At 67.7% G+C, this 113014-nt stretch carries 109 protein-coding genes and 2 tRNA genes (2 of these 111 running past the window's edge); 68 read left to right on the top strand and 43 right to left on the bottom strand.

What is annotated here, in order from left to right:
* Positions 1–252, top strand: the 3' end of a protein-coding gene (locus IBX22_RS05035) for a DUF1963 domain-containing protein (RefSeq protein WP_194814192.1). 534 nt of this gene lie to the left of the window's left edge; the window shows 252 of its 786 coding nt (coding positions 535–786); the start codon falls outside the window, past its left edge; the stop codon is at positions 250–252.
* On the opposite strand, the gene IBX22_RS05030 is transcribed toward IBX22_RS05035, so the two are convergent.
* Genes IBX22_RS05030 through IBX22_RS05020 form a run of 3 tightly spaced genes read right to left on the bottom strand, consistent with a single transcriptional unit; the run spans position 246 to position 3805 of the window.
* A complete protein-coding gene (locus tag IBX22_RS05030; RefSeq protein WP_194814191.1) occupies positions 246–1562 on the bottom strand; it encodes a HAMP domain-containing sensor histidine kinase in 1317 nt (438 codons plus the stop codon). The genes IBX22_RS05035 and IBX22_RS05030 overlap by 7 nt on opposite strands.
* Positions 1562–2293 carry a response regulator transcription factor gene (locus IBX22_RS05025; protein WP_194814190.1) on the bottom strand — a complete coding sequence of 244 codons (732 nt, stop codon included), beginning with the start codon at positions 2291–2293 and terminating at the stop codon, positions 1562–1564. The genes IBX22_RS05030 and IBX22_RS05025 overlap by 1 nt, the downstream gene beginning before the upstream one ends.
* 6 nt (positions 2294–2299) lie before the next feature.
* On the bottom strand, positions 2300–3805 hold the full coding sequence (locus IBX22_RS05020) for an alpha/beta fold hydrolase (RefSeq protein WP_194814189.1): 1506 nt from the start codon (positions 3803–3805) through the stop codon (positions 2300–2302).
* 180 nt (positions 3806–3985) lie between these two features.
* Here IBX22_RS05020 and IBX22_RS05015 point away from each other — a divergent pair, with 180 nt between their 5' ends.
* Positions 3986–4717, top strand: coding sequence for a 1-acyl-sn-glycerol-3-phosphate acyltransferase (locus IBX22_RS05015; protein ID WP_194814188.1), 732 nt, complete (start codon positions 3986–3988; stop codon positions 4715–4717).
* Between the two features lie 64 nt (positions 4718–4781).
* Entirely contained in the window at positions 4782–5210 is a 429-nt protein-coding gene (locus IBX22_RS05010) for a GtrA family protein (RefSeq protein ID WP_194815589.1), read from the top strand.
* A gap of 11 nt (positions 5211–5221) precedes the next feature.
* Here IBX22_RS05010 and IBX22_RS05005 read toward each other — a convergent pair whose 3' ends face one another.
* The 3 genes from IBX22_RS05005 to IBX22_RS04995 form a co-directional block, all read right to left on the bottom strand.
* Complete coding sequence (locus IBX22_RS05005) at positions 5222–5701, bottom strand: hypothetical protein (RefSeq protein WP_194814187.1); 480 nt, start codon at positions 5699–5701, stop codon at positions 5222–5224.
* 153 nt (positions 5702–5854) lie between these two features.
* Positions 5855–7054, bottom strand: a complete 1200-nt coding sequence (locus IBX22_RS05000; protein WP_194814186.1) for a phosphatidylserine/phosphatidylglycerophosphate/cardiolipin synthase family protein — start codon at positions 7052–7054, stop codon at positions 5855–5857.
* A 172-nt stretch (positions 7055–7226) separates the two neighbouring features.
* Positions 7227–8024, bottom strand: a complete 798-nt coding sequence (locus IBX22_RS04995) for an alpha/beta fold hydrolase (protein WP_194814185.1) — start codon at positions 8022–8024, stop codon at positions 7227–7229.
* A gap of 58 nt (positions 8025–8082) precedes the next feature.
* On the opposite strand from IBX22_RS04995, the gene IBX22_RS04990 reads away from it, so the two are divergent.
* Positions 8083–8445, top strand: coding sequence for a MerR family transcriptional regulator (locus tag IBX22_RS04990; protein WP_194814184.1), 363 nt, complete (start codon positions 8083–8085; stop codon positions 8443–8445).
* A gap of 49 nt (positions 8446–8494) precedes the next feature.
* The gene (locus IBX22_RS04985) at positions 8495–8779 is read left to right on the top strand and encodes a hypothetical protein (protein WP_194814183.1); all 285 of its coding nucleotides are present in this window, start codon (positions 8495–8497) and stop codon (positions 8777–8779) included.
* Positions 8780–8791: 12 nt separating this feature from the next.
* Here the strand turns inward: IBX22_RS04985 and IBX22_RS04980 are convergent, their stop codons facing one another.
* Entirely contained in the window at positions 8792–9109 is a 318-nt protein-coding gene (locus tag IBX22_RS04980; protein WP_194814182.1) for a hypothetical protein, read from the bottom strand.
* A gap of 628 nt (positions 9110–9737) precedes the next feature.
* On the opposite strand from IBX22_RS04980, the gene IBX22_RS04975 reads away from it, so the two are divergent.
* The 3 genes from IBX22_RS04975 to IBX22_RS04965 all read left to right on the top strand — a co-directional run bounded on the left by IBX22_RS04975 (position 9738) and on the right by IBX22_RS04965 (position 12986).
* Positions 9738–10214: a MarR family winged helix-turn-helix transcriptional regulator gene (locus IBX22_RS04975; RefSeq protein ID WP_194814181.1), complete on the top strand. Its 477-nt coding sequence runs from the start codon at positions 9738–9740 to the stop codon at positions 10212–10214.
* A gap of 79 nt (positions 10215–10293) precedes the next feature.
* Positions 10294–11721, top strand: a complete 1428-nt coding sequence (locus tag IBX22_RS04970) for an MFS transporter (RefSeq protein WP_228538197.1) — start codon at positions 10294–10296, stop codon at positions 11719–11721.
* A 26-nt stretch (positions 11722–11747) separates the two neighbouring features.
* On the top strand, positions 11748–12986 hold the full coding sequence (locus tag IBX22_RS04965; protein ID WP_194814179.1) for an SGNH/GDSL hydrolase family protein: 1239 nt from the start codon (positions 11748–11750) through the stop codon (positions 12984–12986).
* A 127-nt stretch (positions 12987–13113) separates the two neighbouring features.
* Here the strand turns inward: IBX22_RS04965 and IBX22_RS04960 are convergent, their stop codons facing one another.
* Positions 13114–13749, bottom strand: coding sequence for a TetR/AcrR family transcriptional regulator (locus tag IBX22_RS04960; protein ID WP_194814178.1), 636 nt, complete (start codon positions 13747–13749; stop codon positions 13114–13116).
* 159 nt (positions 13750–13908) lie between these two features.
* On the opposite strand from IBX22_RS04960, the gene abc-f reads away from it, so the two are divergent.
* The 3 genes from abc-f to IBX22_RS04945 all read left to right on the top strand — a co-directional run bounded on the left by abc-f (position 13909) and on the right by IBX22_RS04945 (position 17434).
* Positions 13909–15516 carry a ribosomal protection-like ABC-F family protein gene (gene abc-f, locus IBX22_RS04955; protein WP_194814177.1) on the top strand — a complete coding sequence of 536 codons (1608 nt, stop codon included), beginning with the start codon at positions 13909–13911 and terminating at the stop codon, positions 15514–15516.
* Between the two features lie 86 nt (positions 15517–15602).
* Positions 15603–16223, top strand: a complete 621-nt coding sequence (locus tag IBX22_RS04950; RefSeq protein ID WP_194815588.1) for a CatB-related O-acetyltransferase — start codon at positions 15603–15605, stop codon at positions 16221–16223.
* Positions 16223–17434, top strand: a complete 1212-nt coding sequence (locus IBX22_RS04945; protein ID WP_228538196.1) for a macrolide family glycosyltransferase — start codon at positions 16223–16225, stop codon at positions 17432–17434. The genes IBX22_RS04950 and IBX22_RS04945 overlap by 1 nt, the downstream gene beginning before the upstream one ends.
* On the opposite strand, the gene IBX22_RS04940 is transcribed toward IBX22_RS04945, so the two are convergent.
* Entirely contained in the window at positions 17413–18564 is a 1152-nt protein-coding gene (locus IBX22_RS04940) for a hypothetical protein (RefSeq protein WP_194814176.1), read from the bottom strand. The genes IBX22_RS04945 and IBX22_RS04940 overlap by 22 nt on opposite strands.
* A 148-nt stretch (positions 18565–18712) precedes the next feature.
* Between IBX22_RS04940 and IBX22_RS04935 the strand changes: the two genes are divergently transcribed.
* Positions 18713–19213: a flavin reductase family protein gene (locus tag IBX22_RS04935; protein ID WP_194814175.1), complete on the top strand. Its 501-nt coding sequence runs from the start codon at positions 18713–18715 to the stop codon at positions 19211–19213.
* Between the two features lie 119 nt (positions 19214–19332).
* Here IBX22_RS04935 and IBX22_RS04930 read toward each other — a convergent pair whose 3' ends face one another.
* The gene (locus tag IBX22_RS04930; RefSeq protein WP_194814174.1) at positions 19333–19749 is read right to left on the bottom strand and encodes a VOC family protein; all 417 of its coding nucleotides are present in this window, start codon (positions 19747–19749) and stop codon (positions 19333–19335) included.
* Between the two features lie 96 nt (positions 19750–19845).
* On the opposite strand from IBX22_RS04930, the gene IBX22_RS04925 reads away from it, so the two are divergent.
* A complete protein-coding gene (locus tag IBX22_RS04925; RefSeq protein ID WP_194814173.1) occupies positions 19846–20787 on the top strand; it encodes a YafY family protein in 942 nt (313 codons plus the stop codon).
* 102 nt (positions 20788–20889) lie between these two features.
* On the top strand, positions 20890–21633 hold the full coding sequence (locus IBX22_RS04920) for an alpha/beta fold hydrolase (protein ID WP_194814172.1): 744 nt from the start codon (positions 20890–20892) through the stop codon (positions 21631–21633).
* Positions 21634–21643: 10 nt separating this feature from the next.
* Here IBX22_RS04920 and IBX22_RS04915 read toward each other — a convergent pair whose 3' ends face one another.
* The 5 genes from IBX22_RS04915 to IBX22_RS04895 all read right to left on the bottom strand — a co-directional run bounded on the left by IBX22_RS04915 (position 21644) and on the right by IBX22_RS04895 (position 25859).
* Entirely contained in the window at positions 21644–22840 is a 1197-nt protein-coding gene (locus IBX22_RS04915; RefSeq protein WP_194814171.1) for a NarK/NasA family nitrate transporter, read from the bottom strand.
* Positions 22841–22901: 61 nt separating this feature from the next.
* Entirely contained in the window at positions 22902–23567 is a 666-nt protein-coding gene (locus IBX22_RS04910; RefSeq protein ID WP_194814170.1) for an MspA family porin, read from the bottom strand.
* Between the two features lie 26 nt (positions 23568–23593).
* Positions 23594–24235, bottom strand: a complete 642-nt coding sequence (locus IBX22_RS04905; RefSeq protein ID WP_194814169.1) for an MspA family porin — start codon at positions 24233–24235, stop codon at positions 23594–23596.
* Positions 24236–24424: 189 nt separating this feature from the next.
* Positions 24425–24619 carry a ferredoxin gene (locus tag IBX22_RS04900; RefSeq protein ID WP_194814168.1) on the bottom strand — a complete coding sequence of 65 codons (195 nt, stop codon included), beginning with the start codon at positions 24617–24619 and terminating at the stop codon, positions 24425–24427.
* Positions 24620–24650: 31 nt separating this feature from the next.
* Entirely contained in the window at positions 24651–25859 is a 1209-nt protein-coding gene (locus IBX22_RS04895; protein WP_194814167.1) for a cytochrome P450, read from the bottom strand.
* A 137-nt stretch (positions 25860–25996) separates the two neighbouring features.
* On the opposite strand from IBX22_RS04895, the gene IBX22_RS04890 reads away from it, so the two are divergent.
* The gene (locus IBX22_RS04890) at positions 25997–29155 is read left to right on the top strand and encodes a BTAD domain-containing putative transcriptional regulator (protein ID WP_194814166.1); all 3159 of its coding nucleotides are present in this window, start codon (positions 25997–25999) and stop codon (positions 29153–29155) included.
* On the opposite strand, the gene IBX22_RS04885 is transcribed toward IBX22_RS04890, so the two are convergent.
* Entirely contained in the window at positions 29139–29888 is a 750-nt protein-coding gene (locus tag IBX22_RS04885; protein ID WP_194814165.1) for an ABC transporter permease, read from the bottom strand. The two genes, IBX22_RS04890 and IBX22_RS04885, sit on opposite strands and share 17 nt — an antisense overlap.
* On the bottom strand, positions 29885–30826 hold the full coding sequence (locus IBX22_RS04880) for an ATP-binding cassette domain-containing protein (RefSeq protein WP_194814164.1): 942 nt from the start codon (positions 30824–30826) through the stop codon (positions 29885–29887). Before IBX22_RS04880 ends, IBX22_RS04885 begins: the two co-directional genes overlap by 4 nt.
* Positions 30827–30975: 149 nt before the next feature.
* Between IBX22_RS04880 and IBX22_RS04875 the strand changes: the two genes are divergently transcribed.
* On the top strand, positions 30976–31614 hold the full coding sequence (locus IBX22_RS04875) for a DUF4097 family beta strand repeat-containing protein (RefSeq protein WP_194814163.1): 639 nt from the start codon (positions 30976–30978) through the stop codon (positions 31612–31614).
* 15 nt (positions 31615–31629) lie between these two features.
* On the opposite strand, the gene IBX22_RS04870 is transcribed toward IBX22_RS04875, so the two are convergent.
* On the bottom strand, positions 31630–31944 hold the full coding sequence (locus tag IBX22_RS04870) for a hypothetical protein (RefSeq protein WP_194814162.1): 315 nt from the start codon (positions 31942–31944) through the stop codon (positions 31630–31632).
* Positions 31945–32034: 90 nt separating this feature from the next.
* On the opposite strand from IBX22_RS04870, the gene IBX22_RS04865 reads away from it, so the two are divergent.
* Both IBX22_RS04865 and IBX22_RS04860 read left to right on the top strand, forming a co-directional pair.
* Positions 32035–32358 (top strand): ArsR/SmtB family transcription factor, encoded by a 324-nt coding sequence (locus IBX22_RS04865; RefSeq protein WP_375540201.1) that lies wholly within the window; start codon positions 32035–32037, stop codon positions 32356–32358.
* 1 nt (position 32359) lies between these two features.
* Entirely contained in the window at positions 32360–32911 is a 552-nt protein-coding gene (locus IBX22_RS04860) for an SRPBCC domain-containing protein (RefSeq protein WP_194814160.1), read from the top strand.
* 42 nt (positions 32912–32953) lie between these two features.
* Here IBX22_RS04860 and IBX22_RS04855 read toward each other — a convergent pair whose 3' ends face one another.
* Positions 32954–34195, bottom strand: a complete 1242-nt coding sequence (locus IBX22_RS04855) for an oxygenase MpaB family protein (RefSeq protein ID WP_194814159.1) — start codon at positions 34193–34195, stop codon at positions 32954–32956.
* 294 nt (positions 34196–34489) lie between these two features.
* Here IBX22_RS04855 and IBX22_RS04850 point away from each other — a divergent pair, with 294 nt between their 5' ends.
* Positions 34490–35632, top strand: coding sequence for an alkaline phosphatase family protein (locus tag IBX22_RS04850; protein ID WP_194814158.1), 1143 nt, complete (start codon positions 34490–34492; stop codon positions 35630–35632).
* On the opposite strand, the gene IBX22_RS04845 is transcribed toward IBX22_RS04850, so the two are convergent.
* Positions 35616–38774 (bottom strand): carboxyl transferase domain-containing protein, encoded by a 3159-nt coding sequence (locus IBX22_RS04845; RefSeq protein WP_194814157.1) that lies wholly within the window; start codon positions 38772–38774, stop codon positions 35616–35618. The genes IBX22_RS04850 and IBX22_RS04845 overlap by 17 nt on opposite strands.
* Before the next feature lie 178 nt (positions 38775–38952).
* Here IBX22_RS04845 and IBX22_RS04840 point away from each other — a divergent pair, with 178 nt between their 5' ends.
* Both IBX22_RS04840 and IBX22_RS04835 read left to right on the top strand, forming a co-directional pair.
* On the top strand, positions 38953–39561 hold the full coding sequence (locus IBX22_RS04840; protein ID WP_194814156.1) for a TetR family transcriptional regulator: 609 nt from the start codon (positions 38953–38955) through the stop codon (positions 39559–39561).
* Between the two features lie 18 nt (positions 39562–39579).
* Positions 39580–40404: an alpha/beta fold hydrolase gene (locus IBX22_RS04835; protein ID WP_194814155.1), complete on the top strand. Its 825-nt coding sequence runs from the start codon at positions 39580–39582 to the stop codon at positions 40402–40404.
* Between the two features lie 9 nt (positions 40405–40413).
* Here IBX22_RS04835 and IBX22_RS04830 read toward each other — a convergent pair whose 3' ends face one another.
* On the bottom strand, positions 40414–41700 hold the full coding sequence (locus IBX22_RS04830; RefSeq protein WP_194814154.1) for a CdaR family transcriptional regulator: 1287 nt from the start codon (positions 41698–41700) through the stop codon (positions 40414–40416).
* Positions 41701–41905: 205 nt separating this feature from the next.
* Positions 41906–42532, bottom strand: coding sequence for a TetR/AcrR family transcriptional regulator (locus IBX22_RS04825; protein WP_194814153.1), 627 nt, complete (start codon positions 42530–42532; stop codon positions 41906–41908).
* A gap of 129 nt (positions 42533–42661) precedes the next feature.
* Between IBX22_RS04825 and IBX22_RS04820 the strand changes: the two genes are divergently transcribed.
* Positions 42662–44032: an AarF/ABC1/UbiB kinase family protein gene (locus tag IBX22_RS04820; RefSeq protein ID WP_194814152.1), complete on the top strand. Its 1371-nt coding sequence runs from the start codon at positions 42662–42664 to the stop codon at positions 44030–44032.
* Here IBX22_RS04820 and IBX22_RS04815 read toward each other — a convergent pair whose 3' ends face one another.
* Entirely contained in the window at positions 44033–45526 is a 1494-nt protein-coding gene (locus IBX22_RS04815; protein WP_194814151.1) for a multicopper oxidase family protein, read from the bottom strand. It lies immediately after the preceding gene.
* A 177-nt stretch (positions 45527–45703) separates the two neighbouring features.
* On the opposite strand from IBX22_RS04815, the gene IBX22_RS04810 reads away from it, so the two are divergent.
* The 3 genes from IBX22_RS04810 to IBX22_RS04800 are packed head-to-tail and all read left to right on the top strand — an operon-like array spanning position 45704 to position 48809.
* Positions 45704–46876 (top strand): histidine kinase, encoded by a 1173-nt coding sequence (locus tag IBX22_RS04810; protein ID WP_309234427.1) that lies wholly within the window; start codon positions 45704–45706, stop codon positions 46874–46876.
* On the top strand, positions 46873–47514 hold the full coding sequence (locus IBX22_RS04805; RefSeq protein ID WP_194814150.1) for a response regulator transcription factor: 642 nt from the start codon (positions 46873–46875) through the stop codon (positions 47512–47514). The genes IBX22_RS04810 and IBX22_RS04805 overlap by 4 nt, the downstream gene beginning before the upstream one ends.
* A 53-nt stretch (positions 47515–47567) precedes the next feature.
* Positions 47568–48809 (top strand): acyl-CoA dehydrogenase family protein, encoded by a 1242-nt coding sequence (locus IBX22_RS04800; protein WP_194814149.1) that lies wholly within the window; start codon positions 47568–47570, stop codon positions 48807–48809.
* Between the two features lies 1 nt (position 48810).
* Here the strand turns inward: IBX22_RS04800 and IBX22_RS04795 are convergent, their stop codons facing one another.
* Entirely contained in the window at positions 48811–49998 is a 1188-nt protein-coding gene (locus tag IBX22_RS04795; protein ID WP_194814148.1) for a cytochrome P450, read from the bottom strand.
* Positions 49999–50240: 242 nt separating this feature from the next.
* Between IBX22_RS04795 and IBX22_RS04790 the strand changes: the two genes are divergently transcribed.
* Entirely contained in the window at positions 50241–50954 is a 714-nt protein-coding gene (locus IBX22_RS04790) for a helix-turn-helix domain-containing protein (protein ID WP_194814147.1), read from the top strand.
* Positions 50955–50981: 27 nt separating this feature from the next.
* On the opposite strand, the gene IBX22_RS04785 is transcribed toward IBX22_RS04790, so the two are convergent.
* Positions 50982–52604 carry a CocE/NonD family hydrolase gene (locus IBX22_RS04785; protein WP_194814146.1) on the bottom strand — a complete coding sequence of 541 codons (1623 nt, stop codon included), beginning with the start codon at positions 52602–52604 and terminating at the stop codon, positions 50982–50984.
* A gap of 486 nt (positions 52605–53090) precedes the next feature.
* On the opposite strand from IBX22_RS04785, the gene tuf reads away from it, so the two are divergent.
* Positions 53091–54266: an elongation factor Tu gene (tuf, locus tag IBX22_RS04780; RefSeq protein ID WP_194814145.1), complete on the top strand. Its 1176-nt coding sequence runs from the start codon at positions 53091–53093 to the stop codon at positions 54264–54266.
* Between the two features lie 63 nt (positions 54267–54329).
* Here tuf and IBX22_RS04775 read toward each other — a convergent pair whose 3' ends face one another.
* Entirely contained in the window at positions 54330–55835 is a 1506-nt protein-coding gene (locus IBX22_RS04775) for an alpha/beta hydrolase (protein WP_194814144.1), read from the bottom strand.
* A gap of 224 nt (positions 55836–56059) precedes the next feature.
* On the opposite strand from IBX22_RS04775, the gene IBX22_RS04770 reads away from it, so the two are divergent.
* The 3 genes from IBX22_RS04770 to IBX22_RS04760 all read left to right on the top strand — a co-directional run bounded on the left by IBX22_RS04770 (position 56060) and on the right by IBX22_RS04760 (position 59186).
* Positions 56060–57244, top strand: coding sequence for a histidine kinase (locus IBX22_RS04770; protein WP_194814143.1), 1185 nt, complete (start codon positions 56060–56062; stop codon positions 57242–57244).
* A complete protein-coding gene (locus IBX22_RS04765) occupies positions 57245–57922 on the top strand; it encodes a response regulator transcription factor (protein WP_194814142.1) in 678 nt (225 codons plus the stop codon).
* 148 nt (positions 57923–58070) lie between these two features.
* The gene (locus IBX22_RS04760) at positions 58071–59186 is read left to right on the top strand and encodes an LLM class flavin-dependent oxidoreductase (protein ID WP_194814141.1); all 1116 of its coding nucleotides are present in this window, start codon (positions 58071–58073) and stop codon (positions 59184–59186) included.
* On the opposite strand, the gene IBX22_RS04755 is transcribed toward IBX22_RS04760, so the two are convergent.
* A complete protein-coding gene (locus IBX22_RS04755; RefSeq protein ID WP_194815585.1) occupies positions 59168–59998 on the bottom strand; it encodes a siderophore-interacting protein in 831 nt (276 codons plus the stop codon). The two genes, IBX22_RS04760 and IBX22_RS04755, sit on opposite strands and share 19 nt — an antisense overlap.
* A 125-nt stretch (positions 59999–60123) precedes the next feature.
* Between IBX22_RS04755 and IBX22_RS04750 the strand changes: the two genes are divergently transcribed.
* Complete coding sequence (locus IBX22_RS04750) at positions 60124–61128, top strand: AraC family transcriptional regulator ligand-binding domain-containing protein (RefSeq protein WP_194814140.1); 1005 nt, start codon at positions 60124–60126, stop codon at positions 61126–61128.
* Here the strand turns inward: IBX22_RS04750 and IBX22_RS04745 are convergent.
* Positions 61125–61316: a hypothetical protein gene (locus IBX22_RS04745; protein WP_194814139.1), complete on the bottom strand. Its 192-nt coding sequence runs from the start codon at positions 61314–61316 to the stop codon at positions 61125–61127. The genes IBX22_RS04750 and IBX22_RS04745 overlap by 4 nt on opposite strands.
* Before the next feature lie 203 nt (positions 61317–61519).
* Between IBX22_RS04745 and IBX22_RS04740 the strand changes: the two genes are divergently transcribed.
* From IBX22_RS04740 to IBX22_RS04720, 5 genes are all read left to right on the top strand, one after another.
* Complete coding sequence (locus tag IBX22_RS04740; RefSeq protein ID WP_194814138.1) at positions 61520–62104, top strand: biotin transporter BioY; 585 nt, start codon at positions 61520–61522, stop codon at positions 62102–62104.
* Positions 62097–62777 carry an energy-coupling factor ABC transporter ATP-binding protein gene (locus IBX22_RS04735; protein WP_194814137.1) on the top strand — a complete coding sequence of 227 codons (681 nt, stop codon included), beginning with the start codon at positions 62097–62099 and terminating at the stop codon, positions 62775–62777. The genes IBX22_RS04740 and IBX22_RS04735 overlap by 8 nt, the downstream gene beginning before the upstream one ends.
* Positions 62774–63373: an energy-coupling factor transporter transmembrane protein EcfT gene (locus IBX22_RS04730; protein WP_194814136.1), complete on the top strand. Its 600-nt coding sequence runs from the start codon at positions 62774–62776 to the stop codon at positions 63371–63373. The genes IBX22_RS04735 and IBX22_RS04730 overlap by 4 nt, the downstream gene beginning before the upstream one ends.
* A gap of 144 nt (positions 63374–63517) precedes the next feature.
* A complete protein-coding gene (gene helR / locus IBX22_RS04725; protein WP_228538194.1) occupies positions 63518–65725 on the top strand; it encodes an RNA polymerase recycling motor ATPase HelR in 2208 nt (735 codons plus the stop codon).
* Positions 65726–65918: 193 nt separating this feature from the next.
* Positions 65919–67100 (top strand): Ig-like domain-containing protein, encoded by a 1182-nt coding sequence (locus tag IBX22_RS04720; RefSeq protein WP_228538193.1) that lies wholly within the window; start codon positions 65919–65921, stop codon positions 67098–67100.
* A gap of 91 nt (positions 67101–67191) precedes the next feature.
* Here the strand turns inward: IBX22_RS04720 and IBX22_RS04715 are convergent, their stop codons facing one another.
* Both IBX22_RS04715 and IBX22_RS04710 read right to left on the bottom strand, forming a co-directional pair.
* A complete protein-coding gene (locus IBX22_RS04715) occupies positions 67192–68559 on the bottom strand; it encodes an MFS transporter (RefSeq protein WP_194814134.1) in 1368 nt (455 codons plus the stop codon).
* Positions 68560–68685: 126 nt separating this feature from the next.
* Positions 68686–69354, bottom strand: a complete 669-nt coding sequence (locus IBX22_RS04710) for a hypothetical protein (RefSeq protein ID WP_375540200.1) — start codon at positions 69352–69354, stop codon at positions 68686–68688.
* A gap of 48 nt (positions 69355–69402) precedes the next feature.
* On the opposite strand from IBX22_RS04710, the gene IBX22_RS04705 reads away from it, so the two are divergent.
* A complete protein-coding gene (locus tag IBX22_RS04705; protein WP_194815792.1) occupies positions 69403–69834 on the top strand; it encodes a hypothetical protein in 432 nt (143 codons plus the stop codon).
* Between the two features lie 133 nt (positions 69835–69967).
* Positions 69968–71389 (top strand): MFS transporter, encoded by a 1422-nt coding sequence (locus IBX22_RS04700; RefSeq protein ID WP_194814133.1) that lies wholly within the window; start codon positions 69968–69970, stop codon positions 71387–71389.
* A 65-nt stretch (positions 71390–71454) separates the two neighbouring features.
* Here IBX22_RS04700 and IBX22_RS04695 read toward each other — a convergent pair whose 3' ends face one another.
* Entirely contained in the window at positions 71455–72333 is an 879-nt protein-coding gene (locus IBX22_RS04695) for an RNA polymerase sigma-70 factor (RefSeq protein ID WP_309234425.1), read from the bottom strand.
* 137 nt (positions 72334–72470) lie between these two features.
* Here IBX22_RS04695 and IBX22_RS04690 point away from each other — a divergent pair, with 137 nt between their 5' ends.
* Complete coding sequence (locus IBX22_RS04690) at positions 72471–72944, top strand: carboxymuconolactone decarboxylase family protein (protein ID WP_194814131.1); 474 nt, start codon at positions 72471–72473, stop codon at positions 72942–72944.
* Positions 72945–72995: 51 nt separating this feature from the next.
* Here the strand turns inward: IBX22_RS04690 and IBX22_RS04685 are convergent, their stop codons facing one another.
* A complete protein-coding gene (locus tag IBX22_RS04685) occupies positions 72996–73766 on the bottom strand; it encodes an SDR family oxidoreductase (RefSeq protein WP_194814130.1) in 771 nt (256 codons plus the stop codon).
* 253 nt (positions 73767–74019) lie between these two features.
* A complete protein-coding gene (locus tag IBX22_RS04680; protein WP_228538192.1) occupies positions 74020–74940 on the bottom strand; it encodes a LysR family transcriptional regulator in 921 nt (306 codons plus the stop codon).
* A gap of 147 nt (positions 74941–75087) precedes the next feature.
* Here IBX22_RS04680 and IBX22_RS04675 point away from each other — a divergent pair, with 147 nt between their 5' ends.
* From IBX22_RS04675 to IBX22_RS04665, 3 genes are all read left to right on the top strand, one after another.
* Positions 75088–76632 carry an MFS transporter gene (locus IBX22_RS04675; protein WP_194814129.1) on the top strand — a complete coding sequence of 515 codons (1545 nt, stop codon included), beginning with the start codon at positions 75088–75090 and terminating at the stop codon, positions 76630–76632.
* A gap of 119 nt (positions 76633–76751) precedes the next feature.
* On the top strand, positions 76752–77624 hold the full coding sequence (locus tag IBX22_RS04670) for a helix-turn-helix transcriptional regulator (protein WP_194814128.1): 873 nt from the start codon (positions 76752–76754) through the stop codon (positions 77622–77624).
* A gap of 69 nt (positions 77625–77693) precedes the next feature.
* On the top strand, positions 77694–78140 hold the full coding sequence (locus tag IBX22_RS04665) for an SRPBCC domain-containing protein (RefSeq protein WP_194814127.1): 447 nt from the start codon (positions 77694–77696) through the stop codon (positions 78138–78140).
* Positions 78141–78150: 10 nt separating this feature from the next.
* Here IBX22_RS04665 and IBX22_RS04660 read toward each other — a convergent pair whose 3' ends face one another.
* Positions 78151–79020: a GNAT family N-acetyltransferase gene (locus tag IBX22_RS04660; protein ID WP_309234424.1), complete on the bottom strand. Its 870-nt coding sequence runs from the start codon at positions 79018–79020 to the stop codon at positions 78151–78153.
* Positions 79021–79084: 64 nt separating this feature from the next.
* Between IBX22_RS04660 and IBX22_RS04655 the strand changes: the two genes are divergently transcribed.
* The gene (locus tag IBX22_RS04655) at positions 79085–79819 is read left to right on the top strand and encodes a vancomycin high temperature exclusion protein (protein ID WP_228538190.1); all 735 of its coding nucleotides are present in this window, start codon (positions 79085–79087) and stop codon (positions 79817–79819) included.
* Here the strand turns inward: IBX22_RS04655 and IBX22_RS04650 are convergent.
* The gene (locus IBX22_RS04650; protein WP_194814126.1) at positions 79810–80433 is read right to left on the bottom strand and encodes a TetR/AcrR family transcriptional regulator; all 624 of its coding nucleotides are present in this window, start codon (positions 80431–80433) and stop codon (positions 79810–79812) included. The two genes, IBX22_RS04655 and IBX22_RS04650, sit on opposite strands and share 10 nt — an antisense overlap.
* A gap of 100 nt (positions 80434–80533) precedes the next feature.
* Here IBX22_RS04650 and IBX22_RS04645 point away from each other — a divergent pair, with 100 nt between their 5' ends.
* The 6 genes from IBX22_RS04645 to IBX22_RS04620 all read left to right on the top strand — a co-directional run bounded on the left by IBX22_RS04645 (position 80534) and on the right by IBX22_RS04620 (position 83832).
* Positions 80534–81517, top strand: a complete 984-nt coding sequence (locus IBX22_RS04645; protein ID WP_194814125.1) for a Rieske 2Fe-2S domain-containing protein — start codon at positions 80534–80536, stop codon at positions 81515–81517.
* An 18-nt stretch (positions 81518–81535) separates the two neighbouring features.
* A complete protein-coding gene (locus tag IBX22_RS04640) occupies positions 81536–82624 on the top strand; it encodes a dihydrodipicolinate reductase (protein ID WP_194814124.1) in 1089 nt (362 codons plus the stop codon).
* Between the two features lie 80 nt (positions 82625–82704).
* Complete coding sequence (locus IBX22_RS04635; RefSeq protein WP_194814123.1) at positions 82705–82851, top strand: DUF1059 domain-containing protein; 147 nt, start codon at positions 82705–82707, stop codon at positions 82849–82851.
* A 119-nt stretch (positions 82852–82970) separates the two neighbouring features.
* Positions 82971–83044 (top strand) — tRNA-Met (locus IBX22_RS04630).
* Between the two features lie 14 nt (positions 83045–83058).
* A tRNA-Asn gene (locus IBX22_RS04625) sits at positions 83059–83131 on the top strand.
* 17 nt (positions 83132–83148) lie between these two features.
* Positions 83149–83832: a DNA polymerase beta superfamily protein gene (locus IBX22_RS04620; RefSeq protein WP_194814122.1), complete on the top strand. Its 684-nt coding sequence runs from the start codon at positions 83149–83151 to the stop codon at positions 83830–83832.
* A gap of 139 nt (positions 83833–83971) precedes the next feature.
* Here the strand turns inward: IBX22_RS04620 and IBX22_RS04615 are convergent, their stop codons facing one another.
* A complete protein-coding gene (locus IBX22_RS04615; protein WP_194814121.1) occupies positions 83972–84529 on the bottom strand; it encodes a heme-binding protein in 558 nt (185 codons plus the stop codon).
* 164 nt (positions 84530–84693) lie between these two features.
* Here IBX22_RS04615 and IBX22_RS04610 point away from each other — a divergent pair, with 164 nt between their 5' ends.
* From IBX22_RS04610 to IBX22_RS04595, 4 genes are all read left to right on the top strand, one after another.
* A complete protein-coding gene (locus IBX22_RS04610) occupies positions 84694–85848 on the top strand; it encodes a sensor histidine kinase (RefSeq protein WP_309234423.1) in 1155 nt (384 codons plus the stop codon).
* On the top strand, positions 85845–86474 hold the full coding sequence (locus IBX22_RS04605; protein WP_194814120.1) for a response regulator transcription factor: 630 nt from the start codon (positions 85845–85847) through the stop codon (positions 86472–86474). Before IBX22_RS04610 ends, IBX22_RS04605 begins: the two co-directional genes overlap by 4 nt.
* 74 nt (positions 86475–86548) lie before the next feature.
* Positions 86549–87214, top strand: a complete 666-nt coding sequence (locus IBX22_RS04600) for a DUF899 domain-containing protein (protein ID WP_194814119.1) — start codon at positions 86549–86551, stop codon at positions 87212–87214.
* A gap of 51 nt (positions 87215–87265) precedes the next feature.
* On the top strand, positions 87266–88675 hold the full coding sequence (locus tag IBX22_RS04595) for an FAD-binding protein (protein ID WP_375540199.1): 1410 nt from the start codon (positions 87266–87268) through the stop codon (positions 88673–88675).
* Between the two features lie 9 nt (positions 88676–88684).
* Here the strand turns inward: IBX22_RS04595 and IBX22_RS04590 are convergent, their stop codons facing one another.
* A complete protein-coding gene (locus IBX22_RS04590) occupies positions 88685–89287 on the bottom strand; it encodes a hypothetical protein (RefSeq protein ID WP_194814118.1) in 603 nt (200 codons plus the stop codon).
* Positions 89288–89643: 356 nt separating this feature from the next.
* Here IBX22_RS04590 and IBX22_RS04585 point away from each other — a divergent pair, with 356 nt between their 5' ends.
* The 10 genes from IBX22_RS04585 to IBX22_RS04540 all read left to right on the top strand — a co-directional run bounded on the left by IBX22_RS04585 (position 89644) and on the right by IBX22_RS04540 (position 102060).
* Positions 89644–91890, top strand: coding sequence for a bifunctional SulP family inorganic anion transporter/carbonic anhydrase (locus IBX22_RS04585; RefSeq protein ID WP_194814117.1), 2247 nt, complete (start codon positions 89644–89646; stop codon positions 91888–91890).
* Between the two features lie 166 nt (positions 91891–92056).
* Entirely contained in the window at positions 92057–94300 is a 2244-nt protein-coding gene (locus tag IBX22_RS04580; protein ID WP_194814116.1) for a bifunctional SulP family inorganic anion transporter/carbonic anhydrase, read from the top strand.
* Positions 94301–94377: 77 nt separating this feature from the next.
* On the top strand, positions 94378–94797 hold the full coding sequence (locus IBX22_RS04575) for a TIGR02611 family protein (RefSeq protein WP_194814115.1): 420 nt from the start codon (positions 94378–94380) through the stop codon (positions 94795–94797).
* A complete protein-coding gene (locus IBX22_RS04570) occupies positions 94770–95441 on the top strand; it encodes a (2Fe-2S)-binding protein (protein ID WP_194814114.1) in 672 nt (223 codons plus the stop codon). Before IBX22_RS04575 ends, IBX22_RS04570 begins: the two co-directional genes overlap by 28 nt.
* Positions 95442–95666: 225 nt before the next feature.
* On the top strand, positions 95667–97724 hold the full coding sequence (thrS, locus tag IBX22_RS04565; RefSeq protein ID WP_194814113.1) for a threonine--tRNA ligase: 2058 nt from the start codon (positions 95667–95669) through the stop codon (positions 97722–97724).
* Entirely contained in the window at positions 97721–98284 is a 564-nt protein-coding gene (locus tag IBX22_RS04560; RefSeq protein WP_194814112.1) for an HIT domain-containing protein, read from the top strand. The genes thrS and IBX22_RS04560 overlap by 4 nt, the downstream gene beginning before the upstream one ends.
* Before the next feature lie 4 nt (positions 98285–98288).
* Entirely contained in the window at positions 98289–98957 is a 669-nt protein-coding gene (gene pgsA / locus IBX22_RS04555) for a phosphatidylinositol phosphate synthase (RefSeq protein ID WP_194814111.1), read from the top strand.
* A 33-nt stretch (positions 98958–98990) separates the two neighbouring features.
* Positions 98991–99917: a phosphatidylinositol mannoside acyltransferase gene (locus IBX22_RS04550; protein WP_194814110.1), complete on the top strand. Its 927-nt coding sequence runs from the start codon at positions 98991–98993 to the stop codon at positions 99915–99917.
* Complete coding sequence (locus IBX22_RS04545) at positions 99914–101038, top strand: glycosyltransferase family 4 protein (protein WP_194814109.1); 1125 nt, start codon at positions 99914–99916, stop codon at positions 101036–101038. The genes IBX22_RS04550 and IBX22_RS04545 overlap by 4 nt, the downstream gene beginning before the upstream one ends.
* The gene (locus tag IBX22_RS04540; RefSeq protein WP_228538189.1) at positions 101035–102060 is read left to right on the top strand and encodes an NUDIX domain-containing protein; all 1026 of its coding nucleotides are present in this window, start codon (positions 101035–101037) and stop codon (positions 102058–102060) included. Before IBX22_RS04545 ends, IBX22_RS04540 begins: the two co-directional genes overlap by 4 nt.
* 42 nt (positions 102061–102102) lie before the next feature.
* Here IBX22_RS04540 and IBX22_RS04535 read toward each other — a convergent pair whose 3' ends face one another.
* Complete coding sequence (locus tag IBX22_RS04535; protein ID WP_194814108.1) at positions 102103–103407, bottom strand: lipase family protein; 1305 nt, start codon at positions 103405–103407, stop codon at positions 102103–102105.
* A 30-nt stretch (positions 103408–103437) separates the two neighbouring features.
* Positions 103438–105015 (bottom strand): GMC oxidoreductase, encoded by a 1578-nt coding sequence (locus tag IBX22_RS04530; RefSeq protein ID WP_194814107.1) that lies wholly within the window; start codon positions 105013–105015, stop codon positions 103438–103440.
* A gap of 67 nt (positions 105016–105082) precedes the next feature.
* Between IBX22_RS04530 and IBX22_RS04525 the strand changes: the two genes are divergently transcribed.
* Together IBX22_RS04525 and IBX22_RS04520 are read left to right on the top strand one after the other, a co-directional pair.
* Positions 105083–105748 (top strand): TetR family transcriptional regulator, encoded by a 666-nt coding sequence (locus tag IBX22_RS04525; RefSeq protein WP_194814106.1) that lies wholly within the window; start codon positions 105083–105085, stop codon positions 105746–105748.
* A gap of 87 nt (positions 105749–105835) precedes the next feature.
* Positions 105836–107323, top strand: a complete 1488-nt coding sequence (locus IBX22_RS04520; protein WP_194814105.1) for an NAD(P)/FAD-dependent oxidoreductase — start codon at positions 105836–105838, stop codon at positions 107321–107323.
* On the opposite strand, the gene IBX22_RS04515 is transcribed toward IBX22_RS04520, so the two are convergent.
* Positions 107292–107888, bottom strand: a complete 597-nt coding sequence (locus tag IBX22_RS04515; protein WP_194814104.1) for a TetR/AcrR family transcriptional regulator — start codon at positions 107886–107888, stop codon at positions 107292–107294. The two genes, IBX22_RS04520 and IBX22_RS04515, sit on opposite strands and share 32 nt — an antisense overlap.
* 110 nt (positions 107889–107998) lie before the next feature.
* Between IBX22_RS04515 and IBX22_RS04510 the strand changes: the two genes are divergently transcribed.
* Positions 107999–108763: an SDR family NAD(P)-dependent oxidoreductase gene (locus tag IBX22_RS04510; protein ID WP_194814103.1), complete on the top strand. Its 765-nt coding sequence runs from the start codon at positions 107999–108001 to the stop codon at positions 108761–108763.
* Between the two features lie 391 nt (positions 108764–109154).
* A complete protein-coding gene (gene pdxS, locus IBX22_RS04505; RefSeq protein ID WP_194814102.1) occupies positions 109155–110057 on the top strand; it encodes a pyridoxal 5'-phosphate synthase lyase subunit PdxS in 903 nt (300 codons plus the stop codon).
* Between the two features lie 58 nt (positions 110058–110115).
* On the opposite strand, the gene IBX22_RS04500 is transcribed toward pdxS, so the two are convergent.
* Both IBX22_RS04500 and IBX22_RS38205 read right to left on the bottom strand, forming a co-directional pair.
* On the bottom strand, positions 110116–110748 hold the full coding sequence (locus tag IBX22_RS04500; RefSeq protein ID WP_194814101.1) for a response regulator transcription factor: 633 nt from the start codon (positions 110746–110748) through the stop codon (positions 110116–110118).
* Positions 110745–111908 carry a histidine kinase gene (locus tag IBX22_RS38205; RefSeq protein WP_194814100.1) on the bottom strand — a complete coding sequence of 388 codons (1164 nt, stop codon included), beginning with the start codon at positions 111906–111908 and terminating at the stop codon, positions 110745–110747. Before IBX22_RS38205 ends, IBX22_RS04500 begins: the two co-directional genes overlap by 4 nt.
* Positions 111909–112045: 137 nt before the next feature.
* On the opposite strand from IBX22_RS38205, the gene IBX22_RS04490 reads away from it, so the two are divergent.
* On the top strand, positions 112046–112645 hold the full coding sequence (locus IBX22_RS04490) for a hypothetical protein (RefSeq protein WP_194814099.1): 600 nt from the start codon (positions 112046–112048) through the stop codon (positions 112643–112645).
* Here the strand turns inward: IBX22_RS04490 and IBX22_RS04485 are convergent.
* Positions 112596–113014 carry the 3' portion of a TetR family transcriptional regulator gene (locus tag IBX22_RS04485; RefSeq protein WP_194814098.1) on the bottom strand. The gene runs 166 nt beyond the window's last position, so only the last 419 of its 585 coding nucleotides appear in the window; its start codon lies off the right edge, out of view; it ends in the stop codon at positions 112596–112598. The genes IBX22_RS04490 and IBX22_RS04485 overlap by 50 nt on opposite strands.

Here is a 113014-nt window from a genome sequence, read left to right as displayed (position 1 = left end):
CATCAGCTCGGAGGCTGGGCCAACGAGATCCAGAGTGATCACGACCGGGGGTTGCTCCCCGGCACCGCCGCCTACCAGCACTTCTACGGCGACAGGCAGCCGTCGGGTCAGATCCTGCTCGTTCAGTTCGACACCGACCCGGAGATCGGCATGGGCTGGGGAGATTTCGGAACCCTCTACTGCTTCGTCGCCCCGCAAGCGCTGGCCGCGCACGACTTCACCGACGTCCGCGTGCACTGGGAGTGCTACTGAGCCCTCCGATTCTGCTGGGGCAGTTGGAAACCCACTTCGGCGCCGCCTTCGGGGCGGTTGGTGGCGAAGACGGTGCCGTGGTGGGCGGTGATGATGTCGTGGACGATGGCCAGGCCGAGGCCGGATCCGGGGGTGGAGCGGGTGTGGTCGGCGCGGTAGAAGCGGTCGAAGATGGCGGTTTGGTCGGTGGGGGCGATGCCGGGGCCTCGGTCCTGGACCGCGAGGCGGGGGCCGACGATGTGGAGGTGGATCGGGGATTCGGGTGGGCTGTATTTGAGGGCGTTGTCGAGCAGGTTGTCGATGCAGCGGGCCAGGGCCTGCGGGCGGGCGGTGACGGGTGCGGATTCGGCTGCGGTGAGGGTGATTTCGCGGCCGGTGCGGCGGCGGAAGCGCTCGGCGCGGGCACCGGCGAGCTCGGGCAGGTCGACGGTGGCCGGTTCCTCGGTGGTGTGCTGGTTGGTGGCGAGGTCGACGAGTTCGCCGACGAGGGCGTCGAGGGCCTTCGCCTCCTGGACAAGGGTTGTGATGACGCGGGTTTCGTCGCCGGGATCGAGTCTGCCGTGGGCGCGCTGTAAGAGTTCGGCGCTGCCGCGGACCGAGGTCAAAGGCGTGCGCAGCTCGTGGCTCGCGTCCTCGACCAGGCGCTGCTGCTGTGCCCGGGACAGGCGCAGGGCGGCGAGCATGGTGTTGAAGCTGTCGGTCAGTTCGCCGACCTCGCCGCGAGCGGACTGGGGGAGCAGCGTCGAAAGGTCCTGGGTGGTGGCCACATGACGGGTCGCGGTGGCCAGGCGGCGGATCGGTCGCAGGATGCGCCCGATCGCGAGCCATCCGATCACGGCCGCCGCGCACACGGCAGCGGCGGTGATCCAGATTGTGCGCCACAGGAATTCGTTGTCGACCCGGACGACCTCCGCGTAATTCTGGCTGACCATGACCGCGCCCCCGCCCGGCCGGGGTTTGGTGACCACGCCGTGCTCGACACCGTCGACGACGATGTTGGTGTCCGCGCTGCCGGTGCCGCTGCGCGCGATGTCACGGTCGATTTCGGTGACCGGCAACGCATTCCGTCCGGGCGTGAGCACGCGCACGGTGCCGTCGGGCAGCAGGAGCTGCTCGGTCATATCGGGCCGCACCGGTACCGGCGCTCCGGTGTCGAGCAGTGCCAGCACGGTATCGGCCCGATCGGACAGGCCCCGGTCGACCTGCTCGGCGACCAGCGGAGACACGCTGCGATAGGACGCGATCAGCGTGACCAGGATGGCGGCGACCGCCGTGAGTACCGCGACGAGAGTGAGTCTGGCGCGCAACATCACGCCATCCGGATCGTGTAGCCGACATTGCGCACCGTGTGGATGAGCCGCGGCGCGCCACCCTCCTCGGTCTTGCGGCGCAGATAGCCGATGTAGACATCCAGGGAACGAGACTCGGTGTCGAAGTCGAAACCCCAGATGTCCTCGTAGATACGGCTTCTGGTGAGAACAATGCGCTGGTTGCGCAGCAGCAGTTCCAGGACATCGAATTCCGTGCGGGTCAGATCGAGTAGCCGGCCGCCGCGCCGGACCTCGCGGCTCGCCGGATCCAGGGACAGATCCGCGATAGTGAGGAGTTCGCTCGCGACCTCCGGATCCGGCGCGCTGCGGCGCAACAGGGCCCGCAGTCGCGCCAGCAGTTCCTCGGTGTCGAACGGTTTCGACAGATAGTCGTCGGCGCCCGCGTCCAGTCCCGCGACCCGGTCGCCGACCTGATGCCGGGCGGTCAGCACCAGGATCGGCAGCCGGTCGCCGCGCCGGCGCAACATCCGGCACAGCGACAGCCCGTCCAGCCGCGGCATCACCACATCCACCACCGCCACATCCGGGCGGTCCCGGTCGAGCAGTTCGAGCGCCTCCTGGCCGTCACCGGCCAGCCGCACGGTGTAACCCTCGAAGCGCAGCAGCTGGTCCAGGGTGCTGCGCACATTGGGGTCGTCCTCGACCACGAGCACGGTTGTCGCTGGGTTCACCGGCTCATTCTGGCGGGTGGTGGCTGCGTTGTTGCTCATGGCCGCTCAGTTGGTGACGGGGGCCACGGCGATCGGCGGCACCGCGGCCACACAGTCGGTCGGTCCGGTCGCGCCGGTTCGGACGAATGTGGTGATGATGCCGGTGACGCAGCCGGTCGGCTCCAGGTCCGGCACATGGCCGGTATTGGGTACCGAGAGGAAAGTCGAGCGCGGGAAGCGCGCGGCCGCGAGTTTGCCGTTGGCATCCGGGGTGATGGCGTCGAGATCGCCGGAGAGCACCAGCACCGGGACCTCCGGCATGGGTGCGCGCATCTGGTCCGGGCGCTCGTGGCCGGGGATGGCGGGCCAGCGGAGGCAGGCGTTGCCGCCGTCGCGCTGGGCGGCGCTGAACCCTTCGGCGCTGAAGGCGCCCAGGCCGTCGGGCGCGTTCCGGGTCAGGGCCTCGCGGTACTGCTGTTCTCGTTGCGGGACAGTCGCTTCGGGCGACCAGAGCGGCCGGTAGTCGTTGCACGCGACAGCCATGTAGAGGTCGATGTTCTCGTAACCGGCTTCATGGGTGGTGGCGCGGACGAATTCACGCAGGGGCTCGTCGTTGCCGCGCACGGCCGAACGCAGTGCCGCGGGCAGGGTTCCGAGGGGCGTCATGGCCTGCGGGTCTGCCCCGACATTGCTGGTCGCGGCCTCGAAGACGAGGTTTCCCAGCTTTGCCTCGTCGAGCACGATGGGTGCCTTGCCCGAGACCGTGATCGGCTGGGTGCGCAGGCGAGCCGCGACGGTGCGCAGGTCGTGCACGGCTGTGTCGCCGTCGCAGACCGTGCTGCGTTCACAAATCCTTTGCAGGGCAAGGGAGACCGCCTCGGCATTGGGTCGTTGCAGCGGGTCGAATCCGGCCGGATAGGCACCGGAGAGGACGATCGACTGCACGTGCTCCGGGTGCTGTTGCGCATAGATCGGCAAAAGATAAGTGCCGTAAGAGATTCCGTACGGGATCACCTTGTCGATGCCGAGTTCCGCACGGACCGCGTCGAAGTCGTCGACTGTGGCCGCCGAGGTGTACCCGGCCGCTTTCGCCCCGAGCTGCTCGCCGCAGTGGCCGATCATCTCCTGCTGCTGTTCTCGCGTGCCCAGCTGGTATCGGTCCTCGTCGGCGCCGCAATCCAGCGCGTCGGACACTCCCGTGCCGCGTGGATCGATCAGCAGCACATCGTGGTCGTCCAGTAATCCAGCGGACAGCATGGTCGCCTCGGCCGCGTGCGCGATCATCGGCACGCCGGGACCGCCCGGGTTGGGCAGCAAGGTGCCCGCCGCCGGGACCGCGCGATTACTGTGCCGGATCCGGGCGTAGCCCACATCGATCGTTCCCAATTCCGGCTGACCCTGCACCAGCGGGCGCCGCACCGTCCCGCAATCGACCTCGTAGTCCGCGACCGCAGGACACCACGCGGCTCGCACGGAATCCCTACCCGCCGTTGCTGATTCGTTCTGCCCGCAGCCGGCGACCAACCCGCCGACAGCGGCCGCCGCCAGGGCGAAGCTCAATACCGAGCGCATAGTCGCTCACTCCCATTCGTTCCCGTCGACCCGGTGTTTTCCGGGCGTTGCGACGATCTTGGGCGGGCGATGTCAAAGCCGGGACAGGCCGATGACAAAGGGATGTAAGAAGTTTTGCCCGGGGGCGCTCGAGTAGTTTCGCGGTGCCGCCGCCGGGCTGGGGATACCACGATCGGTCCTGTGAACGAAAACGCGCGGCGGCCCAGGGGGCTGGGAAAACGGGCCTGGCTGACAACGACATTCGTGCGCCGCATCCTGCGAGCGCTGGTCTGGTCGAACGTAGTGCGGGTCACCGTGATCGGCCGCGAGCGGGTCCCGGAGACCGGGCCCGTGATCATTGCGAGCAATCACATTTCGATGCTCGACGCCGTCTTCCTGTGGGGTGCGCTGCGGCGGCGGGCCATCGCCATCGCGATGGCCGAACTGTGGTCGTGGCCGGTGGTCGGATGGCTGGTGCGGCGGCTGGGCCAGATTCCGGTGGTGCGCCGCGACAGCGAGTCCGGGCAGTCGGCCTTGGCGCAGGCAGAGCAGATTGTGCGGCACGGCGGAGTGCTGATCATCTATCCGGAAGGGCGGCTGGTCGCGCCGGGCGAGGACGAACCGTACAAGCCGGGAGTCGCGAAACTGGCGCTGGCAACCGGAGTTCCGATCATCCCGGTCGGCACCACCGGCACCGATCGGGTGCTGCCTATGCGCAAGGTCCGTGGCAACGGTCCGGCCTTCGACCGCCGGCAGCGCGTGACTGTGCACTTCGGTGCGCCCATCGATCCCGCGGACTTCGACGATCCGGACAAGCTCCTGGATCACCTTCGGCAGCGGATCGAAGATCTGTGTGCTGACCAGCCCGAACCCCGTGTCAGTGGCGATGTAAGCTCGGCGTCAGAGCGGTGTCAGCGCGGCTGGCGACAGTAATCGGGTGAACAGCACAGCACTCGCAGCGCCCGGCCTCTCCAGCATCGATCTGAGCCTCGGCTCGATGCCGCGCACCGAATCGCTCACCCGGGTGCTGCGATTCCTGCGCGGCGAGCACGCCTTCGCCCAGCTGATCCGCTTCGCTCTGGTCGGCGGCTCCAGCAATATCGCCTACGTCCTGCTGTTCACGACCATGAGCGGGTTCGGCCCGATGGTGGCCCACATCGCCGGCTCCATCCTCAGCACGGTGATCGCGAACGAACTGCACCGGCAGATCACCTTCCGAGCGGCCGGCCGCGTCGGCTGGTTCAAAGCTCAGTGGGAAGGCGGCGGATTGGCGCTGATCGGCCTGTTGATCAGCACCGCGGCCCTGGCCGCGCTCGAATTCTGGGCACCGAGCCTCGGCGAGTTCGCCCAAGCGAGTGCCGTGCTGGCCGTCATGGCGGCGGTGGGTGGCATGCGCTTCGTGCTCATGCGCGGTTTCGTCTTCTGACGCGCAGCGGACTACTGAGGTCCGTCGGGCTGCGGGGAATCGGGGTCACTGATCCGGCGCGGTTTGGCCCGGCGCCGGATGCCGGCGACCGGAGCGTCGGCGGCTCGTTTCCGCCGCAACGCGTCGAGATCGACGACACTGCCGTCCTGTTCGGCGCCGCCCGGCTGCGCGGCGGGGTGCCGGGTCGCGCCGGGGTCGACCGGCCACCACCCCGTCTCACGCTGCAGCTCCGAGCGCAGCACCGGCCTGGTCGGCGCCGGATCGTAGACGGAGTCACCTTCCGAGTGCCAAGTCTTGCGGGGCTGCTCGCTGGTTTCCTCGGTCACGCGGCGAGGACGACGCGGCAGCCGGATGACTTTCGACCGGCCGTCTTCCGCTTCGGGGGAACCGGTCTCGGCGGCCTTCGTCCCGTCCAGCTTGCCGCGCAACCGTTCCAGCGCGTCGAACCTCTTGCCGCCGGATTCCGGTCCCGGCACTTCCTTGTCCGACATCGAGCTAGCCGTCGACGAGTGCCACTGCACTCGTTGGCGCCACAACCGCCGGTCCGCCGAGTCGATGTCGGAACTTATCGCTGATTACGTCGCTCACGTCCACATTCTCCCTCAGGCCCGCCACATTCGGTTCCAGCGTGCCACCGACCAGGATTACAGGAATCGACGGATGGGCTGGACGGCCACTTCGCGGGCCCGCTGCACCAGGGAACGTCGCATCCACCGGCCCGCCCGGATCTGGTCGCTGACCGCCACATCGGCGTCGAAATGCTCGTCCAGGGTGGCGGTGAACTCCTGGTCGAGGACGGCCAGCATGATCTCCTCGTCGTGGTCGAGGGAGCGGCGGTTGAAGTTGGTCGAGCCGATCAGCGCGGCGACGCGGTCGACGGTGATCACCTTGGCGTGCATCATCGTCGGCTGGTACTGGTAGATCTTCACTCCGCAGGCGATGAGCTCTTCGTAGTAATGCTGGCCTGCCAATTGGCAGACCCGCTTGTCGGTGTACGGCCCGGGCAGCAGGATCTCCACCTCGACCCCGCGCCGGGCGGTGGCGCACAGCAACTCGATGAAGTACGCGTCCGGTGAGAAGTACGCGGTGGCCAGCCGGAAACGTTCCTCGGCCGACTCCAGCATCACGCGCAGCAGGGTCTGCATGTCCTGCCAGCCGAAACTGGCCGAACCGCGCACCACCTGCACAATGGCCTCGCCCGGCGCCTGATGGTCGATGAACCGGTCCCGCTCGTCGAAGAGTTCGTCGTGGCACTCCGCCCAGTTCTGCGCGAAGGCCGCGGCGAGGCCGTCCACCGCGGGGCCGCTGACCTCGACATGGGTGTCCCGCCACTCCTTCTCGTTGCGGGCATCGCCGCACCACTCCTCGGCGATGCCCACGCCGCCGGTGAAGGCGGTCTCCTCGTCGACGACGAGCACCTTGCGATGGCAGCGGTGGTTCTGCTTGAGCGGCGAGAGGTACAGCGGCTTGCGGAACCACGCCACCTGAACCCCGGCCTGCTCCATCCGCCGCAGCTGTTCGGCCTCGATCAGCCGGCTACCGAAACCGTCCAGCAACAGCCGCACCCGCACGCCGGCGGCGGCGCGCTCGGCCAGGGCCTCGGCGAATCGGCGCGCGATGTCACCTTTCCAGTAGACGAAGGTCATCATGTCCACCGTGTGCTCGGCGCGGGCGATCCCGGCCAGCATCGCTTCGAAGATCTGGTCTCCGTTGCGCAAGGGGGTCAGCTTGTTGCCCTCGGTCGCCGCGATGCCGATCAGCCGCTCCAGCCGCCGCCGAATCTGCGCGACGCGAACATCGGGCGCCTGCGGGGTCAGCTCGGACGGTTCTCGCGTAGTGGTCATGCCATCCCCTCGCCGGAACACGACGAGAAATCGTCAGCTGCGGCACCCGGTCCGGCGCGGGCTGAGCAGCCAGCCGACTCTACCCTGAGGGCCCGGATCCTTCACCGCCACAATCCCTTTGGGCGGGACGGCGAGATCGGTTGATAGCCCGGTGTAATCGGGGTGATTTCGGTTACCCGAGGAAATCGGCGACGGTCTGCGCCCATTCGCCGGGTCGCTCACTGGCCAGCGCGTGACCGGAATCGAGTTCGGTCAGTTGCGCGTCCGGAATTCCGGCCGCGAGTTCCCGGGTGTGTGCGGCGGATACCACCAGGTCGTGCCGGGCGGCGACGACCAGCGTCGGCACCCTGATGGCCGCGAGATCGGCGCGCACGTCGACCCGGGTCAGCAGATCGAGCTGGTCATCCGCGCCGGGCGGCAGCGCGGGACCGATGGCGGCGGCCAGTTCGCCGATCTCGGCCGCGGAGTGCTGTTCCAGCCAGTGCGGGCTCCAACCGAGCAGGATCAGGTACGCGGCCAGGGATTCCGGATCCCCGGCCGCCGCCAGCCGCCGCCAGGTCTGGATGACCAGTCGCAGGCGGGCATTGGGATAGGCGAGCCCCGCCGACAGCACCAGCGCCGTCACCCGCTCGGGGTGCCGGGTGGCGAGCCGCACCGCGACCGCGGTGCCGGTGGAGAATCCGAGGACCGCGAAACGTTGCTGCCCGGCCTGCGTCGCGGCGGCGGCCAGTCCGTCGGCGAGCCTGTCGAGGGTGAGCGGCGTCAGGCTGCGCGGCGTCTCGCCCGAGCCCGGATAGTTCGGCGCCACCACCGTATTCGTGGCCGCGAGCCGCTCGGCCACCTCGCCGAAGCTGTCCTCGACATCGCTGCTCGCACCGTGTGCGAGGACCAGGCCGGGCCCGCTGCCGCGCACGAAACCGGTGAGTTCGCTGTCGTTTCCGGTGAATACACCGGTAATCCGCTGAGTCATGAAGCAACGCTAAAATCTCACATCAATGTGAGAGTCAAGCCGAGATGAACGGGATCACATGCGAATCGGTGAACTGGCGCACCGCACCGGCGTGAGTCATCGCCTGCTGCGCTACTACGAAGAGCAGGGCCTGCTCAGCACCACCCGCACCGGTGGTGGCTTCCGTGATTACGGTCCCGAAGCGCCGACCGTCGTCCAGCAGATCCGAGCGTTGCTCGCGGCGGGTCTGTCCACCCGCGTCATCCGCGACATCCTGCCGTGCGCGCACGGTCCCGCACCCGATTTGGAATCTCATCCGGACATGCTCGCGGTGCTGCGGCACGAATTGGGCCAGGTGGAGGCGCGCCTGGAATGTCTCTCCGAGACCCGCGACCTCCTCGCCTGCTACCTCGCCGCCACCGAGGCGCGCGGCGACCGGTGAGCGTGTCGGTGACCGGCCACTGTCGGCGGACACTCGTATGGTTGGGCGTATGACCGATATCTCGCCGCTCGCCGCCTCCGCGCGGGCCGTTTTCGGTGACGCCGGCGTGCACGCTGTCGTCCGGGCCGGACGCACGGTGCACGCGGTGAGCCTGGTGCAGTGGGTCGGCGGGCAAGAAGCTCCCGAACTGCTGTGCCGGACGGGGGTGGCCGGTTGGTCACCGGCCGCGCTGGCGCCGACCCGGGCGGAGGTCACCTGCGCACGGTGTCTGCGCAAAGTCGGTGGGGGCTCCGCCCCAGCCTCGCGGCAGCTTCCGCTGTTCGGCGAGGATTGATACGGGTTCGCGCTAGGCCTGGATAACTTCCACGTGCACCAGAGCGTTCAGTGAATCGCAACTGGCCCAGGACTGATTCTGTCCGTACTGCACCGGGCCGTACTTCCAGTAGGTGAACGGGACCGGCCACGCAACGCAAGTGAGCTTCACCTGATGCCAGGTCCCCAGCTCACAATTGGCCATCCCGCCGGTGTTGAAGATGTTGTAAACGTGACACCTGGCCTCCCACACCGGTACGTCAGCCTGGGCCATGCCCCCACCAGCGAGTACAGTCGCCGCAGCCGCGGTGGCCACGAAAGCGCCGGCAGCAAGCCGCTTCGCAGATAGCATCTCGAACCTCCTGAATAGGTGTTGTCTGGAACACATCGCCCACGGTTCGCGCTTGTTAGCAAAACATCAGTTAATTCGGTTGCGGGCCCGGTCGCGTCGTCCCTAGGCTCGCCACCATGTCTTGCTACGTCGCCCCGTACTTCGTTCGCCTGCGCAGCGCCCGGGCTCTGGCCCGCTAGCGGACGCGGAGAACTGCTTCAGCGTCCGTGAGCGCGCCCAGGGCCCTTCGAGACTCATTCGAACTCGAAGACCCGAAGGGGCAGGCGCAATGGCGCAAGATTTCGCATACCGGAACTACTCCCACACCCAGGGCAAGGTCAAGAACGGCGGCGGTGGCCGCCGGCCGAAGGATCAGGCCGCACCCGCGGCATCCACGCGCGGGGAGACGCTCACCTCGGCGACCATCCAAGAGGAATGCGCGTCAGGCTTTCCGGGAATCACGGGCGTGGGGATTTGGTCACCCCGGCGAGCTGGCTGTGGGTCGGCCGGCAGCTATACGGGTAGATGGATTTGGGTACGGGTGCATGAGCAGCTGATCTCGTAACCCGAACGGGGCCGCCCTGCTGAGGCAGGGCGGCCCCGGATGCGGAGGTGTGCGGATTATCTGCAACAAAACTATGATGGGGGCATGACTGCACTGGCACCCAAGCGCGATGAGCCCGATCTGTCGTTTCTGCTCGATCACACGAGCCATGTGCTGCGCACCCGGATGGCGGCGGCGCTGGCCGAGATCGGGCTGACCGCTCGCATGCATTGCGTGCTGGTGCATGCGCTCGAGGAGGAGCGGACGCAGATTCAGCTCGCGGAGCTGGGGGATATGGACAAGACCACCATGGTGGTCACGGTCGACGCGCTGGAGAAGGCCGGGCTGGCCGAGCGGCGGCCCTCGAGTACTGATCGCCGCGCTCGGATCATCGCGGTGACCCCCGAGGGGGCGAAGGTTGCCAAGCGGAGTCAGAACATTGTCGATGGGGTGCATCGGGACGCCCTGGCTTCCCTGCCCGCGGGGGATCGCGAGAACCTGTTGCGCGCCTTGAATTCCCTGGCAGAAGGGCATCTCGCGGCTCCGGCGGAGGCCTCGCAGGCGCGCCGGGCCAGACAATAATCTGCTTCGATATTGTCTACAACGGAACTATCTAGTACGGTCTCTCTTGTTGGTTCCGAACGGGAGATGACCTATGACAATGTCCAAACGACTCGCCCTCGCCGTACTGTCGGCGGCGACGTTGATGACCATCCTCGACGGCAGCATCGTGACCGTCGCAATGCCCGCGATTCAGAACGATCTTGGCTTCACCGCCGCCGGGCTGAGCTGGACCGTGAACGCCTACCTCATCGCCTTCGGCGGATTGCTGCTGCTGGCCGGGCGGCTCGGTGACCTGATCGGCCGCAAGACCATGTTCCTCACCGGAAATGTGGTGTTCACCCTTGCCTCGCTGCTCGCCGGAGCGGCCACCACGCCGGAGATGCTGGTCGCCGCCCGCTTCCTCCAGGGCGTCGGCAGTGCGCTCGCCTCGTCGGTGGTGCTGGGAATCCTGGTCACTTTGTTTACCGAGAGCCGGGAACGGGCGAAGGCCATCGGGATCTTCAGCTTCACCGGCGCGGCCGGCGCCTCCATCGGCCAGGTGCTGGGCGGGGTGCTGACCGATGCGCTGAACTGGCACTGGATCTTCCTCATCAACGTGCCGATCGGGATCGTGACCGTCGCGCTGGCGGTGAAGGCCTTGCCCGCCGATCGTGGAATCGGATTGGCCGCGGGTGCGGACGCGCTCGGCGCGCTGCTGGTCACCGGTGGACTCATGCTGAGCATCTACACGGTGGTGAAGATCGAGGAGCACGGCTGGACTTCCGCGCACACCCTGGGGCTCGGCGCGGTGGCTGTCGGCATGCTGGTCACCTTCGTCCTCCGGCAGAAGACCGCGCGGACGCCGCTGCTGCCGCTGCGAATCTTCCGTTCCCGCAATGTGTCCGGCGCCAACCTGGTGCAGATGCTGACGCTGGCGGCCATGTTCGCCTTCCAGATCATCGTCGCGCTGTACATGCAGAAGGTCCTCGGCTACAGCGCGCTGGCCACCGGGCTGGCCATGCTGCCCGCGGCCGTCGCCATCGGCGGGGTGTCGCTGTTCGCGTCGGCTCGGCTGATCACCCGCTTCGGTGAACGGGCCGTGCTGGTTGCCGGACTGATCATGCTGCTGGCCGGAATGGGCTGGCTGACAAGGCTTCCGGTGGACGCCACCTACGTCGTCGATCTGCTGCCGATGATGGTGCTGATCGCCGGTGGCGGGCTGGTGCTGCCCGCGTTGGCCACGCTGGGCATGTCCGACGCGGATGCCGAGGATGCGGGGTTGGCCTCCGGGTTGTTCAACACCACCCAGCAGGTCGGCATGGCGCTGGGCATCGCGGTGCTGTCGACACTCGCGGCGTCGCGCACTGGGAGCCAACTGGTTTCGGGCGCTTCCGAGGCCGCGGCATTGACCAGCGGTTACCGGTTGGCCTTCACCGTCGCTGCCGGGCTGCTGGCCGCCGCGCTCGTGGTCACCCTCACCGTGTTGCGCCGGCCTGCCAGCACCGCGCCCGCCCCGGCGGAAATCGCGGCTCCCGCTCTGTCCTGATCCTCTGCTGCTGAACGGATTTCGTCATGCGAATTATTCGGGCCTTGGTGGCCGCCCTCCTTCTGCTCGCGCTCGCTGTCACCGCGCATGCGGCGCCAGTGCAGGAGTCGGGGTGGACCGCGGTGTGGGCGACCTCGGCGCAAATGCCCAGTAAGACAATGTCACCCAACTGGTCCGCCGAGGGGTTCTCGAATCACACTCTGCGGCAGGTGATCCGAGTGAGCCAGGGCGGCGCCGCCACCCGGGTACGGCTGACCAATCGATACGGCGCCGCGCCGCTGGCCATCGCCGGAGCAACGATCGCGCTGACCGATACCGGCGCGAACATTCGCCCGGACACCCTGCGCCCCTTGACCATCGGTGGCGCCGCGCAATTCCGGATCCCGGCCGGAGCCGATCTCGCCACCGATCCGGTCCCGCTGCCGGTCGCACCCTTCCAGTCCCTGACCATCACGCTCCACCTCGCCGAGCCCACCGGCCCGGCGACCCACCACGCCCAGGCCCTGGCGACCACCTACCGCGCTACCGGCGACCACCGCGCGGACAGTGCCGGCACCGCCTTCACCGAGACCACCCAGTCCTGGTACTACCTGTCGGGCGTCGAGGTCTTCGATGTGCTCCCGCGCCGCTCCGGCGTGGTCGCGTTCGGTGACTCCATCACCGAAGGCATCGGCTCCACCCCCGGCGCCGACAACCGGTACCCGGACGAACTGGCCGAACGCCTTGCCGCCGAAGGCAATCCACGCGCCATCATCGATCAGGGCATCGGGGGCAACCGGGTCACCGTCGACTCCTCCTGGCTGGGTGACAGCGCCCAGCGCCGATTCGGCCCCGATGTCCTCGACCAGCCGGGTATCGGCACCGTCATCATCCTCGCGGGCATCAACGACATCGGCCTGAGCACCGGCGGCCCGGGCGCGGCCGACACCGTCGTCCCTGTCTCCACCGATCAACTCGTCGCCGGGCATCTCGACCTGATCCGCCAAGCCCGCGCGAAGGGTTTGCGGGTAATCGGCGCGACCTTCACTCCCATCCACGGCTCGCCCTACTTCTCACCCGCGGCCGAGTCCGCCCGCCAGGCCCTCAACGAGTGGATCCGCACCGCCGGTGCCTACGACGCCATCGTCGATTTCGATGCCGCCCTGCGCGATCCGGCCAACCCGCAGCGGTTCACTCCCGAATTCGACAGCGGCGACCACATCCACCCCAGTGATGCGGGCTATGCCGCCATGGCGGCCGCGGTGAACCCCGCCGAGTTCGAGTAACCGAGCACGGCCGACCGAACAGGACCCCGATCCCAGAAAAGGGACCGGGGTCCTGGCATTGCACCCGCGCGACCGCGGTAGGGAATCCGGCGCAGTGGGAACCGAAGGCCACCTGGTCGCGAGCGGGTCAGGTAGCGCTCGGAGAGAAGGCGCCCGCGGCCGCGGCGAGTGCGGCGGTGACGGCCGCGCGGTCGGGGAGAGCCGGGTCGGGTGGCGTCCGGAGCAGGACCAGCTGGTGGTAGAGCGGGGCGGTCGCGGCGATCAGCAGGGCGCGCGCGTCGACCTCGGAGGGGAGTTCGCCGCGCTCGATGGCGCGCTCAATGATGATCTCGGACTGGGTATATCGGTCTTCCCACAGGCGGCGCAGGGCGGCGGCGGCCTCTTCGGAGCGGAACGAGACCGCGATCAGCGCTACCGCGATCGACGACTCCTCGCTCAGTGAATCCTGGATTTCGTCGTTGAGCGCCGCCAGGTCGCCGCGCAGCGAGCCGGTGTCGCGAGGCTGCCACGGCTGGTGGGCCGCCGCGTCGAAGACGTCGGCGAGCAGGCCGCCGACATCTTGCCAGCGGCGATACACCGTGGCGCGGTGCACGCCCGAGCGAGCCGCGACGGCATCGATGCTGAGTGCGTCGTAACCGTTTTCGGCCAGCTCCGCGCTGACCGCCGCGAGCACCTGGGCCCGGATGCGGGCGGTGCGGCCACCCGGCCGGGAACGGACGGCCGGAGTGGGCTCGGAAGTGCCCGGTGGGGCTTCGAAACTCATTGTCGGTGATCCGATTGCTTGACGGGATGGAGCCTTGACGATACCTTAGTGCGACAGTTGTCGTACTAAGTGAGGTTCTGCCGATGCTCCTGCGAAGTGTTCACCCGGCCCTGCGGTCCCCGTTGACCGCGCCGTCCTCGAATGCTTCGGAGTGTGCATATGCCAACCCAGATCACCGCGCTCGCGGTCAGCAAGTCCTTCGACGGCAAGCCTGTTCTCGATGAGGTGACGTGTGCGCTCGCCGCGGGTGAGCGCACCGGGATCATCGGCGAGAACGGCTCCGGCAAGACCACCCTGCTGCGTCTGTTCGCCGGTCGGGAACAGCCCGATCAAGGTGAGATCGTCGTCCAGGCCGACGGCGGCGTCGGTTACCTCGCGCAGGACGAACAGCTCCCGCCACACCTGACGGTGCAGGAAGTCATCGACCGAGCCCTCACCGAGCTCCGCGCGATCGAAGAGCGGATGCGCCGCCTCGAGGTCTCGATGGCCGCCGGCGACGAGTCCGGAATGACCGAATACGGCGAGCTGACAACGGTTTTCGAGCTGCGCGGCGGTTACGACGCCGACGCTCGGGTGGAACGCGCGCTCTACGGTCTGGGATTGGGACTGGTGGACCGGGACCGGACGATCGCCGGGCTGTCCGGCGGCGAGCAGGTCCGGCTGCGCCTGGCCGCGATACTGGCGGCCGGCACCGAGGTGCTGCTGCTGGACGAGCCGACCAACCACCTCGACGACGATGCCCTGACCTGGCTCGAGGATCACCTGCGAGCGCGCCGCGGCACGACGGTGACGGTCTCACACGACCGCGCCTTCCTCGAGCGGGTCACGACCACCCTGCTGGAGGTCGACGCGGACCGGCAGCGAGTTGTCCGCTACGGCAACGGGTATGCGGGATTCCTGACCGAGAAGGCGGCGGCGCGACAGCGGTGGGTGCAGGCGCACGCGCAATGGCTGACCGACACCGACCGGCTCCGCGAAGTCGCCGCTACCACCGCCCGTCAGGTCGCACCGGGCCGGGCGATGAAGGACAACAACAAGATGGCCTACGACCGGGCCGGAGGCCGAGTGCAGCAGTCACTGGCCAGCCGGGTTCGCAACGCCGAGGAACGGCTGCGCCGCCTCCTCGCGGATCCGGTGCCGGCGCCACCGCGACCGTTGCGGTTCGCTCCCGCCCTGCGGGCTGGGCGGGAGCAGGGCACCGTGCTCGACGCTACCGACGTCGCGGTCCGCGGCAGGCTCGATCGGCTGAGTGTCGAAGTGTCCGTGGGTGATCGCCTGCTGATCACCGGCCCGAACGGGGCCGGTAAGAGCACTCTGCTGCGCGTCCTGGCCGGGCGGCTCGCGCCGGACAACGGCACCGTCACCCGCAACGGCCGGATCGGCTACCTCGCGCAGGAGCCGCGCTTCGCCGAGCCGGAGGACACGCTGCTGACTGCCTTCGCCCGCGGTCGCACGGGACAAACGGACGAGCATGCCGAACAACTGCTGGCACTGGGCCTGTTCGATCACGCGCAGTTCACGACACGCGTCGCGAAGCTCTCCACCGGACAGCGGCAGCGCCTGGCCTTGGCGCGGTTGGTGACCGATCCGGTCGACGTGCTGCTGCTCGACGAGCCCACCAACCACCTGTCACCAGGCCTGGCCGAGGAATTGGAAACCGCCCTGGCCAACTACCGTGGCGCCCTGGTGATCGTCAGCCACGACCGCCGGCTCCGAACCCGCTGGCGCGGCACACACCTCGCCCTGCGGGCGTCAGCAACCGTCTGACCGCCGCAACCCGATCATCCACGCACCGAAGGAGATTCGCTGTGCCCAACGATTCGATTCCCGCCGACCCGACCGTGCTGCATCCGATGCCCGGCCAGCCGCGAGTGGTGCTGCTGAAGCCGCTGATCACCTCGCCCCTGATCGACGTGGGGGAGTACTCCTACTACGACGACCCGGACGATCCGACCGCGTTCGAAACCCGGAATGTCCTGTACCACTACGGTCCCGAGAAGCTGGTCATCGGAAAGTTCTGTGCTCTGGGCACCGGCGTTCGGTTCATCATGAACGGCGCCAATCACCGCATGGACGGTCCCTCGACCTTCCCCTTCCCCACCATGGGCGGCTCCTGGTCGAACCACTTCGACCTGCTCACCGGCTTGCCGAGTCGAGGCGACACCATCGTCGGCAACGACGTCTGGTTCGGCAACGGCACGACGGTGATGCCCGGCGTGCGAATCGGCCACGGCGCGATCATCAGCACCGGATCCGTGGTCACCGGCGACGTACCCGACTACGGCATCGTCGGCGGCAACCCGGCCCGCCTCATCCGAACTCGCTTCACGGACCGGGACATCGCCCGCCTGCTGGCGGTGGCGTGGTGGGACTGGCCCGCCGAGCACATCACCGAACACGTGCCGGCGATCATGTCGGGCAGCATCGCCGATCTCGAAGCCGCCGCCGCGGACCTGAACCGAGGGAGACCGTAATGCCTTCTCGCCCAATCCATATCGCCATGGTCGGCGTTCCCGTTGTCAGCCATGTGCTGCCGAGCCTGGAGATCATCCGTGAGCTGGTGGGCCGCGGTCATCGCGTCACCTACGCCAACGACCCGGTGGTGGCCGACCTGATCACCGGCGCCGGCGCCGAACTGGTGCCGTGTACCTCGACGCTGCCGGTCGCCGGCAACAACTGGCCCGACGAGCCCGTCGCGGCCATGAACCTGTTCCTCGACAACGCCGTGCACGGGCTCCCGCAGCTGCGCGCGGCCTACGACGACGACCCTGCCGACCTCTACCTGTACGACATCGGCGCTTACGCGGGACGGGCGATCGCCGAAACGCAGAGCCGCCCGATGATCCAGCTGTCGCCTTCTTTCGTGGCGTGGAAAGGCTACGACCAGGAGGTGGGCGCACACCTGCGACAGCTGCCGGGCGCCGACGCCTACCGGGCGAGGTTCGCCCGGTGGCTCGTCGACATCGGCGCGGCCACCACCGATGTCGACGACTTTTCCGGCCTGCCCGACCGCGCCCTGGCGCTGATACCCAAGGCGATGCAACCCCACGCCGACCAAGTCGACTCCGGCACAGTGACATTCGTCGGACCCTGCTTCGAAACCCGGAAACAACAACAGGATTGGGTCCGCCCCGCGGCAGCGCAGCAGATCCTGCTGATCTCCCTCGGCTCGGCCTACACCCACCGGCCGGAGTTCTACCGCCAATGCCTGCGCGCCTACGGCAATCTGCCCGGCTGGCACGTGGTGCTGCAGATCGGCAAGCACACCGACCCACAGGAACTCGGCGAGATCCCCGCCAATGTCGAAGTGCGCTCCTGGGTCCCGCAGCGGGCGATCCTGGAACAGGCCGACGCCTTCGTCACCCATGCCGGGATGGGCGGCTGCGGCGAAGGACTGCTGTCCGGTGTCCCGATGATCGCCGTGCCACAGGGCGCCGAGCAGTTCATGAACGCGGACCGGCTCGTCGAGCTGGGTGTGGCCCGCCGCATCGACACCCAGGCCGCTGACGCGCAGAACCTGCGGGAGGCGCTGATAGCCCTGGTCGGCGATCCCGAGGTGGCCCGGCGTCTGGCGCGGTTGCGCGCCGACGCGCACGCGGAAGGCGGCACCGTGCGCGCCGCTGACTTCATCGAAAGCGCGCTGAACCGGGCCCGGCTATCGGCTCAGCGGTGCCCGCCGGAGTGATCGTGGGAGCAGGTGTCGGTGCGGCGGCCGGTGGCGGCGGCCTGCCCGGCGCCGTGGCCTTCGAGGGCCGCGAACGGTCCGCATTGGTGGGCCGCGATCCAGACGTGGACCATCGGGTTGCCTGCGCCGGGGTTGATCGAGTTGGGTGGGCAGTTGCCCTGGGCGTCGGTGACTCCGGCGACTTGGGGACCGTCGGCGCCGGTCTTCCAGCAGAGGTTGTCGTGTACGTGCCACTGCATCAGGGGTCCGGCGTAGTCCAGCAGTTCGGTGTCGTCGATCTTCTTGCCCTTGGCGATGTACATCGCCGAGACCAGGGTCCGGTCGGTGCCCTCGACCCGGTAGACCAGTGACTCCGGGTAGGTGGGGTCGAGGAATCGGTCGTCGCGGATGTAGCCGAAGTTGATGAAGTGCTCGTAACCGGTGGACGCGTCGCCGATGGATCGAAAGCCCAGTGCGCCAATGGAATTGACATCGGCGAAGGCGGGCAGCCGGTCGAGCGTGCTGCGAATCAGGGCGGTCGCGCGCTGCTCCTGCGCGGCGGTCACCCCCGGCACGCCGGAGACATCGATCGCGGCAGCGGGGTCCCACGGCCGCGGCCACGCGGTGCCGGTCTCGTGGTCGGAGTGGTCGCCGCCGGCGGCATGGGTGTGCTCGCCGCCGTCGTGGCTGTGCACATGTCCGGCGCCGCCGAGCATCGCCGCGACGGCCAGGACACCGGCCAGACCGGCGGCCGTCGCGGTCGGCGCCGTGGGCAAGGTCGCCCCGGGGCGCACCAAAGCGACAGCCGCACCGGCGATCGCGAGCAGCCCCAGCGCCGCGCACGTGCTGTCGAGGAACTGCGGCGCCTCCGCCGTGCCGAGCCCGTCGGGCCACGGCAGCCCCGCGAACCGGGTGTAACCCCAGATCGCCACCGCGACGAGGTTCACCCCGATCACGATGACCGGCACAGCTTTTCGCGTGCTCACCGACGCCAGCAGCCCGGCCGCGCACTGTGCCCCCGCGAGCACGATTATCAGCCGGGCGAGGGTGGCGTGCTCGGTGTGCAGTCCCGCCGCGAACAGGTGCAACGCACCCGCCCCGACCGACGCCACACCACCGAACAGCAGGTACCCGTTGCGCCCAGCAGCCATCTTCGCTCTCCTTCGTTCGCCCTGGACGCTACTGGGCCGGGCCGAGTCGCGCGCCCGTGACTTGTGAGAGATCTCTGTGGGTTTCGAAGACAGCCTGTGGCGACCGCGCCTGGGGGCCGGACAGCAGCGGCCGAGGCAAGATATTCGAATGGCAGAAGAAACTCTCCGCGCGTTCGACGCGGTTGTCGCACGCGCCAACCCTCCGGTGTGGGTCGTGACAGTCGTGGCGGGGGAACAGCGGGCCGGATGTCTGGTCGGCTTCGCCAGCCAGGTCAGCATCGAGCCGCGCCAGTTCCTCGTCGGACTGTCCACCGCCAACCACACTTTCGACATCGCCGGCGGTGCGAAATACCTGGCGGTGCACCTGCTCGACGGCGCGGACACCGCACTGGCACAACTCTTCGGCGGCGAAACCGGCACCGACCTCGACAAGTTCGACCACTGCGAATGGACTCCCGGCCCGCATGGCCTGCCGATCTTGACCGGCGCAGCCGGCTGGTTCACCGGTGCGATCATCGAACGCATCGAATTCGGCGACCATGTCGGCCATCTGCTGACCCCCACGGCCGCCTCCGCGCCACCCGAGGACCGCAGCGGTCTGCACTACCGCAGCGTCGCCGAAATCGAACCCGGCCACGAAGCAGGCTAAATCGCGCCTGGTCCTCGCAGCGCGAGCTGCCCGTCTTCAAGATCATCAGGACTTGGTGGCGGTATTGCCCGAGTCGATCCACCACCAGTGCCTGATGATCTTGTTTTCAAGGGGTGGGGTTACCCGTTGTATTTGCTGACTACGTCGAGGACCCAGACGATGCCGAAGGGGTCGCGCAGCATGCCGTAGGCGTGGGCCCAGCCTGCCGGGCCCAGGGGGATCACGACCGTTGCGTCGGCGGCGAGCTGGTTCCAGTAGGCAGTAACTTCCTCGACGGTTTCGCCGCGCAGGGAGACGAAGAACGAGTTCTCGCCCTGGTCGTAGGGCAGGGGTGTGGGCACGTCGTAGGCCATGACGTGGAAGCCGTTGTCGGCGCGCACCTGGCCCCACATCACCTGGTCGGGGGCCTCCCCGAGGTTCCCGGCGTCCGCGTAGGTGACGACGGCGAGGTCGCCGCCGAATACGGAGTGGTAGAACTCCAGCGCCGCTCGGGCGTCGCCGCGGAAGTTCAGATGAGTTGTGGTCGTGACCGACATGGTGTGCTCCTTGCCTTCGAAGTGATGCCTGACAGAAGGAACAGTCGCAGGGGAAGAGGTCGGTTTCTGTCCTCTTCTCCGGGCAGAATGCGAAATATGCCGAAGACCTCAGCTCGACTGCTGGCGCTGCTTTCGTTGTTGCAGGCGCGACGGGATTGGCCGGGAGCGCTGCTGGCCGAACGGCTGGAGGTCAGCCCGCGCACCGTGCGCCGCGATATCGATCGGCTGCGGGAACTCGGCTACCCGATCGCGACGGCCAAAGGTCCGGACGGGGGCTACCGGCTCGGCGCGGGCACGAACCTGCCGCCGCTGCTGTTCGACGACGAGCAGGCCGTCGCCCTCGCTGTCGCGCTCCGGACCGCTGCGGCCACTGGCGCAGATGTCGCGGAAGCCGCGGTGCGTGCGCTGAATACGATCCGCCAGGTCATGCCCGCCCGGTTGCGGCACCGCGTCGACGCCCTCGACCTCACCGCCGTTCAGCAGCATCCGCAGGTCGAGCCGCAAGTACTTATGGCAGTCAGCGCTACCGTCCACGCTCGCGAAGTGCTGCGCTTCGACTACGGCGCGGCGGTGCGCCGGGTGCAGCCGCACCATCTCGTAATCCGCGGCGGGCGTTGGTATCTCGTCGCCTGGGACCTCGACCGCGAGGACTGGCGCACCTTCCGCGTCGACCGGATAACTCCGCGCACTCCGACCGGCCCCCGTTTCACGCCACGTGCGGTTCCCGGCGGCGATGTCGCCGCTTTCGCCGCGGCCCGATTCCGTGGTGTTGACGGTGGCGATGACTGGCCGTGCCGCGGCGAAGTGATCCTGAGCTTGCCCGCCGCCGAGGTGGCACCGTTCATCGGGGACGGGACCGTCGAGGAACTCGGCCCGGATACCTGCCGATTGGTCATGGGCTCATGGTCCTGGCCGGGCCTGGCGGCTGCGATCGGCAGATTCGACAGCGACATCGAAATCATTGGCCCGCCCGAATTGCAGGGTGCCTTCGCGCATCTGGCCCGGCGCTACACCCAAGCAGCGACAAGCCTCTCCTGACCTGCCTGCGCGGCCGCTGCCGCCGGTGCGGCGCTCGAGGCGGGGCAAATTTCATGAGTAGAGTGCAGCCCGATGCCGCCCCGGTGTTCGAAGGAGCAGGGAATGATCGGTGCAAAGTCGGTGACGGGTGCGCTCTGCGCAGTCGCGGGAGTGCTTGCCGGAGTGTTCGGCGTGCCGGCGAACGCGCGGGCCCAGCCCAGTGCGAATCCTGTTCTGCTCGTGCATGGTTGGACCGCGGGCGGAGTGCTACCGGTCGCGGCCGACTGGTCCGACGCGCTCCGGTCGGCCCTAGAGGATGACGGCCGCCCGGTCTACGTCGTCGATCTCCCCGGTGAATTGAATATCCCGAACGCGGAAGCGATCGCACAGGTTGCCCGGCAGGCCTCGCGCGACCACGGCGGCGCGAAGGTCGACGTGGTGGGCCACAGCATGGGCGGCCTCTCTGCCCGCTACTTCGTGAAATACCTCGGCGGCCAAGACCTGACCGCGCACTATGTCTCCATCGGCACGGGCCAATACGGTTGGTACCCGACCTGTGTGCTCCCGCTCGACCTGGGCGGCGAAATGTGCCCGGCCAGTGGGTTTCTCGCCATTCTCAACGATGGCCTCGACACCCCCGGCGACGTCTCCTACACCACCCTGCGCACGCGCGCCGACGACGCGGGCCCCTTCCACACACCCATGGACAACCGTCCCCTCGAAGGGCGCTCCTGCGTGGCAACCGGCATCGACGGCGGCCCGCACGCCGACGAACCGAAGAACCCGACTGTCATCGCCGCGATCCTCGAAGCCCTGAACGATCGCTGCCCCGGCCTGGTCGTAGACGAAAAGGGGCCGCCCGCATAACGTTTCGCGTCTATTCGGTGCGCCGCAGCTTGACCACGACGTAGATCAGCGCGGCGAGCGCGGTCGCCGCCAGGAGCAGCAGACCCACCGCGTAGCTGCGGCCGGCCTCGTCGTAGGTGATGCCCATGATCAACGGTGGGAAGTAACCACCGAGACCGCCTGCCGCGGAGACGATTCCGGTGATGCTGCCGACGCTGGAGCTGGGCGAGCGCTGCGCCACCCAGGCGAATACGCCGCCGGTTCCGATCCCGAGGAACAGCGCCAACGTGATGAAGGTGACCGCCGACCAGACGTCGGCGGGCGGCTTGAACGAGGCCAGCACCGCCATCGCCGCGGTGCCGATCAGGGAGGTGGCCACGATGTACTTCGGCGCGATCCGGTCCGAGAGCGCACCGCCGATGGGACGGGCGATCACCGCGGCGAGAGCGAAGGCGGCGGTGCGGGTGCCGGCGTCGACGGCGGAGAATTCGTAGACGTTCTTGATGTAGGTCGGCAGATATGAACTGAAGGCGACGAAGCCGCCGAACACCACGGCGTAGAGGAACGACATCTCCCAGGTGACACCGAGTTTCATCGCGGCGCGCAGTTTGGGCAGCACCGGGTCGGTGTTCGGGGTGAACTCCGGCGAGTTCCGCAGGAACAGGATGCACAGCAGCGCGGTCACCGCGAGCGCGCCCGCCACGATCAGGTGGGTCGGCAGCACCCCGAACCAGCCGACGAAGCGCGGTGTGAAGAACGCGGACACCGCCGTGCCGACCATGCCCGCTCCGAACACGCCGGTCGCAAAGCCGCGCCGCGCCGGCACGTACCAGGAATTCGCGAACGGAATACCGACGGCGAAGATCGTGCCGGGGATGCCGAGCAGGAAGGCGAACACCAGCATCAGCGGATAGGACTCGACGCTGCCCGCGATGCCGACCGCGACGACGGGCACGATCGAGGCCAGCGAGACCCCGATGAACATCGTGCGGCCACCGAGCCGGTCGGTGAGCGCGCCCGAGGCGATCCGGCCCAGCGAGCCGACCAGGATCGGCATCGCCACCATCAGGGAGGCCTGCGTGCTACTCAGGTCCATCGTGTCGGCGTAGCGGGGCGAGAGCGGGCCGATGAGGTTCCACGCCCAGAAGTTGATCGCCGAAACCCAGGTCGCAAGGGCCAGGTTGAGGGTCGGGGACCCGGTGCGTACCGCTGTCTGTAGCGAGGTCACTCGATCAGGAAACCACAGACACCAGCCGCTGAGGCAGTAACACGCAACAGTTGAGCAACCTTCAGCCGATGCTGAATGGCTGACCCCACAGCAGCACGTTCCCGATGAAGTTGGTGCTGCCGATCTCGGCCGCCACGAAGGCTCGGGCCTGCGCGTATCCGCCGCAGCCGTCCACCGAGAAGGTCTCGTCGATCCAGGTCACGCTGGTGTGCGGTCCTGGCACCTTGTTGTAGCGCTTGTGTGATTCCTGGCCGTAATCGTCGGGCATTTCCAGATCCAGCATCAGACGAGCTACCGCTTTGCCGGGGCCGAAGGTGATTCCGGTGCCGATAGCCTCGGCCGGCGCCACCGACCACGCGCCTTGCGCGCCCTGGGACGCGGTCGCGGTTTCGTTGCCGCTCTCGGTGATCCCGGCGATATCCACCTGACAGCCGACGATGTAACCGGGACTGAGCTTGATCGTCGCGGTCGAGGCGCTCGGGCCCGCGAGATCCACACTCGCGCGGGCGGTTACCCACACATTGCGATGCACCGGTGTCGCGCCCATCGATCCGCTGATCTTGGCCGACTCCGAGTCGAGGCTAAGGGTCGCGGTGGTTCCGTCGGCCAGTTCACGCGTGATCGTTCCGCCGGGCAGCGGTACGAAGGTGTCGGCGGTGGCCACCACCGTCTGACCGATCCCGAATGCTGTCGCGGCCAGTGCCGTTCCGAGAATCTTGCCGAACATGCGATCCCTTCCTTCGGAGCGGACCGTCAGCCGAGGCTGAACGGCTGGCCGTAGAGAGTGGCCTTCACGTATTCGGTGCCGATGATCTCCACCACGGAGGCCTGGCGTGCCTGAGCCTGACCGGCGCAGCCCTGAACCTCCATCGGCACGTCCTGGTAGTTGATCGTGTAGGTGCCGCTCTTGGGTAGATCGATGTTGTTGATCGCGACCCACTGCACCTGACCTGGGGACAGCGGAAAGCTGAACCCGCCGACGATGGTCGGGGTCGCGCTGAGCGTGAATGCCGAATTCAGACTCAGCTGGCTCAACCCCACCTGACAGCCGACGATGTAGCCGACGGTGAGGTTGGACGCGCCGTGCGTGCCCGAGTTGTTGGTACCGGGGAAGTTCTTGGGTCCGTTGTTGGGCCCCACGACGCCGTCGGGTGTCTCCACCTCGGTCGTCACGTCACCGGACACCCACGAGCTGCGGCCCGCGCCGTTGGCTGCGAGGGAGGACGAAATGATCGCGCGCTCACCGCGACTCGTGATTTTCACCCCTGGGCCCTCGATATGGCCGTCCGGCAACGGCACCACGACATCCGCGGCCGCCCCACCTGGTAGCGCGACGAGCCCGATGCTCACGGCGACGGCGGTCACCGCCCACTTTCCGATCCGACTTCTAACCATTCACCCCTCGCTCATCGTCGCGAGGCCGCACTCCTCCGAACCTGAGGGCGACCGCGCTGCGCCAACATTCACTGAGGTAAAGCCTGGAAGGTGCCGTGACAGCCGGGAAAACGCGAACCAGTCGGCGTCGGCGAGGGAATCTAACCACAGATCCGCGAGCCGCTGCGTTTGCCCCGCTCCACCGTCTTCCTACTCGCGCGAAGCAGTCAGGGCCCCGGAAGGGCAGGCGTCCAAGGCTTCCCGCACGGCCGGGTGATGGCGCTGTGGGCTCGGGTCGAGCAATCGCACGCGGCCGTCGTTGTCGTCCTGATCGAAGACCTGCGGTGCGAGGAGGGTGCACATGCCGGCGCCGATACAGCGTTCCCGGTCCGCTGAGATTCGCATGGGGATGATCTCCTTTCGTGACTGCCCGGCCTTACCAGGTGACCGGAAGTTCGTGTACGCCATAGATATTCATGTCGGTGCGGAGCCGCACCTCCCCGGCGGGGACGGCGAGTTCGAGGGTCGGGAAGCGGCGGAGCAGTCCTTCGAAACCGGCGCGCATTTCGATGCGGGCCAGTTGCTGGCCGAGGCAGGTGTGGATGCCGTGGCCGAAGGCGAGGCGGCCGCGGGATTCGCGGCGGATGTCGAGGGTGTCGGGGTTGTCGAAGCGCTGGGGGTCGTGGTTGGCGGCCAGTAGGGAGACGACGACGGTCGATCCCTCGGTGATCAGTTCGCCGCCGAGTTCGATGTCTTCGGTGGCGTAGCGGTAAAAGATGTCGGCGACCGACAGATAGCGCAGGAGTTCCTCGACGGCGTCCGGCATCAGTTCCGTATTCGCGCGCAGGTCGGCTAGCTGTTCGGGGTGCTCCAGCAGCGCGAAAGTGCCCAGCGCCAGCATGTTCGCGGTGGTTTCGTGCCCGGCGAGCAGGAGCAGGAAGGCTATGCCGACCAGTTCCTCGATGCTGAGGTCCTCGTCGCGGGCCAGGTCGGAGAGCAGGTCGTCGCCGGGTTCGGCGCGCTGGCGTGTGACGAGTTCGGCGAGGTAGGTGTTCATCGCGATGAGCGCGGCCATCTTCTCCTCCAGCGTCTGGTCGCGGACCAGGAACTGGGCGGAGTTGACCTGGAAGGTCTCCCGGTCCGCGTAAGGGACACCGAGCATTTCGCAGATCACCAGCGAGGGCACCGGCAGCGCGAACGCCTTGACCAGGTCGACCGGCGGGGCCATCGTCGCCATCTCGTCCAGCTGACGTTCGACGATATCGATGATGTGGTCTTCGAGCTGCTTCATCCGCCGGACGGTGAAGGCGCCGGTGAGCTTGCGCCGCAGCCGGGTGTGGTCCGGCGGGTCCATGGCGATGAACACGCCGGGCATCTGCGGGGACGGTTCGGTCTGGACGGGCATGCCGGGGGTTTCGAACGGCACGTGGATGATTCCGAGGTCCTGGCGGGAGCTGAACCGGGTGTCGGCCATCAACTGGCGGACCGCGTCGTAGCCGGTGACGAGCCAGCCCTGGTGCCCGCTCGGGAAGGCCATCGGGCTGACCGGGCGGACCCCGCGCAGCTCGGTGATCTCGCGGGGCGGGTCGAAGGGACCGGCGTTGCGTTCCATGGGCAAGCCCTGGATGGGATCCGTCTGGGTCATCGGATTTCCTTTCGTGGCGGTTGTTGTGACGACAATCGCTGGGGGACCTGACACGGGCCTGTCACGGCCCTGACACCAGTGGTTGTGCCGCTGTCGGCGGTCGGAGGTGGTCGCGCACGCATGGCAAGATCGGCCAGGTGCAAATCGGGATTCTCGGACCATTCGAAGTCCGCACGGAGGACGGCGTTTTCGCCGACGTGCCGGGCGCGCGGTTGCGTGGGCTGCTGGTAGCCCTCGCTCTCGAGCCAGGTCACCCGGTCCCCAAAGCGACGCTCATCGACTGGATTTGGGGTGAGAACCCGCCCGCCGACGCGGCGAATTCCTTGCACCGCTTGGTTTCCCGGCTGCGCAAGGCGCTGCCGGAGGGGTCGGTCGAGGGGCAGACCGACGGCTACCGCTTGCGGGTGGAACCCGACGCCGTCGATGCCGTGCGGTTCGAACGCCTGCTCGCCCAAGCCCGCAACGAGGACGATCCGCAGGCGGTGGGTCGACTACGCGAGGCGCTCGCGCTGTGGCGTGGAGCGGCCATGCAGGATGTCGGCCTGCAGGAAAGCGGGGCGTTCGAGGCGGCGGTCACCCGGCTCGAAGGGTTACGCCTGACCGCTCTGGAAGGCCGGTTCGACGCGGAAGTCGACCTCGGCCACGGCGCGGAAATCGTCACGGAACTGACCGATCTGGTGGCCGCGCATCCGATGCGGGAACGGCTCGTCGCCGCGCTGATGCGCGCCCTGGTCGCGACCGGCCGCGACACCGAGGCACTGCGCGTATACGAGCGCACGCGCGAAACCCTGGCCGACGAGCTCGGCGTCGACCCGTCACCGGAGTTGTCCGCACTGCACGTCGCACTGCTGCGCGGCGAATTGGGGCGTAAACAGGAGCCCCGCAAGACCAATCTGCGCGCCGAGCTCACCAGCTACATCGGGAAAGACGCCGATGTCGCCGCGGTCCGCGACCTCATCACCGGCCATCGGCTCACCACTCTGATCGGGCCGGGCGGCTCGGGCAAGACCAGGCTTTCCACCGAAACCGCCCGCACGCTGCTCAATGACCTGCCGGACGGTGCGTGGGTGGTCGAACTCGCGGCCATCGGCGCCGATGGTGATGTCGCGCAGGCGACACTCGCCGCGCTCAAACTGCGCGATGCGCTGCTCGGCGAAGCACCGGACGCGGAGCCGACAGACCGGGTCGTCGCCGCGCTCCGCGACCGTTCGATGCTGTTGATCCTGGACAACTGCGAGCACGTGATCGAGTCCGCTGCGGCTTTCGCCCATCGCGTGCTCGGCGAGTGCCGTCGAATGCGGATCCTCGCGACAAGCCGTGAGCCCCTGGGCATTACCGGCGAAGCCCTGTGGCCGGTCGCGCCACTGGCCCTGCCCGGCGAAGACGCCGACCCCGCTGCGATCGAGTCCGCGCCCGCCATCCAGTTGCTGCTCGATCGAGGCGGCGCGGTACGCAAAGACCTCGTGACCGAAGCCGCCCCCATGGCGACCCTGGCGCGCGTCTGCCGCGCGCTGGACGGGATGCCGCTGGCGATCGAACTCGCCGCGGCCCGGCTGCGCACCATGTCCCTCGATCAGCTAGCGCACCGGCTCGACGACCGGTTCCGGCTGTTGACCGGCGGCAGCCGTGCCGCGCTGCCCCGGCACCGGACCTTGCGCGCGGTGGTCGACTGGAGCTGGGAGCTGCTCTCCGACGCCGAACGGGTTGTCCTGCGCAGGCTTTCGGTGTTCTCGGGCGGGGCGAGCCTGGAAGCGGCCGAGCACGTCTGTGCGGGCCCGGGAGGCGGGAAGAGCGTGGAGGTCGAGGCGTACGAGGTACTCGAACTGCTCACCGCGCTCACCGAGAAGTCATTGGTCGTCACCGCGGGCGACGCGGCACCGCGTTACCGAATGCTCGGCACCATCAAGGAATACGCCCAACAGCGTCTCGCCGAAGCGGAGGAGACCGAGCTGATGCGCCGGGCGCACCTCGCGTACTTCACCGAACTCGCCGAAACCGCGGAACCGCAGCTGCGTCGCGCCGAGCAACTGATGTGGCTCGCCACGCTGGAGGCCGAGCACGACAATATCAGCACCGCGATGCGCGGTGTGCTCGCAGCCGGCGAAGCGGACGGCGCGATCCGGCTCGCCGCGGCCGCCGGCTGGTACTGGTGGCTGGCCGGACACAAGACCGTAGGCAGCGAACTGATCACGGCGGCCGTCGCCCTGCCCGGCGAATCGGCCGACGAGGCCCGGGCCGTGGTGTACGGCCTGGTCGTGCAGTTCATGACCTCCGGACAGCAGGCGGACCAGCATTACGCCGCGGAGTGGATCCACAGGACGTACGAACTCAGCCAGCGAGTGCAGGGCCGGCACCCGGCGCTGCGGGTCGCCGCCCCGCTGGAACGCATGGTGCAGGATCCGGAAGGGTTTCTGCCCGCGTGGGAAGCGCTGCTGACCGACCAGGACCCCTGGGTCCGGGCGCTGGCCCGGCTGCACCTGGGCAAACTGCGGATCCAGCTCGGCCACGGCGGCCCGGAGGTGGAGACCTACCTCGAGACCGCGCTCGCCGAGTTCCGCGCGATCGGGGACCGGTGGGGCATCTCGTTCGCGCAGACCGAACTGGCGAATCGAATCGCCATGCGCGGTGAGTTCGCCGCCGCGTGCGCGCACTACGAGCAGGCGATCGCGGTCGTCACCGAGATCGGCGCCATCGAGGATGTCGTGCCGATGCGGTCCCGGCAGGCCCAGTTGTATTGGCTGCTGGGCGATTCGGAGGCGAGCGCGGCCGCGCTGGCGGAGGCGCAGCGGTCCGCGGAGCGAGTCGCCTGGCCGACCGCGCTGGCGGAGCTGGCGCTGTCGAAAGCCGAGCTCGCGCGCTGGCGCGGCGATGCCGAGCAGGCGCGCCGTCAGATCGACGTCGCGACAGCGCTGTTGGGCGAGGACGCCGAGCAGCCGACCGTGCGCGGAATGCGGGAAGACCTACTCGGATACCTGGCCGAGGATGTCGGCGCCTCCCGGGCACACCGCGTCGCGGCCTTCCAGGCCGCTACCGAGGCGGGTCATCCCCTCCTCCTCGCCCGGGTGCTCGTCGGCATCGCGGATCTCGCACTGCGCGTCGACCAGGACGAGCAGGCGGCACGACTGCTCGCGGCGAGTGCCGTCCTGCGCGGCATGCCCGAGCAGTCGTATCCCGATGGGGCGCGGATCGAGCAGGCGACGCGAAATCGCCTCGGCGACACGAGGTTCACCGAGGCGACTGCCGAGGGGGCGCAGGCGAGCTGGCAGGAGTTGGTCTCGGTCACGCTCGCTTCGTGAACGTGGCCGACGCCCACAGGTATCCGACGACGGCGATCCCCGCACACCAGGCGACGGCGGCGACCGCGTTGCCGGTTTCCGGCGCGCCACTGAGCAATCCGCGCATGGTTTCGATGATCGGGGTGAACGGCTGGTACTCCGCGAACTGCCGCAGCCCCGGCCCCATCTTCTCCGCCGGAACGATCGCGCTGCTGAAGAACGGCAGCATCACCAGCGGCACGGCGGCCATACCCGCGGTTTCCGGCGACTTGGCCGCCAATCCCAAAGCGACCGTGAACCATCCGGCCGCGAAACCCAGCAGCACAACGATGCCGGCCACACCGAGCCAGTCCAGCAAACTCGCCGCCGGGTCGAATCCCAGCAGAAAGGCCACTCCGATCAGGGCGACGATGGCGATCACGTTGGTGAGCACACTGGCGACGACGTGGCCGGTCAGCACCGCGCCCCGGGAGACGTCCATGACCTTGAACCGGTTGATGATGCCCTTGGTCATGTCGGAGTTCACCGCCGTCGCGGTGCCGCCCAGCCCGTAGCAGACGGCCAGCAGGATCAGGCCCGGCGTCGCGTAGTCGATGTAGTCGACACCGACGTTGAACGCGTCGCCGAACATGTACACGAACATCAGCATGATGATGATCGGCATCAGGACCGCGTTGAACACCGAGGTCGGGTTCCGGGCGATGTGCTTGAAGTTGCGGCGCAACATGACAACTGCGGGGGACTTGGCGCTCATTTCACTACTGCTTCCGTGGCGTGGCCCGTCAGGGCGAGGAAAACGTCGTCGAGGTCGGGGGTGTGGACGGAGAACTCTTCGGCGGCGAGCCCGTGCTCGTCGAGCCGATCCAGCAGGGCGCGAAGCGATTTCGTGCCGCCGTCGCTGGGCACGCGCAGGGTCAGGGTTTCTTCGTCCCAGGTGGTGTCGGGGAACAGTCGCGCGGCGGCGCCCAGTTCGACGCCCTCGGTGAACCGGAGCCGGACGTGCGTCCCTGGGATCTGGCGCTTGAGTTCGCCGGGCGTGCCCTGGGCGACCAGCCGTCCCTGGTCGAGCACCGCGATCTGGTCGGCGAGCTGATCGGCTTCCTCGAGGTACTGGGTGGTGAGGAAGATGGTGACGCCGTCGTCGACCAGGTCTTGGATGATCGACCACATGGTGCGGCGGCTGCGCGGGTCCAGTCCGGTCGTCGGCTCGTCCAGGAAGATGATCCGCGGGTTGCCCACCAGCGTCATCGCCAAGTCGAGCTTGCGGCGCATACCGCCGGAGTAGGTCGACGCGGACTTGCCCGCGGCCGCCGCCAGGTCGAAGCGTTCCAGCAGGTCCGCGATCGTCCGCTTGCCGGCGGCGGCAGAGATCCCGTGCAGGTCCGCCATCAGTTGCAGGTTCTCCTGCCCGGTCAGCAGCTCGTCCACCGCCGCGAATTGGCCGGTGACCCCGATCGCCGCGCGCACCGCCTTGGCCTCGGTGGCGAGATCGTGGCCGGCGACGAGTGCGGTCCCACCGTCGGCCTTCAGCAACGTGCTCAGCACGTTCACCGTCGTCGTCTTGCCGGCGCCGTTCGGGCCGAGCAGGGAAAAGATCGTTCCCGCACGGACATTCAGATCGATGCCGGCGAGCACGACCTTGTCCCCGTATGTCTTGCGCAGTCCGGAGACCGCGATCGCTGAATCTGTCATGGGTCAAACCATCGGCGTCCGGCCTGACACCCACCTGTCACGCACCTGTCACGACCGTGTTCGGGGCCGGGGTGCGCGGTGGCGGAGCCGTGTCAGGACGGCAGGCGATCGTGGTTCTCGTCGAACACCACACCAGAAGGAGTCCAGCCATGCCTACTTTCCAGACGCCGGGACCGATCGCCGTCGCCATCGACGTACCCTCCGGGAACGTGCAGGTCATCGCCTCGGATCGGACTGATACCAGCGTCGAGGTCCGCCCGAGTTTTCCGGCCAAGAAGGCGGATGTGCGCGCCGCCGAGCAGGTCCAGGTCGATTTCTCCGCCGGAACCCTGACCGTGACGCTGCCGAAGGCGTGGCGCCTCTATGGCCCGCTGAGCGGTAACCCGTCGATCGAGGTTATCGTCGAGGTGCCGATCGGCTCCCGGCTGAAAGCCGTCGCGGCGGTAGGTCGTTTGCTGGTCACCGGCGAATTCGGCGAGTGTGACCTGGAGATCGCCGCCGGCGACATCATCGTCGATCGCCCGCACGGGTCGGTGACCGCGAAAACCGCCAAGGGCGACATCCGAATCGGCGAAGCCGCGCGCGGAACCCTGCGGCTCGCAACGTCTTACGGCGAACTCGAGGTCGGCATCCGCCCGGGCAGCGCGGCGCGGGTGGAAACCAACGCCCAATACGGCACCGTGCAGAATCTGATGGAACCGGTCGGCCAGGCGCCCGCCGAAACAGTGCAGGTGTTCGCCCGTAACTCCTACGGCAACATCATCATCCGGCACACCAACGCCGCCTGAATCCGTCCAGGGAAGCTACTCCGTGAACAGCGCCACGAAGAGCATCGCTGTGCCGAGGAACAGGATTGTGGTCGCGATCGCCGTAATCCGCCGCGGCACAACGTAAGGCAGCGTGACCGCCGTGATCGCCGCGGCGGGAACGGAGAGCACGGTGCTGAAGATCAGCCGGTAACCGTGTGGGTCGGTGGCGGGATCGGTCGATATCCGGGAGCTGAGCACGTTGAACGCGCACAGTCCCCAGAACATGCAGGTGACGAGGCACACGATGCCGATCGTTATCCGCAGCACCCACCAGGTGCGCCCGCGTGCCCGCCATTCAGTTCGGTCCACAGTCCCATCCTCGCGGAAATGCGTCGAGTCTGGCGGGTCAGCTGCCGTATGCCTTGACAGGAATATTCCGCTCAAGGCATGATCGGTGGCGTGGCACGTGACGTCTTCGAGGTTCTCGCCGATCCCACCCGGCGGCGGATCCTCGACCTCCTGCGAGAAGGGGAGCGCACCGTCGGTGATCTGGCCGGTGCGCTCGGTACCGCGCAGCCCAATGTGTCGAAGCATCTGAAGATGCTCGATACAGCGGCGCTGGTGCGAGTTCGAGTGGACGGCCCGCGCCGGCACTACGGGCTCGCCCTGGACCGGCTGCGGGAGATCGACATGTGGCTGGCGCCGTTCCGCGAGATCTGGGCCGACCGGCTCGACGGACTCGAGCGCTATCTCGACACCCTGCCCGACGACCCCGAGGAGTGACATGACCGGAGTAAACCAGCGGCTCGGCGAGGTCCTGCGCGACGGCGAGCGCGTAGGCGTCCGCTACGAACGCGCACTCGCACACCCGCCCGCCAAAGTCTGGAGCGCGCTCACCGAATCCGAACACCTGCGGCACTGGTTCCCCGCCGACATCCTCGGCGAGCGCCGGGCCGGCGCGGAGATCCGCTTCCGGTTCTGGCCGGAGACGGTCGATTACGCCGACACCGAACTGGCGGAGGCCGGCGTCGACCTCGACGACCCGGAACTGCCCGGCCGGATCCTCACCTGGGACCCGCCCCGGATCTTCGAATTGCTCTGGGACGACGAACATTTGCGGTTCGAGATCGTCGCCGACGGGCCGGGCTCCCGACTGCTCAGCACAATCTGGTTCGGAAAACCCGGCCCGCACGGGCTCCCAGGAACCGCCGCCGGATACCACTTCTGCCTCGACGCCTTGGCCGACTCGCTCGACAACCAGCCGACCGCGCTGCCCGACCCCGAGGTGGTCGCGGAACTCGAGCGCCGCTACGCGGAGCTCATCGGTACGCCCTGACGCGTTTCCGCACCGTCGTCGACCCGGCCGAACTCGCCGAGATCAGCGCGGCGGCAGGTTGAGATCCCGGTTCATGGTGGGGATTTCGATGCTGATGGGCAGGCGGAGTTCGGCCAAGTAGATCAGGGCGGCTTGGCGGAGGAATTCGTCGAAGAGCCAGTAGGCCTCCGGGGCCAGCGGGACCACCGGGAGCAGACCCTCGCGGACCGCGATGAACGGGCCCCAGCTGAAGCGCAGCAAGGGATCCCAGACCGGTTCGCGCGGGATGGCCAGGCCGTCGGCGATGGGGTCGCCGAGCAGGAAGCGGGTGAACGACCCGAGCACCGGTTTGGTGAGGATGGCCAGGTCGAGCTGGGTGCCCAGGCGCAGGAGGCGGTCGGCGAGTTTCGCGCCTTCGGGAGTGGCGGCCAGGATGGGGTCGAGCACCTGGGCCGCTTGGGAATTGGCTTCGGGCCAGGTGGCGGGAATGTACTCGTCGCGGACGCCGAGCATGTGGGCGCAGACCTGCCAGGAGTGCAGGAACGCGTCGGATTCGTGGGCGGGGATCGGGACTCGCCACGCGGTGAGATGCTTCATCACGGTGGTGGGCAGGCTGTGCCAGGTGACCATGATGTCGTTCTGGCTGATCGGGATGTCCTCGTCGGCGACGTAGGCCCAGTGCGGGGATTGCGGCAGCAGGTGCCGGACCGCGGCGTGCACCAGCCGGGTCTTGACGCAGGTCACCACCATTTCCCCGTCGGGGGCGTAGGCGTTGTAGGTGCCGATGTCGTAACCGAGTTTCGCGGTTTTGGAGATGCGGTCCTTGAGGTCGTGGCCGCCCTTGGAGTAGTAGACCGCGCGGGCTTCCTTGGGAATGACGGTGCTCATCATGCCGCTGGCCAGCCCGTAGAGGACGCCGAGGTACAGTCCGCGCTTCTTGTTGAATTCGACTGCGGTGGCGAGCTTTCCCCGGTCGGTCCAGTGCGGGAGCTGGCGGGCGTATTCCATGAAGTCCCGCAATTCGGCCGGCAGACCCGCGGGCAGGGCCTGGCCGTTCCTGGTCCAGGTGCGCAGGAGTTCGTTGACCCGGGGGACTTCGCCGCGGTCGATGAGCCCGGCCACCACCGGATCGGCCTCGGCGTCCCACACCGCCAGGGGATCGGCGCCGGTTCCGTCGCCGGCGACCGAGCCCTGCGGGGACCACGTCCACGGTTCCGCCCGGGCGGGGGCGACTGCGGCCAGGGTGCCGAGTGCGCCCAGTGCGCCGCCCACTTTGAACGCGTTGCGTCTGCTGAAACTATCCATCGTCGCGACTCCTCATCGAGCTGAGCACTGCCGCGATCCGCGGAGCGTCTCTGTAAGCGAAGAATTGTTAGTAACTTAACTCGAGCGGATCGACCTGTCTGGCGTTTGCGAATTCTGCTCTGTACACCAGATATTCGCTGATCAGTGCGCGGCAAGGCGAATCGATCTTGAACAGTGCACCGCAAGAATGATTGGGCACTTAACTCACGGTTCGCCGCTCACTACGCCGGTCGTGCGGACACGCGCGATCAATGCACTCGCGGAATCGGCACACAGACGGCACTATTCGAGGCGATGCCGTACACACTCGCCGATGTCATGCCGTCCGTCGCCGCGTCCTTCGGTCTGGGCGGGCCCAATCCACTCGGTCTCGAACCGAACCGTGATGTCGTGGTGCTGCTGATCGATGGGCTGGGCGCCGAGCTGCTCGCACGGCACACCGATGTCGCCCCCACTTTGGCCGCGCACGTCACCCACACGCTGACCGCCGGATTTCCGGCCACCACCGCGACCAGCCTCGCCAGTCTCGCCCTGGGCGCGCCCTGCGCTACGCACGGCATCATCGGGTACTCCTTCGCCCTGCCCGACACCGGCAACCTGCGGTTGCTGAACTCGCTGACCTGGCGGCTGGACGCCGCGACGGGAGACGATGCGCGCGAACGGTTTCCGCCGGAAAGTGTGCAGCCGCGCGCCAGCCGACTACAGGATCTCGCCGCGAACGGGATAGACGTGCACTACGTGATTCCGGCGTTCCAGCGCGACTCGGGCCTGACCAGAGCCGTGTTCCGCGCGGCGGGCACCTTGCACCCCGCCAAGACCCTCGATGAGGTGCGAGCCGGAATCCTTTCTGTCACCGACCATTCCGGCACCGGATCGCGATTCGCCTACGCCTATTTCCCGGATCTCGATGCGACCGGCCACCTGTTCGGGCCCGAATCGGACCAGTGGCTGACGGTCCTGGGCCAGGTCGACGCCTTCGTCGCCGGTCTACTGACCGACCTACCGCCGACGTGCACGCTGCTCATCACCGGCGATCACGGAATGATCCACGCGGACAACGTGATCGACCTCGACGCGCAATCCCGGTTACATCGGGAAGTGCAGCTGATCGCGGGGGAGCCGCGGGTGCGCCACGTCTACCTCGAGCGTCCCGCGGCGCTGCCCGATGTGATAGCGGCATGGACCGCCGAATTGTCCACGCACGCAAGAGTGGTCAGCCGCGAGGAGGCCCTGGACGAGCACTGGTTCGGCCCGACCCTGCCGGAACCCGTCATCGCGAACCGCATCGGTGACCTGCTCGCCGTCGCCAAGGATCGGACCGTGCTCGTCTGCCCGGCCCGGGAACCCCTGGAATCGAACCTGATCGGCCACCACGGCGCCTGGACCTCCGACGAGCAGCTGGTCCCGCTGATCAGCAGCATCAAGACAGCGTCGTGATCCAGCGCCGGGTATCGGCCGGATCGATGACGTCGTCGAGTTCGAAGACGGCCGCGGCGTTGAGCGCTTTGCTGTTGGCGTAGGCGAGCTGCACCATCCACTCGAAAGTGCGCTGGCGTTCGGCGGGGTCCTCGATCGCTTCGAGCTGTTTGCGGAAGCCCAGGCGCACCGCGCCTTCCAAGCCCATGCCGCCGATTTCGCCGGTCGGCCAGGCGATTACGAAGCGCGGACTGCGGAAGGAACCCGCCGCCATCGCCTGCGCGCCCAAGCCGTAGCCCTTGCGCAGGACGACGGTGCCGAAGGGCACCGACAAAGCGGCGCTGTCGATGAACAGCCGGGCGAACTTGGTGACCGTCGCCTCCCGCTCGGCATCCGGTCCGACCATGAAACCTGGTGTGTCACACAGGGAGACGATCGGCAGGCCGTGCGCGTCACACAGGCGCAGGAATGCGCTGAGCTTCTCCGCCGCCGGTGCGTCGATCGCCCCGCCGAGGTGGTGCCCGTTGTTCGCGACGAGTCCGAAGGGGCGTCCCTCGACCCGGACGAGCGCGGTGACGACGCCGACTCCCCAGTCCGTCCGCAGTTCCAGCATCGAGTCCACATCGACGATGGCTGTGATCGCGGCCCGCACGTCGTAGGCGCGTAACCGGTTCTCCGGCACCACATGCCGGGCCAGCCGCGGGTCCGGCGCGGTCCAGTCGGCGACGCCGTCCTGGAAGTAGGACAGATAGCGCCGGGCGACCTCGACGGCGTGCGCCTCGTCGCGGGCGACCACGTGCACCACGCCGTTGCGCCGCTGCACCTCGATGGGACCGATGTCCTCGGGCGCGTATACGCCGAGCCCGCCGCCCTCGATCATCGCCGGTCCGCCCATGCCGATATTGGCGTCGGGGGTGGCGATCACGACATCGCAGATGCCCAGCAGTGCGGCATTCCCGGCGAAACAGCGACCGGAGGCGATGCCGATCAACGGCACCCGCCCCGACAGCGCGCCCATCGCGCGGAAGGTCGTCACCTCGAGACCGGACACGCCGGTGTAGTCGGTATCTCCGGGCCGCCCGCCGCCACCTTCGGTGAAGAACACGACCGGCAGCCGCTGCTCGTGCGCCAGCTCCAGCATCCGGTCGGTCTTGCAGTGGTTGCGCATCCCCTGGGTACCGGCGAGCACGGTGTAGTCGTAGGACAGCACCACCGCACGCCCGGAGTTGATCGTCGCGACACCGGCGATCAAGCCGTCGGCGGGTGTGTTCGCGATGAGGTCCGCATCGTTGCGGCGCTGCCGTTGCGCGGCGATCGCGAGTGCGCCGTACTCGCGAAAACTGCCGTCGTCGACCAGGTCGGCGATGTTCTCCCGGGCTGTGCGCCGGCCCAGCCGATGACGTTTGGCGACCGCCTCCGGGCGTGCGTCGTCCTGTCCGGCACGGTGGCGTTCGAGCACCTCGGCGAGGTCGGCGCGAATCGCGTCGAGGTCGATTGCGGTTGCCTCGGAGACGGTTTCGTCGTGGTCGGCTTGGGTCCAGGTGACCAGCAGCGCGTGCGGGTCGACGACCGCTCCGGCCTCGGCGAAGGCGCGCCGCACCAGCAGCGGCGTCTCGGCGCGCAGCACGTGCTGCATTTTCATCGCTTCGAGCACCGCGACCTCGCCACCGGCGGCGACGACGGTTCCCGGGGCGGCGATGCTGACGAGGGTGCCGCCCATGGGGGAGCGGAGCGCCTGTTCGTCGTCAAGAAGTACTGGTGCCGAAGCGGTTAGACGTGTGGAAGCCGCGTCAATCGGCATCGATACATAACCCGCGGCGTCCGCGATCAACTTCTCCGCATGCTGCTCGAACCACGAGGTAGATACCGGGCCGGTCGCGGCAAGTGCGTCCAGGATCGCTCGGAGCAGATGCGCGTTGCTGTCCACCCCGGCGATCACGGTTTCAGCCAGCGCATCCGAGCAGCGTTGCAGCGCAGCCGGATACGTGTGCCCTCGGGTGATCACCTTCGCCAGCAGCGAATCGAAGTGAGCGCCGATTCGAAGACCCGGACCCGCAGCGGTATCGACTCGAACACCCGCGCCGGTCGGTGCCGTGAAATGGGTGAGCGTCCCGGTGCTCGGCAGCATGTCACCGCCGGGCGTGACGAGTTCGGCGTTCACCCGGGCCTGGATCGCGAAACCGCGTGGTGTCGTGTCCGCGAGATCGAGGTCGTCCAGCGTGACACCCTGTGCGAGATCCAATTGCACGGCAACCAGATCCAGCCCCGTGGTCTCCTCGGTCACCGTGTGCTCGACCTGCAAACGGGGATTGACCTCCAGGAACCATGCCGCGTCAGCGCTGACGAGGAATTCGACGGTGGCGAGTCCGCGATAGCCGACCGACTCCGCGATTCGGACAGCATCACTATGCAGCTGATCCCGCAGTGCGGCAGGCAGATTAGGCGCCGGAGCGATCTCGATCAGCTTCTGCCGGCGGCGCTGCACACTGCAATCCCGATCACCGGCCGCGACCGCGCGCGTGCCGTCCCCGATCACCTGAACCTCGATGTGCCGGGCGTCCGGTGCGAGCGCCTCCGCGTAGAGGGTGCCGTCGCCGAAACTCGCGAGCGCCTCCGATCGGCAACGCTCATACGCGTCCGCCAATTCACCGGATTCCCGGACGACCCGCTGGCCACGTCCGCCGCCACCGTGCGCCGCCTTGATCATCACGCCCTGCGGGTGCTCGGCCAGCAACGCTTCGATCGCGGGCAGTGCCGCGTCGGCGGCGGTTGCCGCCAAGACCGGCAGTCCCGCGTCGAGGGCCGCGTGCCGGGCCGCGAGTTTGTCGCCGAAGATCCGCAGCGCGTCCGGATCCGGACCGACGAAGACCAGCCCCGCCGCCGCGCAAGCCGCGGCGAAATCGGCGTTCTCGCTGAGGAATCCGTACCCCGGGTGTACGAGCGCTCCTACCCCGGCCGATCCCGCCGCGTCGACCACGGCTGCCACATCCAGGTATGCCGCGGCACCCGTCCCCGGCAACAGCACCACCTCGTCGGCGAGCCGGGCGGGCAGCGCCGAGCTCTCCTCCTCGGTGCACAGCGCATAGGTCGTATAACCACGCTCCCGTGCGGTGCGCAGGATCCGGACCGCGACTTCACCTCGATTGGCGATGACAACCTTCACGCTGCCCAGTTTGCGTTGATGTCGGCTTCGATGTCATGTCAGGGCCCCAGGCGTGGATGCGCAGCGGCCCACGATTCGGTGCACTATGTTGACGCGATAGTGCTAATCGTGCACTCTTGACCTATAAGAGTGCACCAAAATGCGAGCCATGGGTCGCTGACGGCAAAGGATGGCGACGGTGACGAGTCAAACTCCCTCCGTCCGTCTCGCTGCGCGGGAGCTGGTTCGCGAGCGCATCCTCGAGGCGGCCACCGAACTGGCAGGCACGGCCGAGTGGAAAAGCATTCGGATGACCGACATCGCCGACCGCGCCGGCGTGAGCAGGCGGACGGTCTTCAACGAATTCGAGTCCAAGAGCGGTGTCCTGGAGGCGATGGCCTGGCGGCACACGGGCCGCTATCTCGAAGGCGCTGCCGCGCTGTTGACCGAGCACAGCGACGACCCGGTCGCCGCGATTACGGCCGTCGCGGAATTCCTGCTCAGCGCGGTGGCCGCGGACCCGTTGGCGCAGTCCGCGCTGAACGCGCCGCCGGACGAGCCTGGTGAGCTCCTCGCGCTCGCGACGACCCGCTCCGCCCCCTACATCGATGCTGTGACCCAGTTCTATATCGCCTTCGCCGAACAACATTGGGCCACCCTGATTCGCCCGGGCGTCGACCTGCCATTTTTCGCTGAAAGCCTGGTCCGGCTGACCTTCAGCCACATGATCCGGCCTTCGGCCGCACCCCCGGACACCGCGCGATCGCTCGGCCGGTTGGCGGCGGCCCTGCTACTACAACCGCGATAGAGAAAGGACTCGTCAACGATGACGAACTCGGACCGGCGTGTATCGCCGACACCACCCGCGCACTACCGTGCGGGTTCCGGTGAGCCGCTCGTGCTGCTGCATGGCGCCACCAGTACGTGGCGCTGCTGGGAATCGGTGCTGCCCGCCCTCGTCGACCGATACGACGTATTCGCCCCGAACCTGCCCGGCCACGCGGGCCAGCCCGGCGTCCGGCCGCTCACCATCGATGGCATGGTCGCAGCGGTCGAGGCCGCCATGGACGATGCTGGATTCGGCACCGCCCATATCGTCGGCAACTCGCTCGGCGGCTGGGGCGCAATGGAATTGGCCCGGCGCGGGCGCGCCCGCAGCGTTGTGGCGCTAGCCCCGGCCGGAGGCTGGGCGCCTGCCGAAATCCGTGTCCCCGCGCTCTTCCACTCGATGCGCCGGAGCTTGCAACTAGGCCTTCCCGCGCTGCCGACCCTGATGCGCGTGCCCGTGCTGCGTCGCAATCTGCTGCGCTTGGTCTGCGAGCACGGTGACCGGCTGACCACCGAGCAGGCCCTCGTCGCCTGCTACGACGCACTCACCTGCACCTTGATCGACGACCTACCCCGCCCGATCGTCGCGCAGACCGAGCCCTACGGCGACCTAGGCATCCCCGTCCTCATCTCCTGGGGGACGAGCGACCGGCTCCTGACCATGCCGCGCTACTCCGACCCGTGGCGCAAGCTGGTGCCGACCGCCACCTGGCACACCAATCGCGGCGTCGGCCACGTCCCGATGTTCGACGACCCGGACCTGGTCGCCAACACCATCATCGACTGGGTGACGCGCGCTTCGGCCCAGCGAAAGGCCAGCTGACCCCCGCGGCTAGCGTTGCGGGACGACCGATTTCGCGGCTTCGGGCTGGTCTCGGTAACTCCGTGCGACGAGCGCCGACCGGAGGTACCACAGCCCACTGGCCTGGCTCGGATCGAAGCCGGTGATCGCGGCGATGCGCTTGAGCCGGTAGTCGACGGTGTTGGTGTGCACGTGCAGCGCGTGCGCCGTGCGCTGGCGGTTGAGGTTGTTGCTGATGTGCAGGTGCAGGGTGCCGAGCAGTTCGGGGTGTGAGTCGAGCGGGTCGAGCAGGGTGCACAGTTGTTCGCGACCCGGGCCGGGCCGGGTCAGCTGGTATTCGAGGGCGAGATCGTCGAATCGGTACAGGCCGCGTTCGAGCCGCAGCCGGTGCACCATGTCGAGCAGCTGATGGGCCTGGTCGGCAGCGCCGGGTATATCCGCAGCGGCCACCGAGACCACGGCCGCGGTGATCGGCACCTGCCCGGCCTGGGACAGCATGGCGACGAGGCGGTCGAGGTCGACGGTTTCGGCGGTCGTGGGAATGAGCAGGGTCCCGCCGTCCACGCTGAGCAGCGACAACACGGTGTCACCCGCGCTGGCGAGCGCGGCCTGTACGCGCCGCAGTTTGCGGCGCGCGACGACATTGCGGTCCACCGCGGGATTGGCCTCCTCCGGGTGCGGGGGTATGGCCAAGGCCAGGACGTGGTACCGGTCGGCGATCTCGATACCGGATTCCCGGGCCATCGTGGAGGTGGGGTGCCCGGCCAGGAGCGCGGAGGTCATGGTGTGCACGCCGTGGTGGTGTTCACGGACCACCGAACGCAGTTCCCGCACATAGGCTTTGGAGACCGCGCTGGTCATGGTGTCGAGGATGTCGACGACGATGCGCGCGCCGCCGACGAGATCGTCGTAGTCGCCGCGGCGCAGCACCAGCTGATCGTCCTCGTGGGTGTACCCGGTGGCCGCGCTCATGACGACGAGGTCGAGTCCGAGCCGGAACCCCTCGTGCATGGCCCGGTGCACGGTGTCGATCGGCACGCCCTCGCGTGCCCACTGCGCCGCGGCGTGTTCGAGCCGGCGGATCTTCTCCGGGGCGTCGGTGCCGTCGAGCATGCTGACCGCCAGTTCCAGGCACATGCGGGTGACGGTGGTGACGTCGCCGTCGAGCGATTCCCCGGGCAGGGTGCGGCACGAGACCACCGTCTCCAGGAAATGCGTGACCATCTCCCGCGAGAGCGCGCGCACGTTCCGCAGTGGCTCGGCCAGCGATGTTCCGGGGCGGGTCCGGCCCGGGTTGGGTGACGTATCCACGGTCATCGGTGACCTCTCTTCCGAACTTTCTAAAAGCGGTAGGTGTTACCCGCTCTATCAGAAACCGTAAACTGCAAACGAACTCACCTTCTACTCCTCTTCGGAATCTCGGCGAATGCGGGTAAAGGTGGGGGCGCACCTGGGCGAATGCCGATTGCCGCGCAGTGTGGCGGAGTGCTCGCGACGCCAATTGCTAGGGCACCGCTCACTTTCAGGCCGCGCGGTCGCGTTCGTTGTCGGTCCAGGCCGCGATCATGCGCGCGGTCATCTGAATCGCCTCTTGGCGCGCTTGGGCGTCGACCTCCAGCGCCGCGGACCGGACCACCGCCGCGAAACATGTATTGATCAGCACAAAAGTCATCACGTCGTACTCGTGATCGTCGCCGGGACCGAGGATCTGGATCACCATCACCTTGACCAGCAGCCGCAGCCGCGGCTCGAATTCGGGGATGCCGCTGCTGTAGAACTGCACGCCCTCCACGAGTGCGCGCACCAGCCGGGCCTGGGCTGCCAGTTCCTCGGAGAGAACCTCGAGGATGCCGGTGACCATCTCCAGCGTGGACCGGTCCGACAGGCCGAATATCTGCTGGGTGAAGCGTTGTTCGATGGTTTCCAGCAAGCGCCGCAGCAGCTCCTCGACGATCACGGCGCGGTCGGAGAAGTACCGATAGACGGTGCCGATACTCACCCCGGCCTCGGCCGCGATGCGGTTGGTCGAGGTGTTCGCGATGCCGCGCTCGCCGAAAAGCGTGGCGGCCGTGTCCAGGATGTGCTCCCGGGTTGCCCTGGCGCGTTCCTGGGCCGGCCGCCGCCGCTGACCTGACGCTTTCGACGGCATCGTTGCCTCCTGCCGACTCGAGAAAATGAGCGGCGCTCAGCTTAGGCATGGTCCGGGCTGCCGCGTGGGCGAATTACCGATCATGAGGAGCCCTCATAGGGTGAAATGTGGTGGATCAACGGAGGTGTGATGACCGGTCGGGTACCGAAGAGCAGGCTCGCGCGCGGCGGCAAGATCAGCGCGATGGTGGCGGGCCAGGCGATCCGCGGAGTCGGCACCCGGTTGTCGATGATCGGGCGGCCCGAGCAAGCGCGCGAACTACTCGCCGAACGATCCACGCTGCAGACGGCGCAGCAGCTGGTCACTGTGCTCGGCGGCCTCAAGGGCGCGGCGATGAAGGTCGGGCAGATGCTGTCGGTGCTCGATGTCGACCTGATGCCGGAATCGCATCGGGAGATGTTCCGGGTCAAGCTCGCCGAGCTGCGCGATCAGGCGCCGGTGGTGCCGTTCGCGGGCATGCGCAGGGTGATCGAGGACGATCTTGGCCCCTTGACGCGCGCGTTCGCCGATTTCGACGAGACCGCGATCGCCGCGGCGTCGATCGGCCAGGTCTATCGCGCCCGGCTGCACGACGGGCGCGAAGTCGCGGTGAAGGTGAAATATCCGGGTGTCGACGATGCGGTCGAGGCGGATATGCGCAATCTGGCGATGTTCAGCCGATTATGGAAGTCCGTGCTGCCCAGTGCGGCCGACAACGATGTGCTGGAAGAGATCGCCCGCAACATCGGCAGCGAACTCGACTACGAGCGCGAAGCGCTGACCCAGCATCGGATCTCCGAACGCTATCGCGGTCACCCGTTCATCACCGTGCCGAACGTGATCGGCGAGCTCTGCGGCCCGCACGTGCTGGTGACGGAATTCGTTGCGGGACAGTCATTTCACGAGATACAGGATTTGCCAGCCGTCGATCGCGACCGGATCGGTGAGCTGGTGTACCGCTTCTATGTCGGGTCCCTGTTCTCCGACTACGAATTCTGCGGCGACCCGCATCCGGGCAATATCCTCTACGCCGCGGACGGCCGGGTCGGATTCGTGGACTTCGGGCTCTACAGCCACATGGAGCCGGTGCGCGTCGAATTCGAACGCGAATGTCTGCTCGCCGCAGGCGAATACCGCGCCCAGGACCTCTACGACGCGTGGGCCGGGCACGACATCATCGACCCGGATTCCGATGTCTCCGCTCAGGAAGTCCTGGATTACGTCTGGGCGGCGGCGGGCTGGCACCTGCTCGACGAGGAGATCACCATCACCCCCGAGCTCGCCACCGGCGCGGTGATCATGGCCGTGGATCCCCGGGCCGCCGAGTTCAAAGGCATGCGCACCCAACGGCTTCCACCCGAGCACGTCTTCTCCCGCCGCGCCGACCTGTTCACCTTCGCGGCCCTGGGCCAGCTGAAAACCACCAACAACTGGCACCGGATCGCCCGCGAGTGGCTCTACCGGGAACCGCCGGTCACCGAGATCGGGCGTGCGGTAGCGGGGTGGCGCGCCACGCGGTGATCACCCGTGCCCGCCGTGCGACATCGGCATCTGCATCGGGGCAGGCTGCTGGCCGGGACCGAGCACCAGGAACTGGCCCATCATGCCGTGATCCTCGTGCAGTAGCAGGTGGCAGTGATACATGTAGGGGTAGGTCGGGTCGGTGTGCTCGGAGAACCGCATGACCAGGGTGTAGATGGAGCCGGGTTCGGTGTAGACGGTGTCCTTCCAGCCCGCGAGCACGGGTGGTGGTGCGGCGCCGTCGATTTCGGTGATCTGGAACTGCACGTCGTGCACGTGGAAGTTGTGCGGCCAGTTGTCGGCATTGCGCACCGTCCACACTTCGGTGCTGTCGGCGGCGACGGTGAAGTCGATGCGGTTCATGTCCATCTGCAGCTTGTTGATCTGGAACCACTGCAATTCGAAGCGCCGGTTGGCGGCCGCGCCCGCGGTCGGGATCGCCACTCTGGGAATCAGTGAATCCGGCACGACCGCAGCAGTTCTGACCGACGCCGCGCCGCGAACCTGCAGAATGTCGAAGCTGTCGTCGAAGCCGAACTCGCGAGCCTCGGCCGCGTCCATGTCGCCGCGGTTCTCGATCGGCAAGGCCCGCAGCATGACCTGATCGCCGGCCTGGACCGGCACCACGATCTCGGCTCGTTCGCCAGGGCTGAGCTGAATTCGGTTGAGCGGGACCGGCTTCGGCAGCAGGCCGCCGTCGGTACCGACCACCTGGAACTCGCGGTTGTCGGCGAATCCGAGATTGTAGAGCCGCCCGGAGGATCCGTTCAGCAGGCGCAACCGGATTCGTGACGTGCGGGCCCGGAAATAGGCTCCCGCAATGCCATTCGTGACGATGGTGTCACCGAGCAGGCCGATATCGGTCGGATCGGATTCGTCGAGCGCGCCGTCCGCGGTGAAGCGGCGGTCTTGGATTACCAGCGGAATGTCGTCCACCCCATAGTCGTTCGGCAGATCGAGGGCGTCGGCGGCGTCGTCGTCGATCAGGAAGAACCCGGCCAGGCCGCGATAGACGTGCTTCTCGGTGCCGCCGTGCGGATGCGGGTGGTACCAGAGGGTGGCGGCCTGTTGCTCGATGGTCCAGGACGGCGCCCAGGTGCCGCCGGTGGCGATCGTCTGATGCGGTCCGCCGTCCATGCGGGCGGGCACCCGCATGCCGTGCCAGTGCACCGTGGTCGGCTCGGGCAGGTCGTTGCGCACCTGGAACGCGACCGTTTCCCCGCGCCGCGCGCGCAGCGTCGGGCCGAGGTAGGGGCCGTTCAAACCCCAGGTGGGCGTGCGCTTTCCGGGAAGGATCTCGGCGGTGCCCGGCGCGAGCGTGAGCCGGAAGTTGCGGACGCCGTCCGCGCCGACGGTCGAGTCGGCCAGCGGCGGGATCGGCAGTGGTCGCGGTCCCGAGGCCGCGATGTCCGAACGTCCGAGCGCGCAGCCCGCGCTGACGGCGATCGGCGCGGCCGCGAGCCCGGCCAGGAACCCCCTTCGCGAAAAAGTCATGCTGGAAATCCTCGTCAGCGCCGGACCGGGTCTCCTCCACCCGCGGGCCGCGGATCCGGGCCGCCGCACTCCTGCCGCAGCCCCTTGTGGCAACACTTGCTGTGTGATAACTGTCGCCGCGCCACCTCCTACCGGGGGAGGAGGTGGCCACGCCATCACGTCCCCTACCGTGGATCGGTGACCGAAACCGCTCCACGCCGTGACCAGTGGCTGCTGTTGCGCTGCGTACCTCTGGTGCTGGTTCCGCTGCTTCTGCTCGCGAGCACCTTCCCCGGCCAATATCGGGTGCCGGTGAGTTACTGGCTGCTCGCGATGACGGCGGCGGTGCTGCTCGTGTTCGGCGCCCGGTGGCCGCTCGCGGTATCGGTGGCGCTGTCCGCGCTGGCGGTGCCGCTGTTCCTGGCCGACGCGTGGGGGTTGTCGGGTCTGGTGCCCTATCTCGGGGCGGTCGCGCTCACCGACGCGGTGATGCGCACTCACAGCCGCGGCAAGGTGGCGCTGGCCGCGAGCTGCTGGGCCGCGGCCCTGTTGATCGGACTCTGGTTCGATCACATGCCGTTCTGGCGGGCGGCGACGGCGGTGGAAACGGTCGCCTACGCCGGGCTGCCGCTGCTGCTCGGGTTGTATCTGCGTGCTCAGCGCGATCTCGCGGAGAAGTTCCGGCTCGAGGCCCGCGCCGCCGAAGCGCGCCGGGCGGAAGCGGAATCGCACACCCGCGCCGCCGAGCGCAGCGCGATGGCCCGGGAACTGCACGATCTGGTGGCCCATCACATGGCCTCGATCGTGCTGCGCGTCGAGGTGGCCCGGCATGTGCTGGCCGACCCCGATCCCCGGGTGACCTCGGTGCTCGACGACGTGCACGGCGCGGCCGCGGATTCGCTGGCCGACATCCGACGGCTGCTGGTCGCACTGCGCGACCCCGATCTCGGCGCGGTCGCCCTGGTCGAATCCGAGACGCTGGGCCGCGAGGTCGCCGCGGCGGTCGAGCGGGCCCGCGCCGCCGGTTTCGTCATCGACGCGGACCTGATGTCCGACCCGTCCGGGCTCGACGCGGTCGGGCGGCTCACCTTGCTGCGGATCGTGCAGGAGTCGCTCACCAATGTGATGAAGCATGCCGACCGGGCGCGTCCGGTCGCGGTCACAGTGACGCGCGGCGACGGCGGCATCACGGTGCGGATCGGCAGCGGCGGTCGCGATGCGCGGCCGAATCCGCTGGGGCACGGCATCATCGGGATCCGTGAGCGGGTCGATATCGCCGGCGGCGTGCTCGAGGTGGGCCCGACCGCGGACGGCTGGGTGGTCGATGCCTGGTTACCCGCGACCGCGACCCGGGAGCTGATGCCGCGATGATCACCGTGTTGCTCGTCGACGATCAGCGCCTGATCCGCACCGGCCTGCGGATGCTGCTGGAATCCACCACCGATATGCGGGTCGTCGGGGAGGCCGCCGACGGTGTCGAGGCGGTCCGGTTGTGCGCGGAACTGAATCCCGATCTGGTCCTGATGGATCTGCGGATGCCCGGCATGGACGGCGTCGCGGCGACCCGGCAGATCGCCGGATCCTCCGCTGAGGCAAAGGTATTGGTGCTCACCACCTTCGACGACGACGAGCACCTGTATCCCGCGCTCGCGGCGGGCGCCGCGGGTTTCCTGGTCAAGGACACCGCCGCCACCGACTTGCTCACCGCCATCCGCCGCACCGTCGACGGCGACATGCCCTTCTCGCCCGCGCTGGTGCCCCGGCTCGTCGGCCGCGCACTGGCCGCCGCCCCGGACTCCGCTCCCGGCACCGTCGCCCTCACCCCGCGTGAGCGTGAGGTGCTCGCCCTGGTCGGCGAAGGCGCGAGCAATCAGGAGATCGCCGACCGACTGCACATGGGCGTCACCACCGTGAAGACCCACGTGGGCAACCTGATGGACAAGACCGGCTGTGACAACCGCGTCCGCCTGGCGGTCTACGCGCACCGCCGCGGCTCGGGGCTAAACTAGAACGCGTTCTATATTGACGACACCGTTCCGGCGATCCCGTGGGAGTTTGCACGATGTACCAGTGGTCCGACACCGACCTGATGTTCCGCGACGCGCTGCGCGGGTTCATCGACAAGGAGGTCAAACCGCACGTCGAGAAGCTGGAAAGCGGTGAGCTGCCGCCGTTCGACATCATTCGCAAGCTGTACGCCACCTTCGGCATGGACGAGATGGCGCGCGAGAGCTTGGCGAAGACGATCGCCCGCGAAGAGGCCAAGGAACGCGGCGAAGCAGCCGCGGCCACTGAGAAGTCGTCCGGTTTCAGCGGTGCGGGCAGTATGGGCGTGGTCCTCAACAGCGAGCTCGCCGGTGTGAGTCTGGGCCTCGTTGCCTCGATGGGTGTTTCGCTGGGCCTGACCGTCGGCACCATCCGCAGCCGCGGCACCCTCGCACAGAAGAAGCGCTGGCTGCCGGAACTGGTGACCTTCGAGAAGGTCGGCGCCTGGGCGATCACCGAACCCGACTCAGGCTCCGACGCTTTCGGCGGCATGAAGTCCTACGTGCGCCGCGACGGCGAGGACTACATCCTCAACGGCCAGAAGACCTTCATCACCAACGGCCCCTATGCCGATGTCACCGTCGTCTACGCCAAGCTCGACGAGGGCGACGCCACCGTGGATCGCCGCGACCGCAAGGTGCTGAGTTTCGTTCTGGACCAGGGCATGCCCGGCTTCACCCAGGGCAAGCCGTTCAAGAAGATGGGCATGAACTCCTCACCCACCGGCGAGCTGTTCTTCGACAACGTCCGCATCACCAAGGACCGTCTGCTCGGCGAAACCGAGAACCCGGCCAAGGGCGACGGCAAGGACAGCGCGAAGGAGTCGTTCGCCGCCGAACGCATCGGCATCGCCTCCCTGGCGCTGGGCATCATCAACGAATGTCACCGGCTCTGCGTCGATTACGCGAAGTCGCGCAAGCTGTGGGGACGCGAGATCGCCCAGTTCCAGTTGATCCAGCTCAAGCTCGCCGAAATGGAAGTCGCCCGGATCAACGTGCAGAACATGGTCTTCAACGCCGTCGAACGCACCGCCGCGGGCGAGCAGGTCTCCCTCGCCGAGGCTTCGGCGATGAAGCTGTACTCCTCCCGCGCCGCCACCGAGGTGGCGATGGAAGCCGTGCAGCTCTTCGGCGGCAACGGCTACATGCGCGAGTACAAGGTGGAACAGCTTGCGCGCGACGCGAAGTCGCTGATGATCTACGCGGGCAGCAACGAAATCCAGGTCACCCACATCGCTAAGGGCCTGCTGGGCTCCTGAGCTACCAGGTGACCGGAAGCGCTCGGACGCCGTAGATGTCGGCGTCCTCGCGCAACGGCACCTCGGTGGCGGGAACGGCCAGGCGCAGGGTTGGGAAGCGAGAGGTCAAGGCGGAGAAGGCGACTCGTAGTTCGACGCGGGCCAGGTGGTGGCCGAGGCAGAGGTGCGGGCCGTGGCCGAAGGCGACGTGACCGACCGCGTTGCGGCGGAGGTCGAGGGTAGCGGGGTCGTCGAATTTGGCGGGGTCGCGGTTGGCTGCCGAGGAGGCGACCAGGACCATGGACCCGGCTTTGACCAGGTGGCCTTCGAGTTCGACGTCCTCGAGGGCTACGCGGGCGAGGTTGGCGACGATGGTGAGGTAGCGCAGGAGTTCCTCGATCGCCGGGTCGAGCAGATCCGGGTCCGCGTGCAGGGTCGACCACTGGTCCGGGTTCTGTAGTAGCGCAAAGGTTCCCAGCGCGATCATGTTGGCGGTGGTGTCCAGGCCTGCGGCGAGGAGTAGTCCGCCCATGCCGGCGAGTTCCTCGTCGGTGAGGTCGCTGGTGGTCAGGTCGCTCAGCACGTCGTCGGTCGGGGTGCCGCGCTTTGCCGTGATCAGTTCGCGCACATAGGAACTCAGTGTTTCGAAGGCCTCGTACTGGCCTTCGAAGGTGGTGTCCACGCCGGTGACCTGTGCGGCGGTGGCCTGGAAGTGCGCACGGTCGGCGTAGGGGACGCCGAGCAGTTCGCAGATCAGCACGGCGGGGATGGGCTGGGCGAAGGCGGCGACGAGATCCACGGGGCCGCCGTGGCGCTGCATGGCGTCGAGGTGTTCGGCGGCGACCAGCTCGATCCGCTCGGTGAGTAGGCGCATCCGGCGCGGAGTGAACTTGCCGGACAGCAGTTTCCGGTAGCGGGTGTGCGCCGGGGCGTCCATGTCGAGGAAGTCGCCGGGCTGGGCTGGTGGGGCGGTCACGCCCGCATAGCCCGGCTTCAACGGGCGCATGAGTTCGCTGCGCGAACTGAAGCGCGGATCGGACAGGACGGCGCGCACCGTGGTGTAGCCGGTGGCCAGCCAGCCTTGATGCCCGTCCGGGAAGGTCAGTGGCGTCAGCGGCGCGGCCGCGGCGAGGCGAGTCAGTTCCGCGGGCGGATCGAAGGGGCGGCCCGGGGTGCGGTGCGTGGGCAGGTCGGCGATCGTCTCGGTCATGGTGGTCCCTCGCTGATCGGTGCGGAATACCGGTCTCCGGCTCTGATTCGAAGTTAGGTTCGAGTCGAAACAACGTCAACGGCGGCCCGCGCCGTTTGCGATCTATTGGCGCAGCTCAATGCCATAATTTGTGATTGCAATGACATTGCCGATTAATGCTCGCGAGGCAGCGCAGCGTTGCAACGATCTACGACTGCCACGCATACTGGCAGGACCGCGATCGAATCGAAGGAGGCGGCCGGATGCCCGGACAGCGACTGACCAGCGCCGACCGCCGCCAGATCGCCGCCGGATTGGCGCAGGGCCTCGACCACGCCCAGATCGCCCGGGGATTGGGGCGGCCCACGTCGACGGTGAGCCGCGAGGTCGCGCGCAATGGCGGACCGGGCCGATACCGCGCGGATCTGGCCCAGCTCGCCACGACACACCGCGCCCGGCGTAAGCCACGCACGTCGGTTCCGCCGCCGATCGAGGAGCCCGCCGGACCGGATCCCGGCGCCACAGCGGCGTTCGCCGCCGAATTCACCGCGGCACTCATCGACACCGGCATACCGCGCACCGCCGCCGGCGTGATGACCTGCCTCTACGTCTCCGAGACCGGCAGCCGCACCGCCGCCGAACTCGCGCAGCACCTCCAGGTCAGCGCGGCGACCATCTCGCTCGCGGTCGGTCTGCTGGAGGACCAGGGGCTGATCAGCCGCCGCCGCGATGAAAGTGGCAGGCGTTACCGCTATTTCATCGACGACGACGCGGACTTCCGGTCGGCGATGGTCGCCTTCCGCGCCAACCAGCGGCTCGCCGATACCGCTCTACGCGGCGCGGCCCTCTTCGGTTCCGAGACCGCGGCGGGCGCTCGGCTCGCGCTGGCCGGGCGTTTTCTCGAACAACTCGGCAACGACCTGATCCGCGCCGCGGAGCGCTGGCGCAGCACCGCGGGCATCGAAGCCGCGGAGTAGACGCCCCGCGGCTTCGACCAGCACTCGCTAGGCCATAGGGATGTCCACGTAGGCCGGACCCGAGAGCGTGACGGTGCCGCCCGTGTCGGGGTCGTCCGGGTAGGAGTAGAGGAGATCCCGGGCATCGGTGATCAGGACCAGTTTGTGGCCGATCGGGATGTGATAGTCAGTGGCCTGCAAGCGCATTTGCACTTCGGCCGGTTGACCTGGCTGCTCATTGTGGACGGTGGCGGCGGCATGGGTGATGATCCGCATGGCTCCGGTGAAGGGATTCAGGTCGAAGAGGTAGGCGATGACGGTGACCTCGCGGCCGGAGGGGGTGATCGTCAGCCCGAGTTCGGGGGTACCGGCGATGTGCTGCGGTTGTGCGAACGCGGCGGTGCTCCAGACGGCGGCTGCGGTGCGGTCGACCTCGGCGAGTTGCTGCCGCCGGGGCATGAGCAGCCGTTCCCGGAATCCATCCATGACGAGCGCGGTGACCGCCTGAACCTCTGCGCCGGCGGCCTGGAAACTCTGGTTGAAATCCGACGGCGGCTCGGAACTCAGTGTGCCGTCGGAGGATTCGCTCCCAGCCGTGAGATGGAAGCGCCGCGCGACCCGCGACCAGGTGGCCAGGTCCGGGGCCGCGGCGTTGCGGAAAGTGTGCATGGTCTCGGTGTGCACCACGCCGTCGCGGTCGATGCCGTTGTCGATGCCGAGCAGGTAGTGGTCGAACCAGTCGTAGGCGGCCTCGGTGGTGCGGGTGTGCACTCCGAGCAGCAGGCCCGGGATCTCCACCGCGCCATGGTCGCCCACGGCCAGGTCCAAGCGTTTCGGCCCAGGGTAGCGCTCGAAGAATTCGAGCAGCTGATTCTGCGGGAAGATCGTTTCGTGCCAGAAGCTGGTGAAGAAGGTCGGCACCGGCCGTAGCTCGCCCTCGAGGCGGGCGGGGGAGCGGTGACTCGCGTATTTCAGGACCGGATCGATATTGTTGGCCCGGAATTCTTCGAGCACCTTCTCCAGCTCGACGCTGGGGCGGTCGCTGATCGCGGCGAGCGCCTCCGCGGCCGCGGTATGTCGGGTCCCGTTGTCGTAGAGCGCCTCACCCAGATCGGCCCAGGTGCTCAGCGCGACAACGGCGTTCACGCGCTCGTCGGCTTGGGCGATGAGCTGGCTGATACCGGAGCCGTAGGAGATTCCGGCCATACCGATCCGGTCGCGGTCGGCGTTCAATTGCGTGTGATCCAGCGCCCAATCGATGACGCAGCTGCCGTCCCGGACGTCTTCTTCGCCTGCGACAGTCAGGTCGCCCTCGGATCCGGGCAGGCCGCGCTCGGTATAGGCGACGACGGCGTAACCGCGCATCAGCAGCCGAATGATGGCTCCGGAGTACATCTTCCACCCGGCCGGGTCCAGGCCGGCGGGCATGACGATCAGCGGATGGGGACCACCGGTGCGTGGCCACGCGGCGATACCGTCGAGCAGGACGCCGTCGCCGGGGATCTGCACCTTGCCCAGGACGCTTTGGGCGCGCACCGCGGTGATGTCCTCGACGAGATACTCGGGAACGCCGGTGGCGCTGCCGGTGAGCAGGCCGTTCACCAGCGATTCGACCATGGCTTCCTGATCGGGAGCCAGCAACCGTACTTGATTCGAACGCGCTTGGGACATGTTTCTATCCTTTCGAGGCCGGCATCGGCCACTGGAGCGGATATGGAGCCGCGAACAGCGCTGTCGCGGAGGGGATTTCCGTTTACACGGCAAGAAAGAATCGCGCCGGCGGATGCGGTGGCGGCGCTCGTGATGATCGAATTCAGTTCGAACACAACGGCTTTGATCAAAGGTTAACGCCTTGTTTCGGCGCTGGGTGCGGATTCGGAATCGATACCGGAGGTCGGGTTTTTCGGACCGGTCGCGGGGTGCCGAAAAATCGGTGGCGGTGGCCGCTGCCCGCGCGGCATCATGATTCCCATGTTCCGGCAGTTGATCATCGCTTCGCCCGCAGCCGCGGGCGCGATGGCTGCTGCCCTGGTGGTCGCATCCGCATTCGACGGCGCACGACGCTGACCTTCCCCGGGACGTCCCCGGGACCTCAGACGGGGGAGGTGGTTCGGCGTTGAGGTCCCGACAGACGACTCCCAGGGAAGGTTCCCCATCATGGCCAAGCAGGCCTTCGTTCGTACCAAGCCGCATCTGAACATCGGCACCATGGGTCATGTCGACCACGGCAAGACCACGCTGACCGCCGCCATCACCAAGGTGCTCGCCGAGCGCGGCGGCGGTTCCTATGTGCCGTTCGAGCGGATCGACCGGGCTCCGGAGGAGCTCGCCCGCGGTATCACCATCAATATCGCGCACGTCGAATACGAGACCGCCACAAGGCATTACGCGCATGTGGACATGCCCGGTCACGCCGACTTCGTGAAGAACATGATCACGGGCGCGGCGCAGGTCGACGGCGCGATCCTGGTGCTGTCCGCGCAGGACGGGGTGATGCCGCAGACCGTCGAGCATGTGCTGCTGGCCCGGCAGATCGGTGTCGAGCACCTCGTCGTCGCGCTGAACAAGGCCGACGTCGGTGACGCCGAACTGCTCGAGCTGGTGGAGTTGGAGGTCCGCGATCTGCTGACCGCCAACGGGTACGACGGCGCGGGCACTCCGGTGGTCCCGGTGTCGGGTTTGCTTGCGCTGCAAGGTGATCCGCACTGGTCCGCGGCGGTGCTGCGGTTGCTGGACGAGGTGGACACCCACATCCCCACCCCCGTCCGCTACACCGACGCACCGTTCCTGCTGCCGATCGAGAACGTGCTCACCATCACCGGACGCGGCACCGTCGTCACCGGCGCGGTGGAACGTGGTCGCGTCCGGATGGGCGATCGCGTCTCGGTCCTCGGCTACGACGCGGACCTGGAATCCGTTGTCACCGGTGTCGAAACCTTCGGCCGGACAATGGAGTTCGCGGAGGCGGGCGACAACGTGGCACTGCTGCTACGCGGCGTCCAGCGCGGCCAGGTCCGCCGCGGCCAGGTCGTCGCCGCGCTCGGCAGTGTCAGCGTGCACTCGCGCTTCACCGCGCGTCTGCACCTGCTGTCGGCCGCGGAAGGCGGTCGCCGCACCCCGATCGCCACCGGTTACCGCCCGCAGTTCTACCTGCGGACCGGTGACGTCGTCGGCGACGTCACCCTCGGCTCGGCCGTCGCCCACCCCGGCGACACCGTCGAGGTGCAGGTGACACTGGGCCACCCGGTTCCGCTCGAACCGGGCCTCGGTTTCGCCGTCCGCGAGGGCGGCCGCACCGTCGCGGCCGGCTCGATCCGCACGGTCGACGACTAGGCGTGTATCGAAGTGTTGAGCAGCGGTGGGCTGTTGCCACGCCGCTGCTCAACACCGACCCTCCTAACCCGTGCGACAGGTCATGTCGTGATCGGGCATGTTGCCGTCCACCAGGTAGCTGGTGACGACGTCGGACGCGCAGGGGTTGGCGCCGAGAACGTAGACCCCGTGCCCACTCCCGTCGACAGTGACCAACCGGGACCGCTGACCGAACTTCTCGTCGAGCAACTCGCCGCCGCGTAGCGGGGTGACCGGGTCGCGCTGGTGCTGCACGATCAGCACATCGGCCGGGCCGGTGTTGTCGATCCGCACCGGCGGCTCGGACGGCCCGAGCTTCCAGTAGGCGCAGGGCATGACGTTCGCCGCGGCCGCGCCGTAGAGCGGGTACCGTTCCCGGTCCTCGGCGACGGCACGGTGGTAGGTCTGGATGTCCTCCGGCCATTCGACATCGTTGCAGGTCACGGCCAGAAAGACGGACCAGGCGTTATCGTTCGGCGAAGGCGCGCCGGTACCCGGCGGGCGGCCGCCCGCGGGCCCGGGACGTCCGGTTTCGAGCAGTGATTTCCAGCTCTCGGCCGCCGGCGCGTACAACTTCGGGTGATAGAGCGTGAAGAAGGTGCCGAACCGGAAGAGGGTGCCGTCCATCCCGTCCACCGGGTTCGCGTCGAGTCGATCGGCGAGGGTGAAGTACGTCCGCCGCACTTCTTCCGGTGTGCGGCCCAGACCGTAGGTGTCGTGGCGGGCGGCGGCCCATTCAGCGAAGTCGGGAAACGTCTCTTCCATTCCGAGGCCGTACCGGCGCATCCCGGCGTGGTCGAGGTAGGTGTCGCCGATATTGCTGTCGAGCACGATGCGGTCGGCCTGCTGCGGGAACATCGAGGCGTAGGCGGCGCCCAGCGCGGTTCCGTAGGAGTAACCGAGGAAGCTGGCCTTGTCCTCGCCCAGCGCCGCCCGGATCCGGTCCAGGTCACGGGCCATATTCGCCGTAGACACGTACCGCAACCGGCCCTCATGGTCGTTGGCCGCGCACTGCTCGGCGACCCCCTGGGCGACCGTGGCCCGCTCGGTGACCGCCGCATCGTTCACCGCATACGGCGGGATATTGCCGAAGTACGCCTGATCATCGGTGAACCCGCAGCTTACCGGTGTCGAATGCCCTACCCCGCGCGTATCCATACCGATCACGTCATAGCTGTCCAGCACCTCGGCGGGCAGCCCCCGATCAGCCAAGAACTTGGGCTGGTCCAGTCCCGCACCACCCGGACCACCGGGGTTGAGCAACAACACTCCGCGACGCTTGTCGGGGTTCTTACTCGCCAGCCGGGAAATCATGATCTCGATCTGCGCACCCTCGGGGTCGCTGTAATTCAAGGGCACCGGCACTGGGGCACATTGCAGCTGGCCCGGCCCGGCGGCGGGATCCTCTACCCCCTCCGGACATGCGCCCCACTGCACCTGCGCTGCGGGACCTTCGGCCGGCTCGGCGGCCACGACGAGCGCCGCGACCAGCGTTCCGGTGAGACCGAGCACGGCCAGCAGGCTCAGGTTCCGGGTCCGTTGTCGATTCATACGCTGCTACTCCCAACGAGATGGCGCCTACCACGAGCTAACCGTTCGCGTGCTCGTAATCGGCTGGTACGTATCCGAGTTTGGCGAGTCCGCACCGCCGGCACATCGCTCCAACGGCGGCAATCGTGTTCGACGAAAGTCGAGGCGGCGATCAGACCTGGGTCGAGCACACCTCAGCCGCTGGGTGGCTGCTTCTGGCCGGTCGGTGTCGCAATAATGGCCGGGTGGACACCGACGGCGCCGCACGACTCGGGGCATGGCAGCAGACCTGGCGACTGACGGCGGCCGCGGTACTCGGCATACCCTTCTGGTTCGCCGTCGCCACGGCGCTGCCGGCGGGCTGCGCGGCCGACACGTGTTCCTGGTTCGTCACCGGTGATCCGCTGATCGCACTCGGTTGCCTGACGGCGCTGCTGTGGCGGCGGCGGTTCCCGTTCATCGTCGCCCTGGCGGTCGTGATCGCCTCGGCAGCGTCGGCGCTCGCCACCGGCGCTGCGCTTCTGGCACTGTGTTCGCTGGCCACTCGCCGCCGTCCGGTCGAGATAGGAGTGGTCGCCATGGCCTATGTGGCCGCGGCGCAGTTCAGCGCAGACCTCTACCCGATCGACACGATGCCCGTCCCGATCTGGCTGCAACTCGCGCTGCCGGTATCGAGCGCGGGAATCGCGGTGGCAACCGGTGTGGCCATCGATGCCCGCCGCGCCGAAGTGCGATCGCTGCGGGAGCGCGCCGACAGCGCGGAACGCGAACAGGCCGCCCGGGCGGCGCAGGCGCAGGCCACCGAACGCAACCGGATCGCCCGCGAAATGCACGATGTGCTCGCGCACCGGATCTCGCTGGTCGCCATGCAAGCCGGCGTCCTGGACCACCGTGACGACCTCTCGGCCGAGGAGAAGCGCACGCTGGTCCGCGGGATCGTCGACGGTTCCCGCCAAGCGCTGGAAGAACTCCGCGACGTCCTCGGCGTCCTTCGCGCCGGCCCCGACCGCCCCGAACCACCGCAACCGACCCTGGACCGGCTCTCGGAGCTGGTGGCCGATGCCCGGTCGTCGGGCATGGACGTCACGCTCGCGACCACGGTGACCGCTACCCCACCCGAGACCGTAGGACGGACCGGCTATCGGGTAATCCAGGAAGGGCTGACCAACGCCGCGAAACATGCTCCGGCCGCGGCGGTCCACATCACCGTAGAGGGGATGCCCGGCGGCGAACTGCACGTCAGCGTCCGCAACTCGCCGGCCGCCACCGCCGTCGCCCGGCCACCGACCTCGGGTTTCGGTCTCCTCGGCCTCGCCGAACGAATCACCCTCGCCGGCGGAACACTCGACCACCATCGCACAGCCGACGACGGGTACGTTCTCACCGCGCAACTTCCCTGGCCGGAGCATGACCACGAGAAAAGAGCATGAGTGCACAGCGATCAGGAGACGGTGCGCGTTGTCATCGTCGACGACGACCAGCTGGTGCGGATGGCGCTACGACTCGTCATCGACGGCGAGCCGGATCTGACCGTCGTCGCGGAGGCCGCCGACGGGGACACCGCGATCAAGGTGGTGGACGAACAGCGACCGGACGTCGTGCTGATGGATGTGCGGATGCCCGGCCGCGACGGCGTCGAGACCACCCGGTACCTGCGCACCGTACCGGCCGCGCCGGCGGTTCTCATGCTGACCACCTTCGACTCCGACGAGCTGGTACTCGCTGCCCTGCGCGCCGGAGCACTCGGATTCGTTCTCAAGGACACTCCGCCCGCCCAAATCGCCGACGCGGTACGCACCGTCGCGACCGGCAACCCTGTGCTGTCACCTACTGTCACGGCGCGGGTGATCGCCGCGGCCACCGGGCCGGGTTCCACCGCGGCCCGCAGCGCCTCCCGCGACGCCGCGCGAAAACGACTGGCTGCCCTATCCGAACGCGAACTCGACACCGCGCGAGCCATCGCGGACGGGCTGGGCAACCCGGAGATCGCCGCGCGGTTACAGGTCACCGTCGCCACCGTCAAAGCGCACACCGGCAATCTGTTCAGCAAGCTGGGCGTCGCTAATCGGGTACAGATCGCGCTGTTGGTCCGCGACGCAGAACAATGACCCAGATACCGGCGGGGACGTAAACCGTTGCCGGGCATCCGCATTCGCCGGACGTGGTCGGTCCTCGCCGGGATAATCGGAGCTTCGGGCGTTCCCCGGTCGAGAGGAGACCACGGTGTCGGATTCGCGATCGTTTTCGGTAGGAACCATGGCAGGCGTCAATCCACCCTTGGCCGCGGCGCGGTTTCTGGTGCGGATGGCTCGGCTGGGGCGATTGGATTCGGTACTGACGCCGGATCATTTGGTCAGCGTGTTTCCGAAAGCGGTGTGGGACAGTGATTTCACGCCGCAGGCGAAGACGTTGCCCAGTCCGGACGCGCAGTTCGATTTCGCGCCGCTGCTGGCGCATCTGGCCGGGGGAGCGGGCGGGGTGCAGCTGGGCGTCGGCGTGACCGATCCGCATCGCCGGCATCCGGTGCTGCTCGCGCAGACATTCCTGACGCTGGCGCATATGACGAAGACGCCACCCATCCTGGGAATCGGCTCCGGGGAGAAGGAGAACTTGGACCCGTACGGGTTCACCTGGGATCGCCCGGTGAGCCGGCTCGAAGAAGCGTTGCAGGTGCTGCGCGCCTGTTTCGATGCGAAAGGCCCGATCAACTTCTCCGGTAAGTACTACCGAATCGACCAGGGCCCTATGGATTTGACCGTTCCGGCGGACCGGAAGCCGCAGATCTGGATCGGGGCGCACGGACCCCGGATGCTGGAGCTGACCGGGCGCTACGCCGACGGCTGGTACCCGTGGGAGGCACTCACCCCCGACGAGTACCAGAGCAAACTCGAGGTGGTTCGCGCCGCGGCCCGCGCCGCCGGTCGCGACCCCGGCGCCATCGTTCCCGCGCACATGATCGCGATGATCACCGCCCGCACCCGGGAGGGGATTCAGCGGCAGCTGCGCGCCCCGGCGGTGCGCTATCTGGGTCTGATGGCCCCAGCCGCGATCTGGGCCCGCTGCGGTGCGAAACACCCGTTCGGCGAACACTATCGGGGCCTGATCGAGATGATGCCGCACCGGCTGAGCAAGCAGGAGGTGCTGGACGCGATCGCCGAGGTGCCCGAAGAAGTGCTGCACGAGTGGCTGGTGATCGGCACCCCCGCCGAGATCCTCACTCGCCTGCGCGCGCAGGCCGACGCGGGTCTACGGCACGCGATCGTCTTCCCGAGCTCAGCGCTGGTCTCCAACGCCGACGCGGCTTTCGGCTACGGCGTGGTGCCGTGGCTGGCGGCCAAGATGCGCGGAAAAGCCTATTCGTCGCGGTCGTAATCCGCGACGCCGCGCTTCCAATACCCGGCGATCAAGAAGTTCTTTGGACCGACCCCGAGTTCGCTGCGCACCCAGCGGCGCAGCGGACGCAGGGCCCCGGCCTCCCCGGCGATCCACACGTAAACCCGTTCTCCGGCAGGCACTTTCACCTCGCGCAATGTCTTCTCCAAGGCATTCGAGCTGCCCGGCTCCGCCGCCCCACGCACCACCCAGCGCACCTGGACGCCGGGCGGCGGGGTCAGCTCGATCTGCTCACTGTCCGCGCCCACCTCGATGAACGCCCAGCCGGATGCGGTGCGGGGCAACCACTCCAGCCAGCGCGCGATGGCGGGCAGCGCGGTGAGGTCACCGGCGAACAGATATTTGTCGTAGGTCCGCGGCACCACCACGCCGCCGGGCGGACCGGCGATGTGCACGCGGGTCCCCGGGGTGACGCCGAGCGCCCACTCCGAGGCCAAGCCGCCGGGATGGATCGCGAAGTCGATATCGAGTTCACCGTCGCCGAACCGGCGCACGGTGTACTCCCGCGAAACCGGCCGCGGTGCGCCCCATTCCAGGGACAAGCCGTCACGTTGCGGGAGGCGGAGAACGCCGTCCTCGCACGGAAAGATCAGGCGCACATGCTCGTCCGGCACATAGCTGTGGAAGTCGTCGAGGTCCGGGCCGCCGAAGGTGATGCGCAGCAGTCCGGAACCCACCGGGGCACTACGTTTCACTTCGACTTCACAGAGTCCGATGGGGTAGCCGACCTTGGCACCGTGCGCTCCGTCCAGGACTTCTTGGATGCGTTCGGCGTAGGCGCTGCGGTCCATCATGCGTTTGAAGATAGCCTAACCTGACTTCCGGGTCAGACAGTCGTTCCATTCCGGGTTCTGGAACACTGTGTGCGATATAGCGTTTCCGCACGAACACGTGATGACGGTGTGAGGAGGGGTTGTTGGGAACTGATCAGACACTGCTGCATCGGTTCGCGATTTCCCAGCTGACGGCGGCCGGGATCGATCGAAACCGCCTGATCCGGGAGTGCGGCATTCCCGAATGGACGCTGACCGGCGACGGCGTGCACCTACCGAGCGAGACCTTCTGGCGCATATGGGAGATCGGGGCGCAGTGGCTCGACGACCCGGATGTGGCATTGCGGGTGGCCAGCCGCTACGAGCTCAAGGCGACCCGGCTCTACGACTACCTCTTCACCAGTGCGCCGACGGTCGGGGCGGGGTTCGCGACGTGTGGCCCGTACGTCACCGCGGTCACCACCAACCATCGTTTCGATCTCTTCGACACCGAGAGCGGTCCGACCCTGCGGGTCGACATGGTCGACGGTGCCGGGCTGGCGCGCGACCAAACCCACCAGTGGGGCCTGGCCGCCGTACTGGCCCGGGCCCGCCGGGTAGTCGACGCACCGCTGATCCCGACCCGCGTCTCGTTGCGTCAGCGCGCACCGCGCCGGCTCGACGCCTATCGGGAGGCGTTCGGCGACACCATCTTCGACTTCGGCGCGGACATGGACGCGATGACATTCCGCGACTCCGACATGCGGCTGCCGCTCACGACCGCCGATCCAGACCTGGCCGAAGTGCTCAAACCGCTGGCCGCGGCCCTGCCGCCGCCACCGCCGCTGACCAGCGCGTGGGCCGAGCGCGTCGGCGTGGCGATCGCCGAGGTCCTCGGCGACGGTGAGGTGTCGCTGGAGCAGGTGGCGCGCCGCTTGGCGGTCAGCCCGCGGACCTTGCAACGCCGCTTGGCCGAAGCGGGCACGACGTGGCGGCGCGAATTGGACCGGGCCCGTCATGCCCGCCTCGCCTCGGCGGCGGCCCGGGGCCCGCTGAGCCGGGGCCGGCAGGCCGAACTGCTCGGATACGCCGATGCCACTTCGATGCGGCGGGTAGCTCTACGGTGGTCCGTCGCCGCGCATGCGCACCGTTCGGACACTTGGACCTAGACCCGCAGATGGGTGGCGGCGATATTCCAGAACATGGTGCGGTCCATGACGCCGAAATCCCAGGTTTCGACGATCGCGCGTGAGGTGGCGACGATGCCCGGTACGTCGAAATCCTCGCGTGTCGCCGTCCCTTTGGCCTCCAAGGCCGTGATCACGTAGGCGATAGCGGTTTCGTGCGAGTGGGGCACAACATCTCCAATCCGGCATTCGACGAGCTACTCGAAATGTGAATCAGGTCGGCGCGCAAGGGTGCGGATCGTCAGTCTCGCGTCCGCACGCGGCGCTCGACCAGCGCTGAACATGTCAACATCGGGCAAACGCGCCAATCTGACGGCCCGCGCCGGTTTGCTATCTTGAACGTCGTTCAACCAGGTAGTGGAGGAAAATCGTCGTGGATCGTGTCGAGAACGCCCGAGCGTCGAAAGTCGCCTTTTCCGCCCGGGACCTGGCACAGATCGCCGTCTTCGCGGCGTTGATCGCGGCGCTGGGGCTGCCGGGCGCGATCACGGTCGGCTTCAGTGGCGTGCCGATCACGGTCCAGACTCTCGGTGTCATCCTGGCCGGGGCGGTGCTCGGCGCGCGCAAGGGCACGGCCGCGGTGCTGGTGTTCATCGCGCTGACGCTGATCGGCTTGCCGTTGCTGTCCGGTGGCCGCACGGGCCTGACCGCGCTGGCCAGCCCGACCGCCGGTTACCTGCTCGGCTGGATACCGGCGACCCTGGTCATCGGCCTGCTGACCTACCGAATCCTGCCGAAGTACCCGCTCGTGCTCGGTCTGCTGATCAACGCGTTCGGTGGACTCGTCGTCATCTACCTGTGCGGTGCGATCGGCCTGCTGGTGCGCACCGACCTGGATCTCGCGCACGCCATTTCCACCAACTTCGCGTTCATCCCCGGTGATCTGGCGAAAGTTGTGGTCGCGACGGTTGTCGCCAAAGGTGTGCACCGGGCGTACCCGGGTCTGATCCGTGCCTGAGGTCGTCTTCGACTCGGTGCGCCACGCTTTCGGGGACCGCACCGTCCTGTCCGGCATCGACCTGCGCATCACCGAACGACGGGTCGGGATCATCGGCGCCAACGGTTCCGGGAAGTCCACGCTGGCGCGCATGATCAACGGCCTGCTCATCCCTGCCGGTGGCCGGGTCACCGTCGACGGGCTCGACACCGCCCGCAAGGGCGCTCAGGTGCGTCGCAAGGTCGGTTTCGTTTTCACCGACCCCGACACTCAGATCGTGATGCCCACCGTCGCCGAGGATCTGGCTTTCTCGCTGCGCCGATCCGGGCTGAGCAAACCGGAGATCGCGGAGCGCGTCCAGGAGATGCTGGTGCGTTTCCAACTCGCCGACCACGCCGACCACCCCTCACACCTGCTCTCCGGCGGCCAGAAACAACTGCTCGCCATCGGCGCCGTCCTCATCCGCAAGCCCGAGCTGATCATCGCCGACGAACCGACCACCCTGCTGGACCTCCGCAACGCCCGCGTCGTCGCCCGCGCCCTCGACGCCATGGACCAGCAGGTGATCGTCGTAACCCACCAACTGGCCCTGCTGGACTCCTTCGACCGCGTCATCCTCATCGACAACGGCGCTGTCGCCTTCGACGGACGTCCGGACGACGCAGTCCACACCTACCGCGCCCTGGTCGGATGATCGGCCTGTACCGGCCGGGCACCTCGCCGGTGCACCGCGTCCCGGCGGGCCCGAAGATCCTGCTGCTGATCGCGGCGATCATCTCGGCAACAGTGTTCGCGCACAACCCATTACGCGTCGCCCTCGCGGCTCTGCTGGTCGCCGCGTTGTTCGCGCTGGCCCGCATTCCGTTCAAAACCGCTGTGGCTCAACTACGCCCGATGACGTGGATGCTCCTGATCATCGCCGTCTTCCAGGTGATTATCACCTCACCCGCCCAAGCCTTCGTGGTCTGCGGCGTCCTCCTGATCTCGGTAGCCCTGGCCGCCTTGGTCACCCTCACCACCCGCGTAACCGACATGCTCGACACCGTCACCCGCACCCTGAACCCCCTCCGCCGCTTCGGCGTCGACCCGGACCGCATCGGCCTCCTCCTGGCCCTGGCCATCCGCTGCGTCCCCCTCCTCACCACGATCGTCCAAGAAGTCTCCGACGCCCGCCGCGCCCGCGGCCTGCACTGGTCCATGACCGCCCTGGTAACCCCGGTCCTGGTCCGCGCCCTACGCACCGCCGACGCCATGGGCGAGGCCCTCGCCGCCCGCGGCGTAGACGACTGAATTGCCTGGGCACAAAAAAGGGCAAGGAGTGCGATCTCCTTGTCCCTTCTCAATATATAGCGCACACCCGGACTTGCGGCAAGGGCGGGGGGATGGCGCATAATCGCTGGCCGAAGCTTGGACCTGCGGAAATGGGAGTTGCGAATGCCTGTGCCAACTCAGGGGTATGAAGACGAATTGCGGTCCGAGCAGGACTATGTGGCTGGGCTCTATGAGCGGCTCGACGCCGAACGCACGCGTGTGAAGGGTAAGTACGGCGAGGCGTTGAAGGGGAACGGCGGGTCGGCCATGGAACGGGACTTCGAGGTCCGCGCCCTGGCCAAGGAGGCCAAGCGCTTGGACGTGGCCGACAACGGTCTGTGCTTCGGCCGCCTGGACACCGTGACAGGGGAGCGTTCCTACATTGGCCGGATCGGCATCTTCGACGAGGCGAACGAGTTCGAGCCGCTGCTGCTGGACTGGCGGGCGCCGGCTTCGCGTGCCTTCTATGTCGCCACCGCAGCGAGTCCGGAGAACATGAGCCGCCGCCGCCAGTTCCACACCCGTGGGCGGCGCGTGGTCGATTTCACCGACGAGGTCCTGGGCCGCCCCAGCGGTGACGAGCACGGGGCCGACGCGGCGCTGCTCGCGGCCGTCAACGCGCCGCGCGGAAAGGGCATGCGCGACATCGTCGCGACGATTCAGGCCGAGCAGGACGAGATCATCCGGCTCGAGCATCCGGGCGTGCTGGTGATCGAGGGCGGGCCCGGCACCGGCAAGACGGTGGTGGCGCTGCACCGCGTCGCGTACCTGCTCTACACGCAGCGGGAGCGGATGGAACGGCAGGGTGTGCTCGTCGTCGGACCGAATCCGGCGTTCCTGAACCACATCGCGCATGTGCTGCCGTCGCTGGGCGAGACCAACGTGGTGTTCATGACCGCCGGTGATCTCCTACCCGGCCTGCGCGCCACCGCCGAGGACGCGCCCGAAGCCGCGCGGCTCAAGGGCTCGCTGCAGATCCTGGATGTCCTGAAAGCGGCCGTCGCGGATCGGCAGCGGCTGCCCGCGGAGCCGCTCACGATCGAATTGGCGGACACCTCCGTGCGGATCGATGCCGCCACCGCCGAGTGGGCCAGGGACGAAGCGCGCACCACCGGGCTGCCGCACAACGAGGCGCGCGCGAAGTTCACCGAGATCATCACCTACGTGCTCACCGAACGGGCGATCGGCCGGATCGGCAAGGGCTGGCTGACTCGCTCGGACAAGGAAGCGTGGGAGCAGATGCGAGCGGACCTGCTGGCCGAACTCGCCGAGAACGAGACCTTCACCGCCGCGCTCGACGAGCTCTGGCCGACTCTGGCTCCGGAAACCCTTCTGGCGGAGCTGTATTCGTCGCCTGAACGGTTGCAGGCGGCGGGCGCCGACCAGGCGCTGTATCGAGCCGACGGTGCCGCTTGGACGGTCTCGGACGTGCCGCTGCTCGACGAACTGTTCGAACTGCTCGGCCCGGACAAGCCGGTCGACGATGCCGCCGAGCGGGAACGCAAGGCCGAGGCCAAGTACGCCGCCGGGGTGCTGGAGGAGTTGCTGGTCAGCCGTGAAGACCACATGGACGACGAGGATCACCTGTTCGCCTCGGACATGCTCTTCGGCGAGGACCTGGCGGAACGGTTCATCGAACGCGACACCCGCGAACTCGCCGAACGTGCTGCGGCGGACCGGGATTGGACCTACCGGCACGTCGTGGTCGACGAAGCGCAGGAGCTGTCCGAGATGGATTGGCGGGTGCTGATGCGCCGCTGCCCGGGTAAGTCCTTCACGATCGTCGGCGATCTGGCGCAGCGCCGGTCGGCGGCCGGTGCGACCTCGTGGGCGCAGATGTTCGAGCGGTATGTCCCCGGTCGCTGGGTGTACCGGTCGCTGACGGTGAACTACCGGACGCCGGCCGAGATCATGGCGGTCGCCGCCGCGGTGCTGGCCGAGTTCGCGCCCGAGGTCCGGGCGCCGGAGTCGGTTCGTTCGTGCGGTGTCCAGCCCAGGGCCCGAGAGGTCGACGCCAACGAATTGGCTTCTGCTATCGAGGAATTCGTGCGTGACGAAGCCGATCGCGAAGGTACCAGCATCGTGATCGGCCCGCCGGGTGTGCCGGGGACCGTACCGGCGTCGGAGACGAAGGGTTTGGAGTTCGACGCCGTGCTGGTCGTGGACCCGGATCGGATCCTCGCCGACGGCCCGCGCGGGGCGGCCGAGCTCTATGTCGCCCTGACGCGCGCCACACAGCGGCTCGGCGTGCTGCATCAGGGCCCGTTGCCGCAGGCGCTGGCCGGGCTAGCGGCGGTCGGCCCACCCGCTCAGGCCGGAAATCGGCGGTAGGGGTAGCGATTCCGCGCCGCCGGCCCGGCCTTTCCGGGCGCTGCCGACCGCCTCCGCGATGGACGGATGGTGTCGGTTGCGCGTCGGAACGGTCGCGGCCCATCCGCGCTTCCAGATCATTTGCTGAATATTTGCTATACAGCATTCGGTGATCGTTCCGTTTGCTGTTCGGCGAAGGGAGTTGGCGGTGGCGATGCGGCGCAGACAGGTGCTTGCCGGATTGGCCGGAGCGACGGTACTGACCAGCTGCGGCCTTGGCCGGAAAGACTCCGCACCACCGCCCGTACCGGCGGTCATCAGCTTCGGCCCCACGCCCGAAGGTCCGGAAGTGGATCCGCGTGAAGTGGGCACCGTAGCGGTTGCCGGGGGAACTCTGCGTTCGGTCGAGTGGATCGACGAGACGGGCCGGGCGCTGCCGGGCATCCTGACCGAGGACAAGAAGACGTGGTACAGCGTCGAACCGCTCGGTTACGGGCACACCTACACGGCGAAGGCGGTGGCCACCGGTGCGACCGGCGATGTCACCGCCACCAGCACCCGCACCACGGTGCTGCCCGCCAGGCTGACCGACGTGTCGCTGCGCTCGGGCAGCCTCGACGACCTGGTCGAGGGCGACACCCACGGCGTGGGCCTGGTCATCGTCGCGGTCTTCGGCGAACCGGTCGATCGCGTTGCGGCGGAACAGAACCTGACGGTCATCACCGACCCTCCGGTGGCAGGCGCCTGGTACTGGCTCTCCGACAAAAACGCGCACTGGCGCCCGGAGCGCTATCACCGGGCCCACAGCACGATCACGGTCGCCGCCGACCTCTACGGCGCCCGCCTCGGCGACGGTCTCTACGGTGCCCGCAATCAGCGCGTCTCGGTCAACATCGGACCTGAGCGCATCGCGATCGCCGACGACAACACCAAGCACGTCGACGTCTTCGAAAACGGAAACCTGGTCCGCAGCATGCCCACCTCGATGGGCATGGGCGGCGGCACCTCCTCCGGCGGCAAATACCTGTCCTTCTGGACCCCGCCCGGCGTCTACACCGTCCTGCAACGCCAGCACCCGGTAGTCATGGACTCCGCCAGCTACGGCCTCACCGGCTCCGGCAGCTACAAGGTGACCATCAACTACGGCGTCCGCATCAGCCACGACGGCATCTTCCTGCACGAACTCGCATCCAGCGTCTGGGCCCAGGGCAACACCAACGTCTCCCACGGCTGCCTCAACCTCGGCCCCGGCGACGCGGGCTGGTTCTACGACTTCATCGGCCAAGGCGACGTCGTCGAGGTCCGCAACACCGGCGGCGACCCCCTCACCATCTGGCAGGGCGGCGACTGGGGCGTGCCCTGGGACCAGTGGATCAGCGGCTCCGCTCCAATCTGACCTCCGCGGAGGGCCCGGCTTCGCGTATCGGCTCGTGCTCCCGCACAGGTTGTTACCTGTGCGGGAGCACGACTGGTATGCGGTTGAGGGTTCAGGCCGCGGTGGCGAGGAGACGGTTCGGTTGCGGCCAGCGGGGGTGGTCGGTGTCGATGACGTAGGCGTGGGTGTGCCGGAAGAAGCGCTCGTCTACGCGGACGGCATCGCCGAGGCGGGTGGGGGCGATGGTGCCGACTTCGTGCAGGTGCGTGATCTCCTCGGGATCCTTCCTCGGCCACATTCGCACGGCCACAGTGAATCCCGCGGCGGCGAGCACGGCCAGCGTCACCCAGGTCGCGGTGAACCCGGCGGCGGTGGTCAGCCACCCGGCGATGGGGTAGGTGAGCAGCCAGGCCAGATGCGACAGCGAGAACTGCGCCGCGAACAGGGCGGGGCGGTCGGCAGGTTGCGATGAGCGTCGCAGGACCTGCCCGGTGGGCGTAAGGATCGCCGCGGTGCCCGATCCGATGATGGCCCACACCGCGATCGCGGCGGCCCAGCGCCAGTCACCGGCCGCAGCGGCGGACAGTGCGATTCCCGAAACCAGTCCGAGGATCAGGGTGGCCGCGCCGGTGAGCATCACCGGTCGTGCGCCGACACGATCGAGCACTCGGGGCAGGGCGAGCGCGATGATCATGGTGCCGAAACCGTTGGCGGCGAGCAGCATTGCCACTCCGGATTGGGTGCCGCCGAGGGTGTCGCGGACATAGTTGACGGTGTTGACCATGATCACCGAGCCGGCCGCGGCGACTACCAGGTTCAGGCCGAGTAGACCACGCAGGCGAGGTGTCGCGGCGAAGATCCGCACCCCTACGGTGATGCGTTCCCGGAAGCTGCCCTCGGGGGCGGCGGTCGCGTTCGGAATGCGGGTGGCCAGCACCAGGGCGGCCGAGACGCCGAAACCGATTGCGGTGCCTACGAACAGCCAGTGGAAGCTCATGACCGTGAGTGCCGCGGCGGCGAGCATCGGGCTGAGCAATGTCTCCATGGTGGCGGCCAGCTGTGTGGCCGAAAGCGCTCGGGTGTAGTCGCGTTCGTCGGGCAGGATATCGGGAATGATCACCTGGTAGGTGGGAGTGTATGCGGCAGAGGCGGTTTGGAGTACTGCGATCAGTACGTAGATCTGCCAGATCTGGTCGACGAACGGCAGCGCCAGCACGATCGCACCGCGAACGAGGTGCAGGGCGGTCAGGAATGCTCGGCGGGGGAATCGATGGGCGTAAGCGCCGACGATCGGCGCGACGGTGACATAAACAACCATCTTGATCGTCAGCGCGGTGCCGAGCACGGCCGCAGCGGCCCCGCCGGCGAGCTCGTAGGCGAGCAAACCCAGTGCGACGGTGGTTAATCCGGTGCCGAACAGGCCCGACACTTGCGCGGTGAACAGTCGCAGATAGTCACGGTTGCGGAAGAGGGTGGACATTGGAGGCTCTTTCTCGTGTTGGGCGGGGTGGATCACGGGTTCGTCGGCAGCAGCACTCGCACATGACGGACTCCTCTCGGGCGGCTGAGCGGGCGGAACATGCGCCCGCTCAGCAGGTTTCGGTGATCAGGCGGGCAGGGTGAAGGCGGCGGTACGGACGACGTCACCGTGCTTGAAATCCAGGAACAGGCGGTAGGTTCCGGGGCCGGGGACGGCGGTGTGGAAGGTGATCTCCGGTCCGGGAGCGGTGACGCCGTCGCCGGGCTCGCCGTTCGGGTGTACGTGGACATATGCCAGGTCGCCCGCGCGGATGACAACCAGGTGGCCGAAGGCGGCCAGGTAGGGCTGTAGGTCGGTGACCGGCTGTCCGTCCTTGCGCACGGTCAGGGTGATCAGTTGGCCCGCGCCGGCCACCAGATCGCCGTCGAGGGTGACTTCATAACCGTCGACGGTCGCGGTGCGCGCTGCCTCCGGTGTGGGCTGCGGCGTGTACGCGCCAGCCAACGCCAGATCTGCCCCGAGGGTGATGGTCTTGCCGAGAGCGCGCGGGGCGATATCGGTGAACACCCGGTACGCGCCCGCCGCCGGAAGGTTCAGGCGCACAGCCCAAGTCCCGTCCGCGGCCAGCTCGGGGTGCACATGCCAGAAGCCGGTCAGCTCGCGCTGGACCACGATCAGATGCAGCTCCCGGTCGTGAATGGCGTCGTACTCGGTGACAGGATTGCCGTCTGGGCCGAGGATCCGGAACCGGAAGTCGATCTCACCGGGCGCGGCGATCGGTGCGGCAAGCTCCAATGCGTAACCGTCCTGCGTGATTTGGAGCCCGCCTGGGAGGCCTCCGCCGTGACCGGCGTGCGCATCGTGACCATCCTGCGGGGCGTTGGCGTCGTGTTCGGCGTGAGCACCGTGGGCATCCTGCAGGGCGTTGACAGCGTGGGCGCCAGCTCCGTGACCAGCGTGCGCATTGTGGCCGACATGCGCTGCGTTATCAGCTCCGGTGTGGTGACCGGCGTGGGCGTCGATTCCGGCATCGGCGTTCTGCGCGGCGTTGACCGCGTGAGCACCGTGCTCAGCGGCGGCTCCGTGACCAGCGTGGGTGCCGTGTTCGGCATGCGCGCCGTGTGCAGCTGCCAGATGTTCGGCGTGTGTGTCAGCGGCCGTGTGACCGGCCTCATCCCCGTGTGCGCCGTGCTCGTTGGTGTGGGTCTGGGTGGTGGTCATGGTCTCGGCCTTTCCGATCTTGTTTCTCCGACGTCCAGAAATCTATACCCCTAGGGGGTATAGAGCAACAGCGTGTGATGTAGCCCACTGGCCTGAAAAACCCTGCGGCGCAGGCTTGACATTTCAATACCCTAGGGGGGTATGGTTCCGCCCCGAGTTCGAACACTCCCGGAAGGACGGAACCGAAATGTCAACCCAAAGCCCATCAACTACGCGAAAGTGGTTGGCGCTGGCGGTAATTGCCGCCGCGCAATTCATGGTCATCATGGATACCTCGATCATCGGCATCGCACTGCCGAAGATGCAGGCCGATCTCGGCTTCTCGCAGGAGAACCTGACCTGGGTCTTCAACGCCTACGTCATCGCCTTCGGCGGCTTGCTCCTGCTCGGCGGAAGACTCTCCGACCTGCTCGGCGCACGCCGGGTCTTCGGCGCGGGTTGGCTTGTCCTGCTTGCGGGTTCGGTCGTCGCCGGCGCCGCGGGCAATGTCGCGGTCGAGCTGGCCGGTCGTGTGGTGCAGGGCGCGGGCGCGGCACTGATCGCACCCTCGGCGCTGACCCTGCTCATGATGTTGTTCGGCTCCTCACCGAAGGAATTGACCAAGGCCCTCGCGGTCTACGGCGCGGCGGCACCCGCCGGTGGCACGGCCGGTGTGTTCCTGGGCGGCGTGATCGCCGAATACATCAGCTGGCCATGGGTTTTCTACATCAACATCCCGATCGCGGTCCTCGCCTTGATCGCCATCCCGGCCCTGATGCCCAGCGCACCCGCACGCCAGGGTTCGATCGATCTGCTCGGCGCGATCACCGTCACCGCGGGCTTGGCCGCCGCCGTCTACGGCATCGTCCGGGCTCCGGAAGTGGGCTGGGGATCCGGTCAAACCTGGGGCGTCCTCGCCGTCGCTGCCGCTCTGCTCGCGGCGTTCGTGCTCGTGCAGGCCCGGCACCGCGCACCACTGATGCCGCTGAGCATCTTCCGCGCCCCGAATCTGGCCGCTGCCAACATCGCTCAGCTCCTGCTCGGCGCCGCGTGGGTGCCGATGTGGTTCTTCCTGAACCTGTACCTGCAACAGGTGCTCGGCTACAGCGCCTTCCCGTCGGGTGCGGCACTGCTCCCGATGACCACCCTGATCATGCTCGGCATGGTCGTCCTCGCCCCGCGGGCCATGCAGCGCTTCGGCGCCAAGCCGATGATCGTCACCGGCCTGATCGTGCTCGGCATCGGCCTGGGCCTCATGTCGCTGATCCGCCCGACCGGCAACTTCTGGGTCGACGTGCTCCCCGCGTCCCTGGTCGCCGCGGGCGGTATGGCCCTGGCGTTCATCCCCTCCCTAGGCACCGCTATCGCCGCGGCCCGACCGGAGGAGGGCGGCCTGGCCTCGGGCATCGTGAACGTCAGTTACCAAGTGGGTTCCGCGATCGGCCTAGCCGCAATGACCGCGGTGGCAACGGCTTTTGGCGCCGACCAGCTCGGTGACCTACCGCGGCTCACCGACGGTTTCGCGGCCGCGTTCCTCGGCGCGGCGATCATCGCCCTGGCCGGAGCGGGAATCGCGGCGGTAACGATGCGCAGCCCGGCACGGGAGGAGGCGGTGTCCGAGACCGTCTGAGCATGGCACCGGCACAAAATTCGGGTGGTCGTGGAAACCCACGACCACCCGAATTGTGCGGCAGCTCAACGACGCAACGTCGTCTCCTCTTCCATCCGCGACAGCTTCTCCGGATTCCGCACCGCATAGAGCCCGGTGATGCGCCCGTCCTCGATGCGCACCGCCACCACGGTGTCGATCTGATCGTCGAGTCGCAGCACCAGCGCCGGATAACCATTCACCTGGGTTTGCACCAGCGCCGCCGCGGGATCGATCCGGCTCAGCACCCCGGCCACCACCTCGGCACCCACAATTGGTTGCAGCGCAGCCTGTTTGACGCCGCCGCCATCGCCGAGGAAGACGACATCGGGGGCGAGGATATTCAGCAGTCCCTGTAAATCGCCGGTCCGGACCGCGCGCTGGAACGCGTCCAGCGCATCCTTGGTCTCGGCGGGCGAGGCGACTCCACGCGGCCGCCGGGCGGCCACGTGTGACCTTGCGCGATGGGCGATTTGGCGCACCGCCGCCGGTGATTTCTCGACGGCTTCGGCGATCTCGTCATAGTCCAGATCGAAGACGTCGCGCAGCACGAACACCGCCCGCTCGGTCGGAGTCAGGGTTTCGAGGACCAGCAGCATCGCCATCGAAAGGCTCTCGGCCAGTTCGATGTCCTCGGCCACGTCCGGCGCGGTGAGCAGTGGCTCGGGCAGCCACGGACCGACATAGGACTCCTTGCGCCGGCCCAGCGTGCGCAGCCGGGCGAGGGCCTGCCGGGTGGTGATTCGCACGAGGTACGCCCGGTGTTCCCTTATGGAATCGAGGTCGACCCCCGCCCAGCGCAACCAGGTTTCCTGCAGGACGTCCTCCGCGTCGGCCGCCGAGCCGAGCATTTCGTAGGCGACGGTGAACAGCAGATTGCGGTGGGTGACGAACGCCTCGGTGGCGCGATCTCTGAACTCTGGCACGTACACAAGATGCCGCCCGGCGCCGTTCTGTGACACCTCAACTGCGTGGCATAGGTCACAATTCGGCGCTGTCACAGGGCGCGGGTCCCTGGCATCTCATGGTCGTTCACCACAACACCACGAGTGAGGACGAAGTCATGGAATCCCGAATCAACTTGGTAGACAACGAGCTCGGCGCGAAATTCGGCAAGCGGTTCGGCAACGCCGCCCAGCTGATCGCGCAGTCGTCGCTATCGAAGACTGTCCAGGAACTGGCGTCGCTGCGCGCCAGCCAGATCAACGGCTGCGGCTGGTGCGTCGACGTGCACACCAAGGAACTCGCGGCCGTCGGCGAATCCGCGGTCCGGATCAACCTGGTCGCCGCCTGGCGCGAGGCCACCGTGTTCACCGAGGCCGAGCAGGCCGCCCTCGCGTTCGCCGAGGAAGGCACCCGGCTCGCCGACGCCTATGCCGGCGTGTCCGACGAAACCTGGGAGCTGGTGCGCAAGCACTACGACGAAGACCAGGTTGTCGCGCTGGTCGGCGTGGTCGCCATGATCAACGCCGCCAACCGGCTCGGTGTGATCCTGCACCAGAAGGGCGGCTCCTACGAGGTCGGCATGTTCGGCTGAGAATGTGGCTCGGCCCCACCGGATTTCACCGGTGGGGCCGAGCCGCCCGGATTACGACGCCTGCCGGGTCGGCATGATCGTGATCTGCTGCAGGTTGACGTGCGCCGGCTGGCTCACCAGGAAGTCGACTGCCGCGGCGACGTCCTCCGGGTTCAGCCAGGTGATCGTCTCCTTGGCGCTGGCCAGCCACTCGAGCGCACCGGGATCGGTGACGTGCCCCTGCAATTCGGTGCCGACGATGCCCGGCTCGATCGCGGAGACCCGGACGTCCTTGGCTCCGAGCTCCGCACGCAGGGTGCGCGACAGGTGGGTCACGTAGGCCTTGGTGCCCGAGTAGACCGCGAAGCCCGGGAAAATGTTCTGCCCGGCGATCGAAGACGTGTTGACCAGGTCGGCCGCACCCTTTTCCGCGGCCGAGGCGATCAGCTGCGGGAGGAAGGCGCCGATGGCGTTCATCAGCCCGGACACGTTCAGATCGATCTGCTGCTGCCACTGCTGCACCGCCAGCTCCTCGGCCGGTGCGGGCAGCATCACGCCGGCGTTGTTGAACAGCAGGTCGGCCGTGCCGAGTTCGGTGGCGACACGGTCGGCCGCGGTGGCGAGCGCGGCGGCGTCGGTGACGTCCACCGGCAGGGCCAGCGCTGTTCCGCCGGCCTGTTCGATCTCCTTCACGAGGTGCTCCAGGCGGTCTGTGCGGCGGGCCAGCACCGCCACTTTCGCGCCCGACGCGGCCAGCCGCTTGGCGGTCGCTTCGCCGATGCCGCTGGAGGCGCCGGTCACGACGGCGACACGTCCGGCCAGGGTGGAGGCATTCTGAGTCATCTGGATTTTCTCCTCGGTGTCGTTCGCGGCGGATCGGCCGCGTATTAGAGACAACTCCGCGGGAGCGGCCTTCGGAGGGCCTAAACGAGCCCTGCTCGACCTCGGTCCAGCCAACCTCGGTCCAGCAGACCTACCTTGGTTGCCGGCACCGCATATCTTCGCTGACCCTGCATGACATCCACCGGGTCTTTCCACCAAAGGACGACTGATGGCAGGGGCGGAGCCTTCCGCTCACTGGACTGGTCCGGAGTCGTCATGGGCTGCGGGTTTGAGCGATCTGGCAAAGGGTTTCGACGAACGCTCGTACTCGGGCGGTGTAACGGTCGCGCGGCCAGATCAGGCCGTAGTTCAGGGGCGGCGCGTCGCGGAGTGGCACGAAGGAAATGCCGGGGCGTGCGTGGTAGCGGGCGGCGCGCATTGCGGCGGGTGAGACGCCCCGGCCGGATGCGACCAATGCCAGTACTTCCACCCAGTAGACGGCGGTGGCGCCATGGGTGATCGACCGACCCTGCGGGGTCTGACGAGGGTAGATGCTCTCATGCCAGTACCGGGGGCTGATGCCGGACATGACGATCATCGGGGTTCTCGCCAGGTCTTCCATGCACACCGATGTGGACCGGGCGAACGGATGTTTCTGGGGGACCAGGAGGGCGCGCGGCTCCGCGAAGATCACCGGCCCGGCGATCAGATCCGGTTCGTTGACGGGGAACTCGGTGAGCTGGAGATCGAGCGTGCCTGCGCGCAGGGGGCCGAATGTGTCGGTGAGCTGCACCTCCTGAACCTCGACCAAGCAGTTCGGGTACGAACAGCGAAATGCCTCGGCGGCCTCGAGGACGATGTCGCTCGCCCACTGAGAGGAGAAGCCGACGCGCAGGGTCCCGGTCATGCCCTTGCCGACGGCGACGGCCTGAGCGACCGTCTCTTTGATCTGCAGGTACGCCGGGCCCAGGCCATCGTGGAGCCGCTGCCCGGCGGGCGTCAGGGCCACCCGGCGGCTGGTGCGCTCGAACAGCGTTACCCCCAAGCGGCGTTCGAGCCGCTGGATGATCTGGCTGACCCGGCCCTGGCTCAGACCGAGTCGCTCGGTGGCGCGCCGGAAATGTAGTTCCTCGGCCACGGCCAGAAACGTCTCGATCTCGTGACGCTCTATCACTACCGCCCACCTTCGGCCCATTGGTGACTCTCGCTCACCGACGGTATAGCACTTCGGTCTCGTTCCCCGCCCGTCTGTTTCGCAGTATGGAGCAATGCCATGCCGATCCCGCAGTCTCCCAAAAGCTTTCAGCCACGCGAAGAATCTGTTCAGGAGCTCTGCCACCTCATGACCGCTACCGACCTCCAACACCGCGCCGGGCTCAAAGAGTGGATCGGGCTCGCTGTTCTGGCCCTTCCTACGCTCCTGCTATCCCTGGACATCACCGTGCTGCACCTGGCCGTGCCTGAGCTGAGCGCCGACCTACGGCCCAGCAGCACCCAGACGCTGTGGATCATCGATATTTACGGCTTCATGATCGCCGGATTCCTGGTGACCATGGGAACTCTGGGCGACCGGATCGGTCGTCGCAGGCTGCTGATGGGCGGCGCCGCGGCCTTTGGGGTCGCGTCGGCGCTAGCCGCTTATGCCTCCTCCCCGGAAGCGCTGATCGCGGCCCGGACACTGATGGGGGTCGCGGGCGCAACGCTGATGCCCTCCACGCTTTCTCTCGTGAGCAACATGTTCCGCGATAGCCGGCAGCGCGGACTGGCCATCGGGATATGGGCAACGATGTTCTCGGCGGGCATCGCCATCGGCCCTGTGGCCGGGGGCGCGCTGCTCGACCACTTCTGGTGGGGTTCGGTGTTCCTGCTGGGAGTGCCGATCATGGCGCTGCTGCTGCTGGCCGCGCCGTTCCTGCTGCCGGAGTTCCGCGACATCGATGCCGGCCGACTCGACCTGGCCAGTGTGGGGCTGTCGCTGGCAACGATGCTCCCGGTCACCTACGGCATCAAGGAACTGGCCAAGCACGGCCTTGGTCTGCTGCCCGTGCTCACGATAAGCATCGGACTAGTGGCGGGCGTGGTGTTCGTCCGGCGGCAGCGACGGCTGACCAACCCATTGCTGGATATGAACCTGTTCGGCGACCGCGTCTTCTCCGGGGCGCTGGTGAGCATGTTCGTCAGCACCGGGATGGTAGGGGGCATCTACCTGTTCATCACCCAGTATCTGCAGCTGGTGCGGGGCCTGTCCCCGCTGCGGGCGGGACTGTGGCTGCTCCCCGCCGCCGCCGCTTTGATTGTCGCGTCCCTGGCGGCCCCGATCATCGCCCGCCGTAGCGGCCCGGCCAAGGTCATCGGCGCCGCCCTGGCGATCTCCACCCTCGGGTTCGTGTTGCTGACCCAGGTGGAGACCGAGGCAGGACTGCCGCTGCTGGTCGCCGGATTCGTCCTGGTGTATCTCGGCACCGGCCCCACCACAGCCCTCGGCACCGATCTCGTCGTGGGCTCCGTACCTCCGGAGAAGGCAGGCGCCGCGTCGGCACTCGGCGAGACCAGCACAGAGCTCGGGGTGGCATTGGGCGTCGCCGGACTCGGTAGCCTCGGCACCGCCGTCTACCGCGACCAGATTCCAGCCGACGCGCCCGCCGCAGTCCGCGACACACTCGCCGGCGCCGCCGCCGCAGGCACCGACGGCGCATTGCTGACCACCGCGCAGGAAGCGTTCACCACCGGACTCACCAGCGCGGCCACCGTCGGCGTCGCCCTTACCGCCGCCGTCACCATCCTCGCCGTGCTCACCCTGCGCCAGGTTCGTACCACCGGAGACCTTGCCGCCGACACGCCGGAACGGCTCCCCCGCCCCGGCGGTGTCCTCACAGAGACCGAGTGACACAGCAGCGGGTGGCGATGACCAACTGGACGGTTGAGCCGCCCCCCACCTGGCTATGTGGGTCCAGCAGACCTACCTTGGTTGCCATCTGTGGGCCCACTACCCGGCACACTGGATCCGTGGAGCACAACGCCGAGCTGAAGGAATTCCTGCGCAGCCGACGCGCGCGCCTGAACGTCGACGACATGCCGATCGGCGGGACGGGTGGCGTGCGCCGGGTCCCGGGCTTGCGCCGGGAGGAAGTTGCGCAGCTGGCCGGGGTGAGTGTGGATTACTACAGCCGCCTCGAACAGGGCCGCAACCTCAACGTCTCCGACGAGGTGCTGGACGCCGTCGCCCGCGCGCTGCGTCTCGACGACACCGAACGCTCTTATCTGTTCCAGATCGCGCGCACCAACCCACGCCGCGCCCGCCGCCGCACCCCGGCCCGCGTGCAGCGTGTCCGGCCCGGAATTCGCCGCATCCTGGAAACCCTCGACGACGTGACCCCGGCGTTCGTCTTCGGCCGCCGCATGGACGTCCTGGCCACCAACAGGCTGGCGCGTGCCGTCATGACCGACTTCGAGGCGCTCCCGCCGCGCGACCGGAACATGTTGCGCTACACCTTCCTCGACGAATCCACGCGCGAGCTGTACGCCGACTGGGAGGAAGTGGCACGCGACAACGTCGGCGTCCTGCGCCTGGACGCGGGCCGCCACCCCGACGACCCGCTGCTGGCCGAACTCGTCGGTGAACTGTCCATCAAGAGCCCCGAATTCCGCCGCTGGTGGGCCGATCACAACGTCCGCGAACGCAGTTACGGCACCAAGCGCTACCACCATCCGCTGGTCGGCGACCTCAGCATCGACTACGAAAGTGTCTCGCTCCCAGGCGATCCCGATCAAACCCTGTGCATCTACACCGCCGAAGCGGGCTCGGCCTCGGAGACCGCGCTACGGTTGCTTGCCAGCTGGACGGCGAGTTCGCCCGCGGTAACCGAGCCCGCGTCGTAGCATCCGACTCCAACCCGCGGGCGCCGCGAAATGCAATGCTGGTGGCCCGGACTCGTCGAGAGGTGTGCCGTGGTTTCCGATTCGGAGTTGAACCCCGCTGCGGTCGAGATCGGCAGCTTCTTCCCGCAAGCACCGGCCGTCGTCTGGCGCGCCCTGACCGAGCCGGACCTGATGGAACGCTGGCTGATGCAATCTGTCGGCTTCGCCGCAACCACCGGAACGCATTTCATCTTCATCCTGCCGACGACCCAGCCCTCCAGCGAGATCGCGTGCGAAGTCCTGACCGCCCGCCTGGGCGAACAACTGACCCACACTTGGTTCGACCTGCGAGCCGACCACCCCGCCCGCTGGGTCCTGGACTGGACGATCCAACCGCAGGGCCGCGGCACTCGACTCCTGTTGACCCAAACGGGTTTCGACATCAACGACCGCCGCCAGAAGATGGCCCGCAACGCGATGGAACGCGGCTGGAAATCGACGCTGCTACGCCTGCGCAAGGTGCTCGACGAAACCTGAGGACAGACCTTCAGAGGAAGTGCCCGCTGGCCAGGTAGGGCGCTGGGGGCTGGAGGTCCCGCACGGCGAGGTAGCCCTCCTGGCCGATGTCCAAACGCGCGGCCAATCCGACGTCTATCGCCCATTCGTTAGCTGTCGTGATGCAGTTGACGAGGGTGTCGCCGTGTGAGGAGGCAAGCGCTTCCCACAGAAGCTTTTGCGCGGTCGGTTGATCAGCCGCGGCCAGCAGCGCTGTGCGTCCTTGATCGTCGATGTAGACGTAGCCGTTGGCATGCGAGACGACCAGGCGGTTGTGCGCAGCAAGGTAAGGGTGGTCGGGTCCATGTCCGGCTCCGCGAAGCTGCTGGTCCAGGCGGTCCATCCAGTCGAAGTCGGCGATCGAGCCTTCCCGCAAGCCGTTGACCGCCGGCAGCGTGGATCGGTCGACGGTCCCGACCATGCGCATCTGGGGATGCAGGGAAAAGCCCGCCGATCGGTACCGGCGAGTCGCGCCGGGATGCACCGAGGAGGAGAACATTCCCGGCCGTCCATCGGCATGGGCCAGCACCGCGTCCATCAGGCGTTTGCCGATGCCATGGCCCTGCCGGTCCGGCAGCACGCCGTAGGTTGCCAAGTACCACAGGCGATCCCGGTTCTGGGAAATCGCGAACCCCACGATCTCCGGACCATCGACGGCGACCAGGCAGCCTTCGGGGTCGACGTCCAAGAAGTGCCGCATCCGGTCGATCCACCGTTTCGTGGCTGTCTCCGATCGTGGTTGCGGGTCTGGTTCACCGACTCGCCTGTCACGTCGATCGCTGTCGAGGAATGTGATGTCGGAGGTGCGCTCGGCGTGCGGCAGATCGGCCGCCCGCATCGTTCTGACATCTGGAACGTTCACAGGCTTCACGGTATGAGGAACCGTCTAGAGGCGAAACCGGTTTTCGGTGTGCGGGGCTGTACGGATGCGTCCCGGACAGCTGACGGTTTCGCCTCCCCAGGGTGCGGGTCCCGGCGTCGAGCGAATGGGGGCGGCGCGCCTTGGAACGTATCGTGGCGGATCTATGAGGCGTGATGGCAACCGGAGGGTTCAGTTGAGAGTGAAGCGTCGGCCGCTGTTGAAGTGGGGCGGGTTAGCGATCACCGGGTTGCTGGTTGTGGTGGCCGGAGCGAATGCGTGGTTGTGGCTGGTGTCCTCGGGGCATCGGTCCGAAGTGGCGGCGGCGCCGGTCGCGCCGGTGGTGATTGTGCCCGGGGCCAAGGTGGCCGAGGATGGCACGCCGATGTCGTATCTGCGGGGGCGGTTGGACGTCGCGATCGATCTGGTGCGGGCGGGTAAAGCTGCCGGAATTCTGGTTTCGGGTGATGCGGGTGGTGTCTCCGGCGACGAAATCGTCTCGATGACAAAGTATCTGGTGGCGCAGGGGATCGATCCGGGGCTGATCCGGTCGGACCCCGAGGGGCTGTCGACGCGCGAAACCTGTGAGCGTGCCAAACAGCACTTCGGCATCGAGCGCGCCCTCATCGTCACCCAGTACGAGCATCTGCCGCGGGCGGTCGCCCTGTGCCGGGCTGCGGGGATCGACGCCGACGGCGTCACGGCGTACTGCGAATGCCGTCGAATCACGGTGCTCCGCAACAACCTCCGGGAATGGCTCGCCGCACCCAAGGCGATCTTCGCGCTGATTTTTCAGAGCTGAGGTTCGAGGTAGGCGACGATGGCGTTGACCAGGCCGCGCCGCGCCTCGTCGAGATCGGCGTAGGTGCCGAGCTGCTTCTCGGAGACGAGGCCACGCATCGCGCCGGGCAGGAGGGCTGCCATTTCGCGGATCCGCACCGGGTCGATGTCCAAGTCGGCGAACGCTTTCCGGCAGGCGTCGTGCCACAGGGGTTTCCAGGAGGCGAGTTCCGCGGCGGTCCGGGGGTAGAGGCGTTCGAGTTCGGCGTGGTCGCGGGGGAGTGCTGCGCGCAGTGTTTCGATCGCGCGGGAGTCGGGTGAGCTCAGACCCGTGTACATCAATTCGATGATGCCGGTGACGCGTTCGCGCAGGGAGGCGGTGGGGCGTACGCGGACGGGGAGGTCGCCGCGGCGTTCGGCCGTGCGGTGCAGCACTGCGGCCCACAGTCCGTCGATGTCGCCGAACTGATATTTCACGACGCCCCAGGTGGCGCCGATCTCCTTGGCGATCCGGTTGCCCGAAGCCGCGGCCGGGTCCCCGGTGGCCAGCGCGTGCAGTGCGGCTTCGAGCATGTTCTCGCGGGTGGCGAGGCCTCGTTTGTTGCTGCGCCTGCCCGTCGTTCCCGGATCGGTCATCGTGCGCATCCTTTCCATTTTCGTAGAACCCTCTTGCATAGTATCAAAGAGGCTTCTACGATAAGGACGCTCCCGCACTACGGACGACAGGACCGGCGCGATGGCCAAACCGCCTCTATCAATGCAGCCGACAGGGTGGTTCCAGGTCGCGTGGTCGGCCGAGGTCGGTATCGGTGCCGTGCACCGGATGAAGTACTTCGGGCGCGAGATGATCGCGTGGCGGTCCGAAGCCGGCGAAGTCGCAGTAATGGATGCCTACTGTGAACATCTCGGCGCGCATCTGGGGTTCGGTGGGCACGTCGAGGGGGACCGCATCGTCTGCCCGTTTCACGGCTGGGAATGGAATCGCGAGGGCCGCAACGTCTGCGTCCCGTACGAGAAACATCCCAACAAGGGCAGGCGCATCCGCAGCTACCCCGTTGTGGAGCGCAACGAATCGATCTGGATCTGGCACGACGTCGAGGGGCGGCCACCCCACTTCGAAATCCCAGACGTATTCACGGGGTTCGACGACGGCATGAGCGCCGAAGACTATTTCCCGGCCTACCCGCACTCCACTCTCTACCGGGAACGACTGGAATTACACCCGCAATACATCATGGAGAACGGGGTGGACTTCGCGCATTTCAAGTACGTGCACAAGGTTCCGATCATCCCCACTTTCACTCGTCAGGACTTCGACAACCCGGTCTCCTACGTGGATTTCACGATCGCCTTCGATAACACGGCGGCCGGAGAGATCAACAGCGGCGTGCAGGCCATCAACGCCGGACTCGGCGCGGCGGTCACCAAGAGCTGGGGCATGATCGACAACCGCACGCTGTCGGCGGTCACGCCGGTCGACGACGAAACCTCCGACGTGCGTTTCTCGGTCTGGATCGGTCGCCCGCCCGGCGCTGAAAGGTCCGGCGCGGCCGCCAAGGCACAGCAGGTGGCCGAGGCCGTCATCGCGCAGTTCGAGGCCGACATCCACATCTGGGCGCATCAGCGCTACTCCGACCCGCCCGGGTTGTCGCAGAAGGAATTCGAGGGATTCAAGGCGCTCCGGCACTGGGCCGCGCAGTTCTATCCCACGCCGAAATGACGGAAGGCACTGTCCCCCATGAACCCTCAGCAGCGGATCCGCGTATTCCAGGTTGCCACCGGAAATGTCGGCACCGAGATGATCAAACGCATTGGTAGTCACCCCGATCTGGAGTTGATCGGACTGCACTGCTACACCCCGGAGAAGGTCGGCCGTGACGCCGGTGAGCTCGCCGGCCTGCCCGCGATCGGCGTGCGCGCCACCGGCTCGGTCGAGGAAATCATCGCCGCCAAACCGGATGTCGTGACCTTCCACGGGGTCTTCCCCGACGAAGCTCTCTACGAACGCGTCCTCGAAGCGGGCATCAACATTGTCACCACGGCCGACTGGATCACCGGCCATCATCGTGACCGCAACCACCCGCATCCGTCCGGGAAGCCGGTCACGGAGGTACTGCGGGCCGCATGCGAACGCGGGGGATCCACGTTTTACGGGACCGGCATGAATCCCGGCCTGTGCCAGATCCTCGGAGTCGCCCACTCCTGCGATGTGGCCGAAATCGAGAACGTCACCGTCATCGAATCGGTCGACGTCTCCTGCCACCACTCGGTACAGACCTGGATCGAAGTCGGCTACGGCCGGCCCGTCGACGACCCCACGATCCCCGCCTCCCTCGAAAAATTCACCAGGGTGTTCGCCGACTCGGTGTATCTCATGGCCGACTGCTTCGGTCTCGAACTCGACGATGTCACCTTCAGTTACGAACTCGGCGCGTGCACAAGGGATGTCGACCTCGGCTGGTACACCCTGCCCAAAGGCTCACTCGGTGCGAACTACATCAAATACCAAGGCATCGTCGACGGCGTCCCGCGTATCGAATCCCATCTGGAATGGCAGATGACGCCGCATACGGACCCGAAATGGGATGTGAAGGGCTGCTACATCACCAAGATCACCGGCGACCCGAGCATCTACAGCAAACACATGATCTTCCCCAAACCCGGTGTAGACCTGTCGAATCCGGATTCGTTCGCCGCCATCGGCATGACCGTCACCGGGCTCCCCGCCCTCAACGCCATCCGATCGGTCGTCGCCGCACCGCCCGGCATCCTCACCAGCGCCGATCTTCCGCTGCGCGGCTTGGCGGGTCGCTTCAAACAGTCCTGATCGGCTGGCAATCCGTCCAACCCGATCCGCGCCCGGTGGGCGGGACGCGCCTAGACTTCCGAGCGAAAGGAGGCCCTGTTGTGAAGCGAAACCTGAACTGCCCCTGTGGAGAACACATCGTCGGGACCGACGAGGACGACCTGGTCGAGAAGACCCGCAAGCACCTCACCGCCAACCACCCCGGACACGACTACTCCCGCGACGAAATCCTCTTCATCGCCTACTGATTCCAGGCCGCGAGTGGCACACCCGGGAGCGTCTACTCGACGTTCGCCGCAACCTTGTGCCACTCGCGGGCTCGGAAAATGAGTTGCTGGGGTGCTGTGGGCCTGGGAGTGTAGTTATCGGCGGTGTGGCGTAGTCCGGTAGCGCGGTGGTCTCATGATCCATAGGTCGTCGGTTCGAATCCGACCACCGTCACGACGGTAAGGCATTGGCTTGTAGCTCAATTGGCAGAGCGGCGTCCTGTTAAGGCGTTCGGTCCAGGTTCGAGTCCTGGCGGGCCAGCGAGGAGGGGGAGTGTGATGAGCGATCTGCTGCTCGAAGGTGTTGTCGGGTCGATCGCCTACGGGCTCGATACGCCGGCGAGTGACGTCGACTATCTGGGTGTCTATGTGGAGCCGACGCGGACCTTTCTGGGATTGAAGCCGCCGACTCGCGACAAAGGCACCCGGCATGGTCGCGATGGCGCCGACGCCACTTATCACGAGGTCGGGAAGGCGATGGGCCTGATCCTGTCCTGCAATCCGACGGCCACCGAGATCCTATGGCTCGACAAATACACTGTCGCAACCGATTTCGGCACCGAGCTGGTGAGCTTGCGGTCGAGTTTCCTGTCGGCGCATCGGGTGCGGCATTCGTACTTCGGTTACGCGATGGCGCAGTTCCGCCGGATGCTGCACCGCCGCGAAGCCCAGGGGCTGCAGGACCCGCGGCTGGCCAAGCACGCCCGGCACACCATGCGATTGCTGTGGCAGGGATACGAGCTCTACACCACCGGTGTCCTCCCGATCCGATTGCCCGACCCCGAACCGTATTTCGAGTTCGGTCGCCAACTGACGACCGAATCCGGCGCGGAGGTGGCGAAGGCGCTGATGGCGGAGTACGAGCAGAAGTTCGACACCGCGACAACGGCGCTGCCGGAGCACCCGGACGAGGCCCCGCTCGAAGATTTCCTGCAGCGCGTGCGGCGGGCGAACTTGGATTAGGGCTGTTCACACAGCTGAACGGCTTGGCCGCATCGCCGTGGAGCGAACGATTAACGCGCCGGGTCTCGCGCATCTGACATCCCGCGGGATAGTGGCGCCAGCCCTGTCGGTCTGGCGCCCGCCATCGCGGTAGCCGTCGTCAGCGGGACAGCTCGGCGGCTCCGGCGCGGGCGAATTCCTCGTCGAGGTCGCCGCTGGGCGCACCGGCGACGCCGATTCCGGCGATGGGAGCGTTGCCCGCGGTGACGGGGACGCCGCCGGCGAGGAACAGGGTGCCGGGGATGTCGGCCAGCCGGGGTGTGGCGGCGAGGCGGTTGCCGAGGTCTGAGGTGGGGGCGTTCCAGGAGACGGCGGTGAAGGCTTTGCGTTCCGCCGAGTCGTAGGACTGCGGCCCGGCACCGTCGCCGCGCAGGGTGACCAGAGTGTTGCCGTCGCGGTCGACCACGGCGACGGTGACGCGCTGATTCTTCTGTTCGGCGGCTTTCAGTGCGGCCTGCGCGGCGCGGGTGGCGGCGTCGATGGACAGGTGGGTGGTCTGGCGCAGGTTGCCGGGGGTGGCGTCGGCGGCGAGCGCGACCTGTGCGGTGGCAGGGGTGTCGGAGCCGGTCAGGTCGACGGCGATAGCGCCCGCGCCGACAGCGGCGAGGACTGCGGCACCGGTGACGAGGCCGGTCAGAGTGCGGCGGGAGGTGCTCATGGTGGGTTCCTTTCGAACGGGTGGCTGGTTGCTCCTTCGATCCTGCGGCAGCACCCAGGTCGGCCGAATCGGTGAGCGGGCCAGGGATCGGTGGTAGCTCGGTGGATGCTCGTGTCGTCCGATCGGCTGATACGGGACGCTCCCCGGGCGGGCAGAATGGGGCGGTGAGCGACAGTGCGGAGGTGAACGACGACCGGGTTTTCGGCGTGATCATGCACGTCGCGTTCCTGTTGCTGGTCGCCGCTTCGCTGGCCCGGTTCCTGCTCCGGCATCCCGATTCCGCGCGGACACCGGCGATCATCGTGCTGTCGGTGGCGCTGGCCGGGCTGTACGCGCTCGGCGCGCGCCGCGGGCGAATCGCCTGGCTCGCGGTTGTCGTGGTGCTCTGGATCGTGCTCGTCGCGCTCGCGCCGAGCTTCGCCTGGTGCGCGGTGCCACTGCTGTACACCGGATTGCGGATCCTGCCCTTGCGGACCGCGCTGATTCTGGTCGCGGTGCTCACCGCGTTCGTCGCCGGTGCGCAGATCCGGTTGGCGGGATGGGCCGACCCGGCCGTGCTGGTCACCCTGCCGACGGTGGTCGTGCTGGCCACCGCCGTGTTCGTCTATAACCGGCGGCAATCCGAACGCCGCCGGGTGCTCATCGACGACCTGCTCCGCACCCGCCGCGAACTGGCCGCGACCGAACGCCGTGCGGGCACCTTGGCCGAGCGGCAGCGCCTGTCCATGGAAATCCATGACACCCTCGCCCAGGGGTTGTCGAGCCAGCGGATGCTCCTGCAGGCCGCCGACCGCATCTGGGATACCGAGCCGCAACGCGCGCACGACCACGTGCGTTCCGCCGAATCCATCGCCGAGCAAAACCTCACGGAGGCAAGGCAGTTCGTGCGCGATCTGGCGCCGGCGGACCTCGCGGCCAACGGCTCGCTGGCCGCGGCCTTACGCGCGCTGGCGCACCGGGAGAGCACCGACGCGCTCGCTGTCCGATTTCAAGCGGATGGTGAGTCGCCGCGGCTGCCGGACCGGGTCGAAGCGACACTGCTGCGGATCGCGCAGGGCGCGCTCGCCAATGTCCGCGAACACGCCGAGGCGAGTACCGCCATGCTTACCTTGACCGGGCTCGACGACCAGGTCGTCCTCGATATCGCTGACGACGGCCGGGGCTTCGACTCGGCCGCGTTGCCCGAATCCGGTGACCGCGGTTACGGGCTCGCGGCGATCCGCGCCCGTCTGCAACAGTTCGGCGGCACCTTGACGGTCGAATCCACACCGGGCGAAGGGACAGTGCTGTCCGCCGCTATCCCGTTGGGAGAGAAATGAATCCCCCTGTGCGCGTGCTTGTTTGCGATGACCACGCCGTCGTGCGGGCGGGCCTGCTGGCCCTGCTGTCCAGCGCCCACGATATCGAAGTGGTCGGCGAAGCGGGCACCGGCGAAGAAGCCGTCGCCCTCACCGCCCGCCTCATCCCCGATGTCGTGCTCATGGATCTGCAACTCGGCGGCGGCATCGACGGCATCGAAGCCACCCGGCGAATCACACTCTCCGGCAACAACACTCACATCCTCGTCCTGACCACCTACGACACCGATGCCGACATCACCCGCGCCATCGCTGCCGGCGCGACCGGCTACCTACTCAAAGCCGAACGCCCCGAAGAACTGTTCGCCGCCATCCACGCCGCCGCCGCGGGCCGCCCCGCGCTGTCCCCGCCGGTCGCCCAACGTGTCATGGCCCGCATGCGAAACCCCGTACCCGCCTTGACCGCCCGCGAACTCGACATCCTCGCCCAGCTCGCCCACGGCCTCGGCAACCGGGAAATCGCCCGCGCTCTGCACATCAGCGAGTCCACGGTGAAAACGCACCTCGGCCGGATCTACGAGAAGCTCGGCGTCGACACCCGCGCCGCTGCGGTCGCGGTCGCCAAGGAGCAGCGCCTGCTCGGCTGACCTGCGCAGCGATGAATTCGCCGGGCCCAACCCGTCTTAATCGAGGAGAGGTCCACACAGCGAAAGGACGCATCATGCCCAGTCCCGATGTCGGCACTCGCGAGCAGTGGCGGGCAGCCTACGAAAAACTGCGTGCGGAGGAGAAAGACCTCACGCGCCGCGGCGACGAGGTGACCCGTCAGCGGCAGGCCCTGCCTTGGGTCCCGGTCACCAAGGACTACCGATTCGACACCAACGCCGGCGAGAAATCCCTGGCCGAACTGTTCGACGGGCGCTCTCAACTGATCATCCGGCACTTCATGCACGGCCCGAAAACCCCGGAGGGCTGCCCGGGCTGCACCTTCGAAACCGACAACCTGGTCGGCGCGGTACCCCACCTGGCCCACCGCGACGTGACATTCATCCTCGCCTCCCGCTCCCCGCTCGCAGTCCTCAACGACTACAAGAACCGCTACGGCTGGGACATCGAATGGGTCTCTCTGGGCGACAACGGATTCAACGAAGACTTCTACGATCTGATGCACATCCCGACCCCAACCCGCCCCGGCGACATGCTCGACGTCATGGAACTCATGGCCCTGAGCACGTTCACCCGCGACAACGACACCGTCTTCCACACCTATTCCACCTACGACCGCGGCACCGAAGCCCTCAACGCGACATGGCAATTGCTCGACCGCACCGCAAAAGGCCGCGGCACCGACTTCGACGACTGGCCCGGCAAACGCGACGAATACTGACCGCCGAGCCGCCCGGCCGTGCGGTGCCGCACGGCCGGTACGGTGGGCGGAGTGCATTTCACGAATGAAGGATCGGTGCTCGAGCAACGCCGGCTGACCGGCTGGAGCCGCACCGCACCGACTGTTGCGCAGGTGCTTTCGACCCCCGACCTCGACATGGTCGCGCGGGCGGTGCGCGAGGCAGGGGAGCGGGGCGTCATCGCCCGCGGCCTCGGGCGCAGCTACGGCGATCCGGCGCAGAACGGCGGCGGCCTGGTCGTGGACATGACCGCGTTCGGCCGCATCCACACGATCGATCCGGACAGCGCGGTGGTCGACGTCGACGCGGGCGTCAGCCTCGACACTCTGATGCGAGCCGCTCTGCCGCAAGGCCTTTGGGTTCCGGTGCTGCCGGGCACCCGCCAGGTCACCGTCGGCGGCGCGATCGCCTCCGACATCCACGGCAAGAACCACCACTCCGCCGGCAGCTTCGGCAACCATGTGCTGTCGATGGATCTGCTCACCGCCGACGGCTCGATCCGCACCCTCACCCCGGAAGGCGATGCGGCGGAACTGTTCTGGGCGACCGTGGGCGGCATGGGCTTGACCGGCATCGTCGTGCGCGCCCGAATCCGCATGAAGCACACCGAAACCGCGTACTTCCGAGTTGACAGCGACCGGACCGGCAGCCTCGACGAAACGATGGAACTCCTGACCGGCGGCTCGGACGAGGGCTACGAATACTCGGTGGCCGTCCCCGACACGATCAGCATCGACTCGAAGCTGGGCCGCGCGGGCTTCAGCCGCGGCAATCTCGCCACCCTCGACGATCTGCCGCCCAAGCTGCGCCGAAACCCCTTGCACTTCAACGCGCCCCAACTGTTCACGGCCCCCGACATCTTTCCCAACGGCCTGGTCAACGGCGTCACCACCCGTATCGGCGGTGAGCTCGCCTACCGGACGTTCGCGAAACAGGGCCGCGGCCTGATCCAGAACATCACCCAATTCCTGCATCCCCTGGACCTTTTGGGTGAATGGAACCGTGCCTACGGCCGGCGCGGCTTCATGCAATATCAGTTCTCCATGCCCTACGGCGCAGAAGACCAGCTGGCCGCCGCCGTCCGCGCGATCGCGCACTCCGGCCACCCCTCCTTCCTGAACGTCTTCAAACGCATGGGCCCGGGCAACCAGGCCCCGCTCTCCTGGCCGCACCCGGGTTACATGCTCAGCCTCGACTTCCCCCTTGCCCCCGGGCTTGCCGAATTCTGTACCGGCCTCGACCAGCGAGTACTCGAGGCGGGCGGTCGCCTCTACTTCGCCAAGGAGTCCCGCACCGCGCCGGAAACCATCCGGGCGATGTACCCGCGGCTGGCGGAATGGCGGCGGATCCGCGACGCCGCCGACCCGGAGCGCGTCTTCGTCTCCGACCTGGCCCGCCGTCTCCGTCTGGTCGACGACGACCCGACCCCGACCTCGCGCTGACGCGCGGTATCACCCGCCGCGCAGGCCCAAACTGCGCAGCTCCAAGGCGGCCAGTTCGCGCACGGTGGCGTCGTCTCCGCGGCGCCAGGCGTCGACGACGTCGGGGTCGATTCGGTTCAGGGTGCGCAGGGGCTGGTTGGCGAGGGCGCGTAAGGCGAGGAGGTCGCGGCCGGCGGGGGCGGCGCGCAGGCTTTTCGCGGCGGCCGCGCGCCGCATCCAGCGCAGTCGGCGTGGCAGCCAGACGAACAGCACCAGGCCGATCGGGAAGATGAGCAGGCCGACGGCGAGGGCTATGGCGAGGTCGTCGACGAGGCCCTGTTGATCGTGTCCGGCTTCCGCGATCGATCGAGCGGCCGCGGCCGCCTTGTCGAACGGCGTGGTGAGTTCGTCGCCCACGACCGGCACCCGGCCTACCTTGTCGCCGACGTCCCCGAGGTTGTCGGCCATTCCGTTCCCGGCACCCTCCAGCTTCTGGCCGGGCACAGCCAGTTTGCGCACCAGATCGTGCACCCACCAAGCAGTTCGGATCGCGGCGTAGACCCAGAGCACCACCAGCAGATCCATCAGCACCTGACGAAGGAAAACCGTCCCGCGATCGGCGTAAATCTTCACCCGCCCAGGTTCCTCCGCCGCCCGCCCCCCTCGGGCTGCTTTGCCACGATCCGGGACTGAGCCGTTCCAGCCCTGGCCGCCACAGCCGGTCCTGGAAAGCAGCTTCGGCCGCGGGGACCGCCCGGTAACCTGATGTGACTGCGGTCACAGTTTGATAGCGATTTCCGGTCAGGGCCACGTAAGCCCTTTTCAACACCTTTGCTAAGTCTTTACTATCACCCAGTTCCTCGCGTAACCGGGTGGTTGCTCCAACCTGCGTTTCGAAGTCTCCGCTTCGCCCGCCGCTCGCTTTCGATGCCTGTACATGTTCGCCCGATGAACCGAATCCGGCACTGCCGGTTCGGCGAAGGAGAAATATGTCCACCGACACCGATTCCGCACCACGGACGTCGCCGCGTTACAGCGCGCAGTGGTTCTTCGACCTGCTACAGCCGGTGCTCCGGCACGACCTTCCTGCTTCACTCGTGGTTTTCCTTGTGGCCCTTCCGCTTTCGCTCGGCATAGCGGTCGCCAGCGGCGCACCCGTGGCCGCCGGACTGGTCGCGGCGGTGGTCGGCGGCATCGTGGGCGGCGCCCTGGGGGGCTCGGTATTACAGGTGAGCGGGCCCGCCGCCGGCCTGACCGTCGTAGTCGCCTCGACGATCAGCCAATTCGGCTGGGCAACCACGTGTTTCATCACCGTGGCCGCCGGTGTGCTGCAGGTGATGTTCGGGTTGAGCCGCATCGCCCGGGCGGCGCTCGGGATCGCACCGGTGGTGGTGCACGCGATGCTGGCCGGTATCGGAATCACCATCGCGCTGCAGCAGATACACGTGCTGCTCGGCGGTTCCGCGCACAGTACGGCTTGGCGCAACGTCGTCGAATTGCCCGGCCAGCTGCTGCATTCCCACGGCCCGGCGGTCCTGATCGGCGTCACGGTCATCGCGATCCTGCTCGGCTGGCGTTATCTGCCCGCCCGCGTGCGAGTCGTGCCCGGTCCGCTGGTCGCGGTGACCACCGCTACCGTGCTGTCGCTGGTGCTCCCGGTCGACGTCGCCCGAATCCCGTTGAACGGCAGCTTGTTCGACGACATCGCCCTGCCCCGCCTACCCGAGGGCAATTGGTTCGCGGTCTCGGTGACGGTGCTGACCATCGCGCTGATCGCCAGCGTGCAGAGCCTGCTCTCGGCGGTGGCCGTGGACAAGATGCACGGCGGCGAGCGCACCGATTTCGACCGGGAGCTACTCGGTCAGGGGGCGGCGAATGTGCTCTCGGGGTTGTTCGGCGGCCTGCCGGTGGCCGGGGTGATCGTGCGCAGCTCCGCGAATGTCGAAGCGGGAGCGCGCAGCCGGGCTTCGGCGGTGCTGCACGGCATCTGGATTCTGGTGTTCTCGGTGGCCCTGGTCGGGCTGGTGCGCCAGATTCCGACCGCCGCCCTGGCGGGGTTGCTCATCGTGATCGGCATCCAGCTGGTGAAGCTGGCGCATATCCGGCTCGCCCATCGGACCCGTGACCTGATCATCTACGTCGTCACCATCCTTGCCGTGGTGTTCTTGAATCTGCTCCAGGGGGTGCTGATCGGGCTGGCGCTGGCCTTCGGGCTGCTGCTGTGCCGCGTGGTCCGGGCGCACATCGTGGCGAAGCCGGTGCCCGACAGTGAATTCGGCGACTCCTGGCTGGTGACGATCGAAGGCAGCTGCACCTTCCTCGCGCTGCCGAAGCTGACCTCGGAACTGGCGAAAGTGCCCGAGCAGGCGGTGATCCGGCTGGAGATGAGCGTCGACTTCCTCGATCACGCCGCCTACGAGATGATCGAGGACTGGGTGCGCCGACGTCGAAACGCTGGTGGCGTAGTGGAATTCGTCGAACTCGGGCCGGTGCGCATGGCGGCGGCCACAGCGGGTCCGCCGGCCCGCGGCCACGCCCGCAAGGCGGTCGAGGAGGCGATCGGTCCATGGCGGCGCACCGCGCACCGGGTGGATCCGGTGGTCGCCGGGATCTCGGCCTATCACCGTGGGCACGCGCATCTGCTGCGTCCGCACCTGGACAGTCTGCGCGATCAGCACGAGGCCGACACTTTCTTCCTGACCTGCGCTGATGCCCGAATCGTGCCCAATGTCATCACCAACAGCGGCCCCGGTGATCTGTTCACGGTGCGCAATGTCGGCAATCTGGTGCCCGTCGGCAACAGCGACGCCTCGGTGGAGGCCGCGCTGATCTACGCGCTGGACAAGCTGGACGTTCGCACCGTGGTGGTGTGCGGCCATTCCGCCTGTGGCGCAATGGATGCGCTGCATCGCGCGGTGCAGACCGGCCAGGCGCTGGGCGAGTGGCTGGCGCACGCGCGGCCCAGTCTGGCGCAGTTCCGGGTCGGGCATCCGGTCGCCCGCGCCGCGGCCGCGGCCGGGTTCGACGAGGTCGATCAGCTGGCGATGGTGAACGTGGCGCTGCAGCTGGAGACCTTGCACGCCCATCCCGCGGTGTATCGGGGGATGCGGGAGCGCGGGGTCGCGGTCCGGGGATTGTTCTTCGATATCGCTACCGCCCGGGTCATCGAGGTGACGGTCGACGGCATCGCCCAGTTCGACGACGCGCCCAGTCGCGTTGCAGCGGAATCGGTTTGATTCATCAATGTGGTCGTGCTCACACCACTCCAGTGCTATGGTCCCAGCCACTTCGAGGCAACTTCTTAAGTTTTGCTAAGTCTTTACCAATAGCCTTGGGCGGATTTACTTGCCGACCCAACGGCGCGTCGGCGATCACCTCATCATCACTGGACCTGGAGGAGCCATGGCTGTCGAAAACGACCTAGCCCCACCTGTGCCCGGACCCGGAACGGGTACCCGATCACTGTCTGATCGTCTGAGATTCCTTGCGCGCCACGACATTCCCGCGTCGATCGTGGTCTTCCTGGTCGCGCTGCCGTTGTCGCTCGGTATCGCCGTCGCCTCGGGTGCGCCTGTCGCCGCCGGCCTGATCGCCGCCGTCATCGGCGGTATCGTCGCCGGTTTACTCGGCGGCTCCACCTTGCAGGTGAGCGGCCCGGCGGCCGGCCTGACCGTGGTCGTCGCCGAGTCGATCAACCAATTCGGCTGGCGCACCACCTGTTTCATCGTCGTCGCGGCCGGCGTGCTGCAGATCCTGTTCGGGCTGAGCCGAATTGCCCGCGCCGCGCTGGCTGTCGCGCCCGTGGTGGTGCACGCGATGCTGGCCGGCATCGGTATCACCATCGCGCTGCAGCAGATGCATGTGCTGCTCGGCGGTTCCTCACACAGCTCGGCCTGGAACAACATCGTCGAACTGCCCAGCCAGCTGATCAATCTGCACGGCGGTGACGTCTTCGTCGGCGGTGTGGTCATCGCGATCATGCTCGGCTGGCGCTATGTCCCCGCGCAGATCCGCGTCGTTCCCGGCCCGCTGGTCGCGGTCGTCGCGGCGACCGTGCTGTCGTTGTTACTGCCCACGGGCGCGGAGCGCATCGTGCTGGACGGTTCGCTGTTCGACGCCATCGGCCTGCCCGAGATCCCGGACGGCGGCTGGTCGGCCGTCGCGATGATGGTGCTGACCATCGCGCTGATCGCCAGCGTGGAGAGCCTGCTCTCGGCGGTCGCGGTGGACAAGATGCACAACCTGCCGCGCACCAATTTCGACCGCGAGCTCATCGGACAGGGCTCGGCGAATGTGCTGTCCGGCCTGGTCGGCGGTCTGCCGGTCACCGGCGTGATCGTGCGCAGCGCCACGAATGTGCAGGCGGGTGCGCGCAGCCGGGCCTCGGCGGTGCTGCACGGTGTGTGGATCCTGCTGTTCTCGGTCGCGCTGGCCGGGCTGGTGCAGCAGATCCCGCTGGCCGCGCTGGCCGGTCTGCTCATCGTGATCGGCATGCAGCTGGTGAAGACGGCACACATCCGGCTCGCCCGGCGCACCGGCGACCTGCTGGTCTACGGCGTCACCATCGCCGGCGTGGTGTTCCTGAACCTGCTCGAGGGTGTCGTCATCGGTCTGGTGCTCGCTTTCGCGCTGCTGCTGTGGCGAGTGGTGCGAGTCGCCATCGTGGCCAAGCAGATTCCGGCGTCGCAGCGCTGGCTGGTCACCATCGACGGGTCCTGCACCTTCCTCGCGCTGCCGAAACTGTCCTCGGAACTGGCGAAGGTGCCTGCCGATGCCGATGTCACGGTCGAGATGACCGTCGACTTCCTCGACCACGCCGCCTTCGACACCCTGAGTGAATGGGTGCGGCAGCAGGAAAATCACGGCGGCAGTGTGGAATTCGTGGAGATCGGCCACGCGCGCATGGCTGATGCCTCGAGCGGCCCGCCCGCGCGCGGTTTCGGCCGGGCGATGTTCGACGACGTGCTGGGCCCGTGGCAGCGCGACGACGAGGAGAAACGGGATCCGATCACCGCGGGTGTCGCCGCCTACCACCGCAGCCACGCCCACGTGATGCGCCCGCACCTGGACGAACTGCGCGACCACCAGGATCCGGATTCGTTCTTCCTCACCTGCGCGGATTCGCGGGTGGTGCCGAACGTGATCACCAACAGCGGCCCCGGTGACCTGTTCACCGTCCGCAATGTCGGCAACCTGGTGCCCGAGGAGGGTGACGTCTCGGTCGAAGCGGCCCTCACCTTCGCGCTGGAGAAGCTCAACGTGCGCTCCATCGTGGTGTGCGGGCACTCCTCCTGCGGCGCCATGGCGGCCCTGCATCGCGGCGATCACCACAAGGCGCCGCAGACCGGCATCGGCACCTGGCTGGCACACGCCCAGCCCAGCCTGGACCGCTTCCACCTCGGTCACCCCGTCGCGAAGGCCGCTGCCGCAGCCGGTTTCGGCGAGGTGGATCAGCTGAGCATGGTGAACGTAGCCGTCCAACTGGAAACCCTGCACCGGCATCCGTCGGTGCGGGCCGCGATCGCCGAGCGCGGTGTCACGGTGTCGGGCTTGTTCTTCGATATCGCGACGGCCCGCGTCGTCGAGGTCACCGTCGACGGACTCGCTCGGTTCGCGGTCGATCACACCACACCGGAACTGGTGTAGCCCGTGCCCGAACCGGCTCGAAACCTCCAGGTTTCGGGCCGGTTCGGGCACCTTCGGGTTTCTCGTACGCTGGTCATGTGAGTACCGAGTTAGAACAGACTGCACCGGTCGGCCGCTGGCGCGCCTTCCGCGACGCCATCACCGAGCGCCCTACCCTGAACGCGACCTACCGGATCGGGGTCGCTGTAGTCGGTATCGCGGTACTGATTCTGGGAATCCTGGCTATTCCCTATCCTGGCCCCGGGTGGGCGATCGTGTTCGCCGGACTCGGCATCCTCGCCACCGAATTCGCCTGGGCCCGCCAGGCATTGCACTGGCTGCGGGGCAAGTACCGGCAAGGTATGGCCTGGTACACCAGCCGCGGTGTGGTCATGAAAGTATTCGCGGCAGCGCTGACGTGTCTGTTCGTCATCGCGACGCTCTGGGTTCTAGGCACTTTCGGGATGATCGCCGGCTGGATCGGAGTCGAATGGACGTGGTTGCAAAGTCCCCTGTGAACGTTCCGGGGCGCACGCTGACCCAGCCCGAGTGGCTGGCTGCCCGGATCGCGGAGATGGGCGAATCCTGGGGTACCGCGACACCGCGGATCGCGGGCACGCTCTGGTGGTGCATGGCCGCCTCGGCGCTGGTGGAACAGCTGGCGCAGGCCTATGTCGAAGGGCGGCCCGCGCCGGAGCCGGAGCTGGATCGCATCGACTGCGTGGTGCGGCCGGACGGCGGCATCGAACGCGTCCATATCCTGCCGGGAGAAGCGACCGAAGAACTGCCCGACGACGATGCAGGCTGGGCCCATCGCGCCGCGGCGGCCGCGGCTTTGCGTGAGACGCTGGGCACCGTTATTCCAGCGGTCGCCGCGGTCTCCGGCGCTGGGGTTCCGGCGCTGTGGGCGATCGTGGCCGACGCCGTCGGAAACCGCGCCCTCGATGCCGGTGATCCGCAGGCCGGTGCCCGTCTCGCCGCCGACGTGGGCGGCAAACTCCCGATCCCGCGCTTCATCGACATCGCCGACCGCACCTTCGTCCGCCGCATCTCCTGCTGCCTGGTCTTCGAGGTCCCCGGCTGCGACATGTGCACCAGTTGCCCGAAACGTCCTGCGGGCGAGCGCGAATCACTGCTGACGAAGCTGGCGACCGAGAGCTGACGCGGCTGTATGCAAATCGTGCAATTCGAGCTCGAAATGCGCCGAACGCGGCCAGATTCGTGGAATTATGCACGATTTGCATACGCCGACTCGGCGGCCTACCTGACGCGCTGCCGCCCTGCGCCTTCAATGCCGATAGCATGGTCGCGCCGGAGCTGTACGCCGCCGGTGATGACGCGTGCGGGAAAGACCCGCACTACCAATAACGCCAAGGAGTAGGCCGCCGTGAACGCCTCAGCCCCCCAGACCCTCGCCGCGCGCATCTTGGTGCCGGCCGGGACTACGGCCGGCGCTGCGGTGCGGGAGGCGGGCCTGCCCACCAAAGGCCCGGACACCATCGTGGTGGTCCGGGACGCCGAGGGCGCGCTGAAGGATCTGTCCTGGATCCCGGAAGCCGACGCCGAGGTGGAGGCGGTCGGCGCCGACACCGAGGACGGCCGCAGCGTGATCCGGCACTCCGCCGCGCACGTGCTCGCCCAGGCGGTGCAGCAGGAATTCCCGGAGGCCAAGCTCGGCATCGGCCCGCCGATCAAGGACGGCTTCTACTACGACTTCCAGGTCGAGCGCCCGTTCACCCCGGAGGATCTGGCCAAGCTGGAATCCCGGATGAAGAAGATCATCAAAGGCGCGCAGCGGTTTTCGCGCCGGGTGATCGAGATCGAGGACGCCCGCGTCGAACTGGCCAAGGAGCCGTTCAAGCTGGAGCTGATCAGCGACAAGTCCGGCATCGACGATCCCGAGGTGATGGAGGTCGGCGGCAACGAGCTGACCATCTACGACAACCTCGATCCGCGCACCGGCGAACGCCTGTGGGGCGACCTGTGCCGGGGCCCGCACATCCCCACCACCAAATTCATTCCCGCGTTCAAGCTGACCCGCTCCTCGGCCGCGTACTGGCGTGGTGATCAGGACCGCGAGGATCTGCAGCGCGTCTACGGCACCGCCTGGGAATCGACCGAGGCCCAGGACGAGTACCTGCGCCTGCTCGAAGAGGCCGAACGCCGTGACCACCGCAAGCTCGGCCTGGAACTGGACCTGTTCAGCTTCCCTGACGAGCTCGGCTCCGGTCTGCCGGTGTTCCACCCCAAGGGCGGCATCATCCGCAAGGAGATGGAGGAGTACTCGCGTCGCCGGCACGTGGCCGCGGGCTACGAGTTCGTCAACACCCCGCACATCACCAAGGGGCACTTGTTCGAGGTGTCGGGTCACCTCGATTGGTACAAGGACGGCATGTTCCCGGCCATGCACCTCGATGCCGAGCTGAACGAAGACGGCACCGTGCGCAAGCCCGGCCAGGACTACTACGTCAAGCCGATGAACTGCCCGATGCACAACCTGATCTTCCGGGCGCGCGGCCGCTCCTACCGTGAGCTGCCGCTGCGGATGTTCGAGTTCGGGTCGGTGTACCGCTACGAGAAGTCCGGCGTCATCCACGGCCTCACCCGAGTGCGTGGCATGACCCAGGACGACGCGCACATCTACTGCACCAAGGAGCAGATGCACGCGGAGCTCACCAGCACCCTGGAATTCGTGCTCGGCCTGCTCAAGGACTACGGCCTGGACGACTTCTACCTCGAGCTCTCGACCAAGGACCCGAAGAAGTTCGTCGGCTCCGACGAGCTCTGGGAAGAGGCCACCGAGACCCTGTCGAAGGTCGCCTCGGCCTCGGGTCTGGAGCTGGTCCCGGATCCGGGCGGCGCCGCGTTCTACGGCCCGAAGATCTCCGTGCAGTGCAAGGACGCTCTGGGCCGCACCTGGCAGATGTCGACCATTCAGCTCGACTTCAACCTGCCCGAGCGTTTCGAACTGGAGTACACCGGTTCCGACGGCGGCAAGCATCGTCCGGTGATGATCCACCGCGCGCTGTTCGGCTCCATCGAACGGTTCTTCGGCGTGCTCACCGAGCATTACGCCGGCGCCTTCCCGGCCTGGCTCTCGCCGGTCCAGGTGGTCGGCATCCCGGTCGCGGAAGCCTTTGCCCCGCACCTGGATTCGGTGATCGAGCAGCTGCAGGACCGCGGCATCCGGGCCCAGGTCGACCGCAGCGACGACCGGATGCAGAAGAAGATCTTCAACAACACCGCGCAGAAGATCCCGTTCATGCTGCTCGCCGGCGAGCGGGACGTGAACGCGGGCGCGGTGAGCTTCCGGTTCCGCGACGGAACCCAGGTCAACGGGGTGCCGACCGCCGACGCGGTGGCCACCATCGAGGCGTGGGTCCGCAACCGGGTCAACGATTCGCCGACCGCCGAGGGCTTCGAAATCGTTCAGGCCGGGCAATGACCGAGAGCGACTTCGAAGACAGCATCGTGGACCGCGGAGCGGGGGAACCCGATCGGCTGCAACGGCTTTGGACGCCCTACCGGATGTCCTATATCGCCGAGGCGGCCGCCGCTCCCCGTCCCGCGGACGCGAGCGGGCACCCGTTCACCGACATCCCCAAGATGTCGGACGAGGACGGACTCATCATCGCCCGCGGCGAACTGGTGTACGCGGTACTCAACCTGTACCCGTACAACCCGGGCCACATGATGGTGGTGCCCTACCGCCGGGTCGCCGACCTCGAAGCGCTCACCGACGCGGAAAGCCTGGAGCTGATGGCGTTCACGCAGCGGGCGATCCGGGTGATGAAGAGTGTGTCGCGTCCGCACGGCTTCAACGTCGGGCTGAATCTCGGTGGCGTGGCGGGCGGTTCGCTCGCCGACCACCTGCACCAGCACATCGTGCCGCGCTGGGGTGGCGACGCGAACTTCATCACCGTCGTCGGCGGCGTGAAAGTGATGCCGCAGCTGCTGCGGGAGACCAGGGCGCTCCTGGCTGCCGCCTGGAAAGAGACGGACTAGCGGGGTGCTGAGCTTCTTCGGTCGCGAGACGTTCGCGAAAGCGACTGCGCCGCTGGGCAAGGCGCTGGTGCAGACCGGGCTCACCCCGGACGCCGTGACCGTCATCGGCACCACCGTGTCGGTCGCCGCCGCATTGACCCTGTTCCCCACCGGACACCTGTTCTGGGGGACCATCGTGATCTGGCTGTTCGTCATGTTCGACATGCTGGACGGCGCGATGGCGCGGGCGCGCGGCGGCGGCACGAAATACGGTGCGGTGCTGGACGCCACCTGCGACCGGGTGGCCGACGGCGCGATCTTCGGCGGACTCGCCTGGTGGGCGGTGTATCACGAGCACAGCCGGTGGCTGTTCTTCGCGACGCTCGTCGTTCTGGTTACCTCCCAGGTGATTTCGTACGCCAAGGCCCGCGCCGAGGCCACCGGGCTCTCGGCCGACGGCGGCTTGATCGAGCGGCCGGACCGGCTGGTCATCGGGCTCGCCGGCGCCGGGCTCACCGGCATCGGCGGCCACTGGGATATCGAATGGCTCACGTGGGCAGTGCATGTCGCGATGTGGACGCTCGCGGTGCTGAGCATCGTGACGGTGTTCCAGCGCGTGCTCGCCGTGCGGAATTCGCCCGGCGCGCGCGATGTCATCACGCCTGCGCAGCCGCAGGCACCGGAGGCGCCGTGACCGGCGCAGCCGCGCGACAGGAAGGTTCGGGGGATGAGTAAGTTCCAGGCGATGCTGACCGATCGGGCCTACGCGGCCGGATGGCGGTTGGTGCGGGCGCTGCCGGAGCAGACGGCGCGCAAGGTGTTCAACGCGGGCGCGGATCGGTTCGCGGCCGGCGGCGGTCCGAAGCAGTTGCGGCGCAACCTGGCTCGGGTATTGGGCGTGACGGCGGAGTCGGTGCCGGACGAGTTGGTCCAGGCCAGCATGCGGTCCTACGCCCGGTACTGGCGCGAAGCGTTCCGGCTGCCGGGGATGGACCATGCCGCGCTCGGGCGCGAGCTTTCGGTGCAGGGCATCGAGCACCTGGAGGCGGCGCTGGCCGCCGGGCGCGGTGCGGTCTGCGTGCTGCCGCACTCCGGGAACTGGGACATGGCCGGGGTGTGGCTGGTGCAGAATCACGGCACCTTCGCCACCGTCGCGGAACGGCTGAAGCCGGAATCGCTGTTCGAGCGGTTCGTCGCCTTCCGGGAAAGCCTCGGGTTCGAGGTGTTTCCGCTCACCGGCGGGGAACAGCCACCGTTCGAGGCGCTGGCCGAGCGGCTGCGGGAGAACAAGGTCGTCTGCCTGATGGGGGAGCGGGATCTCACCGGTAAGGGTGTGCCCGTGGACTTCTTCGGGGAACGCACCTGGATGCCCGCCGGCGCGGCGAAACTGGCGATCGAGACCGGTGCGGCGTTGATCCCGGTACACACCTGGTTCACGCGAACCGCCGACGGCCACGAAGGCTGGGGCATGAAGACCGAAGCGCCGCTGGATGTTTCGGTCGGTGTGGCCTCGGCGACGCAGGCGCTGGCGGATCGGTTCGCCGCGAATATCGCGGCCCACCCGGCGGATTGGCACATGCTGCAACCTCTGTGGGAAGGCGACCTGTCCGCGGAACGGCTGGCGCGGATCGCTGCAGTGCGGGCGCCTCGATGAAAATCGGCATGGTCTGCCCGTATTCGTTCGACGTGCCGGGCGGCGTGCAGGCCCACGTGGTCGAGCTGGCCCGGGTCTTCATCGAGCGCGGGCACAAGGTGAGCGTGCTCGCGCCGGCCTCCGAGGAGACGCCGCTGCCGGACTTCGTGGTGTCCGCGGGGCGAGCCGTGGCGATTCCGTACAACGGGTCGGTGGCGCGCCTGTCGTTCGGGCCGATGGCCTACACCAGGATTCGGCGCTGGATCGACGGCAACGACTTCGATGTGCTGCACATTCACGAGCCGAACGCGCCGTCGCTGTCGATGCTGGCGTTGAAGATCGCCGAGGGGCCGATAGTCGCGACATTCCACACTTCGACCACGAGGTCGTTGATACTCAGCACTTTTCAGGGTGTGCTGCGGCCGTATCACGAGAAGATCAGCGGGCGGATCGCGGTGTCGGAGCTGGCGCGGCGCTGGCAGGTCGAGGCGCTCGGATCGGACGCGGTGGAGATTCCGAACGGTGTCGATGTGCCCGCGTTCGCGCGGGCCCCGATGCTGTCCGGCTATCCGAGACCCGGTGGGACCGTGCTGTTCCTGGGCCGCTACGACGAACCGCGCAAAGGGATGGCGGTGCTGCTCGGGGCGCTGCCGGAGCTGGTGCGCCGGCATCCGGACGTGCAGATCCTGATAGTCGGGCGCGGTGACGAGGAGGATCTGCGCCGCGAAGCCGGGCCGCTGGCCGAGCACCTACGGTTCCTCGGGCAGGTGTCGGATGAGGAGAAGGCCTCGGCGATGCGCAGCGCCGATGTCTACGTGGCGCCGAATCTCGGTGGGGAGAGCTTCGGCATCATCCTGATCGAGGCCATGGCGGCCGGAACCGCTGTTGTGGCAAGCGAACTGGACGCGTTCCGCCGGGTGCTGCGCGACGGCAGCGCCGGAATGCTTGTGCCCGTGGGTGATTCGGCCCGGCTGGCCGTAGCCCTGGACACCCTGCTCACCGACCGCGAACGCCGGGAGGCGCTGGTGCACACCGCGAATCAGGTTGTTGGCGAATACGATTGGCCGGTGGTCGCCGAGCAGATCCTGCGGGTCTACGAGACCGTCACCGTCGGGCACACCCGGGTGCGGGCCGCCGGATGATCACCTTCTCCGCCACCACGGTCCTCGTCCTCGCGCTGATCGCGGCGGTCGTGTTGTCGATCGGCGTCTGGGCCTACTCCACCGCCAACCGGCTGGACCGCCTGCACGTGCGCTCCGACCAGTCCTGGCAGGCCCTCGACAGCGCCCTGGCCCGCCGCGCGGTCGTCGCGCGTGCGGTAGCGCTCGCCATCGCGGACGCCGACCAGGCCAAACGCCTGTCCGCCTTGGCGGCGCACGCCGAACGCGCCTGCCGCACCGACCGCGAAACCGTCGAAAACCAGCTCTCCGGAGCTCTTTCCGTGGTCGACATCGGCGAGCTGGCCCCGCAACTGGTCGCCGAACTCGCTGACGCCGAAGCCCGCGTCCTGATCGCCCGCCGCTTCCACAACGACGCCGTGCGTGACACCCTCGCCCTGCGCACCCGCCGATCCGTTCGCCTGCTGCACATCGCCGGTACCGCGCCGCTGCCGACCTACTTCGAGATCACCGAACGCGTCACCCCGGCGGCCTCCACCGGTCTCGAGGTCGACACCGTCCGCACCTCCGCCCGCATCGTGCTGCTCGATGAGAACGATCGCGTCCTGCTGATGCGCGGCAACGACCCCGCCACCCCCGACATCTCCTTCTGGTTCACCATCGGCGGCGGCGTCGAACCAGGCGAGTCCCTGCGCGCCGCCGCCGTCCGCGAACTCTGGGAAGAAACCGGCTACGAGGCCAACCCCGCCACCCTGCGCGGCCCCATCTGGCGCCGCGTCGCCGTCTTCCCCTTCAACCGCGAACTCATCCGCGCCGAAGAACTCTTCTACGTCCTCCGGGTCACCGCCTTCGACCCGAAACCCGGCAACTTCACCACCATCGAACGCCGCTCCATCACCGGCAACCAATGGTGCACCCCCGCCGACATCATCGCCCTCGACCAATCCGGCGAAACCGTCTACCCATACCACTTGGACGAACTGCTCCCCGCCGCGATCGCCGCCGTCGCCAGCGAATCGGAACTGGAAGTCGCCTCGATCCGGTGAGCCTTGCGCCGGCCTCGGATCAGGCCGGCGCAGCCACCGACCTCAGTCGAAAGTGCAACCGCTGAGGGGTTTGTCGGCCAGGCGGTCCAGGAGGTACGGGATGACGTTGTCGACGAAGCCGTCGATGAGTTCGGGGCCGAAGTGGTTGGGGAGGGTGGTGCCGGGGGCGATAGCGGGGAGGTGGTTGGTGCGGAAGGTGACGGTGGTGGTGTGGGCGCACCAGTCTTGGGCCAGTTGGCGGACCTGGGGGTAGGGGATGGTGTCGTCGTTGATGCCGCTGGTGAGCAGGACCGGGGCGGTGGGGATGCGGTTGCCGATGCGTTGGGCGGTGAGAATCGTTGTCGCTCCGGGGAGTTCGCGGAGGTGGTCCGGGAGGGGGCGGCCATCGATGGTTAGTGCAGACGAGCGGAGGAATGGTTGGCGCAGGATGACGTCGCCGATGCATTGGGTGGCGAGGGCGTCCAGTGTCGCCTTTCCGGCAGGGGTGGTGCGGCGGTCGACTTCGGCCGCGAGTGCTGGGTGGCGTTCGCGGAAACCGTTGAGGGCGAAGCCGATTGCGCCGCCGATGAGGTTGCCGCTGTCGATTTGGCCGATGACGGCGGTGAGGTCGGCCGGCGGGGCTCCGGCCCACACGCCCTTGAGGTTCAGTTCGGGGGCGTATTCCGGGTGTAGTTCGGCGGCGGCGGCTGTTGCGCCGCCGCCTTGCGAGTAGCCCCAGAATGCCAGGGGTGTCGAGGTTCCGGTGCCTGCGAGGGTGACGGCGGCGCGGGCGGCATCGAGTACCGCGTGGGCGGACTCGGCGCGATTGACGTAGGTGTGGATGCCGGGGGTGCCGAGGCCGATGTAGTCGGTGATGAAGACGTTGGCGCCCAGCGCACTCCACGCCGCGAGCGCCACGGCCTCCTGGTTCGGCGACATCGAGCGCCGCTCGACGTCGACGATGAGGCCGGTCGACACGGCGACAGAAGCGGCACATTGATCACCTTGACCGGCGGTGCCCGGCGCGATGACGATCGTCGGCCGGTTGCCCGCGCCTTGCCACGGGCGGGTGCCCGCGACGTAGGTGCCGGTGACGGCGACCGGCGAACCGTCCTGCAGCCGTGAGGTGTACATGACCAGCTGTCCGGGGACGGGCCACTGATCCCCAGGGATGGTCGCGTAAACCGAGGTCGGCTCGGTTCTGATGATCGACCCCGGAGCGGTGGCGAACTGTTCGGGCGGGTGGTAGAACGCGCTGACCGGTGCCGCGGCGGCTTCGGTTGCGCCCGTGACGATTCCGGTCGCGGCGAAGCAGGTCAGCGCGGTGGTGACGGCGAGGCGGCGTAGTCGCGGTGTGGCAAAGTGCATGCGTTTCTCCAGGTTTCGGCGACCAGCTGGTCAGATCAGGGTTCCGATGTCGTGGGCGACCAGATTGTCGAGGGCACGTTCGGCGACGGCCGCGATGGTCATGGAGGGATTGCAGGCGGCGGCATTGCCGGGCAGCAACGCGCCGTCGACGACATAGAGCCCGCGTTGGCCGAGCACCCGGCCGTCGAGATCGCAGACCGTGCCCATGCAGGCGCCGCCGAGCGGATGCCAGGTGGAGGGGAGCAGGGCGTTGGTGTCGGTGAGAGTGCTTGCCGGACCGGCGATTCGGTGCGCTGTCGGTCCGATGTGGTGATCGAAGGTGTATTTGTCGCCGCCGGCCGGCCAGTGCAGAACGGCGTCGTCGGTGCCCGGGTCGTAGACGAATCGGCCACGGCTGTCGCTGACGCCGTAGCCGACCAGCATGGTGCTGTGCGCGTCGAGCGGCATCGGCGGGGTGGAGGCCTGGATCAGGGTGTGGGCGCTGTGCGGGTCGTCCCAGTTCAGGCTGCCGTAGACCACCGGCCCGCCCTGGGCGGTGCCGAAGCTTTCGGCGAGGTTGGTCCACACGTAGATGCGGTCGGCGTTGGTGCCCCAGCCGTGTCCGAGGCTGTCGGGCATATCGGGGATTCGCCCCGTGGCGGCCGCGCGCACCAGCAAGCGGGTGGTGTTGAGGCTGCCGGCCGCCAGCACCAGCGCGTTGGCGGTGAGGATCTTGTTCTCGAGCACGTTCCCGGCGGTGTCGATCCGATCGACGTACACCCGCCAGCGGCCATCGGCGGCGCGCTCGACATCGGTGACCTGGTGCAATGTTTCGACGGTGACCCGCCCTGTCGCCTCGGCCTGCGCGATGTAGGTGACGTCGACCGAATGCTTGCCGCCATTGTTGACGCCGAGCGACCCGGCGCCGTTGGTGTAGGAGGCCTTCATCTCCCCGCGGAGTTCGGCGAGCGCGAAATCCCAGTCGATCGGCATCGGGATCTTCGACAGCGGCAGCCCGGCCCGCCGCACGTGCTCGGCGAAGATCCGCGCGGCGGCGTAGGTGGGCCCGGCGATGAGGTCATCGGGCGCGACGGCGAGGCCGAGCATGCGCTCCACCCGCCGGTAATGCACCCGGTCCATCGTGGCCCAGTCGAGCTCCGGCGGCAGATGCGTATTGAAGACGGCCTCGGCGGGCTGTAGCGACATCCCTTGGTAGATAAGGGATCCGCCGCCGACTCCGGCAGCGCACAGCGCGGTCATGTTCACGCCGGAGACCGCGTCGATCAGGCCGGTGTAGCGCTCGACGTCGAGCGTGCTGCCGAAGGGGCTGCGCATGGACTGGTACCAGAGCATCCGCGGGTCGGGCCGCGTCGGGTTCGGAAAGGTGTCCGCGTCGGGTCCGGTCGGCCAGCGGATCCCGCGTTCGAGCATGGTGACCGGAACGCCGGCCTGGGCCAGGCGCAGCGCGGCGACGCCGCCGCCGAATCCGGAACCGACCACGACGACGCGATGCTCTTCCCGCGTGATCGGGACGGTGCTGGGCGCCGCGCTCGCGGCCCGCGCACCCAGGAGCATGGCTCCGGCCGCGGCAGCCCCGGTCAACAGTGACCGGCGCGATATTTCTGGCATAGAAGAAGCTCTCGATCAGATCGCATGAGTAACGCAGTTACTCGAGTAACGGCGTTACTGTAGCGGTATGAGCAGGGAGACGGAAGAGGCTCTGCGGGGCCGGATCATCGATGTGGTCCGCGCTCAGCTGGAAACCGAGGGCTACGACGCGGTCCAGTTGCGCGAAGTGGCGCGCCGCGCCCACGTCTCGCTGACGACGATCTACAAGCACTTCCCGACTCGCGACGAGTTGATCGTGTCCGCCCTGGAGGCGTGGATGGCGGAGAACGCTTATGTCGCAATGGAATCCCCGCTGCCGGGCGAGTCGATCTACGACGGCCTGATGCGAGTGATCCGGCACGTGTTCGAGCCCTGGGAGCGCCATCCGCGGATGCTTCAGGCCTACCACCGGGCCCGCGTCGGCGCCGGCGCGCAACGCCTGGACAACCACGGCCTCGACGCCGTCCTCCCGGTCGCCGCGGCGGTGCTGGCCGGGGCCGACGAGATCTACCTGCAAGACATCGCGGCGATCCTGTCCAACATGGCGTTCGCGCTGCTGGGGCAGTGCGCCGACGGAACCCTCGAGGTCACCCAGGCGCTGACGTTGATCGAACGCGCCGTGTACCGCCTCACCGCCGACAACGCCGGCGACGCCACCGCCGCCGTGCACCGGCGCGAATCGCTCGGCGCGGGTCCATCCACGCTGGGTCCAGAAATCGCCGCCCCTTTTCGCCGAAGTGACGCCACGGATTGACGAGGGATTCCGCTCACTGGGACGGCACGTATTCGGTTCGCGGACAACCATTGTCAGTAATGAGACTCGAGTCTAGCCTTTAATCTCATGAGTACCGGCGCGGTCGTCAGGCAGCCGCGGATCGCGATCGTCGCGGCAGGTATTTCCGGGATCTGCCTGGGCGCCAACCTGTTACGCGCGGGCTTGCGTGATTTCACGATCTACGAGAAGGCGCACGACTACGGCGGTACCTGGCGCGACAACACCTATCCCGGTCTGGTCTGCGATGTGCCCTCGCGGTACTACCAATTCACGTTCGCGAAGAATCCGGACTGGACGCGGCTGTACCCCACCGGCGGGGAGATCAAGGACTATCTGGTGCGGGTTGCCCGGGAACACGGTCTGGACAATCACATTCGGTTCGGTGCCGAAGTCCTCGGCGCCCGGTTCGGTGACTCGGGCTGGTCGGTGACAACCGCTGAGGGCGACGAGCGCTTCGATTTCCTGGTGTGCGCCACCGGATTTCTGCATCGGCCCCGGATTCCGGACATCGCGGGCCTGGACAGCTTCGGCGGGCCGGTGTTTCATTCATCACGCTGGGATCACCGGGTCGAACTCGACGGCAAGCGCGTCGGGATCATCGGATCCGGCTCCACCGGTACCCAATTGGTGAACGCGCTCGCCGGGCGCGTACCCCGCGTGACGCTGTTCCAGCGCACCCCGCAGTGGATCCTGCCCACGGCGAATCGGCCCGTCTCCGCGCTGACCAGGATGTTGCACAAGCGAATTCCCGCCCTCGGCAGCCTCACCTACCTGTTGTGGCGCGAATCCTTCGGGCTGTTCTCGAAGGGCTTGATCGCACCCGGCCTGACCCGCAAGATGATCGGCCGGGTCGTCACGGCCAACCTCCGGACGGTGCGCGACCCGGAACTGCGCCGGAAACTCACACCGGACTACGAGCCCATGTGCAAACGGCTCGTGGTCTCCGATGGCTTCTACCGAGCCGTGCAGCGGCCCGACGTCGAATTGGTCACTGCGGGAATCGATCACGTCGACGCAACCGGGGTGGTCACCGTGGACGGCGCGCACCACCCACTCGACATCCTAGTGCTGGCTACCGGATTCGACTCACACGCCTACATGCGGCCGATGGCGATCACCGGCGCCCGAGACCGCACCCTCGACCAAGCCTGGGCCGCGGGACCGCACGCCTTCCAGGGCTTCATGATCCCGGAATTCCCGAACCTGTTCACGATGATCGGCCCCTACAGCCCCTTCGCCAACCATCCGCTGACCGCCGTGGCCGAGCTGCAGTCCTGGCGCATCATGTCCTGGATAAAACGCTGGCGCGCAGGCGAATTCGACACCGTCGAGCCCACCGCGACCGCGCACGCGCGCTTCCTGGCGACCATGCGGGCCGCCATGCCTGGCACGGTATGGACCTCGGGCTGCCAGAGCTGGTATCTGGGGGCCGACGGACTGCCCGAACTCTGGCCGTCGAGCCCGGCTGCCTACGAGAAGTTGATCCGGCGGCCACCCGATCTCACCGACTACCACCTGGGCCTCACGGCATCAGGCGATGCGCCGCCCCGGTGAGCATGCCGCGCACCACCTCGACACTCTGATTCATCGTGCACATGCTCGTGAACGCGGCCAGCAGCAGATGACCCAGCAGGTAGCCGATCTGGGCGCGGTCGGCGGGTTCCATGTCGTCGCCGATCAGCACATCGAATCGGTCGAGCATGAAAGCGTAGAGCTCTTCTCGATCCCGCTCGGCCGTCGGATCCCCGGAGATCACCGCGAGCACCACGGCCGAGGTGAGCGGCAGCTGAGCGCCGGTGCGGTCGATGATCGCGCCGAGCGTGGCCGCCACCGTGTCGGCCGCACTTCCCGTCGACCGTTGCGCGGGAACGGAATTCGTCGCTTCACGGGCCCAGGCCGCGCTGACGGCGGTGAGCAACTGATCCTTGCTGCTGAAGTAGCGGTAGACGGTGGCCCGCGCGACCTGCGCGCGGTCGGCGACATCGTGCATGGTGACCGCCGGGTATCCGCCCTCGGCCGCCAGCTCGCGCGCCGCCGCCAGCAGCCGTTCGCGCCGTTCCAGCTGGCTGTGCGACAGGGTGCGCACGGTGGTGAAAGTGGTTCTGGCGGTGGGCGTCATGCGGTGATTCTGCTGGGTGGGATCGATTCCGCGAACATGAGACGCAAGTCTAGACGCTGATCTACGGTGTGCCGGATCACGACCGAACAGCTTGTCGCAGTGGAGGAATCATGATTGAACACACACCGGGCACCGGCGTCATCGTCACCGGTGGGGCTTCCGGCATCGGCAGAGCCTGCGCCCGCGCGCTGGCCGAGGTCGGAAGACCGGTCGCCCTGTGGGATCTGGCCGGGGCTGCCGCCAAGGACGAGGCCGCCGCGATCGCCGACGAGTTCGGTGTCGCCGCCATCGGGATCGGTGTCGATGTCATCGATTCCGCCGCCATCGCGGCCGCGGTTGCCCCGTCCCGCGAAACCCTGGGCAGCATCGGCGGACTCGTGCACGCGGCGGGCGTGGTGCGCGCGGAGCCGGTCGGCTACCTGGACGCGGACAAGTGGGACGCCGTGCTCGATGTCAACCTGCGCGCCGCGGCGCTGCTGGCGCAGGCCGTCTGGGAAGACTTGAGCAAGAATCCCGGCTCCGCGGTGGTCGGCATCTCCTCGATCGAGGCGTTCATCGGTCAGGCGTTCATTCCCGCGTACTCCGCGTCCAAGGCCGGACTGCTCGGACTCACCCGTTCCATGGCACATCTCGGCGGCTCGGTCGGTGTCCGGGTGAACGCGGTCTGCCCCGGCTACATCGACACACCGATGCTGCGAAACGGGGTGCCGCCCGAATACATCGAGGCACAGGCCGCGAAGTCGATTCTGGCCCGGCTGGGCCGCCCGGACGAGGTCGCCCGGGTGGTCCGCTTCTTGATGAGCGACGAGGCGTCCTTCGTCACCGGCACGGAGATCGTCGTGGACGGGGGCACGATGGCTACCGGCGGCCAGTGAGCGCCCCTGGTGTGATCTGCTTCACTATCGCGGCGGCTTCGGACTGGATCGGCGCTTGTCGGGTAACTGTTGTGGAACGTACCGGGAATCGGGCGTCGGCGTTCCAATTGATTTGGGGCGGTCCCTGTTCGGCCAGTGGAGGTAACTAGCCCATGTCGTACCTGCTCTACGATTTCCTGTTGCCCCTGCTGGGCCCGGCTGCCGCGGAGTACTGGGCGACACTGCTGGTCGTCGCGCCTTTGTGAGTTTCCATCACCCCGGCAGACGCCGGGGCCTCGGGTACCAGGCCAGTGGTGTTCAACTGGCTATCTAGTGGCTTTCCGGGCGGGCCTAGAATTGGGTCGATAGTTCTTCAGCGATCCGATTGGCACACATGACTCAGGAGACTGCCGTGACCACGCCCGAGACCACCAACACCGTCGGCACCGCCCGCGTGAAGCGCGGCATGGCCGAGATGCTCAAGGGCGGGGTGATCATGGATGTGGTTACCCCCGAGCAGGCCAAGATCGCCGAGGACGCGGGCGCCGTCGCCGTGATGGCGCTGGAACGCGTCCCCGCCGACATCCGCGCCCAGGGCGGCGTGTCCCGCATGTCCGACCCGGACATGATCGAGGGCATCAAGGCCGCCGTGACCATTCCGGTCATGGCCAAGGTCCGCATCGGCCACTTCGTGGAGGCGCAGATCCTGCAGTCCCTCGGCGTCGACTACATCGACGAGTCCGAGGTGCTCACCCCCGCCGACTACGCCAACCACATCGACAAGTGGCAGTACACCGTGCCCTTCGTCTGTGGCGCCACCAACCTGGGTGAGGCGCTGCGCCGCATCACCGAGGGTGCGGCCATGATCCGCTCCAAGGGCGAGGCCGGCACCGGCGACGTCTCCAACGCCACCACCCACATGCGCCAGATCCGCGGCGAGCTCCGCAAGCTGCAGGCGCTGCCGAAGGACGAGCTGTTCGTGGCCGCCAAGGAACTGCAGGCGCCGTACGAGCTGGTGTGCGAGGTCGCCGAGACCGGCAAGCTGCCCGTGGTGCTGTTCACCGCCGGTGGCATCGCCACCCCGGCCGACGCCGCGATGATGATGCAGCTCGGCGCCGAGGGCGTCTTCGTCGGCTCCGGCATCTTCAAGTCCGGCAACCCGGCCGAGCGCGCCGCCGCCATCGTCAAGGCCACCACCTTCTATGACGACCCGGACGTGCTCGCCAAGGTCTCGCGTGGACTGGGTGAGGCCATGGTCGGCATCAACGTCGACGAGATCCCGCAGCCGCACCGCCTCGCCGAGCGCGGCTGGTAATCGGTTCGGAAAGCTGAACCGCCGGATGGTCTTCGGACCGTCCGGCGGTTTTTCTTGGTCAGAGCAAGCCCTGCTCATAGGCGTAGATGGCGGCCTGGGTACGGTCGCGCACACCCAGGCGGCTCAGGATATTCGACACGTGATTCTTCACGGTGCCCTCGCTGAGATGGAGTACGCGGGCGATCTCCCGGTTGGCGGCGCCGCGGGCGACCAGGCGCAGGACATCGGTTTCCCGGTCGGTCAGTTCGATCGAGCCGGCCGGGCCGCGGCCGCGCACCAGGGCGGCGAGCCGGCCGGACACGGCGGCCGAATACTGGTCGACACCCGCGTGGGCCAACCGCACCGCCTGTGCCAGCTGGGCCGCGGGCACATCCTTGAGCAGGTAGCCGGACGCGCCCGCGCGTAGCGCGCGGATGAGGTAATCGTCCTCGTCGAAGGTGGTCAGCATCAGGACAGTGGTCTTGCCGCGGAGCAGGCCCGCCGCCTCGACGCCATCCATCCCAGGCATCCGGATATCCATCAGCACGACGTCCGGCGCCAGCTGTTCGGCCAACCGCACTGCCGCCCTGCCGTTTTCGGCGGTACCTATGACTTCGACGCCGGGCTGTAGCGCGAGCAGGGCGGTGATGCCCTCGCGGACCAGTCGCTCGTCGTCCGCGATCAGCACCCGCACCACGTCGGATTCGTTCATGACGGCCGGTCGATCACGGCGTGCAGGCGGGTACCGGCGGGCCCGCTGGTGATCTCCAGTCCGCCGCCGGCCGCGTCGAGTCGTTCCCGCATGCCGCGCAGCCCTTGGCCTTCCACAGCGTCGGGCGCGAAACCCGTTCCGTTGTCGGCGATGTCGATTACGGCCGACTCCGGGCCGAGTACCACGCCCACGCCGACCTCGGTGCCGCCGGAGTGACGACGCGCGTTCGTCAGGGCCTCCTGGGTGACGAGATAGACCGTGAGGCGCGCGGATTCGGTGAGATCGTGGTCGTCGCCCAGGTAGTCCAGCCGTACCCGGAAGCCGGTGTCGTCGAGCCGGTTCGTCAGGGCCCGCAACGACGTGCCGAGCGAGAATCCGACGGTATCGTCGGCGCGCAGCGTGCCGACCGCGCGGCGTACCTCCTCCAGCGCCAGCCGCGCCGAATTCCGGCCTTCGGCCAGCGCGTCGTCGGCGGTGTCCGGGTGCACCGGCCGATAGGCGACGGCCTTCTCCAGCTGAATCGCGGTCACCACCAGGTGATGGCCGACTGTGTCGTGAATGTCGCGGGCCAGCCGCGTGCGTTCGGCCATCGTCGCCAGCGACACGGCCTGATCGGCGTAGTCCCGCAATCGTGTGTGTGCGTCGGACAACTCGGCGGAGAACGCTTCCGCGCGGCGTCGTGCGGCTTCCTCGCGGGCGGCGACGACCGCGATCGCGAGTGCGAACACGATGCCGATCGCCAGCATCAACAGGTCGGAGAGGGCTTCCGGGTCCCGGCGCGCGTCGGGCCGCAGCGTGACCGCCACGGTAGTGGCCAGCAGTCCGAAACCGCCGAGCAGAAACCCGATTCGAGGGCCGAGGGTGAAATATGCGTTCAGGGGGATTAGGACGAACAACACCTTCGCATTGCCGCCGCAATCCAGTGCGGTCGCGGCCGAGTACAAGCCTGCCCGCGCCACCAGCGCCGCCGCGGCGGTCCACCGGGTTGCCGGACGGGCGGATTCGGCGAACTCCAGGCCGCAGGCCAGCACCAGGACAGCGGCTAATCCAGACAAGCGCGCCAGGCCGCAGCCTTGCGCCCATCCGATCGTCAGCCCGGCGCACAGCACCGAGGCGTACAGGAACCCGGCCACCCAGGTCAGCGTCCGCGGTCGAATCACCCTGTGAGCGTATGGGCCGGGCGCGGGCTGCGGTGAGCCTGCGGCCCAGCTTTGGCCGAAAGTCATGGGCCCCCGGCACTTACCGGGGTGACCAGTGGATTCCTAGCGTCGACGGCACCTCGAGAAAGGAATTCGACATGGCTGAAACACTGAATGACACTGCGGCACTACACCGATTGGGTGGCGTGGCCGGGCTGATCGGCGGCACCGCCATAGCGGTTGCCGGACTGACCGAACTCGCTGCCGGTCACAAGACCGGTCCGACGCAACTGCTCAACGGTGTCGCGGTGCCGTTCGGCATCGGATTGCTGGTCGCGCTGTACCTCACCAACTTTCGTGCGCTCGGCCGGTTCGGCGTGGTGGCGTTCACCGTGCAGTTCCTGGGGTTCGGTTACTTCGCGGGCGTGGCGTTCACGCGCAACTTCGTCCTGGTCTACCTGGAGAAACCGGTAGTCGACGAATTGCTGAACAGTCCAGCGAAGTCGGCCTTCCTCGCGACCGCTGTGACGGCGTTGGCCGGGACCCTGTTGTTCGGTGCCGCGCTGCTACGCAGCGGTGTCGTGCCCCGTGTCGCGGCCGGTCTCTACACCGCGGGTCTCGCGGCGCTGTGCTTGACCTTCCTGCTGCCGCCCGTGGTGGTCCGCACCGGCCATATCGCAGCAGGTGCGGCGATGATCTGGCTGGCTGTCACGGTGTGGCGTTCAGGTGCGCCTCGACCACCGGCGACACTCGAGTGACGAGCTCGTCGACCGACGCCGAGGCCAGCGGCTCCACGCGCAGAATATGGCGTAGGTAGGCGACCCCGAGCAGCTGCGCCATCGCCAAGTCGATGCGCAGACCGGCATCCGGCCCGGGCAATCGTGCGGCGAGCTGGTCGTAGAGCTCGCCCTGAATGAACTGCCGCACAAGGTCGGCCGAGTCGGCGTGGGTGGCGGCGCCGCGCAGGATGGCCAGCAGTGGCGAACGTGATTCCGGGTGTTCCCAGGCCTCGAAGAACACCCGGGTCAATCGTGCGCCCACGCCGCCCGGGCCTTCGGCGGTGACCTGCGCGGCCACGGCGGCCGGGTCGAACGGCCAGCCCAGGGTGGCCTGGAAAAGGTCGGCCT

This window comes from Nocardia sp. XZ_19_385, assembly GCF_015355755.1.
GTDB lineage: Bacteria > Actinomycetota > Actinomycetes > Mycobacteriales > Mycobacteriaceae > Nocardia.
Note: the sequence above shows the minus strand (reverse complement) of the source record. Positions and strands in the feature narration are given on the sequence as shown.

Coding starts and splice junctions, on each gene's coding strand:
- IBX22_RS05030 (WP_194814191.1), bottom strand. CDS start 1,562: ATGTTGCGCGCCAGACTCACTCTCGTCGCGGTACTCACGGCGGTCGCC.
- IBX22_RS05025 (WP_194814190.1), bottom strand. CDS start 2,293: ATGAGCAACAACGCAGCCACCACCCGCCAGAATGAGCCGGTGAACCCA.
- IBX22_RS05020 (WP_194814189.1), bottom strand. CDS start 3,805: ATGCGCTCGGTATTGAGCTTCGCCCTGGCGGCGGCCGCTGTCGGCGGG.
- IBX22_RS05010 (WP_194815589.1), top strand. CDS start 4,782: ATGCCGCGCACCGAATCGCTCACCCGGGTGCTGCGATTCCTGCGCGGC.
- IBX22_RS05005 (WP_194814187.1), bottom strand. CDS start 5,701: ATGTCGGACAAGGAAGTGCCGGGACCGGAATCCGGCGGCAAGAGGTTC.
- IBX22_RS05000 (WP_194814186.1), bottom strand. CDS start 7,054: ATGACCACTACGCGAGAACCGTCCGAGCTGACCCCGCAGGCGCCCGAT.
- IBX22_RS04995 (WP_194814185.1), bottom strand. CDS start 8,024: ATGACTCAGCGGATTACCGGTGTATTCACCGGAAACGACAGCGAACTC.
- IBX22_RS04990 (WP_194814184.1), top strand. CDS start 8,083: ATGCGAATCGGTGAACTGGCGCACCGCACCGGCGTGAGTCATCGCCTG.
- IBX22_RS04985 (WP_194814183.1), top strand. CDS start 8,495: ATGACCGATATCTCGCCGCTCGCCGCCTCCGCGCGGGCCGTTTTCGGT.
- IBX22_RS04980 (WP_194814182.1), bottom strand. CDS start 9,109: ATGCTATCTGCGAAGCGGCTTGCTGCCGGCGCTTTCGTGGCCACCGCG.
- IBX22_RS04975 (WP_194814181.1), top strand. CDS start 9,738: ATGACTGCACTGGCACCCAAGCGCGATGAGCCCGATCTGTCGTTTCTG.
- IBX22_RS04970 (WP_228538197.1), top strand. CDS start 10,294: ATGTCCAAACGACTCGCCCTCGCCGTACTGTCGGCGGCGACGTTGATG.
- IBX22_RS04965 (WP_194814179.1), top strand. CDS start 11,748: ATGCGAATTATTCGGGCCTTGGTGGCCGCCCTCCTTCTGCTCGCGCTC.
- IBX22_RS04960 (WP_194814178.1), bottom strand. CDS start 13,749: ATGAGTTTCGAAGCCCCACCGGGCACTTCCGAGCCCACTCCGGCCGTC.
- abc-f (WP_194814177.1), top strand. CDS start 13,909: ATGCCAACCCAGATCACCGCGCTCGCGGTCAGCAAGTCCTTCGACGGC.
- IBX22_RS04950 (WP_194815588.1), top strand. CDS start 15,603: ATGCCCGGCCAGCCGCGAGTGGTGCTGCTGAAGCCGCTGATCACCTCG.
- IBX22_RS04945 (WP_228538196.1), top strand. CDS start 16,223: ATGCCTTCTCGCCCAATCCATATCGCCATGGTCGGCGTTCCCGTTGTC.
- IBX22_RS04940 (WP_194814176.1), bottom strand. CDS start 18,564: ATGGCTGCTGGGCGCAACGGGTACCTGCTGTTCGGTGGTGTGGCGTCG.
- IBX22_RS04935 (WP_194814175.1), top strand. CDS start 18,713: ATGGCAGAAGAAACTCTCCGCGCGTTCGACGCGGTTGTCGCACGCGCC.
- IBX22_RS04930 (WP_194814174.1), bottom strand. CDS start 19,749: ATGTCGGTCACGACCACAACTCATCTGAACTTCCGCGGCGACGCCCGA.
- IBX22_RS04925 (WP_194814173.1), top strand. CDS start 19,846: ATGCCGAAGACCTCAGCTCGACTGCTGGCGCTGCTTTCGTTGTTGCAG.
- IBX22_RS04920 (WP_194814172.1), top strand. CDS start 20,890: ATGATCGGTGCAAAGTCGGTGACGGGTGCGCTCTGCGCAGTCGCGGGA.
- IBX22_RS04910 (WP_194814170.1), bottom strand. CDS start 23,567: ATGTTCGGCAAGATTCTCGGAACGGCACTGGCCGCGACAGCATTCGGG.
- IBX22_RS04905 (WP_194814169.1), bottom strand. CDS start 24,235: ATGGTTAGAAGTCGGATCGGAAAGTGGGCGGTGACCGCCGTCGCCGTG.
- IBX22_RS04900 (WP_194814168.1), bottom strand. CDS start 24,619: ATGCGAATCTCAGCGGACCGGGAACGCTGTATCGGCGCCGGCATGTGC.
- IBX22_RS04895 (WP_194814167.1), bottom strand. CDS start 25,859: ATGACCCAGACGGATCCCATCCAGGGCTTGCCCATGGAACGCAACGCC.
- IBX22_RS04885 (WP_194814165.1), bottom strand. CDS start 29,888: ATGAGCGCCAAGTCCCCCGCAGTTGTCATGTTGCGCCGCAACTTCAAG.
- IBX22_RS04880 (WP_194814164.1), bottom strand. CDS start 30,826: ATGACAGATTCAGCGATCGCGGTCTCCGGACTGCGCAAGACATACGGG.
- IBX22_RS04875 (WP_194814163.1), top strand. CDS start 30,976: ATGCCTACTTTCCAGACGCCGGGACCGATCGCCGTCGCCATCGACGTA.
- IBX22_RS04860 (WP_194814160.1), top strand. CDS start 32,360: ATGACCGGAGTAAACCAGCGGCTCGGCGAGGTCCTGCGCGACGGCGAG.
- IBX22_RS04855 (WP_194814159.1), bottom strand. CDS start 34,195: ATGGATAGTTTCAGCAGACGCAACGCGTTCAAAGTGGGCGGCGCACTG.
- IBX22_RS04850 (WP_194814158.1), top strand. CDS start 34,490: ATGCCGTACACACTCGCCGATGTCATGCCGTCCGTCGCCGCGTCCTTC.
- IBX22_RS04835 (WP_194814155.1), top strand. CDS start 39,580: ATGACGAACTCGGACCGGCGTGTATCGCCGACACCACCCGCGCACTAC.
- IBX22_RS04830 (WP_194814154.1), bottom strand. CDS start 41,700: ATGACCGTGGATACGTCACCCAACCCGGGCCGGACCCGCCCCGGAACA.
- IBX22_RS04825 (WP_194814153.1), bottom strand. CDS start 42,532: ATGCCGTCGAAAGCGTCAGGTCAGCGGCGGCGGCCGGCCCAGGAACGC.
- IBX22_RS04820 (WP_194814152.1), top strand. CDS start 42,662: ATGACCGGTCGGGTACCGAAGAGCAGGCTCGCGCGCGGCGGCAAGATC.
- IBX22_RS04815 (WP_194814151.1), bottom strand. CDS start 45,526: ATGACTTTTTCGCGAAGGGGGTTCCTGGCCGGGCTCGCGGCCGCGCCG.
- IBX22_RS04805 (WP_194814150.1), top strand. CDS start 46,873: ATGATCACCGTGTTGCTCGTCGACGATCAGCGCCTGATCCGCACCGGC.
- IBX22_RS04800 (WP_194814149.1), top strand. CDS start 47,568: ATGTACCAGTGGTCCGACACCGACCTGATGTTCCGCGACGCGCTGCGC.
- IBX22_RS04795 (WP_194814148.1), bottom strand. CDS start 49,998: ATGACCGAGACGATCGCCGACCTGCCCACGCACCGCACCCCGGGCCGC.
- IBX22_RS04790 (WP_194814147.1), top strand. CDS start 50,241: ATGCCCGGACAGCGACTGACCAGCGCCGACCGCCGCCAGATCGCCGCC.
- IBX22_RS04785 (WP_194814146.1), bottom strand. CDS start 52,604: ATGTCCCAAGCGCGTTCGAATCAAGTACGGTTGCTGGCTCCCGATCAG.
- tuf (WP_194814145.1), top strand. CDS start 53,091: ATGGCCAAGCAGGCCTTCGTTCGTACCAAGCCGCATCTGAACATCGGC.
- IBX22_RS04775 (WP_194814144.1), bottom strand. CDS start 55,835: ATGAATCGACAACGGACCCGGAACCTGAGCCTGCTGGCCGTGCTCGGT.
- IBX22_RS04760 (WP_194814141.1), top strand. CDS start 58,071: ATGGCAGGCGTCAATCCACCCTTGGCCGCGGCGCGGTTTCTGGTGCGG.
- IBX22_RS04755 (WP_194815585.1), bottom strand. CDS start 59,998: ATGGACCGCAGCGCCTACGCCGAACGCATCCAAGAAGTCCTGGACGGA.
- IBX22_RS04730 (WP_194814136.1), top strand. CDS start 62,774: ATGATCGGCCTGTACCGGCCGGGCACCTCGCCGGTGCACCGCGTCCCG.
- helR (WP_228538194.1), top strand. CDS start 63,518: ATGCCTGTGCCAACTCAGGGGTATGAAGACGAATTGCGGTCCGAGCAG.
- IBX22_RS04720 (WP_228538193.1), top strand. CDS start 65,919: ATGCGGCGCAGACAGGTGCTTGCCGGATTGGCCGGAGCGACGGTACTG.
- IBX22_RS04715 (WP_194814134.1), bottom strand. CDS start 68,559: ATGTCCACCCTCTTCCGCAACCGTGACTATCTGCGACTGTTCACCGCG.
- IBX22_RS04700 (WP_194814133.1), top strand. CDS start 69,968: ATGTCAACCCAAAGCCCATCAACTACGCGAAAGTGGTTGGCGCTGGCG.
- IBX22_RS04690 (WP_194814131.1), top strand. CDS start 72,471: ATGGAATCCCGAATCAACTTGGTAGACAACGAGCTCGGCGCGAAATTC.
- IBX22_RS04685 (WP_194814130.1), bottom strand. CDS start 73,766: ATGACTCAGAATGCCTCCACCCTGGCCGGACGTGTCGCCGTCGTGACC.
- IBX22_RS04680 (WP_228538192.1), bottom strand. CDS start 74,940: ATGGGCCGAAGGTGGGCGGTAGTGATAGAGCGTCACGAGATCGAGACG.
- IBX22_RS04675 (WP_194814129.1), top strand. CDS start 75,088: ATGACCGCTACCGACCTCCAACACCGCGCCGGGCTCAAAGAGTGGATC.
- IBX22_RS04655 (WP_228538190.1), top strand. CDS start 79,085: ATGCGTCCCGGACAGCTGACGGTTTCGCCTCCCCAGGGTGCGGGTCCC.
- IBX22_RS04650 (WP_194814126.1), bottom strand. CDS start 80,433: ATGACCGATCCGGGAACGACGGGCAGGCGCAGCAACAAACGAGGCCTC.
- IBX22_RS04645 (WP_194814125.1), top strand. CDS start 80,534: ATGGCCAAACCGCCTCTATCAATGCAGCCGACAGGGTGGTTCCAGGTC.
- IBX22_RS04640 (WP_194814124.1), top strand. CDS start 81,536: ATGAACCCTCAGCAGCGGATCCGCGTATTCCAGGTTGCCACCGGAAAT.
- IBX22_RS04620 (WP_194814122.1), top strand. CDS start 83,149: ATGAGCGATCTGCTGCTCGAAGGTGTTGTCGGGTCGATCGCCTACGGG.
- IBX22_RS04615 (WP_194814121.1), bottom strand. CDS start 84,529: ATGAGCACCTCCCGCCGCACTCTGACCGGCCTCGTCACCGGTGCCGCA.
- IBX22_RS04605 (WP_194814120.1), top strand. CDS start 85,845: ATGAATCCCCCTGTGCGCGTGCTTGTTTGCGATGACCACGCCGTCGTG.
- IBX22_RS04600 (WP_194814119.1), top strand. CDS start 86,549: ATGCCCAGTCCCGATGTCGGCACTCGCGAGCAGTGGCGGGCAGCCTAC.
- IBX22_RS04585 (WP_194814117.1), top strand. CDS start 89,644: ATGTCCACCGACACCGATTCCGCACCACGGACGTCGCCGCGTTACAGC.
- IBX22_RS04580 (WP_194814116.1), top strand. CDS start 92,057: ATGGCTGTCGAAAACGACCTAGCCCCACCTGTGCCCGGACCCGGAACG.
- IBX22_RS04570 (WP_194814114.1), top strand. CDS start 94,770: ATGGACGTGGTTGCAAAGTCCCCTGTGAACGTTCCGGGGCGCACGCTG.
- IBX22_RS04560 (WP_194814112.1), top strand. CDS start 97,721: ATGACCGAGAGCGACTTCGAAGACAGCATCGTGGACCGCGGAGCGGGG.
- IBX22_RS04550 (WP_194814110.1), top strand. CDS start 98,991: ATGAGTAAGTTCCAGGCGATGCTGACCGATCGGGCCTACGCGGCCGGA.
- IBX22_RS04545 (WP_194814109.1), top strand. CDS start 99,914: ATGAAAATCGGCATGGTCTGCCCGTATTCGTTCGACGTGCCGGGCGGC.
- IBX22_RS04540 (WP_228538189.1), top strand. CDS start 101,035: ATGATCACCTTCTCCGCCACCACGGTCCTCGTCCTCGCGCTGATCGCG.
- IBX22_RS04535 (WP_194814108.1), bottom strand. CDS start 103,407: ATGCACTTTGCCACACCGCGACTACGCCGCCTCGCCGTCACCACCGCG.
- IBX22_RS04530 (WP_194814107.1), bottom strand. CDS start 105,015: ATGCCAGAAATATCGCGCCGGTCACTGTTGACCGGGGCTGCCGCGGCC.
- IBX22_RS04525 (WP_194814106.1), top strand. CDS start 105,083: ATGAGCAGGGAGACGGAAGAGGCTCTGCGGGGCCGGATCATCGATGTG.
- IBX22_RS04520 (WP_194814105.1), top strand. CDS start 105,836: ATGAGTACCGGCGCGGTCGTCAGGCAGCCGCGGATCGCGATCGTCGCG.
- IBX22_RS04515 (WP_194814104.1), bottom strand. CDS start 107,888: ATGACGCCCACCGCCAGAACCACTTTCACCACCGTGCGCACCCTGTCG.
- IBX22_RS04510 (WP_194814103.1), top strand. CDS start 107,999: ATGATTGAACACACACCGGGCACCGGCGTCATCGTCACCGGTGGGGCT.
- IBX22_RS04500 (WP_194814101.1), bottom strand. CDS start 110,748: ATGAACGAATCCGACGTGGTGCGGGTGCTGATCGCGGACGACGAGCGA.
- IBX22_RS04490 (WP_194814099.1), top strand. CDS start 112,046: ATGGCTGAAACACTGAATGACACTGCGGCACTACACCGATTGGGTGGC.